Consider the following 113517-nt stretch of genomic DNA (forward strand, 5'->3'; position numbering starts at 1 on the left):
CATTGGCCGACTGTGGCACCTCCCGCGGACGCCTGCATGACCCGGGTGATCCCAGCATCGGCGGTGTCTGACTGGTACTGGTTGAACGCCCACCGGTCATACGTCTTGGAGTAGTACAGCTCGAACCCCGGCGAGTGATTGCCTGGTTGTGCGGCGATGATTGCCGCGCCGTCAGGAGCCTTGGAGAGCCTGGCCCAAGCCGAGACCGAGAACCCGGTCTCGGTGCTCACCGTGGGAATGTCGGTTTTGGCATAGTCATCAACCCCGTCGAAGGCCACGGCTGCCCCCTTGGCTCCCGGAGCTCTGAGCGTGGGGCCACCTGACAGAGAGGCGGTATACACCCCCGCGTTCCCCTTCGCTTCTGTGGCGCCGGCTCCCTCGTCCAAGGACCAAGCCGCGCGCTCGGGCTGGCCCGCCTTGACCCTGAAGCGGTAGCCGGTAGCTGCCGAACGGTTCCCTGCAGAGTCGAGCGAGGACACGTAGAGCGTGTTCACGCCAACCTTGGGTGGCAGCATCCGCAGTGTCTTGGCGGCACCGCTCGTCGTGGTGATGGTGTTGTTGGAACTGGGACTGACGTTGAGGCCGTACCAGTACTTGGTGACCTGCGTATCGTTGGCCTTGATCTCGAACGTCCCGTACTTGCCCATCCCGTCCAACCACGGGTCGTCCGGGTCCTCCGTCTTTGAGGCGGGATACTCGTTCGAGAAGATCGTCGGCGACCTCGGAGCCTTGGTGTCGTAGTAGAAGTAACAGCCTGTCGGATCGCCTGCATACGACCACGGCGAGTACTGTGCTCCGTCATATGTGCGGACGTGCCAGTTGACCTCCTTGTTCTCCGGGATCGACGACGGCAGGCTGACCGAGAAGTCGGAGCCGGAGCTCTTCGTCGTGGTCAAGAAAGGCTTCCCCGCCGGGGGCCACACTCCACCGTCCCATGTCGCCTGGAACTGTACTGACACCCTGTCGCCATCGGGGTCGGTGATGTTGTTGGCGTAGATCTCGCCCAGACTGCGGGTGCGCTCAGCGCTCCCTGGCTTCTTGCACTCGTCGCCATACTCCATGCTCAGCTGCGACATCTTGACTTGCGAGGGGGGCCGGTTGTACTTCACGCGCAGAAATGCCTTGTCCGAGAAGCGCTTCCAGCCGTAGGCGTCCGACTCGCTGGAGGCCCGCAACCCAAAAGTCATTGACGGGTCCTTGGCGTTGGCAGCAGCCTGCACCGCCGACTTCACTGAGAACTCTGCGTCCTTGGCCTCGCAGCGTTCGTCGAAACCGTGGGCGAATGACGTCGACGCCAGCTCCTTGACCCAGAACCCGGACGCGTTCTGGGAGTTCCAGGTGGTCGATGTCGAGATGTCTTCCGTCTGCCACAGCTCCACCCCCCGGCTTTCGCACGAGGCGGACCAAGTGTTACGCACCACGAACTCAGCTGACAAAATGCTCTTACCAGCGAACTTTGAGACGGGGATCTGATAGAAGACCCGCTTGGTGTCATGCGGCGCGCAGTACGACCAGCCGCAGTAGCCCACGCCTTCGGTTGATTTGCCGTTGAACTTCCACTGCGGGGACGAGGCCCAGTATTTCGAGGCCATGGTCCACGATGTCGCCCGCGGCGAGTACCACTGCGGGTCGATGAACACCGGGTACACGGTGTCCTTGCCCTTCAGTACCTCTGTGTCCGGGGTCAGGACCAGTTCGTCCCCGCCCGCCGGGATCTCTACGCCGACCGGTGCGAGCTGCCCCGACTCCCCCGCGCCAGGCTCCCCACGCGACTCGCCGTCACTGGCCGCCGCCACGGTCCGAGCGGCCAGGGTCTGGGCGGCCAGGGTCTGGGCGGCCGGGGCGCTCTCACCCTCGCTCGAGTCCCACATCACAGGCGTCGACGCTTCGAATACCGCGCCTTTCGCGCCCGCGTCCATCGCCTGCAGGCCACCCTCGGAAGTCTCCTTGACCTCCATCCCGTGAGCAGCCAGCTTCAGGCGCAGCTTTGCCAGTTCACTGCTCGCTGCTGCCTTCGCATTCTTGACGACGAGGAGCTGGGAGAAGCCGTCCGGCGACGCGGTCAGCCGCAGGTCTACTCCCGGAAGGACATGGGCATAGGTCGCCGTGTCCCCTTCAAGCGTCGGCTTGGGCAGCGCCTTCGGCCAGGTCATCTCCATTTCACGGCCGGCCTTCTCCAGGCGCACCATCGGCCCAGCACCACCACCGGAGAATGCCACTCCCACAGTGGCCGCCTTAGGAGCAACCATTCCACCGGCGACAACGGCCAGATCCGTGTCGACCGGCTTCCACGCGCCGCCCACACGCGCCCACACCGGGCGTAGATACTCCCGCGCTTCCAGATCTCCACCCGGAGTCGCGAAGACCTCGCTGGTCTCGCCGCGCAGCGATGCGACCTCCACGGCCTTACCAGATCGCCTGGCTTCTGCGAAGGCCTCCGCCTCCGAATGAGGCGCCGTCGACGCCTCGGCTTCATCGGCTGCTTCTGCGCGCGGGGCGGCCGAAGCCGCCGCGACTGCGCCGGTAGCGGGCAACAGGCTGACCAACAGCGCCGAGCCGAGCGCAAGACCCCCCGCCCTGCCCACGCAACGCACACTTCCCCACAACCCAAACACGGTCCCCCCACAGTTCACTCATTGATGTGCGGCGAACGTAACTACGTGCGCGCACATATCCACAACTCGTATAAGGGGCGAATGAAGGCCAAGATCCAGGAAACATAGTGGCGCTCGCCACATACAGAATGGTTGTGCGAGTTCAAGCGGCGACTAAGCGTCGCTTGAGTCTCGAAACGATCACGCGAAGGCATTGAGTGCATGGCAGACAACTAGGCGCCTACCGACCACTTCACGCCCCTGTCCTGCATGTTTCTGCCGACTACCAGGCCGGAAGTCCGAAAGCGAGCCACTCGGGGCGCGAGCACCCGCGCGTCGCGAAGCACCTACAAGCGACGGTCGCTGATCGGCCAAACCCGGCGCGGCCCATTCACTCTGCGCTACCGAACGGATAACTTCCGTGAGGTTGACCGGTCGTTGGCTCGTGAGGAGACCTCGGGTGAATCGAATGCGCACTGTCCTGGCCGCACTTGGTGCCGTCGCGGTGATCGCGACAGGCCCTGTCGCGTCCGCCGCGCCGCTCGCCGTGGCGGACGAGGCCCGCAAGCTGCGGCCCGCGCCGTGCACCGGCCAGTTCCAGGGGGACGCGCGGCTGGGGCCCGAGCGGCTGCCGAGGAAGTGGGAGAAGCCAGTGGGGCCGCTGGTCAAGGGGTATGGAACTGCTGCTGGTTGAGTGGCTAGGAGTGTGCGTAAGGGCGCATGAGTGTGTCCTCGGTCGTGGTGTAGGAACGCGCATAAGCGGCGGGGATCGGATTGTCAGTGGTGGCCGGTAGGTTCGGGGTGTTGATCACGAAGGGAGGCGAGCGGTGCAGCGGAACACGAAACGGCAACTGCGTGTAATCGACGCGTCGTTCGTTGCCCTCGGGCCGTCCGGTGTGGCGATACGTGATCGGCTCAAACACCTCACGTCCGAGGACGAGAAGGTGTTGCGTGTGGTCGGCGAACACCTCGGACGCCTCGCATCCCGTGATCTGGCGGCCCGGTGCCGTGACGGTCTGGAACACACCTCGGATACGTGGGCGGCCCGTAAGCAGGGCCTGACCGGCGAGTCGTCCTCGCGGTGGGCGGGCAGTATCACGAAGGCCACCCACGATCAGTGGGCGCTCTCCCGTCGCTGCCAGCTCGCACATATTCAGTCTCTTGAGGCCGGTGCGCGCACGCTGTTGCACCGTCTGTCCCAGCCGATCGGCGAGAAAGGTTCGAAGCGGGCCCCGGGCGGCTACCGGTCGAAGCGCGAGTGGTTCCAGAAGTCGCGTCGCCTGCACACGCTGGAACACCGTCTCGACGTCGCCCGCGCCGATCGGGAGGCAGGCGTCGTGCACGTCGTGCGCGGCGGCCGGAAGTTGCTCAACAACCGGCACAACCTCGAAGCCGCGCAGCTCACCGAGACCGAGTGGCGGGCACGGTGGGAGGCGGGGCGGTGGTTCCTCGCCGCTGACGGCGAGTCCGGGAAGCATTTCGGGAACGAGACGATCCGCGTCAGCCCCGACGGCGAGGTCAGCATCAAGCTTCCCGCGCCGCTCGCGGATCTGGCTAACGCCAGGCACGGCCGGTACGTCCTCGCCTCGAAGGTGCAGTTCAAGCACCGGGGTCAGGAGTGGGCCGACCGCATCGACGCCAACCGGGCTGTCGCCTACCGCGTCCACCTGGATGTGGAGCGCGGGCGCTGGTACCTCACCGCTTCGTGGCAGCGCCCCACGGTGAAGACCATCCCGCTTGATACCGCACGGGCCAAGGGCATGATCGGCGTCGACACGAACGCCGACCACTTCGCCGCCTACCGCCTCGACGTGCACGGCAACCCGGTCGGCGACCCCAAGAGCTTCTTCTACGACCTGTCCGGGTCGGCCCAGCACCGGGACGCGCAGATCCGGCACGCCATCACCCGTCTCCTGCACTGGGCGAAGCGCTGCGGCGTCGCCGCGATCGCGATTGAGGACCTGGACTTCACCGCCGAGAAGACCCGCGAGAAGCACGGCCGCAGGAAGCGGTTCCGTCAGCTCATCTCCGGTATCCCCACCGGCAAGCTCAAAGCCCGGCTCGTGTCGATGGCCGCCGAGATGGACCTGTCCATCGTGGCCGTCGACCCGGCCTACACCTCGATGTGGGGCGACCAGCACTGGCGCAAGCCGCTGGCCACCGGTCGCCGCAAGATGTCCCGTCACGATGCCGCTGGTATCGCGATCGGGCGACGCGCACTCGGGCACCCGATCCGGCGACGGACGGCACCGCCCCAGCATCACCAGAGTGATGGTGCTGGGCATCGGACCGTCCAGGCCGGACCGGAGACGCGAGGACGCGAGGAAACCCGCCCACCCGTCACGGAACGTGCACACGATGCACGTACCCAAGCGGGGACCACCGGAACGCGGGAGACCAGTCGGATATCCAAAACCGTTCGGGATGTCCGCAGTGACCAGGTATGGGTACAAGACTCACTCCTGGTCACTTAATTGGAACGGTGGGAGACCGGCGTGTACGAGCGGGGCGCGTACCACGTCGGTCTGCGGCATCTCAGTGAGGCCGATGCGTGCGCGCATCTGCTGCGGCTGCTGACGGGGTGACTGGGGGACTGGGTGACTTCAACCGGCCGCGCAGTGACCGGGGCGCGCGTAGACCGTGATCCGCGCCCCGGTGACCTCCTTGCTGCTGCACTCCTCGAAGTGCTCCCGCAGCGTCGTGCGCTTCATGACCTCCTGCTCCGTCGTGTCGACCGGATCCCCCTCGGGATCGCCGAGTACGACGATGCGGTCGGAGGCCAGCATGCGTGCACGTATGTGCGCCGCCGGGATCTCCTCGCCGTACAGCGAGTCGGAGGTGTCCACCGCCCGGGCCAGGGCAAGGTCGCGGTAGTCCCTGTACGCCGCCGGCTGGGCGAGGGTCCATACGCGCCGCCTTGACGGCGTGAAGAGCAGACCGTCGCCGGGCTCCGCCGCTTCCCGCACCGCCTGCGTCACGGCGGTGGCGTCGTCCACGCGGCTCTCCGGGCTCCGCAGATGCGCGCCCACGGCCAGTACGGGCACCAGGACCGCCGCCAGCGCCAGGCACCATGCCCACGCCCACCGCCCGCTGTGCGACCGGACGGCCCGGTCCAGGGCCGCGCCCGTCAGCAGCGCGAACCCTATGACGTAATAGAGGACGTAGCGGTCTACGTACATCGGCTTGAGCTGGGAGGCCAGCAGCAGGACGACCGTGGGCAGGATCAGCATCGGAACGGCGAGCGTCCGCAGCCCGATCGGCCCGTTCGTAGGCACCGGGGTGGTGCGCGCGCACCACAGCCCCACGACCGCCAGCGCCACAAAGCTCAGCAGCTGCACGGGGTCGGGCCACATTATCCAGCGGATCTGCTCCGACTGGCCCATGCTGAAGACGGCGAGCGGCGCGAGCCCGGCGACGACGCAGGCGGCGGCCACGGTCCAGGCCCGCTTGACCGGGCGCGGCACGTCGGAGAGCAGCATGGTCGCGCCGTGCGCCGTCAGCATCAGTACGGCGAACTCGTGGAGCAGACAGGCAGTCAGCGCGGCGGCCGTGTAGGCGACCCAGAGCCCTCTGGTGGGCCGGGTCGCTGCGCACACCAGGAGGTAGGTGGCCCAGGTGACGATCGCGCACACCAGCGCGTACGAGCGGCCCTCCTGCGCGTACTGCTGCACGGCGGGGATGAGCGGGAAGACCAGCCCGGCGAACACGCCCGCGCGCTCCCCCGCGAACCGGTGGCCGAGCAGCCCGATGCCGGCGGCGGCCGCGGCCGTTGCCAGTACGGACGGGAGCCGCAGCGTGGTCACGTCCCCGCCGAAGACGGCGAACAGGCCGTGCATGAAGAGGTAGTAGACGCCGTGCACGGCGTCGAAGTTCTGGAGCGTGTGCCACAGCTCGGGCAGGGTGCGGTGCGCCATGTCGTACGTCACGACTTCGTCCCGCCAGACACTGCCCTGCCTGCGGATGCCCCACAGCCCGAACAGGAGCGTCACCGTCAGGGGGACCAGTGCCGCTGTGGTCCGCGACTTCCACACAGGGCGTTCGGCGTCGACGGCCGGCGAAACCTTCAGCGCGGTACTTATGGCGGACTCCCTGTGAGGGGGCAGATATGTGCACACGTCACGGAGCGCCGCGCCGGGCGCTCCACACTAACGGGCAAGCGTACGAGAGCGAACGTTGCGCGCCCTGTGCCGAGTTCGGGCGCCTCGCGCAGGCGCCGACGAAACGATTCACTCAGGCAAAGGCGACAGCCCGCGCAAAGCCCGTATCTGTTACTCCTGGAACGGGTGCTGCCGCCGGTTCTCGCGTCCGGCGGCAGCACCTTGCTCATCGGGCTGTCGTCACCCCACGCGCGCCAGCTTCTCGCTGAAGCCCGGCTCGACGAGGTCCTTCTGCAGCGCGACCGGCGCCTTGACCTGGCCGGGCCCCGTGCCGACAGTCACCTCGCCGACCTCGGTGCCCGCCTTCGCCGCGTGCGGCACCGGCTTGCCGTTGTCGGAGATCGCCAGCTCCACCTTCAGGCCCGGCCAGCCGACCGCGTTGAGGTTCTTCGTCGCGACGACCGGCGTCTGCCCGCCGAGCCCGTCGTCGACGTAACCCACCACGTCGCCCTTCTTCACGACGGTGGCCGACGTGACGTCGCGCTGGGCGGCCTGGATCAGCTTGAGGCTGTTGGTGATCGCGAGCTGCAGCTTGGAGTCGAGCGTGGTTCCGGTCTGCTGACCCATCACCGCGCCCACGATCCGCCGCTTCTTGCCGTCGACGACGGTGTCGGCGGACCAGAGGAGATTGCCGCCGGCGGGGGTGGAAGAACCCGTCTTGACGCCGCTCACACCCGGCTCCAGCAGGATGTTGTTGTTGTTGTAGATCTTGCCGTCGAGGCCCGGGATCTCGATCTCGGGCGTGTTGACGATCTCCTGGAACACGTCGTTCTCCAGGACCGCCTTGGCCAGCTTGAGCTGGTCGGTCGCGGTGCTCACCGTGGTGGGGTCGAGGCCGCTCGGGTCGGTGTACGTCGTGTTCTTCATGCCGAGGTCCTTGGCGGCGTCGTTCATCTTCTTGACGAACTCGGCCTCGGAGTCGGCGTCCCAGCGGGCGAGGAGCCGCGCGGCGTTGTTGCCGGACGGGATCATGAGCAGCTGGAGCATCTGCCGCTCGGTGAACTCCTGTCCCTCCTTGATCGCGGCGGTCGACTCGTCGGCGGCCTTGGACTCCTTCTCGGCCTGCTCGTCGACCGTGATCTTCGGGCCGTTCTCGTCGCCCTTGAGCGGGTGCTCCTTGAGGATCACGTACGCCGTCATCGCCTTCGTCACACTGGCGATAGGCGCGGGCTTCTGCGCCCCGTGCGTACCGATGCTTCCGACGCCCTGGACCTCGACGGCCGACTGACCCTCCTCGGGCCACGGCATGTCGAGCGCGCCGCCCTCGAAGGTGTACGTCGCCTTCGCGGTCAGCGCGAGCGCGGGCGCGGGGAGCGGCCGCAGGAACTGTACGACCGCAAAGACGATCACCAGCAGCAGGACCAGCGGCGTCCAGATCTTGACCCGCCGCAGGGCGTTCCGCACGGGGGTTTCCGGCGGGGGCGGGGTGTTCGTCAGCTCGGCGAGCAGATCGAGCGGGGGCAGCGGCGGCAAGGGCTGCTGCCGGGTCCGCTCGGCCTCGGGAAGGGCGCCGGGTGCGGGTGCGGGTGCGGGTGCCTCAGGCTTGGCCGCCCACTGCGGCGACTGCGGCCTCTCCGGCTTCCGGGCCGGCGGCCGTACGTCGTCCGGCTTGATGAGCGGCACGAACTTGCTGGTCCGCTCGGCGGCGGACTCCGGCGCGGGCTTCGGAGCGGGCTTCGGAGCCTTGGGCGGACCGACGCTCTTGAGCGCGGTGGTCGGCTGGTCGATGGCCGCACGCGGCCGGACGGCCTTGAAGACGGCAGTGGCTTGATCCACGCCACCCCCGGCACCACCCGTGTTCTCCTGCCCGCCGGACGCCCCGCCACCGGAACCGTCGTCGGACGCGGACTCCGCCTCGGCGTCGCCCCCCACGGCGGTACGGCCCGAACCGTCCTCGGCCTCGGACACTTCTGCGTCCGCCTGCGCGTCGGCCGCAGGCCCGCCGATGGCGCCGCCACCGGAGCCACCCTCGGACGCCGGGACCGCATCCTCGCGGGACGCTTCCGCGTCCGCCTGCGCCCTGGCCGCAGGGCCGCCGGGCGCGTTGCCCGCACGAGGGGCATCGTCGTCAGCCCCAGACTCAGCGCGGCCGGCGGCAACCCGACCGCTCTCGGCACGAGCCGCGCCCGCCCCGGCCTCAGCACCGCTGCTGGAGCCACCTTCGGACTCCGATTCCGGATCCACGCCGGGCACACCGACGTCAGCCTGCGCCCCGGCCACGCCACCGGCGGTCGCGCCGCCCCCGCAAGGGGCGTCGTCGTCAGCCGCCTGCTTACCGCGATCAGGAGCAGACCGCCCGTCCTCGGACGCCGGGACCGCGTCAGCGTCGGATGCGTCGGGCTCGCTCGCGGCCCTGCCGTCCTTGGCGCCGGACACATCCACGTCGGATTGCGACACGGCCGCAGCGCTGTCGGCCGCGTCGTCGGCGGCAGCGGACCGGACGTCCTCGGCTCCGGACGCCTGTGCGTCGGACACGGCCGGGGTCGCCACCCATGCCGCCACCGCCGCGCGGAGGCGCGCATCGCCCTCGGGGGCGGTGGAGGGCTTCGTGGGCTCCTCCGCGGGGGTTTTCGTGGGCATCTTGAAGATTGCCGTCGGCTGGTCCACGTGACCCGCATCGAGGGCATCGCCGTCGTCCTGGTTCGGCCTCGCGGCCGATTCCCGGAAGACGGCGAGCCTCGGGTCGCGTTCGCCCGGAGTCGTCTCCCCCGACGACTTCCGCTGCTCCGACTTGTCGGGGGACTCGCCCGCCACCGATGCCTCCTTCATACGCGCCCGCGCTTACGCCCGCTGTCCATCGGCCCGAAGTCCGATGTCCGAACCATGTACCAGTGTCCTGTCTGAGACCCCGGCCTCCTCGCTAGACGAGAACGACATACCTGCCGGTTCCCGCACGAAGCACCCAGGCGCTCTCGACAGATGAATGTGAGAGGGGTCACCCTGTCATTCATCCACGCGGGGAGGCATGGATGGGCAGGAGCCGCAGAACGATTCCGGAGGAGCTTCTGCTGCTCGCTCTGGACCCGACCACGGGTACCACAGCGCAGCCGCAGTCGCTCGACCTCGGCCTGGCCGGGGCACAGCTAGTGGAGCTGGCTCTGGCAGGACGGATAGCCCCAGACGGGGATCGTATCGCCGTGGTGATGGCACGGCCGACAGGAGATCCGACATTGGACTCCGCACTGGAACTGCTGCGCAGGCGCGGCAGCCCGGTCCGGGCTGTCCACTGGATCGGCGGGCCCCGGCTGGGGCTCCGCCAGACGTACCTTTCGCATCTGGAACGATGCGGCATGGTCCATGCCGTGGCGGGTCAGATGTGCGGGGTGCTGCCGACAACTCGCTACCAGGCGACGGAAACGGCGATCAGCAGGGAAATCAGGTCCCGGCTGGACAGTGCGATCCGCACCGGCGTACCGCCGGACCCGCGGACCGCGGCGCTCGCCGCGCTCGCTCACGCAGTGGGGCTCGGCAAGCACCTCTACCCCGGCAACGAGGGGCGTTCATCGCGCTCCCGTCTCAGGGATCTGATCAGGCACGACCCCATGGGCGGTCTCGTGGCGCACGCCGTGATGGACGTCCAGAACGGTGTGGCCGCACAGCCACGCCGCGCACAGGCAGCGGGTGGCCGGCCTCAGCCGTCCGTACCGATGCAGCCGCAGCATCAGGCACAGTCACGCCGCGACGGCATGGCCCGCGTCGCAGCGCACTGAGCCGCACCATCCGGCAGCAAGAGCAAGAGCAGTACGACCAGCGCCGCACCGACGTCCCCAAGACCCGGTTCGGGAGCCGCACCAAGCGCGCGGGGTGGTGGACCGGCCGTCCAGGCCATCCTGGACCGTCCGGACCGCCACCCCGCGCGTTCGCGTCGGCACCGCGTGTGGCCATTCTCCAGCGCGGCCAGGCACATGGTGGCAGTCTGCTGAGCAGTAGAGCGTGCTGGCCGAACAGCCGTACATACGCACAACGCATCAGCCGGAGGTGCAGTTCCCGTGCCGTCCAACGTCAACCCCACCGTCAGGCGCCGCCGTTTGGGCCAGGAGCTCCGCCGGCTCCGCGAGCTCAAGGGCATGACGGCCGAGGAGGTGGCGGAGCGCCTGCTGGTCTCCCAGTCAAAAATCAGCCGCCTCGAAAACGGCCGCCGCTCCATCAGCCAGCGCGACGTACGCGACCTGTGCGGTGTGTACGAGGTCGAGGACCACCGCATCGTCGACTCGCTCATGCAGATGGCCAAGGACTCACGCCAGCAGGGCTGGTGGCACGCCTTCGGCGACATCCCGTACAGCGTCTACATCGGCCTGGAGACGGACGCCGCCTCACTGCGCGTCTACGACCCCCAGATCGTCCCGGGCCTGCTCCAGACCCCGCAGTACGCCGAGGCGCTCATCACCGGCGCACTGCCCGAGACCGGCCCCACCGACGTCGAGAAACGCGTGAAGGTGAGACTGCGCCGGCAGGAACGAATCCTCGCGGCCGAGAATCCCCTGCGCCTGTGGGCCGTCATCGACGAGGCCGCGCTGCGCCGCCTGGTCGGTGACAAGCAGCTGATGCGGGAACAGCTGGAGCATCTGGTGGAGCAGTCGCAGCTGCCCCACGTGACCGTCCAGATACTGCCCTTCGAAATGGGTGCGCACCCCGGCATCAGCGGCCATTACGCGGTGCTGGAGTTCCCGGACGCCTCGGACTCCAGCGTGGTCTACATCGAGGGGGTGACGAGCGACCTGTATCTGGAGAAGGCGAACGACGTCCAGAAGTACAGCGTGATGTACGAGCATCTGCGCGCCCAGGCGCTGAATGTCGAGGCCTCGCGGCAGTTCATCGCGGACATCGCCAAGGAGTACGCCCGCTGACAGGCGCCGGTACGGTACACCGTCGCCGCCGGGCAGCGGAAGGCGCTCCGGAATATGCCATCCGGTCGGGTGAACGACCGGTTCACACCGAGAAGTTGGCGAGTAGCGTCGCTCACGCCATCAAGAACGTTGGCGTCAGTCACATCTCACCAGCTACATCGGAGTGAACATGGCAATTCTTCAGGGCGCTACGGACACCTGGACGAAGTCCTCGTACTCCGGGGGCAACGGCGCATGTGTAGAGGTCAAGTCCCCCGTCATGCACGCCATCGCGGTACGGGACTCGAAGGCCCCCGAGGGCCCTTCCATCACCTTCGCCCCCGGTTCTTGGAGCGCGTTCGTGGGCGGAGTCGGCCAGGGGACTTTCAGCCTCGGCTGACCGCCCGTCCGTACACGGCACGACCGAAGTGAGCCCTCTCGACCGGTTCGCCGTCCTGGCCGAGAGGGCTCCTGGCGTACTCGTCCGTACGCACACGTACACATCCGTACTCGTCGGCGACCGGCGCCTCAGCGCAGTTCGTCCACGTACCGGTCGGTCCCCGGCACTGTCGGAATGAACGGCGCCACCAGTTCCACCCGCCCGAGCCCCGAAGCGGCCACCTCCCCCTCCAGGTCGCCGAACCGTTCCTGCCACCTCTCGCGCGGGTCGGCCTCCAGGAACCAGAGCAGGGTCAGCCGGGTGTCGACCCCCTCGACCTGCTTCACGTACGTCATCCGGTCGCCCGGCAGCGGCGTCGGCCGGAAGATCGTGACCATCGCGGCGCAGGAGCCCGCAAGGCGCTTCGGCAGGTACGCCGAGCGCAACCACTCCAGCAACTCGGCGCGCTGCTCCGGCCCTTCCGCGTCGATCACCTCCAACACCAGCCCCTGGTACGGGTGATCGAGGGCGTGGTAGTCGCGCGGGCCCGCCGCCCCGTCGCGGTAGACCGTCGCCTCGTGGTCCTGGAAGGCCGTGAAGACGTGCGTACGGTCCCGGTAGACGCGGCCGTCGCGGTTGAGCCGCTTGTTGATCCCGACGGTCCACTTCATGTGCTCGTCGTAGCGCCCCTCGGTGACCCAGTACGTGGAGAGGTAGCAGCCGGCGGTCACGGGCTGGGCGACGGCGGACTTCTCCGGGGTGCGCAGTTCTTGGAGTTCGCGGGTGGCGACCCAGCGGCGGCCCGCGAACATCCAGGGCATGGCCATCGCTCCAGCGATGTAGTGATCATCTTCATACCACCTGTGGTATGCACGCTCGTGCCCGCGATGTGGCTCGACCATGGTGATCAAGGCATGCCCGACCTTCACGCCGTACGGCCCGACCGACGCCAACTCGGCATACATCTCCAGGTGCCGCTCCGCGCGTCCGCTCTCCTCCATGCACCCTCCCGCGTCAGTCCCGACCGAATAGTCCTGACGGTACGTCAGGCGTTGGTCGATAGGAACGCCCATACGAGCAATCAACCCTGCAGGTGATGGGTACTCAATGCGACCAAACGACCACAGTTGGTCGCTAAATTCGGGGTGCATTCCATCGCCACTGGAGGAACCGTGAACACCTTTGGCGCCACCGATACGACTGGGCTCGACGCCTCATGGGACGGCGTTGTGATCCCTGAACGCGTCCGGAATCGCACATCGGTCGCGCTCGCCGTCGGAGACTCGTTGCGCAGGTACGTTCCACAGCGACCCGGCTGCTACCTACGGACCTCCTGCGACCGCCGCGGCAACGAGAAGGGGATCGATCTCCAGCTACAGGACGCCGAGCTGAAGCGCATCGACCTTGGCTGGGGCCTGTTTACCGAGGTCTACCGAGAGAACGACACCAGGGCGTTCAAGAAGAAGCGGCTCGCGAAGAGCGACGGCACGACTGACTGGATGGTGATCCGCCCTGCCTTCCGGCGCATGCTGAGCGACCTGCTGTCGGGCCGTATCGACGGCGTCATCTTTTACGACACGGACCGACTGGCGCGTCAGCCGAGGGATCTCGAGGACCTCATCGACATCGTCGAGCACGCCAAGCGGCCGGCTGTCGGCGTCACGGGCGAGCTCAACCTCATCAATGATGCCGATCGGCACATGGCCAGGATGCTGTGCATCATGGCCCTCAAGGCATCGGAGGACACCTCCCGCCGAGTGGCCAGGAACCACCTCGCGGATGCCTCGGCCGGCGAACTGACCGGCAGGACACCATACGCATGGAACCCTGACGGAACCCTGCGCCAGGACCGGGCGCGCATCGCAAGGCGCATCTACGATCAGTTCGCTGCCGGCAGGTCCATCACCGGCATCTCGCGAGATCTCAACGAGGACAACATCCCGTCCCCGCGTGGCACCAAGTGGGCGCAACCGACCGTGAAAGCGATCCTCACCAACCCTCGCTACTGCGGCTTCGTTTCCTACCAGGGGAAACATCGGAGCGAGATCTCGCGGCAGCGGGACGGCTGGGGTCGCGTGCTCCTCGGCGAAGACGGACTTCCCGTCCTGGGGCGGTGGGAGCCGGTCGTCTCCAAGAAGTTGTGGGCTGACACCCAGCTTGAGCTGGACCACCGGCGACTTCTCGGCGAGCAGCGAGGCATCGCGGGGAATCCGCAAGGGGCCAACTATCGCAAGTACGTGTTCACCGGCTATCTGAGGTGCGGGATCTGTAAAGCGGCCATGAGCACCAAGCGCGTTGCCTGCCGCGGGCATGTCATCTACTACTGCCCGGGCAAGGGCCGCAACGCCTGCGGCAAGGTGAGCCGACGTGCACAACCAGTGGACCTGCATCTGGAGAGTCTGATCGTCGAGTGGGCGAAGGCCCACTCGACACAGCTGCCGACGCGAGACGAAGCCGCAGACCAGACCGATCCAGCCCACACCCTCAGGACTCGGATCTCAGAGATCGGCGCTCGCAAGCGGGATCTCACGTCCTCGTGGGCCAAGGGCTCGGAGAGCGTGCAAGGCATGCGACCCGACGACTACTACCAAGCTCTCGCCTCGCTGAACGCCGAACTCGACCGGCTCGAAGGAGAACTGGCGACCCATACCCCACACGCACGTCACGGCCGAGCGCGCGATTACGAGGGCGAGTGGCGAACCGGAGGATTGGAGCAACGCCGTGCCCTGGTGGGTGAGATCTTCAGCGCCATCCAAGTGATGCCGTCCGGCAAAGGACGTGCTCCGTTCAACCCCGAACACATCAAGCCGCTGTACCTGCACTGATCGACGGACACAAAGGCTTCGCACTGCGCCAGGGCGTCGCCACCGCATGACGATCGCACGACTTCCCCTCGCCGCCCATACCACCTATCCTGACGGGTCGTCAGTTCAATGAACGGACTCGGGAGGCACCCGGATGCTGCTCCAGGGGAAGACCGTCATCGTGTCGGGGGTCGGCGCCGGGCTCGGCCACCGGATCGCCGCGACCGTCGTACGGGACGGGGGCAACGCGGTCCTCGGCGCGCGTACTGCGGCAAACCTCGCCAAGGCCGCCGCCGAGATCGACCCCTCGGGCGCGCACACCGCCCACCTGGCCACGGACATCTCCGAAGAGGCGCAGTGCGAGGCGCTGGCCGCGCTCGCGGTCGAGCGGTTCGGGCGGATCGACGGGGTCATCCATGTCGCCGCCTGGGACAGCTACTTCGGCGGCCTTGAGGACGCCGATTTCGAGACCTGGCACGGCGTCATCGACGTAAACCTGCTCGGCACGCTGCGGATGACCCGCGCCTGCCTGCCCGGCCTGAAGGAGCGGGGCGGCTCGGTCGTCATCATCGGTACGCAGTCGGCGGTGGCCGCGCCCTCGCAGGTCCAGCAGGCGGCGTACGCGGCGTCGAAGGGCGCGCTGACCTCGGCGATGTACTCGATGGCGCGCGAGCTCGGACCCCACCGGATACGGGTCAACACGGTGCTGCCGGGGTGGATGTGGGGGCCGCCGGTCCAGGCGTACGTCCGGTTCGCCGCGCACACCGAGGGCGTACCGGAGGCCGAGGTGCTGGACCGGCTGACCGGGCGGATGGCGCTGCCGGAGCTGGCCACGGACGGGGATGTCGCGGAGGCCGCGGCGTTCCTGGCCTCCGACCGGGCGCGGGCGATCACCGGCCAGTCGCTGCTCGTCAACGCCGGTGAACTCATGCGCTAGTAGCTCATCGTCTCGCGCAGAAGGCCGGTCTGGTGGCCGCCCGTCTGTCGACCGTGGCATTCCTGGCGCTGTCGATGGCGATCGCGATCCAGGTCAACTCGCCGGCGTTCAAGGACATCATCACGGTCGTCATCAAGTGGGTCGCGGGCCTGATGGGGCCCATCGCGATCCCGTTCATGCTCGGCCTGCTGCCCCGCTGCCGTAAGTCCGGGCCGACTGCGGCGCTGGTCTCCTGGGCGTGCGGGCTCTTCGCCTTCTGGGTGGTGAACTACGGGATGGACGGGGTGGCGACGCAGTACCAGACGCAGTACCAGGTGTCCGTGCCGTTGGCCGTGTCGCGGTGCTGTACGTCCTGGTCGGCTTCATCAAGCCGGAGGACACGCCCGAGCGGGATGCGGTGCTGGCGCGGATCAACTCGGACGACGACTCGGACGACGACTTGGACGACGACGAGCCTTCGGGCGGTGCGGCGGCTGTTCCTGTTCCCGCGGCGCCGGGTGATGCGACGGTTGCCGTCATGCCCTCGGATAGCGGGCCAGCCAGCCAGGCGCGTTGACGGCCGGACCGTGCAGGGCCGGGCCCTGGGTCATCTCCATCGCGAAGTCGTCGGCGAGTTCGAGGACCGTGCTGCGCCCTTCGAGCTCGGCCAGCCAGCCCGGCGGCAGCGCGGTCTCGCCGTGGAGGGCGCCGAGTAGGCCGCCGCACAGGGCGCCGGTCGCGTCCGAAGCCCCGCTGTGGTTCACGGCGAGGCACAGGGCGTGGCGGATGTCCTCGCCGACAAGCGCGCAGTAGACGGCGACCGCGAGCACCTCCTCGGCGGTACGGCCCCCGCCCAGGGATTCGACCCTGGCGGGGTTCGGGATGCCCTGGCGTACGGCGCCGAGGGCCTGCTTGAGGGCGTCCGTCACCGGCTGGTGGCCGGGGCGAGCGGCGAGCTGGGCCAGGGCCCGCTGCACGGAACCGTCGAGGGTCTCGCCGCGCGCCAGGCCGTGGACGACGACGGCGAATGCCCCGGCCGAGAGGTACGTGGTGGGGTGGCCGTGGGTCTGGGCGGCGCATTCGACGGCGAGCTGGAAGACGAGCTGGGGCTCCCAGCCGACGAGGAGGCCGAAGGGTGCGGAGCGGGTGAGGGCGCCGGAGTCTCGGGCGGTGGGATTCCTCGGCTTGTCGAGGGTGCCCATGGTTTCGTCGGCAAGGCCGGTGAGGCATTCGCGGGACGGGTCGCGGCGGGCGTAGAGCCACTCCTCGCGGGCGAGCCAGCCGTTGTCCTTGCGGCGCTCGTCGGGGCCCCAGTCGCTCTGGGTGGCGGCCCAGCGCAGATGCGCGCGGTGTACGTCGGTGGGCGGGTGCCAGGCGCCTGTGTCGCGGCGTACCTGGGCACGTATGAGGCCGTCGACGGTGAAGAGGGTGAGCTGGGTGCCGGCGGTTATGGCGCCGCGTCTGCCGTAGGCGGGGGCGAGGTCGGTGAGGGCGTCGGTGCCGTGGGCTGCGCGTATCTCGTCCAGGGTGAGGGCGGCGACGCCCGCGCCGAGGGCGTCGCCGACCGCGCCGCCGAGGAGGCAGCCGCGTACCCGGGAGCGGAAGTCCTGCTGTTCGGCACGGCCCCAAACGGATGTGACTGGTGCGCTCACCACTACTGCCCTTCCCGGTGCGGCCGGCGTTCGATCGGCGTCTGGCGCAGCACTGTAATCGAAGGGGAGGGGGTGTTCGGGTGGGGCGGGTGGGTGGAGGTTCGGGTGTGGCTTGTTCCCCTACCCGCCCCTTCCCGCTGTGACATCTGCGGTTCCGCCGCGGGCCTCGAACTCCTCCAAGGACTTCGTCCAGGGGGGACCCCGGACGGGCTGAAAATCAGCCCGTCCGGCGTTTGAGGACAGTCCGCGGCGGTCCCGCGGCTCGGATCAGTCCGTGATCGGGATCTGGCCGTTCGCGTCGGCCGGCTCCGGAGCCGTCTTCACGCCTCGCTGCGTGATGCTCTTCAGCAGCTCCGCGACGTCCACGCCCGTCGTGGACGTCAGCAGCTCCACGCCCTGGGCGACGTTGTCGGTGACCGTACGCGCCAGCTGGCTCGCACCGTCCGTCGAGATCACCGTCATCTTGTCGATCGCGCTCAGCGGCTCCGACGCCTTGGCCACGACCTGCGGCAGCACCTCGACCAGCATCTGGAGCACTGCCGCGTCGCCGTACTGCGCGAACGCGTCCGCCTTCTTGTGCATCGCCTCGGCCTCCGCCGCACCCTTCGCGGCAATGGCGGCGGCGTTCGCCTCGCCCTCGATGCGTACCGCCTCGGCCAGCGCCGCGCGGTGCAGCTTCTCGCCCTCACCGGTGAGGCGGGAGCGCTCGGCGTCCGCCTCGGCCTCCTTGACCTGCGCGATACGCCGCGCCTCCGCCTCCTGCTCCGCCTGGTACCGCGCCGCGTCGGCCGGCTTGCGCACCTTGGTGTCGAGCTCGCGGTCGGTCAGCGCGGCCTGGCGCTCGGCGACCTTCTCCTGCTCGGCGAGGACCTCCTGCTGGCGGGCGGCGTCGGCGAGCGGACCGGCCGCGTTGGCCTTGGCGGACGCCGCCTCCGTCTCGACGCGGATCTCGGCCTGCTTGAGGTAGAACGTCCGCTCGGCGATGGCGATTTCCTCGGCCGCCTTCAGCCGGGCCTGCTCGGAGGCCTGCTTGGCGATGGCCTCGGCGATGTCGGCCTCCTGGCGGGCACGGGCGGCCTCGGGCCGACCCAGGTCCTCCAGGTAGGAGCCTTCGGTGGTGATGTCCTGGATCTGGAAGGCGTCCAGGATCAGGCCCTGGCCCGACAGGCTCGCCTCGGCCTCCTCCGCGACCTGGCCCGCGAACGCGGCACGGTCACGGATGATGTCCTCGACCGACATGCGGCCGACGATGGCGCGCAGCGCGCCCGACAGGACTTCCTGGGTGAAGCCGACGATGCCGTCCTGCTGCTGGAGGAAGCGCTGGGCGGCGGCCCTGATCGCGTCCTCGCTGCCGCCGACCTTGACGATCGCGACGCCTTCGAGGTTGGCCTTCACACCGCGCAGCGTGACCGCGCCGCGTACGGCGATCGGGATGTGTCGGCTGGAGAGATCGAGGGTGAACTTCTGCTGTACGAACGGCACGACGAAGACGCCGCCGCCGACGACGACCTTCTGGCCGCTGTTGTCGGTGGAGATCTGTCCGGTGACCGGGTCCGTGGACCGCTTGCCGCGGCGGCCGGTGATGATGAATGCCTCGCTGGGGCCCGCGACTTTGTAGCGAGTGATCACTACGAGTGCGAGCAGTACGAGGAGTACGACGACTCCCACGACAGCGACAATGACTGGACTCATGAGGAAATCCCCGTAGCAGGTAGTTAATGAGGCAGGGGTGTGATGTAGAGATGTAGACAGGTGTGGTGAGGAAGGTCAGCGTTCGACGGGGCGCACCGCGACCGACGTGCTCGACAGCGATGCCTCCACCCAGATCTCGGCGCCCCGCGCAACCGGCACGGCGCTCTTCGCCGCCAGCTTCACCGGCTGCCCGGCGAGGCGCAGCAGCACCTCGCCGTAACCGTCGGCGGGAATGGCCGTGACGACCGCTCCGGAGGTGCCGACCAGGTCGGTGCCGCGCGGGGTGGCGTCGGTCCGGTCGCGCATCAGCGCGCGGCTGAACTTCCACGCGAGCCAGCCCGCGGCGACACCCGCCGCCAGCCCGACTCCCGTGGCGGCCGCGCCGCCGAGGCCGGTGGCACCCAGCATGATGGCGCCGCCGAAGCCGAACATCGAGAGGAATCCGGCGACAACGGGCAACGAGAGCAGCCCGTCGAAGAGGCCGTCGAGGACTCCGCCGAAGAGCCCTTCCAGGATTCCGTCGAAGATCAACGAAAGAGCCAGCAGCACGATCCCCGCAATGCCGAGACCGAGAAAAACAGTCATCCCGCTCGCCCTCCCCCGTGTACACCGATCCCTTGAACAAGGGGATGGTCTCATGCAGCTCTGACAGAAAGCATTGCCGGGTTCCGGCAATCTTTACGCGTTACTAATGCCGCTTCACTCCAGCACCGGCAGCAACTCCGGAAGATGTCCGTCCGATGCGAGGGCCGCCCGCTGCCGCTCCTCCGGTACGTCGCCGTACAGGGTCGTGCGCGGCTTCGAGGGCCGCCCGGCCGCGTCCGCGATCGCGATCAGATCCTGGACGGAGCGGTACGAACCGTAACTGGAGCCCGCCATCCGGGAGATGGTCTCCTCCATCAGTGTCCCGCCTAGGTCATTGGCGCCGGAGCGCAGCATTTCGGCGGCGCCCTCCGCACCCAGTTTGACCCAGCTGGTCTGAATGTTGGTGATGTACGGGTGGAGGAGAAGACGGGCCATGGCCGTGACAGCCCGGTTGTCGCGGTCCGTCGGTCCGGGCCTGGCGATCCCGGCCAGGTAGACAGGCGCGTTGGTGTGGATGAAGGGCAGCGTCACGAACTCCGTGAAGCCGCCCGTCTCTTGCTGGATGCCTGCCAGGGTGCGCAGGTGGCCGAGCCAGTGGCGCGGCTGGTCCACATGCCCGTACATCATGGTCGACGAGGACCTGATGCCCAGCTCGTGCGCCGTCTTCACGACCTCGATCCAGGTCGCGGTCGGCAGCTTGCCCTTGGTCAGGACCCAGCGCACCTCGTCGTCGAGGATTTCGGCGGCCGTCCCCGGAATCGACCCGAGCCCGGCCTCCTTCGCCGCCGTCAGCCACTCGCGGATCGACATTCCGGTGCGGGTCGCACCGTTGACGACCTCCATCGGGGAGAAGGCGTGCACATGCATGCCGGGGACGCGTTCCTTCACGGCCCGCGCGATGTCGAAGTACGCCGTGCCGGGCAGGTCGGGGTGGATGCCGCCCTGCATGCACACCTCGACCGCGCCGACCTCCCACGCCTGCTGGGCCCGGTCGGCGACCTGGTCCAGGGACAGCGTGTAGGCGTCGGCGTCGGTACGGCGCTGGGCGAAGGCGCAGAAACGGCAGCCGGTGTAGCAGACGTTGGTGAAGTTGATGTTGCGCGTGACGATGTACGTGACGTCGTCGCCGACGACGTCACGCCGCAGCTCGTCGGCGATACGGGTGAGGGCGTCCAGCGCCGGACCGTCCGCGTGCAGCAGGGCGAGCGCCTCGTCGTCGGTGAGCTTCGTCGGGTCGTCGGCCGCCTGCGTAAGGGCGGCCTTCATGTCGCCGTCGATACGTGACGGCACCATGCCGGGCGCCGCGGCCTCGCGCAGCGCGCCCCAGTCGCCGTAGACCTCGTCGAAGTCGTCACGCCGGTCGGCAGTGCGGCCCTCGGTGTCGATGGTGCGGTGCAGATCGGTACGGCCGGTGGAGGTGAAACCCTCGTCCGGCTCCTGCCACGGCAGGCCGCGCACGGGAGCTCCGGGGTTCGCGAGGCCCGTCTCCGGGTCGGCCAGCGCGCGCACGTGCGGCAGCAGACGCGGGTCGAGCCAGGGCTCGCCGCGCCGTACGAACTCCGGGTAGACGCAGAGCCGTTCCTCCAGCCGGAACCCGGCTGCCGCCGACTGCTCGGCCAGGGCCTCGATCTGCGGCCACGGCTTCTCGGGGTTCACATGGTCGATCGTGACCGGCGACACTCCGCCCCAGTCGTCGATGCCCGCGCCGATCAGCCGCGCGTACTCCCCGTCGACGAGGTTCGGCGGGGCCTGCAGATTGCCCGACGGGCCCATGATGTGCCGGGCTACGGCGACCGTGGCGACCAGGTCGTCCAGCTCCGCGTCCGGCATGCCGCGCATCGCCGTGTCCGGCTTGGCGCGGAAGTTCTGGATGATGAGTTCCTGGATGCCGTGGTAGGCGCGCGCCACCTTCCTCAGCGCGAACAGCGACTCGGCGCGCTCCTCGTACGTCTCCCCGATCCCGATGAGCAGCCCGCTGGTGAACGGCACGGACGAGCGCCCCGCGTCCTCCAGCACCCGCAGCCGCACGGCCGGTTCCTTGTCGGGCGAGCCGTAGTGCGGCCCGCCCGGTTCGCTCCACAGCCGGGTCGCGGTCGTCTCCAGCATCATGCCCATGGAGGGCGCCACGGGCTTGAGGCGCTGGAAGTCGGTCCAGGACATGACGCCGGGGTTCAGGTGCGGCAGCAGTCCGGTCTCCTCCAGGATGCGGATCGCCATCGCCCGTACGTACGCGACGGTGTCGTCGTACCCCTCGGCCTCCAGCCACTCCCGCGCCTCGGGCCACCGGTCCTCGGGCTTGTCGCCGAGGGTGATCAGCGCTTCCTTGCAGCCCAGTTCGGCACCGCGGCGCGCGATGTCCAGCACCTCGTCCGGCGACATGAACATCCCGTGCCCGGCGCGGCGCAGTTTGCCGGGCACGGTCGCGAAGGTGCAGTAGTGGCACTTGTCGCGGCACAGCCGGGTGAGCGGGACGAACACGCTCTTCGAGTACGTGATGACCCCGGGCCGCCCGGCGGCTTCCAGCCCCGCGTCACGCACCCGCGCGGCGGAAGCGGCGAGGTCCTGGAGGTCCTCGCCGCGGGCCTGGAGGAGCACGGCGGCCTCGGTCGTGTCGAGAGCCACCCCGTCCCGCGCACGCCTGAGCGCGCGCCGCATGGCGTTGGCGGTGGGTCCGTGCGGTGCGCTCGTCGTCATTCCACGAGCATACGAGCGGCCACCGACAGAGAACCGGTCAGGAGCGGTCAAAGGTGCCGGTCCGGCCAAGGTCCGTCCGGTCCGGCCAAGGTCCCGTCCGGTGCGGTCCGGTCAAGGTCCGGTCAGGGGGCGGACATCGAGCTGAAGACGACGACGCCGAGCAGCATGCCGAGGACCAGGCCGGCTCCGGCGACGATCAGGGCTGTGACCGCGAGCGGTTCGTCCTTGGACTTGGCGATTCCGCCGAAGACGAGACCGAGGATGCCGAAGAGCGGCGGACAGAAGAAGAGTGCGACCACGCCGAAAACGATCGCGACGATGCTCAATGGGCTTTTCTGCACGTGCGTAGCCTCTCCCCCGAGGTGCGGCCCTGCGGCCGGACGCTGTACATGCCAATGCCATGCCACTGGCAAAGGTAGCGGCGCCCGCCCTCCGGGCACAGGGGGCGGAGCGCCTCCTCCTCAGAGAAACGCCGCGTACTTGTCCAGGACCCGCAGCACTTCCGCCTCACCGGCGGGCGGCAGTTGCAGCACCACCTCCCGCACTCCCAGTTCCGCGTAGTGCGCCAGCTTGCCTGCGTTCGGGACGACGGCGTACGGGACGACCTGGAGGCCCTCGGGATCGCGGCCCGCCGCCTCCCACACCTCGCGCAGCACCGGCAGCGATTCCGTCAGGCCGCGCCCGCCGATCGGCAGCCACCCGTCCGAGTACTCCGCGATGTGCGCGAAGAGCTGGGGGCCCGCCGCCCCGCCGACCAGCGTGCGGGGGCCGACGACCGGGCCGCGCGGCTTCTGTACCGGCTTCGGGTACGCATGGCTCGCCCTGACCGACCCGAACTCACCGTCGTAAGCCGTCGGTTCCTCCGCCCACAGTGCCCGCATCAGCGCCATCCGCTCCCGGGCGAGCTCGCGCCTCGTACGCCATTGCACGCCGTGGTCGGCGGCCTCCTCGGCGTTCCAGCCGAAGCCGACGCCGAGGGTGAGGCGGCCGCCTGAGAGGTGGTCGAGGGTCGCGACCTGCTTGGCGAGGTCGATGGGGTCGTGCTGGGCGACCAGCGTGATGCCGGTGCCGAGGGCGAGCCGCTCGGTGACGGCGGCCGCCTGGCCGAGCGCGATGAAGGGGTCGAGCGTACGGCCGTACTCGCGCGGGAGTTCACCGCCCGCGGGGAAGGGCGACTCGCGAGAGACGGGGATGTGGGTGTGCTCGGGGAGGTACAGACCGGCGAATCCCCGCTGCTCCAGCTCGCGTGCGAGCCGTACGGGCGTGATCGTCTCGTCGGTGAGAAAGATCGTGGTGGCAATCCGCATGCGTTGTGACCTTCCGCGTCATCCGGTGGAGCGTCCGGTGTACATCTCGTGGTGCGCCTGGTGGCCGTCAAACGTATGTCGTACGGTGCCGGAAGCCGAGTGCCTCGGCCACCCCCGGGGAGGAAGAACCGTGCGTACCGCAACCACACTCCTGCTCGTCGGAGCGCTTCTCGGCGCACCGGCGGCCACCGCCGTCGCCGCGCCGGCCCGCACCGCGCCCGCCGTCGTCACGGAGCAGCAGGGTGCTGCCGCGCCCACCGCCTGGTCTGCGACGCGGAAGTCCGAGACGTCGGAGACGACCGCCGGCAAGAGCCGCAAGGGCAAGAAGAAGTCCAAGGGCGGCCTGTCGGCGGGGCTGATCATCGGACTGGTTCTCGTCATCGTCGTGCTGCTCGTCGTCGTCTTCCTGCTGATGGCCAAGTCACGTCGTGGGAAGACCTCGTAACTCGTAATGACCGGATTATCCGGATCGACCGGATCAACCGGATCGATCGGCAGACGCGGACTGTTCGTGACGGGGGCCGCCACCGCCCTTACCTTGGGCAGCGTGAGCTTCGCGAGCGCCGAGCCCCCGGGCCGCGGTGAGGAGACCCGGACCGTACGCGGCACACTGCCGCCGGGGTCGCCCGACTACGTCTACCTGCCGGTCGAAGTGCCTCGCGGGGTGCGCGAGATCGCCGTCTCGTACACGTACGAGAAACCGTCCGTGCCTGCCGGTACCCAGGGCAACGCCCTCGACATCGGCATCTTCGACGAGCGCGGTACGGACCTGGGCGGCCGGGGTTTCCGTGGCTGGTCGGGCGGGGCCCGCAAGGAGTTCTTCATCCGCGCCGACGCCGCGACGCCCGGCTACATCCCCGGGCCGGTGCGCTCAGGCACCTGGAGCATCGCCCTGGGCCCGTACACCACCGCCCCGCAGGGCCTCCCGTACACCGTGACCATCACCCTCCGCTTCGGCCCCTCCGGCAAGACCCCGGCCACCGTCTACCCGCCCCAGCGCGCCAAGGGGCGCGGCCGTGCCTGGTACCGGGGCGACTGCCATCTCCACTCGGTGTACTCCGACGGCAGGCGCACCCCCGCCGAGATCGCCGCCGCCGCCCGCGCCGCCGGGCTCGACTTCATCAACACCAGCGAGCACAACACCCACTCCTCCCACAGTGCCTGGCAGGGCTTGTGGGGCCCCCACCCCGACGGCGAACTGCTCATCCTCACCGGCGAGGAGGTCACCACCCGCAACGGCCACGTCGTCGCCGTCGCCACCGAGCCCGGCACCTTCGTCGACTGGCGCTACCGCGCCCGCGACAACCGCTTCGGGCACTACGCCCGCGAGATCCGCCGCGCGGGCGGCCTGGTCGTCCCCGCCCACCCGCACGCCACCTGCATCGGCTGCAACTGGAAGTTCGGCTTCGGCGAGGCGGACGCGGTGGAGGTGTGGAACGGCCCGTACACCCCGGAGGACGAGGCCGCCCTCGCCTCCTGGGACAACACCCTGACCAGCAGCCGTGGCTGGACCCCGGCCATGGGCAACAGCGACGCCCACCGCGAGCCCCAGCTCGTCGGCATGCCGCAGACGGTGGTCCTGGCCGACGGCCTGACCCGCGAAGCGATCCTGGCGGGCATCCGCGCCGGCCACTCGTACATCGCCGAGTCGTCCGCCGTCTCCCTCACCTTCGGCGCCTCGGGCGGCCGCGCCCGCCACGCCGGCATCGGCGACCGCCTGCCCGTCGACGCCGACACCCCGGTCACGGTCCGCCTGGAGGTCACCGGCGCCCCGGGCTGCACGGCCCACTTCGTCACCGATCAGGGCACCCTCCACACCGCCACGCTCCCGGCGTCCGGGGCGGGCACGGTGGAGTGGAGTACGACGCCCCAGTACGCGACGTACGTACGGGCGGAGGTCCGCCACGCGCCGACGGTGCCGGGGCTGCCGGGGGCACTGGCGGCGCTTACGAACCCGGTGTTCCTGGGCTCGGGCCACTGACCACAACTGGCGGGAACGAAACGCTGGTTCGGCTCCTCTGTGGGGTGAAGTGCCCGCGGACCGAGGAGCCTCAATTGAAGTCATGCACCACAACTGCCGCCACCGCCGTGGCGGCGATCCTGGCCACGGACGGACTGCTGCACCTTTACTGGGCGACAGACAGCAGCTGGCCCGCCGCAGACGCGAGGTCCCTCTCGTACGCCGTACTGGGCGCCGAAGTGCCGTTCACCCCGCCCGTGGTCCTCCCGTTGGCGGCGCTGCTGTTCACCGCCGCCGCTCTGGTCACCGCCCGGGCCCGGCTGGGCAGATCACACCGCTACGGACGCCTGCTCCAGCTCGGGACGGCCGCCGTCGCGTGCGGTACGGCGCTGCGGGGGCTCGTCGGTGTGGCGTGGGCGTGCGGGGTGGAGGCCGGGCTCGACCCCGGCGCGGGCGACACGTTCTACTGGCTCAACTTGGGCCTCTACACCCCGCTGTGCCTGGCAATGGCGGCAGTAACGACCGGTCTGGCAAGGGAGCGGAGTTGAGTGACGACGTACAGCATCTCGTACGCGCCGCCCAGCGAGGCGACACGCTCGCGATGAACGAACTCCTGGACGCCCTGGCCCCGTACGTCGGCCGCATCTGCACCCCGATCGCCCTGGCGGACGGCCCGGACGCGGCGCAGGAGACGCTGGTCGCCGTCTTCCGCGGCCTGCGCTCGCTCCGTGATCCGGCGGCGCTGTACGGCTGGGTACGGGCGATCGCCTGCCGCGAGGCGGTACGGGTGGCCCGCAGGTCGGCCCGTGCGGTACCGGCCGACCTGTCGACGCTCCCCGGCCGGGGCGATCCGCAGCTCGCGGCGGACATCGGCGACGTACTGGAACGCCTCTCGCCGGAACACCGGGCGGTACTCGTCCTCCGCGACATCGAGGGCTTCGACGAACAGTCCGCGGCCGAACTGCTGGGCCTGCGCGTGGGCACGGTCAAGTCACGCCTGCACCGGGCCAGGGACTCCTTCCGAAAGGCGTGGTCGTCATGACCGTCAACTGGCCGGCACCGCCCGACCTGGACCCGGTACGCCGCCTGTACGCGCTGGCAGCAGGCGTAAGCGGCGCCCGCGTAACCGAACGCGAGATCCACGCCAACTACGCCACGGTATGGCCGCTGCTGGCCGACCTGGACGGCGAACTCGCCCGACTGGTACCCGACATGCGCCGCCTGAAGGTCACGGCCATCGACGGCGACCGCGTCAAGGCGACAGCCCGAAGCCGCTTCGGCCCCGTCGCCCGCTTCGAGGGCGTACGCCGCCCCGGCTGGATCTGGCTCCAGAGCCGCTTCGTCCTGTTCGGCATGGCAGCCACCCCAACTCCCAACGGCCACACCCGTGTCGCCTTCACCGGCGGCGTACGCGTCCCGGGCCGAGCGGCGCTGATCCCGGTAGGCGTGGACCGAGCGGGCCGCCGAGTCCTGGGCCGCCTGGCAACGCGCGTGGAGTCGGCACACCCTCACTGAATTCGGTGTCGCAGAGTCTATTTCGGCGCCACTGAACAGCCCGCATCCGAATGATTCGGGTGTATGCCCCGCGCATATTATGCAGACCCCGGCGCACGTTGTTCATGTGCCGGAGTCTGCGGCGCAGAGAATCGTTTCTTGTTCGATTGAAACCCCTCTAGCCTGCATAAACCTCCACACCCCTTCGAACGTGATCTCATATGCTCATCATTCAAATCACTCGTTTGAGTGGCACCTGAAGAGCGGCATTTACGAATCTCGCGGCTGGTCGCCCAATGAGCCTCGTCCCTGTTTTCCGAGACGAGGAGCAAGCCGAAATGAAGATTCGCCGTATCGCATTCGTCGCGGCATTCGCCGCGCTGCCGCTGTTCGGTTTGGCAGCAGCACCCAACGCCGGCGCTCTCCCCGCCGCCGGGGTGGCATCCGTGCCGGCCGCCGCGACTCAGGACACCCCGTGGATCAGCGACGCCGCGGCCGCCGAGATCTGGGCAGAGGAGCCCGGCTACGCCGTGGGCGCCCGGCAGGCTGCGGATCCGTGTTTCCACGAGGACGCCCTGTGCCGCCTCGGCCCGACGACCCTGCCCAAGGAAGGCCCGGTGGCCGAGCTGATCCTCGGCTACCAGCGGCTGCACGGCCTCAGCCCGGAGCGGTTCCTGGAGACGTACTGGGACCCGAATGCCCAGCAGGACTGGGGTAATTGGCGCTACCCGGACAAGCTCGGGTTCTACGTCGCGGACGACGGAACCGTAATGCGGCACAAAGTCGAACTGAACAAGGGCACGGTCCTCGACCGCTTCGGCCCCGAAACCGGATCCTTCCTCTCTCCGAGCGGGACCCCGTTCACGGAGCGCTCCATGCCGCCGAGCGCTCTCAACACTCCCGTCGAATACACCCAGTACAAGGTTCTGAAGCCGTTCCCGGTCCATCAGGGACTCGTGGCGCCGTACTTCAACCAGGTGGGGCTCGGAACCCAGCAGCTTCTCGACAACAGGCTCGTCAGCGGTGCACCGAGCGACCGGAAGAAGTTCCTGCCCTGGCTGGTCAAGAACGAATACCTCCAGCGTCTCAAGACTTCTTGAGGCCCCTCGACGGCACGACCGCCAATCGCCAAACCCCACCACCCGAAAGTGAGGTTTCGTCATGAGCACCTATGACGTCGACGTCCTGATCGTCGGCAGCGGGCCAGTAGGTTGCACCTTCGCGCGAAAGCTGGTCGAGGAGGGCCGCAACGTCCTGATGATCGACGCCGGAGCCCAGCTCTCCGGTCGCTACGGGGAGCACCTGAAGAACAGCTTCCTGTACCAGAAGAACGTCGACCTGTTCGCCTCGGTGATCCGCGGACATCTGCACCCGCTCTCCGTCGCGACGAGTGACAAACCCGTCGTCACCCTGGACCCCTCTTCGTTCCAGTACGACATGGACGACTACAAGGGCTTCGTACTCAACAACCAGAATCCCGAGCAGAAGGAGAAGGACAACCTCGGAGCAGAGGCGGCCACCTACGCCGTCGGCGGGATGGCCACCCATTGGACGTGCGCGGTCCCGGAGTTCGTTCTCGACCTGGAGCGCACCCACAACGGGGAGCAATACCCCATCGACGAAGCCGAGATGGCCAAGCTCTACGACGCCGCGGGGACACTCCTGCACCGGACGACGACGGTCTTCTCCTCGTCCGCACGCCACCTCCTGGTGAAGAAGGTGCTGCACGACAAGGGGTTCTCCTCGGTGACGGAACTGCCCCTGGCCGTCAGCGCGCGCCCGGACGCCAAGAAGTCCGACTGCGTCTCCTGGAGTGCCGCCGACACCGTGCTCGGCACGCTCGCGGATCCGGCCCAGGAGCAGCCCCTGCCGGGGCAGGGAACCTTCACGCTGCTGGCCGAGCACCAGTGCACCAGGCTGGAGATCACCGGAGACGAGGACGCCGAGCAGACGGTGACCGGCGTGCATGTCCGGAACCTGCGCGATCTGCGCGAGAAGGTCGTCATCAAGGCCGCGGCGTATGTGGTCGCCTGTGGTCCCGTGCTCACCCCACAACTCCTGTTCGCCTCGGGCGTGAAGTCCAAGTCAATGGGCCGCTACCTCACCGAGCAGCCGATGGCCTTCTGCCAGACGGTGCTGAAGCAGGAGTACCTCGACACCGTTCTCGACAAGCTGCCGGAGAACTCCGAGGCGCGGGCGCGGGTCGAGGCGTACATGAAGGAGCAGGAGCAGAAGAAGAAGGAGAAGGTACCGGGCGCCGACCCGGTGCCGTTCCCCAAGGGGGAGCTGGAGCCGAACCTGTGGATCGGGGCGACGAAGGAGCATCCCTGGCACTGCCAGATCCACCGCGATGCGTTCAGCTACGGCGCCGTCCCGCCAAACATCGACTCAAGGCTGATCGTCGACCTCCGCTGGTTCGGGATGTCCCGGCCGCGCCTGGAGAACAGGGTGGAGTTCAGCACCTCGATCAAGGACACCTTCGGGATGCCCCAGCCGACCTTCCACTTCCAGCTCTCCAAGGAGGAGCGCGCGGACGCCGGCCGGATGATGGCGCACATGATGCAGGTGGCCTCGGCCCTCGGCGGCTTCATGCCCGGCTCCGAACCGCAGTTCCTCACCCCCGGCCTGCCCCTCCACATCGGTGGGACCACGCGGATGGGCAAGGACAGGAAGACCAGCGTCGTCGACCCGGATTCGCGGGTGTGGGGCGTGAAGAATCTCTTCCTCGGCGGCAACAGCCTTCACCCGTACGGCAATGCCGGGAACCCCACGCTCACCAGCATGGCCATGGCGCTCAAGGCGATCGACGCCGTCAAGAGCACCCTGCCGCCGAAAAGCTAGCCGTCCCGGGCACGTGAGGAGAGCTGCCATGGACAAGATCAACCTACCCGGGACCCACATCGGCATCACACCCACAGGCTGGACGAACGACGACTTCCCGCTCCTGGGAAACGACATTCCCTTCGAGCAGTGCGTCAGTGAGATCGCCCTCGCCGGCTACGAGGGCTGCAGCATCGGCCACAAGTTCCCGACGGACGTCAACAAGCTCAACGCCGCCCTCGCTCTGCGCGGCCTCAGCATTTCCGAGCCGTGGGTGAGCACCTTCTTCACGGTGCCCAACATGGCCCAGCAGACGATCGCCGCCTTCGAGGAGCGGATGGACTTCCTCGCTCAGATCGAGGGGCCGGTCAAGACGACCGACATCGGAGTGGCCGAGTTCGGCAATTCCATCCACTTGCTGCCCATCAGTCTCAGGGGCTCCAAACCCACCTTCACCGAAGGACAGTGGAAGGACCTGGCTGCCGGTCTCAACACCCTTGGCAGGCTCGCCACCGCCCGAGGATTCAAGCTCGTCTACCACCCCCACATGGGCACAGGCGTCCAGACCCAGGCGGAGCTGGAGCAACTGATGCGCGTGACGGAGAAGGAACACGTCCATCTGCTGCTCGACGTCGGCCACCTCACCTGGGCAGGCGGCGACCCGGTGGCGGTGATCAACGGGGCTCACGGCCCCCGGATCAAGCACGTACACCTGAAGAACATCCGGGGCTCCGTCCGCGACCGGCCCGCACTCGCCTCGGCCGGCTTCGAGGAGTTCGTCAGGGCCGGCATCTTCACCGTTCCCGGCGACAAGGCCGGAGTGGTCCGCTTCCCCGAGATCCTCAAGGCCCTGGAGGCACAGAAGTACAAGGGCTGGCTCGTGGTGGAAGCAGAGCAGGACCCGTACGGCCCACGACCGCCGCTGTACTACGCCAAGTTGGCCCGCGCCTACCTCAAGGAGTGTGGACTGTGACGACGCCCGCAGGCGCCGGCGCGGCGCCGAGCTTCACGTGCACGGTGGTCGACGACAAGCCCCGGGACGGGTACTGGATCCAGGCCGTCGACATCGACGGCGACGGACGTCCCGACCTGGTGGCCTGCGGCCTCACCCGCGGCGAGGTCGTCTGGTACGAGAACCCCACCTGGACCAAGCGCACCATCGCGACCATGACCAACGACAAGCCCGTCGCCCTGGACGCGGCGGACCTCACCGGTGACGGTCTCCCGGACCTGGTGATCTGCCACGACTACGGCAAGTGCATGTTCGACTGCGGCCCCAAGGACGGCAGGATCTCCTGGCTGCAGAACCCGGGCATCGGCAATCTGAACAAGCCGTGGACCCGCCGGCACATCGCCGACCTGGTGGCGACCCACCGTCTGCGGCTGGGCCACTTCACCACGGATGCGCGCCTCCAGCTCGCGGCGTTCCCCGTGGTCGGGCCCCAGGGAGGCGCTGAGGGCGTCACCTCCGCAGTGCGCGCCATGGTCTATGACCCGCCGGACAACCCGCTCACCTCCGAGTGGAAAGGACGCCCGATAGACACCACGCCCTTCACGATCGTGCACGGCGTCGTCGCCGCCCGCTTCCCGGGGACCCCCTGGCCGGAACGGGAGTCCTTCCTGCTGGCGTCCGCCGAGGGCATCAGCTGGCTCGGGCAAGGGCCCGGTGGCACCTGGCAGCACAAGACGATCGGCAGCGGCGTGCCCCCGCAGAAGTCGGTCGAGACCGGCCGCGAGTTCCGCGGCAGCGGCAACCTCGCCATCGGCCGGGTGGGCGGCAGGCCGTACTCCGTCATCGTGGCTCTCGAACCGTTCCACGGGAACACCGTCACGGCGTACGTCCGCCCGCCCGGGGCCCACCCGTTCGCCGCCGCGTGGATGCGCAAGGTGCTGAAGGTGCATCCGCAGCCCGACCCGAAGCACGATGCCGTCGGCCACCATGTGGTCGCGGCGGACTTCGACAACGACGGGGACGACGAGTTCCTGGTCGCGATGCGGGGGCCGGCCCCTGCCCAGGGCGTCTTCTACTACAAGTTGGACGCCTCGGGGAAGGTGGTCGTAGAGAAGCAGATCAGCACCGAGTCCACGGCGCGCATCGCGGTCGCCGACTTCAACGGCGACGGCCGGCTGGACTTCGCCACCACCGCGTACAACACAACGGGGTACTACGAGATCCCCAACCCCAAGGTCCGGCTCTACACCAACACCTTCGCCACCCCGGCCCCGGTTCTCCCACCCGCCGGCGGCGACGGCTGACAGCAGGCCGCAGACTGCCGTTCGGCTCCCCCGGTTTCCCTGCCGCGGGAGCCGTCCGGCGTGGCGGCGGTTCGTGATCCGGTCGCCCCTCGCGTACTACCGGGGTCACCAGGTGTGCGCGACGTCCACGATCAGCTGGTCGCCGGACTGGAGCACCCGGAACGGCAGCCTGGCGCGAACGCCGACGCCGACCTGGGTCTGGCCCTCGAAGCTCGCACCGAACTTGGTGTCCTTGAACGTCTTGTATCCGGTGATGTTCACGCCCGGCAGCGGCTTCCCCGCCTTCCCGGCGTAGGTCTGCTTCATCGTCGCCGGGTCGTAGCTCGGCGCGGACACGTAGACCTGGAGGATGGCGCCGCCGTTGACCGGTATCTGCTCGCCGGAGCCGTCCTGATGGAATGTGTCGACGTAACCGACGTGGTAGCCGAGCTTGCCCGTCGCACCACCGATGTCGAAGACCATGCGGTCGTAGCAGGGGTTCTGGCTGGTCCTGATGTTCGTGAGCGGCTTGGAGTCCGAGTCCGTGGCCGACTTGGTGCCGCTGCCCCAGATGGTAGAGCAGGTGGCGGCCGAGGCGGCCTTGCCCAGCTGGCCGGGCGCGGCGCCGGCCACCCCGGCCGTGCCCGCCAGACCGGCGCCCGCCAGCGCGAGCGCTGCGGCCGCTGTCGTCAACCGTCGCATGACTTACCTCCGATAAGAGCTGAGTACAGGTTGAGGTGCATGCGGTAGGACGGGCGGGTTGGTGACGGCGTTGCGTGTCGGTCGGCTTTTGGCCAATGTGCGGCGGAATTGTCGCATCGATCCGATTCGAGGTCATTGTGCGTCGTAGGCCCACGTACGCAGCAACACCTGCCGCCCCCTGGTGTCCCGCAAGACCGGTTCGTCGCCGGTGAGGCGGAAGCCTGCCGCCTTCGCGACCCCCTCGCTCGCCACGTTGGCTGCCTCTATGCGCAGGAGTACGCGCCTGGCGGCCAGTTGGCGCAGGGCGTAGTCCGTGGCGAGCCTGACCGCCCTGGTCGCCAGGCACTGGCGGCGGAACTGCGGTCCGATGCCGTAGGCCAGTTCGATGTCCCGGCCGTCGACGTCGCTGCGGAAGACGAGGATCTCGCCCTGCGGCTGCATCCCGTCGGTGGTGATGGCGAGCTGGATCCGGCGGCCTTCCGCCCGGGCGTCACTCGCCGCCGCGAGGTACAGGACGGCGGCCTCGGCGTCGAACGGCGAGGGTACGGGGGTCCAGCGGCTGATCTGCGGGTCGTCGTAGAGCTTGACCAGAGCCGGTACGTCCTCGCTTTCGTCCCACTCTCGTAGGTGAAGGCCCTGCCCTTCGAGCCGGAGCGAGCCGGGGGGCGGAAAGGGCGAAGGCGTAGGGGAGTCGGGTCGGCTGTTCATGCGCCGATCCTGCCCCACGCGCCTTTGTCCAAGCCGTGCCACGCATGACAGAAGGCCGGGGGAGCCGCATTCGGCTCCCCCGGCCTTCGACGCATCCGCGTCGGCCGTCGAGGTGGACTCAGTCCTCGACCACCAGCGCCGGGGTGTCCGTCGTCAGGACCTTGCCGCGGAAGAACTCCGGGCTGCGGAGCTGCATCGCGAACATCAGCACCGCGCCGAGCAGCAGCAGGCCGACGCCGATCACGAAGACCGAGCCGATGCCGAAGAGCGAGCTGCCGCTGCCGTACGCCGGGTCCCACATGTCGTACAGGGTCTGGCCGAAGACTGCGGTGAGCATCAGCGCGCCGATGCCGGGGAAGACGCCCTTGACGAACAGCTCGCGCACCGACTTGCGCATTTCCTTGCGGAAGTACCAGACGCAGGCGAAGGCGGTGATCGCGTAGTAGAAGCAGATCATCAGGCCCAGCGCATAGATCGTGTCGATCAGGACGTTCTCGCTGACCAGGGTCATCACCGAGTAGAAGAGACCGGTGGCGATGCCCGCGACGACGGTGGCACGGCCCGGGGTCTTGAAGCGCGGACTGACCTTGGCGAAGGAGGCCGGCATGGCCTTGTACGTGCTCATCGCCAGGGCGGTGCGCGCCACCGGGATGAAGGTGGTCTGCAGGCTCGCGGCGGCGGAGGCGAGGACGGCGACGAAGAGCAGGATGCCGAGGCCCGAGCCCATGATCGGCTCGGCGAGGACGGCGAAGACATTGTCCGCGGTGTCCGGGTTGCCGAGGCCGGTGCCCTTCTCGCCGACGCCGGCGTACATCTGCGCGGCGATGGCGACCATCAGGTACGAGACGACGATCACGACCATGGCGAGCATCGCGGCGCGGCCGGGCGTCTTGGCGCTGCCGGTGCTCTCCTCGTTGACCGACAGGCAGGCGTCCCAGCCCCAGTAGATGAAGATCGAGAGGGACAGGCCCGCGGTGAAGGCGGCGAAGGACTCGACCGCGAAGGGGTTCATCCACGACAGCGAGAAGTCGATGGAGCCCGCGACCTCGTCGGACTTGGTGAGCGCCATGTAGACGAACATCGCGAGTACGGCGAGCTGGAGGCCGACCAGGGCGTACTGGACCCACTTGGTGGCGGTGATGCCGCGGTAGCTGATCGCCGTGGCGACAGCGATGAAGACCAGCGTGGTGAGGATGTGGGCGACCTTGTTGTCGTCCAGCGCGGCAAGGCCGGGGTTGCCGCTCACCTCACCGAGGAGCAGGTAGAAGAAGGAGGTCGCGACGCCGGCGAGGTTGGAGAGCACCACGACGGTGGCGACCAGCAGGCCCCAGCCGCACATCCAGCCGACGCGGGGGCCGAAGGCCTTGACCGACCAGGTGAAGGAGGTGCCGCAGTCGGGTATGGCCTTGTTCAGCTCGCGGTACGCGAAGGCCACCAGCAGCATCGGGAGGAACCCGGCGAGGAAGATCGCGGGCATCTGCAACCCGACCTCGCTGACGGTGGGGCCGAGTGTGGCCGTAAGGCAGTAAACGGGTGCAACGGTGGAGATGCCGATGACGGCGTTGCCCATCAGCCCGACGGAATTGCCGCCGAGCCCCTTCTTGCGTACGCCGCCCTCCACCGAGGAGGCGCCGCTTACCGTGTCTCCGGCCTGGGGCCGTGTGTCCACCTGAGTCATAAACGGGACGTTAACGGCTGCGCTTTCCACATCCGGAGCTCATCGCTCCGCTCTAAAGATCCTTGCAATCTGTGGGGTGCCGACCCGGTTGGTTGAGGATTGAAGGTCACTTGCGAGCCGAGGGCGGCTATTGCCAGGTCCTCGCACACACTTTCCGATGTGCGGAAACCGCAACACTGTCCGTTTTGTCCGATTGAAAAGTTTCCCATACATCTTTCCGGAGGCCTCGTCCGGTCCTCATCCGGGTCCTGGTCCCGTCCTCATCCATTCCAGACGATCGCCTGGGTCTCGCTGTACGCATGCAGCGCGTACGACCCGACATCGCGCCCCACACCGCTCTTCTTGAAGCCCCCGAACGGCGCCTCCATATTGCGCCCGACGGTGTTCAACCCGACCCCGCCCGCCCGTAGTTGCCGCGCCACCCGGAACGCCTTCGCGACGTCCCCCGACCAGACGTAGTCGATGAGGCCGTAGTCGCTGTCGTTGGCGAGCGCGATGGATTCCTCGTCCTCGTCGAAGGGGACGACGACCACGACCGGGCCGAAGATCTCCTCGCGGACGATGCGCATGTCGTTCGTACAGTCCGCGAAGAGCGCCGGGGCGACGTAGAAGCCCCTGTCGTACGCAGGACGCTCGCCGCCCGCGACCAGCCGGGCGCCCTCCTTCTTCCCGAGCTCGATGTACGACTCGATGCGGTCGCGGTGGGCCGCGGAGATCACCGGGCCGACGACCGTGCCCGGGGCGGCGGGATCGCCGACCTTCATGAAGGCGAGGTAGCCGGTCAGCTTCTCGACGAGCTCGTCGTAGATGCCGCGCTGGGCGAGGACACGCGTCGGGGCGGTACAGATCTGTCCGCTGTAGAAGGCGTACGTCGTCCCGATGCCCCTGACCGCCGAGTCGAGGTCGGCGTCGCCGAAGACGACCGCCGCGCCCTTCCCGCCCAGCTCCATGAGCTGCCGCTTCATGCCTCGCCCGCAGACTTCCGCGATGCGCTGCCCGACAGACGTGCTCCCGGTGAAGCTGACCATGTCGACGTCCGGCGAGTCGACGGCTGCCTCGCCGACGGCGGGCGCGGACCCGGTCACGACGTTCACGACGCCGCGCGGTACGCCCGCCTCCTCCAGGGCCGCGGCCATCCGGTGGACCGAGAGCGGGTCCTGCGGGGCGGGCTTCACGACGACCGTGTTGCCCATGGCCAGCGCGGGCGCGACCTTGCCCGCCGCGTTGGCCCAGGGGTTGTTGTACGAGGTGATGCAGGTGACGACCCCGACCGGCTGGCGCACGGCGAGCGCCCCGAAGACCCCCGCCTTCCCCATCGGCCCGGCCTCGTTGATCTGCGGCGGCAGCCCGGTCTCGACCGGCTCCAGCGCGCCGCGCGCATACCGCCGGAAGCGGGCCGCGCCCACCGCGACCTGCATGGCGCGTGCGGTGCCGGTCGTGGCGCCGGTCTCGGCCTGGGCCAGGCGCGCGTTGGGTTCGGCGTCGCGCTGCAGGATGTCGGCGGCGCGGTCGAGGATCGCGGCCCGCTCCTCGGGCTTCGTACGGGACCAGGCCGGGAAGGCGTCCCTGGCGGCGGAAGCGGCGGCGTACACCTGTCGGCGGCTCGCCTCGGGGGCGAGGCCGACGATCTCCTCCGTGGCCGGGTTGATCACCTCGTAGTGGCCGCCGTCCGGCTCGGTCCACTCGCCGCCGATGAACAGCCGCTCCTCGTGCTGGGACCGGCTCACTTGGTGGCCACCGTCCGCGTGTCCCGGCCCGAGCGCAGCACCGTGCCGGGCACCGCCCCCGTGACGCGGTCGTCGCGTATCGTCTCGACGCCGTTGACGCGTACGGACACGACGCCGATGGCCTTCGCGTCCAGGCGCGGGCTGTCGCCGGGCAGGTCGTGCACCAGCGTGGCGGGCCCGGCGGCTATCCGCTCGGGGTCGAAGAGGACCAGGTCCGCGTGGAAGCCTTCCTCTATACGGCCCCGCTCGCGCAGCCCGAACAGCTGGGCCGGGTCGTCCGTCAGCATCTTCACGGCCTGCTCCAGCGGCACGAGCTTGCGCCCGCGCAGGCAGTCGCCGATGAAGCGGGTCGTGTACGGGGCCCCGCACATCCGGTCCAGGTGGGCCCCGGCGTCGGAGCCGCCCAGCATGACGTCCTCGTGCTGCCAGGTCTGCTGCCGCAGCGCCCAGCTCGCCGGGTCGTTGTCGGCCGGCATCGGCCACAGGACGGTACGGAGGTCGTCGGCGGCGCAGATCTCGACGAGGCAGTGGAAGGGGTCCTGGCCACGTTCGGCGGCGATGTCGCGCACGACGCGTCCGCTCAGGCCCGCGTTCGCCTCGGAATAGGTGTCGCCGATGACGTACCGCTCGAAGTTCGCGAGGCGGCGGAAGACCCCCGCCTCCTTACTGTCGGCGCGGCGCAGCATCTCGGCCCGTACGTCCGCGTCGCGGAGCTTCTCGATGCGCTCGGCCCCGGGCAGGCCGAGGATGTCGCCCCAGCCGGGGATGAGATTCAGCGCGCAGAAGGTGCCGAGGGACATGTTCATGGGGGTGAGGATCGGCATCGTCAGGGCGACGATGCGGCCGCCGGCCCGGCGGGCACGTTCGCTCGCCTCCAACTGGCGGGGTACGCGCTCGGGTACGGCGGCGTCGATGGTCAGGACGTTCCAGTTGAGGGGCCGGCCCGCGGTCGCCGTCATGTCGACGAACAGGTCGATCTCCTCGTCCGCGAACTGGTCGAGGCAGCCCGCGACGATCGCCTCCAGCTGGGTGCCTTCGTGTTCGCCGACGGCCCGGGAGAGGGCGATGAGTTCGGCGGGCGTGGCGTGCCGGGAGGCGACGGGCCTTCCGTCGCCGTCCGAGTGGGTGGACGACTGGGTGGTGGACAGGCCCCACGCGCCGGCGTCCATGGCGTCGTGGAGGAGCCGCAGCATGTCGTTCATCTGCTGCTCGGTGGGCTGCCCGCCGATCGCGTCCGGGCCCATGACATGGCGGCGGAGGGCGCAGTGGCCCACCATGAAGCCCGCGTTGACGGCGATGCGTCCGTCGAGGGCGTCGAGGTACTCCCCGAAGGTGTGCCAGTTCCAGGGAGCGCCCTCTTCGAGTGCGACCAGGGACATGCCCTCGACCTTGGACATCATGCGGCGCGTGTAGTCGGCGTCCTCGGGGCGGTCGGGGTGGAGCGGGGCGAGCGTGAAACCGCAGTTGCCTCCGGCGACGGTGGTGACGCCGTGGTTGAGGGAGGGGGTGGCGTACGGGTCCCAGAAGAGCTGGGCGTCGTAGTGGGTGTGGGGGTCGACGAACCCGGGCGCGAGGACCAGGCCGGTGGCGTCCTCGCTGGTCCTGGCGTCCTCGGCGACGGTGCGGGTGCGGGTGCCGGGTGCGGCGATGAGTGCGATACGCCCGTCACGTATCCCTACGTCGGCGGTGTACGCGGGGGCGCCGGTGCCGTCCACGACGGTGGCTCCGCGGATGAGGTGGTCGAGCATGGCGGTCCCTTCGGGGTGGGTGGGAGAGGCTTACGTGTACTGGGGTGGGGTGCGGGCGGAGCGCCGTGCGGGCGGGTGCCGCTGCGCGGGGCGTGTTCCCCACCCAGCCCCTTCCCGGCTGTGACATTTGCGGCTGCCGCCGCGTGGGGGCTGCGCCCCAGACCCCGCTCCTGCGGGCATCCTCAGCCCGTTGGGGGTCCCCCTGGACGAAGTCCTTGGGGGAGATTGGGGGTCCCGCAGACTTCGTCCGGGGGACCCAAGGGCGTCCGGGGTCTGGGGGCTTGCCCCCCCCCCACGCGGCGGCAGCCGCAAATGTCACAGCCGGGAAGGGGCGGGGAGGGGAACTGCGCCGCAGGCAACCCGCACAGCACCGCGCACCCGCCCCGCACCCGCACCGCACCGTCAAGCCGCTCCGCGGAACCTCGTCGTCCGGTGCACCGGATCCGTGTCGATCTTCGGGATGACGTGCTCACCAATGAGCTTGATCGTGGTCTTCGTGTCCTCCGGGCTCACCCCGATCGGCAACCCGAAGCTCAACTGATCCGCCCCCGCCTGCTCCCACCGCTTGCACTGCCGGAACACCTCGTCCGGATCACCGCAGATCATCAGCTCCTCCGCGATGAGCAGCTCGATGATCTCCGCCGAGTACTCCGGCAGCAGCTCCGGCCACTCCGGAATCCCCTCCGGCCGAGGAAACGTGTCGTGGTACCGGAAGAGCAGCGACTGCAAGTAATTCAGCCCCCCGCTCACCGCGATCTCGACCGCCTTCTCGTGCGTCTCCGCACAGATCGCCGTCGACGTCACCATCACGTTGTCGTTGACGAAGCCCCCGATCGGCTGCGCCTCCTTCACCGCGTTCTTGTACGACTCGACGACCCACTCCATGTCGGAGACCTTCTGGACGCTGAAGCCCAGCACCCCGAGGCCCTTCTTCCCCGCCATGGCGTACGACGACGGGGACCCGGCGGCGTACCACATCGCCGGGTGCGACTTCCCGTACGGCTTCGGCAGGATCTTCCTCGGCGGCAGGGACCAGTGCTTGCCCTGGAAGCCGACGTACTCGTCCTGGAGCCACATCTTGGGGAACTCGGAGATCGTCTCTTCCCAGATCTCCTTGGTGTGGTTCATGTCCGTGATCCCCGGCATGAAGCCGAGTATCTCGTGGCTGCCGGCCCCGCGCCCCGACCCGAACTCGAAGCGCCCCTCCGACAGGTGATCCAGCATCGCGACCTTCTCCGCGACCTTCACCGGGTGGTTCACCGGCGCCAGCGGATTGAAGATGCCCGAGCCCAGATGGATCCGCTCCGTTGCGTGCGCGAGATACCCGAGGAAGACGTCGTTCGCGGAGAGGTGGGAGTACTCCTCCAGGAAGTGGTGCTCGGAGGCCCAGGCGTACTTGAAGCCGGACTTGTCCGCCTGGATGACGTACTCGGTCTCCTCGATCAGAGCCTTGTGCTCCGCCTCGGGGTCGGCCTTGGCACGCGCGGCAGGCACGTACCCCTGTACAAACAGCCCGAATTCCAAGGTACTTCTCCTTCGGGGTATCCGATCTGACGCATCGTCAGTTCTCGATGTGAACGACTGTTCCACCGCCCGCACGGACCGTCAATACCTGATGCTCCGATACCTGATGCTCCGTCAGAACAGACTGACCCCCGCCAGCCAGCCCCCGTCTATGACGAACGGCTGCCCGGTGATGTACGACGAGTCGTCGCCGGTCAGGAACAGCGCCAGCGCCGCCACCTCCTCCGGCTGCCCGATCCGCCCCATCGGCACGAGCTTCCGGTAGAGCTCGTCCACGGCGGCCTTGGACTCCACCGGATCGGCGGTCGGATCCATCGCGGCCGGATTGGTCATCGGCGTGTCCACGGCCCCCGGGCACACCGCATTGACCCGTATCTTCTTCCCCGCCAGCTCCACGGCCGCGACCCGCGTCAGTCCGAGAATCGCGTGCTTGGTGGCGGCGTACGCGCCCACGAAGGCCATGCCTGTCAGGGCCGTGTACGACGCGGTGTTGACGATCGTGCCGCCGCCCGCCGCCTCGATCTCGGGCGCGACGTTCTTGATCCCCAGGAACGCGCCGACCTGGTTGACCTGCACCACCTGCTGGAACTCCTCCAGCGGCGTGCTCACCAGCTCGTTGAACCTCAGAATCCCGGCATTGTTGACCAGCCCGTCAATCTTTCCGAAGGTCGATTTGGCGTGGGCCACGGCCGCAGCCCAGTCCGCCTCCTGGCTCACATCGAGATGGACGTACGTCGCGACGCTCTCCCCCAGCTCCTTGGCGAGCGCCTCGCCCTGGTCGTCCAGCACATCGCCCAGCACCACCTTCGCGCCCTCGGCCACGAAGAGCCGCGCCTCCTGCTCGCCCTGCCCGCGTGCCGCACCCGTGATGACGACGACGCGCCCGTCCAGCTTCCCCATGCCAAGTCCCCTTCTCAGTTCTCAGTACAGATACGGAGCTACTTCAGAGGCGAACGCCGCCATCTGGTCGGTCAGTTCGGCACGGCTCCGGCTGCGGAACCGCACCTGGATCTGCTGCACACCCATCGCGCCGTAGGCACGCAGCGACTCGGCGATCGCCTCCGGCTTCCCGGTGACGGTGCGGCGCCCGACGTCCCAGGGCGCGTCGCCGACGTACAACGGCTCGGTGATGGCGCCGACGGTGATGGGCGCTTCGACCCCCGCCTCCGCGCGCAGCCGCTTGAGCCTGGCGATCTGGGCGGGCAACCGGTCGCGCGGATCGCCCTGCGGCAGCCAGCCGTCACCCCGCACCGCCGCCCTGCGCACGGCGGCGGGCGACGACCCGCCCACCCACACCGGCACCCGCGCCTGCGCCGGGCGCGGCCTCTGCCCGAGCCCGCTGAAGGCGTACCGCTCCCCCGCGAACTCGGGGTACTCGTCCGGCCCGAGCGCCGCCCTGAGCGCGTCGATCGTCTCGTCGAGTACGCCGCCACGCCCCGCGAAGTCCGCCCCGAGCGCCTCGAACTCCTCCCGCACATGCCCGGCCCCGACCCCGAGAACCAGCCGGCCACCGCTGAGGTGATCGAGCGTGGCGTACTGCTTGGCGGAGACGAGCGGATGCCGCAGGCCGACCACGGCGACATGGCTGAGCAGCAGGACGCGCTCGGTGACGCCGGCGAGGAAGGAGAGGGTGGCGACGGGGTCGTACCAGACGGTGCTCATCGCGTCGGCGAGACGGCGCGGGATCGCGACGTGGTCGCAGCTCGCGACATAGGCGAAGCCGGAGCGGTCGGCGGTGCGGGCAACCTCGGCAAGATCCTCGGGGCCGGCCTCGGCTTCCCACGACTCGGCGTAGATGGTGCTCTGCGACTGGACCGGGAGCTGCATCCCGTACATCACGATAAGACCCACCCCATCTGATGGACCGTCACTGACCAAGGTGGCCATCGTCGTTCCTGACGCACCATCAGACAAGAGGCCGGGGGCGGGTCGGCCCGCGTACCGCTCATCCCGGAGGCTGTCCGGCCCCCGGTCGGCCCCGGTTGCAGCCCTCTCCGCGCGCGGGAGCGTCGGCCTCGTGGCGCCCTCGGGCGATCGCTCGCTCAACGGCCCTGCGTCCGCTCCGACCGCCGAGAGACTTCACCGCAGATCGAGCAGCATCACGTCATGAAGAGCCGCGCCCTCCCACGGCCGCGCCTCGCCAACCTTGCGGTACCCCCACGCCCGGTACGCGGCCGACGCCGCCTTGCTGTCCGGGTGGACGTTGAGCAGCACGCGCTCGGCATCGATGCCGTCGAGCAGCGTGTCGTGCAGTCGGCGAGCGATGCCCTGTCCGCGCCACGACTCGCGCACGGCAAGTTCCATGAGCCCGAAAGTGCGGTGCCCGTCCTCGCGCCGCATGTCGTCCGGCACGGGATTGGTGAGTTGGTCCCACCATCCCGTGTTGGCGCTGAGTGGGTGGCCGTAGGCGATGCCGACTGGCTCACTGTCCTCAGTACGGGCCAGGGCGGCGCGGAAGGCGGCTTTGCGGGTCTGTGAGCGGAAGCGCCGGAACGTGGCCGCGACCTCGTCCTCGGTCTCGTTGTACGGCGGTTCTGCGAACGCTTCGGCGTAGACCAGCCTGAACGCGTCTTGGGCCTGCTCAGCGGCTTGCCCATCCATGCGCTCGACTGTGATGGTTCGCTGCTGCGTCATGTGGTGCCCCCCCTCGGACGGTTTCGCGGATGCGCTCGCCGCACTCACGGGCTGCCGTGCTGTCCACTCCGGCGGCGACGCGCTGAAAGTCCCGGATCTTGCCCAGTAGCCGTGGCGAGGAGATACCCCGCACGCGTCGAGAACGGCGGTCATCTCCGCGCACGACTCATCGACTTCCCCAGCATCAAGGAGTGCAACCGCTAGCTTCACCCGGTACGAGGCGCTGTTGCGAGCCAGGTCGCCACCGATGCCGCGTACGGCAGCGCGCAGGAACGGCACCGCGCGCTTGGGTTGCTCCGCCCGTACGTACATGCCGACAGTGGCGTAATCGACCTCGAAAGGTCCCACGAACCGTGCCCAGTTGGGTACCTCCGTACGAGTGAAGGCAGTCGCGAAGGACTCTTGCGTGTACCCGGCCGCCTGTCGTAACTGCGCCAGTCGATGAAGAAGCCCCGGCCGTCCGCTCCACCGGGGTCGGACGGCCGGGGCTGGTCGAGGTGTTTCCTTCGAGGCGGGCCGGCCGGAGTCGGGGCAGGTCTGCGTGCCTGTGCCGCCATGCTGGTGCGTCGTGGTGGGCGTGCCGGGCGGCGAGCCGACGCCTGCGTCGCACCGGCGCCGCAAGGGCGAGGAGCTGCCGGCCCGGTATGAGGCGCACAACAAGTCCCACAAGCAGGTCCGGGCCCGTGTCGAGCACGTCTTCGCACGCGCACGCATGAAGTGCTGGAAGATCCTGCGTCGCGACTGCTGCCTCAGGGGAGAGGGCGTGCACCACGCCATGCGCGGAATCGCCCGCCTGCACGACCTCAACTTCGTCGGACAGGGGACGCGGCCGGAAGGGCCACCGGCCACGCCCCCATCCACTCAAAGATGATTTACGGGACAGGCCTTAGAAGGCGCTGTTGTTGCAGCCCATGCTCGAACCGATGTGGGTCTTTTGTGCGCCCGGGTGGCCCTCGCCGTTGAGCGCGCTGCCCAGCAGGCCGTTGAGGATGCCGACCTGGCCGAGGATGTCGACGTTCAGGTCGTGCGACTTGCAGTTGGAGCTCTGCTTGATGTTGAAGTGGTCGCCATCGCCGCCGGCGTGGGCAGTGCCGGCACTCAGGAGTCCGGCGCTGGCGAGGGCGGCGACCAGGACGGCAGCCTTGCGAAGCTTGTACATGTCATCTCCCGTGGTGGGCGCGATCTGTGATCGATCGACTTCGTTCAGTTACGGGAGATTAGTATGAAATACACCCAAAAAGCCCGGCGACGCGCCGAGTCCGGGCGGGACAGTGCGGGCCGGCCGCCGATGGGGTGCGCGGCGCGGGGTGCGGATGCCAGGAAAGAGCGACCCGCCCCCGCGGGATTCGGGGGCGGGCCGCTGCTCTGTGTCCAGGGTGTCATCGGTTGGCGAGCTGCCACGGTGAGGGCGAGGCCTGTCACGCCGACCAGCGCGGCGATGGAGGGTAGAGGCCACCGTGACCGCTCCAAGGACGGCGGGGATGGCGCAACGTCGGAGTACTCCAAAACGCGTCGCTACAGGCTCAGGCGGCTACACCGCCAAGTGTGACGAAGTAGGCCGCACGTCAAGCACCTGCAAGCGTGTCGCAGCAACAGTGATCACCGGCACAATCGAACAATTGACCTGCAACTCCTCAAGCCTCTCTCGTAGCCTGATGGACGACCAAGTAAGCCTGTTTTCAGGGGGATTCATGCGCAAGAGTTTGATGGGGAAGCGCAAACTTGCGGTCGTGGGGACGCTGACGGCCATCGCCATCGGAGTGCCCGCAGTGAGCGCGGTCGCGGCGGAGATCAGCGGAAGCCGGCTTCCGTTCGCTGTCGCCACCTCGGGCAGCAAGGAGGACGGTGACCGCTGGAGGGGCAAGAGCAGCGGTCACGCCAAGGCGTGCGGCGACGTCCCGGTGAACGACACCAGGACGTTCAGCGCGTACATCTACCAGGACAGGAGCCTCCGTCCTGACCCTAAGATCGCCAGCACGTCCCGCGGCTACAGGCAGGCATACGGCTGCGGTGCGTACAAGGGCACCAGCACCAGTGGCAAGTACTACACCAAGGCCACCTGGGCCGGCATACCCGGCAGCCGCGCCTATGGTTACGTGAACGCCCAGAATTGATTCAGGAATCAGGAATCACGTGACCTCTCTTCACAGCACCGCCGCGACCGGCTCCCAGCCGGTCGCGGCGGTCGCGGGCGTCACTGTGCGGTACGGATCGACGACCGCCCTCGACGACGTCTCCCTTGAATTTCCCTCCGGGGTCACCGGCCTTCTCGGGCCCAACGGAGCAGGGAAAAGTACCCTGTTGTCCCTGCTGAGCACGGCGCGCAGACCAAAGTCCGGCGCGGTCGCCCTCCTGGGAGAGGATGCGTCGGGACGGGCGCGCGTGCAGCGTCTCAGGCTGCGGATCGGGGTGCTTCCGCAATCCTTCGGGTTCTATCCCCGCTTCACCGCCTTGGAGTTCACCGAGTACGCGGCCTGGCTGCGCAAGGTGCCCGCGGCCCAGCGGCGCGAACGGGCCCGCGAAGCGTTGCGCCTGGTGCAGATGGAGAAGCACGCCGACCGCAGGATGGGCGCCCTGTCCGGCGGCATGCTGCGTCGCGTCGGCATTGCCCAGGCCATGGTCAACGAACCCTCCCTGGTGCTTCTCGACGAGCCGACGGTCGGTCTCGATCCGGCTCAGCGGGTCGGATTCCGGGGCCTGATCCAGGAGTTGGGCGACCGGTGCGCAGTCGTGATGAGCACGCATCTGGCCGAGGACGTGGCGCACGTGTGCGACCGGGTCGCCGTCCTGCTCGAAGGGACGGTCCGCTTCACGGGGACGGTCGCCGAGCTGTGCGCTCTGCCGGGCGGGGACGCGTCCTCCGAAGGCTCCGGTTCATCCGACCTGACAGACATGGAAGTTGACGGGGGAGCCGTGGAAGCCGGATATCTGCATCTGGCCGGAACGGAAGCGGTGGCGACCTGATGCGCGTCCTGCTGACCGAGATGCGGCGGGGCGAGGCCAAGTGGGCTGCCGCTCTCATGGGCGTCGTCGGCGTCTACTACTTCACCGCCGAGAGTCCCGGCGACAGCGACTGGATCGGCTGGTGGAATCAGACCAGCCTTCAGGTCCAGCTCTTCTCGGTGATCGTCATGGGTTCCGTAATGAGCGCCGCGGGCGCCTGGGGAGCGGGCCGCGCCTTCCGCCACCGCACCCGGGGCTGGGCCGACACCTCCGCCAGGAACGGGTGGCCGCAGGCACTCCTGCTGTGGCTCGCGGCCTGGCTGTGGGCCCTGATCGCGTACGCCGTGTTCATCGCCATCGCGTTCTCGCGCACCTCGGCGGTCAGTGAGGTCAGTGAGCCCGCGTGGACACCGCTACTGCTCGGCGCGGGGATGATGAGCCTGGAGATCGCCGTCGGGGTCGCCATCGGCTCGGCGCTGCCGTCGCGTGTGGTTGCGCCCTTCGCAGGGATCTTCTGGTACGGCCTCTTCGTCTTCGTCGCGTTCGTCCCGGACACCCCCCTCGACAAGCTGTTCCCGGCGATAGACGAGTTCTGGAGCTCGGATTTCGAGCCGAACACGACCCGCATGCTGATCGCCTTCGCCTGGTGTCTGGCGTTCGGCCTGGTGCTGACCGCGCTGCCCGCGCTGTGGCGCCGTGCCGCACTCCCACCCCGGCCCCTGACCCTCGGGGCGCTCACGGTGGCGGCGCTGGTCGCGGGCGGCACGCTCGTGGCGTTCCGCACGCCGGTGCCCGACTCGTACTGGGCAGTGCGCAAGGAACAGCCCGCGCACCCGCTCTGCGCCAGCAGCGGCCACACCAAGGTGTGCCTCTGGCCCGAGGACCGGCATCTGCTGCCGCAGGCCCGTGCCGCCGTGAAGACCGTCGACTCCGGGCTCGGCTCCCTGGCCGGCCTCAACCGCGGCTTCTACGCGAGCGGCCTCAAGCGCCCGGCAGGTGACACCGCCGAGCTGTCCATGATGTCGCCCGCCGAGAGCCAGGCCGATCTGACCGACGCCATGTTCTCGGCGGCCCTGCCGCAGCCCACGTCGCCGGACTGCCAACCCCATCTACTCGAAGCGACCGGCGGCTACCCCGACACGTTCCTCTTCGAAGCCGTTGTCCGTGCCCGCATCGGCGCACCCAGCGAGCACTACGGCGAGAGGTTCGGCCGCGCCCTCGACCGGATCACCAGCGCCCCGCGCGCGAAGCAAGACGCCTGGATCGAACGGGCGGCCAACGACATCCGCGCCTGCAGGCCCGTCCCCGAGCTTCCTCGGTGAACCCGGTGCCCCCCGCGCCGAGCGCCCAGGCTGACCCCGTCGAGAATCGCCGGGTGAGCCGCCTGCGAGATCCCCGACTGAGCGCCGTCATCGCCTTCGTACGCTGCCGGGGCCTGCCCCGGGCCTCCGGGGTCGCGCTGCTCGTCGCACTGGCGGCGACCGCCTTCGCGGGGCAGCGTGTGGCGGTGCCCGAGTTCCGGTATCTGGTCGACTTCAGCGTGCCGGTGGCCGAAGTCGTACCGCTCGCCCACGCGGTGATCCTCGCCACCACACTGTTCTCGCCCATGGCTGACCTGGAGCAGACGTCGGCCCAGCCGATGAGCCGCCATCGGGGCGTGTACCTGGTGGTGTTGCTGGCCCTGGCCCTGGGCCTGAGCGCGCTGCCGCTGATCGCCGGTGCCACGGGGGAGGTGTTCGGTTCGGCCGCCCGCAACGTCGTTGGCTATCTCGGGCTCAGCATGATCAGCGCCCGCCTCTTCGGCAGCGGCCTCGCCTGGCTGCTGCCGCTCGGCGTGTTCGGGCCCACGCTGCTCCTGGGCGTGCGCAGCGACAACACCCCCGAGCCATGGGCCTGGTCGCTGCATACGTCGTCCAGCACCTCGGCCGCTGTCGTGGCCACGGCGCTCTGGGTGATCGGCGTGTACGCGGCCGCGACGGGGCGGCCTCGGCAGACGGAACGGGCCGAGCAGAACTAGCGCCCCGGCCATGATCCGCAACACGCTCGGCCGTGCGGGACTGACCGCGGTCATCCAGCCTGCGATGGATCTGCCGACTGTGGTCATCGCTAAGCGGTCTTGTCGAAGTCCAGTGCGGTACGGAGCCCCGTAAGGAGCGCCGGGAATTGCGCGACCAGCCACGGACGGCCCGCAACGGACGGCCCGCAGCCGAATCACCGCACTTCCCCGCGGAGCGCCTAGTTGCTGCGGTGGACCTCCGTCTCCGCCATGCGGCGGGGGCGGACCATGCCTGCGAACGATGCCCGGGGGCCCGGGCGTTGACGACGATCAGGGGTATCCCAACGCCCCACGATCGGAGCCCCGCATGTTGAACAGGACCCTGCGCGCCACCGCCCTCCTCGCCCTCGTGGCCGCCGTCGCCGCGCCCGTCGCCGTCGCGGCCCCCGCCCCGTCCTCGCCGCCCGCGCCGGAGACGGTCACCGTCTCCTCGCTCAAGGGCGACGCGCGCATGGACTACCCCGTCGCGAACCAGGAGGTACGGGTGTCCGTCGACGCCCGCTCCACGTACACCGTGGGCAGCATCCCGCAGCGCTCCCGGGGCACCTTCCGCATCTCGCACGCCCAGGACGGCAAGCTCTACTGGGGCGAGTTCAAGGTCGACTGCCTCACCACCGGCGGCCCCACCGCCACCGTCACCGGCCGCCTGGTCCGCACCAGCCCCGGCCACCCCTGGCTCACCATGCTGGACCCGCACACCCGCATGGGCGTGAGCTTCCTCGTCCCGGAGAAGGGCGAGGCCCGCATCGGGCTCTCCGGGGCCACCAAGAAGGGCGAGCCGCTGCTCACCAAGTGCATGGCACCCTCCGCCGACGCGAAGGTCGTCGACGGCGGGTACACCCTGCGCGACCGCAGCAACTATTAGACGGAAAGCGGCACGGGGTGGATTTCGTTGGCCGGGTGACCGGTTCGCTCGTGTATGCGCTGCACCGCGTCCGCGGAGGGCGCCTCGGAGAGGCAGTACACGACTCCCGCTTCGGGGTCGGCCCACGCCCGTTCGAAGTGCACTCCTTCCTCCGCCTCGATCGCCAGGTCTGCCCGGTGTGCCGCCGACAGCTGCTCGGCCGTGATGCCCTTCATGTCGTTGTGGACGTCCATGAACGTGGTCATCGCCCGCCACCTCCGGTTGTTTCGTCGGCTCATGGCTTCGGCACGAGTGACAGAGCCGCGGGCCCTGCCCCGGGTGCCGGAGCCCTCCTCCCACCATCGTGCGCCCGCCGATGGCCCTGGGCGACCCGGGCTGCCGCCGAATCGACCCGGCCCAGGCGACGGCCGCGACCTTTGGCACACACAGTGATCCGATGAGCACGGAGGATGAACGGCGGCATCGGTCGGGACCGGCTACCCCGCCCAGAGCCCCTCCCCCGTCAGCCCCAGCAGATCGATCGCATTGCCGCGCACGATCCGGTCCACCACGTCCGCGTCCAGGTGGCCCATCTGCTGCTCGCCGACCTCCCTGGACTTCGGCCAGGTGGAGTCGGAGTGCGGATAGTCCGTCTCGTACAGGACGTTCCCGACCCCGATCGCATCCAGATTCTTCAGCCCGAACGCGTCGTCGAAGAAGCAGCCGTACACGTGCCCGGCGAAGAGCTCGGACGGTGGCCGCAAGACCTTGTCCGCCACCCCGCCCCAGCCGCGGTTCTCCTCCCACACCACGTCCGCGCGCTCCAGGATGTACGGGATCCAGCCGATCTGCCCCTCCGCGTACATGATCTTCAGGTTCGGAAAGCGCTCGAACTTGCCGCTCATCAGCCAGTCGACCATCGAGAAGCAGCAGTTGGCGAAGGTGATCGTGGAGCCCACGGCCGGCGGAGCGTCCGCCGACGTCGACGGCATCTTGCTGCTCGACCCGATGTGCATGGCGATCACCGTGCCCGTCTCGTCGCACGCCCGCAGGAACGGGTCCCACTCGTCGGTGTGGATGGACGGGAGCCCGAGACGCGGGGGTATCTCCGAGAACGCGACCGCGCGCACGCCGCGCGCCGCGTTCCTGCGGACCTCCGCCGCCGCGAGCTCCGCGTCCCACAGCGGGACGAGCGTGAGCGGGATCAGGCGGCCGTGTGCCTCGGGGCCGCACCACTCCTCCACCATCCAGTCGTTGTACGCCCGGACGCCGAGCAGCCCGAGTTCGCGGTCCTTGGCCTCGGTGAAGGTCTGGCCGCAGAAGCGCGGGAAGGTCGGGAAACACAGCGCCGACTGGACATGGTTCACGTCCATGTCGGCCAGCCGTTCCGGCACGGAGAACGATCCCGGCCGCATCTGCTCGTACGTGATGACTTCGAGCCTGATCTCGTCCCTGTCGTAGCCGACGGCCGTGTCGAGCCGGGTGAGCGGCCGGTGCAGGTCCTCGTACACCCACCAGTCGCCGACCGGCCCCTCGTCGCCCTGCGCGCCCATCACCGGGGCGAACTTTCCACCCATGAAGGTCATTTCCTTCAAAGGGGCGCGAACGATGCGCGGGCCCGAGTCCTTGAACCGGGACGGGAGCCGGTCCCGCCAGACGTTGGGGGGCTCAACCGTGTGGTCGTCCACCGAGATGATCTTCGGGAAGGTCTCCATGCGATTCACGGTAGCGTTGATCTGACGATCCGTCAGCTAGTAGGTAGTGAGTTGGAACCGGGTAGGAACCTTCCGGTGCTGACGCATCCGGCATGGACAAGGCAAACTGACCCTGGCGACCGGGCGGTAACGGCAGGGGGAGTGCGATGGACGACGTACCTCGGGACACCGTGCGCTTCAGCGTGCTGGGCCCCGTGCGGGCCTGGCGCGGCGGCGAGTCGCTGAACACCGGATCGCCGCAGCAGCGCGCCCTCCTGGCCGCCCTCCTGCTCCGCGACGGCCGCACCGCGACCGCGTCCGAGCTGATCGACGCGATCTGGGGCGAGGAACCGCCGTCGCAGGCACTGGCCGCGATACGGACGTACGCCTCCAGGCTCCGCAAGGCACTGGACCCGGGGGTGCTCGTCAGCGAGTCCGGCGGGTACGCGATACGGGCGGGCGCGGACACGCTCGACCTCGCCGTCGCCCAGGAACGCGCCGCCGACGCCGAGAAGTCGCGCAGCAACGGCGACCGCTGCCAGGCCCGCACCCTGATCAACAAGGCGCTCGGCCTGTGGGACGGCGAACCGCTCGCCTCGGTCCCGGGCCCGTACGCCGAGACCCAGCGCGCCCGGCTCGACGAGTGGCGGCTCCAGCTCACCGAGACCCGCCTCGACCTGGACCTGGAGGTCGGCTGCCACGCTGAGGCGATCTCCGAACTGACGGCCCTGACGGCGGCGCACCCCCTGCGCGAACGCCTCCGCGAGCTGTTGATGCTCGCCCTGTACCGAAGCGGCCGACAGGCGGAAGCGCTCGCGGTGTACGCCGATACGCGCCGCCTGCTGGCGGACGAGCTGGGGGTGGACCCGCGCCCGGAGCTCTCGGCCCTCCAGCAGCGCATCCTGGAGGCCGACGCGGACCTGGCCCGCCCGGTGGAACCGGCGCCGTCGGCCGCCCCTACCGTCATGCGCCCGGCCCAACTCCCCGCCACCGTCCCGGACTTCACCGGCCGCGCATCCTTCGTACGCGAACTGAGCGACCGCCTCGCCGCGGCGGAATTCAGCGTCATGGCGGTCTCGGCCCTGGCCGGCATCGGCGGCGTAGGCAAAACCACGCTGGCCGTGCACGTCGCGCACGCGGCGCGGCCGCACTTCCCTGACGGCCAGCTGTACGTGGACCTCCAGGGCGCGGGCTCGCGCGCGGCGGAGCCGGAGACGGTCCTGGGCGCGTTCCTGCGAGCCCTGGGCACCGCGGACACGTCGATCCCCGACACCCTGGACGAACGCGCCGCGCTCTACCGCTCGACCCTCGACGGCCGCCGCATCCTCGTCCTCCTGGACAACGCCCGCGACGCCTCCCAGATCCGCCCCCTGCTTCCCGGCACGACGGGCTGCGCGGCGCTGGTGACGAGCCGGGCGCGGATGGTGGACCTGGCCGGGGCGCACCTTATCGACCTGGACGTCATGTCGCCGGACGAAGCCCTCCAGCTCTTCACGAAAATAGTGGGAGCCGAGCGCGTGGCCTCCGAACGCGAGGCGGCCCTCGACGTCGTGGGCGCGTGCGGCTTCCTCCCCCTGGCCATCCGCATCGCGGCGGCCCGCCTGGCGGCACGCCGCACCTGGACGGTCTCCGTACTGGCGGCAAAGCTCGCGGACGAGCGCCGCCGCCTCGACGAACTCCAGGCCGGCGACCTCGCGGTCAAGGCCACCTTCGAGCTGGGCTACGGCCAGCTGGAGCCGGCCCAGGCCCGCGCCTTCCGCCTGCTCGGCCTGGCGGACGGCCCGGACATCTCGCTGGCGGCGGCAGCGGCCGTACTGGACAAGCCCCTCCAGGACACGGAGGACTTGCTTGAGTCCCTGGTGGACACGTCCCTCCTGGAATCGGCGGCCCCCGGCCGCTACCGCTACCACGACCTCGTACGCCTCTACGCGCGTGCGTGCGCGGAACGGGACGAACAGCCGCCGCAGGAGCGGGAGATGGCGCTGTCGCGGCTGCTGGACTTCTATCTGGCGACGGCGGCGCGGGTGTACGCGCTGGAGCGGCCGGGGGACCGGCTGGTGGACCACCTGGAACCCGCGCGACACCCGGGGCTGCGCTTCACCGACCGTCACGAAGCTCAGGACTGGCTCTACGCGGAGGCGGATGCTCTGCTGGCCTGCGTGCGACAGTCTTCCCGGCCGGACAGCCTCCGCCGGGCAGTTGATCTGCTGTGGGCAGTCCATGACCTGGCGGAGTCCGGCGCCAACTCAAAGCAGTATGAAATGACAGCAATCAACATGCGCGACGCCGCGCGGGAGTGCGGCGACACCAGGGCGGAAGGCCGGGGCCTCATGTCCCTGGCCAACGTCCACCAAGTGGCCGGCCGCTTCGTCCAGGCAGATCGCGAGGCGGAGCAGGCGATGCAGTTCGCCGAAGAAGCCCACGACTTGCTGCCCATGTGCTGGGCCCGGAACGCACGCGGCATCATCGCGATCTACCAAAACCGTCATGCGGACGGCGAGGGACATCTGACCCGCGCCATCGAGGACTTCCGCGCCGACGACAACCGCCCGGGGGAGGCAAGCGCCCTGTGCAACCTGTCCCGCATCCATCTCGCGATGGGGCGAACGAAGAGCGCGGTCACCCTTGCTCAGCAAGGCATCACCATCTACGACGACATGGGGCATTCGTTGCGGGGGGCGAACGGCCGGTACGCCTTGGGGCTGGCCCTCACGCAGAGCGGACAACTCAACGCCGCCTCGGAGAGCCTGCTGGAGGCGCTCGACATCTTCCGTGACAGTCGTCAGCGTCTCTGGGAAGGCATGACGCTCTGCCGCCTCGCCGAGGTCGACCTCGCTGCCCGCAGGCACGCCCTCGCGGCAGCCAAGGCTGAGCAGGCGCTGACCGTACTGCGCGGCATCGGAGGCGAATGGCGCCGCGGCAACGTCCTCACCGTCCTCGGTCACGCCCTCAACGGCATCGGCCAACTCGGGCGGGCCCAGGTCTGCTGGCGCGAAGCCCTGAGCATCTACGAGGAACTGGGGTCCGCCGAAGCGACCGTCGTGCGCTCGCTGCTGACACCGGTAGCGGCCGCGTAACGCCCTACGCAGGGCGTTCATTGAACGTTTATCGGCGCCCGGCATGCTCATGCCTGTCGATCCGTCGCGTCGGGGGGCAGGCGGATCCACGGCAAAGGCCGAGCACTAAGGTGAACGGCCCTGAGACGCCCGTCCGGCAGTCCACGGGGGAACAGCCGGGCGGGCATCGCCGATCCGCTTACACCGAGCCACCCAGACAGGGGAACTGACGATCATGGGCGAAGCGAAGAAGAACGAGCCGATCCTCAAGCCGCAGGACCAACACGCCACGGGTACCGAGGACGGCACGGCCACAACGCAGGACCAGCACGCCACGGGTGGCGACATTACGACGATGGACCAGCACGCCACGGGTGGCGACATCAGGACGCTGGACCAGCACGCCACTACCGAGCCGGCGTAACGAGACCTTCCTGACGGGGAACGGCCGCGGTGGCGCGGAGGGGGAGCCACCGCGGCCGCCGCATGTCCGGGCGGGCCCGTCGCGACCAAGCCATCTTGTGGCCGGTTCGCGTCAAGGACTCGAACGCTTGCTCCCCTTTCAGTGGAGTCCCTTGCGCTGCAGAACAGCGCTATCCGCCGATATCGGATGGTCCACACGTGCGCGATGTCCCCGATCGACCGCCTGCGCCGCCCCCACCAGCTGCCGTACCGTGGCCATGGCGTCTCAGGAAGGACCAGCATGACCGCACAGCACATTGACCAGCCGGGGCCACTCATCCCCCGGCCGCAGCGGACGCCCGCCGCGCTCCGGGTCGCACTGGCTCAGGTTGCTCCCCATCGGCTGGCCGAGATGGAGCGTGAAAAGGACGAGGTCATCGCCCTGGCAGCGCAGACGGAATCGCTCGGGCCGATCACGCAGTTTCTGGAGACATGGGCAATTACCGTGGAGATCGCGCGCTTCCCGGTCAGCGCCGCCCGCCTGCGAACTGCTGAGTACACGGCTCAGGTGCTCGACAAGAACGATCCCGCCTGGCGGGAGGCCATGGCCGAGATCCGCGCCGTCTATGCATCCGCGCGGAAATCGCTCACACATGAGTGAGTGGCACTGGGAGTACGAGCCCAACGAGACTCACGTTGTCGGCGGTGAGACACCGCCTCCGCCGGCGTTCATCGCCGAGGTCGAGGAGCGCGCGGATGAGACGGGTCATACGCGCCCAGGGGCCCGCAGCTCCGTCTTGAGGATCTTGCCGCTCGCGTTGCGCGGAAGATCCGTTACGAACTCGACCTCCCTCGGGACCTTGTAGTTCGCCATTTCGCGGCGGGACCAGGCGATCAGGTCGTCCGACGTGAGCGTCGAACCCGGGCGCCGGACCGCGTACGCCTTGCCCACCTCGCCCAGCCTCGCGTCCGGGACGCCGATCACCGCCACATCGGCGATGTCCGGGTGCAGGCCCAGGAGCTGTTCTATTTCTGCCGGGTAGGCGTTGAAGCCGCCGACGATGAACATGTCCTTGATCCTGTCGGTGATGCGAAGGTTCCCGGACGCGTCGAGTACGCCTACGTCGCCCGTACGCAGCCAGCCGTCCGGTGTGATCGCGTTCGCCGTCTCCTCCGGGTCCTCGAAGTAGGCCGACATGACGTTGAAGCCGCGCACCAGGACCTCCCCGGGGGAGCCCGGATCCGCCAGTACGCGGACCTCCGTGCCGGGGATCGCCCGGCCCGATGTGGTCGCGATCGTCTCCGGTGGGTCGCCGCGGCGGCACATCGTCACGATGCCGGAGGCTTCGGAGAGGCCGTACGCCGTGAGGACCGTGGAGATGTGGAGCTCCGAGCGGAGGCGTTCCACGAGCTGGAGCGGGACCACCGCCGCGCCTGTGACGACCAACCGGAGCGCCGAGAGGTCGTGGGTGTCGCGGGACGGGTGGTCCAGGAGGGACTGGTGGAGGGTGGGTGGGCCCGGGAGGACCGAGATGCGTTCGGCGGCGATGTTCGCCAGGACCGTGTCCACGTTGAAGACAGGTTGCGGGACCATCGTCGCGCCGCGCATCAGGCAGGCGATGATCCCGGCCTTGTAGCCGAAGGTGTGGAAGAAGGGGTTCACGATCAGGTAGCGGTCGCCCTCGCGCAGGCCGGCCAGCTCGGACCAGATGTCGTAGCCGCGCAGCGTCTGCGCGTGGGTGATCACCGCGCCCTTGGGGCGGCCCGTCGTTCCCGACGTGAAGATGATGTCCGAGGGGGAGGAACCCGCCACCCCTGCCGCCCTCGCCCGTACCTCCGCCGGGGACACTTCCTCGCCGGACGCCAGGAAGTCCTTCCAGGTGCGGTATTCGTCGGGCGCCGCGTCTGCCAGCACCACCACCTGCTCCAGATGCGGCAGGTCGACGTCCGCACGACGGAGGGACGCCACGTACGACGTACCCAGGAACGTGCCGGTGACGAAGAGGAGTTTCGCCCGGCAGCGCGACAGGACGTACGCCGCCTCCGTCCCCTTGAAGCGGGTGTTCAGCGGCACCAGCACCGCACCCGCCGTCACCGCGCCCAGCGCCGAGACGATCCAGTCCAGGGTGTTCGGGGCCCAGATCGCGACGCGGTCACCGGGCTCGACTCCGGAGGCCATGCAGGCCGCTGCCGCCCGTTCGACGCGGTCGCCCAACTCGGCGTACGAGATGCGGGTGCGGCCCTCGACCACGGCCTCCCGCTCGCCGTACCGCTCGGCGGCACTCCGTACCAGCTCCGGGATGCTGTCCCATGCGACGTCCCCGTCACCACCCATAGCAAGGCCTCCCACACACCACTAGCTGACTAACCGTCAGATTAGCTGTAGCCTGACGCGCTGTCAGTAGTCATGGGACGCGACCATCGCGGAGGTGCCCGGCGTGACGACGCTCAAAGATGCGACGGCGATAGTCGGCACAGGACAGACATCTTTCGCCAGACAACTCCCCGAATCGGAAAAGACGTTGGCCTGCCGGGCCATCCTCGCCGCGCTCGACGACGCCGGAATCGACCCGTCCGAGGTCGACGGTCTCGCCTCGTACACGATGGAGGAGACGGACGAGGTCGAGGTCGCGAAGGCCATCGGAGCCGGCGACGTGACCTTCTTCAGCAAAGTCGGGTACGGCGGAGGCGGTTCCTGCGCCACCGTCGCCCACCTCGCCTCCGCCATCGCCACCGGACAGGCGAGCGTGGGTGTCGCCTGGCGTTCGCGCAAGCGGGGATCGGGGCCGCGGCCCTGGAAGAACACCGCCGTCCAGCTCCCCACCCCCGCCCAGTGGACCCGCCCCTTCGGGCTCCTGCGGCCCGCCGACGAGATCGGGATGCTCGCGCGCAGATACATGCACGAGTACGGCGCCACCCGCGACCACCTCTTCAATGTGGCGCTCGCCTGCCGGAATCGCGCCAACCAGAACCCCGCCGCGATCATGTACGAGCGCCCGCTCACCCGCGACATGTATATGACCTCGCGCTGGATCAGCGAGCCGCTCTGCCTCTTCGACAACTGCCTGGAGACGGACGGCGCGTTGGCCTGCGTCATCGTCTCCGCCGAGCGCGCCCGCGACTGCCGCCAGAAGCCCGTGTACGTCCACTCCGTCGCCCAGGGCCTGCCTGCCCAGCACCACGGCATGGTCAATTACTGGAACGACGACCCGCTGACCGGCCCCGCCTGGACCGCCGCCCGCCAGCTCTGGAAACAGGCCGACTTCGGCCCGGAGGACGTCGACGTCGCGCAGATCTACGACGCCTTCACCCCCCTCATCCCCCTCTCCTTGGAGGGCTACGGCTTCTGCGGGCGCGGCGAAGGCGCGGCCTTCACCGAGGGCGGCGCACTGGAGAGCGGCGGGCGGCTGCCGATCAATACCGGGGGTGGTGGGCTGAGCGAGGCGTACGTACACGGCTTCAACCTCATCACCGAGGGCGTCAAGCAGCTGCGCGGCACCAGCACCGCGCAGGTGCCGGACGCCGGCACCTGCCTGGTCACCGCCGGTGAGGGTGTTCCGACGTCCGCCCTGCTGCTGAGGAGCTGAAACATGACCGACAGCCTCTTGACGCCCGTGGCCGACGACGACGGGGCACCCTTCTGGGAGTACGCCGCCAGGGGCGAACTCCGCATCCAGGCCTGCGCCGCCCCCGCCTGCGGCGAGCTGCGCTTTCCGCCCCGGCCCTGCTGTCCGCACTGCCGGTCCTTCGACAGCGAGTGGCGTCGGATGAGCGGGAAGGGGCGGATCTGGTCGTACGTCCTGCCCCACCCGCCACTCCTGCCCGCTTACGCCGCCCAGGCCCCGTACAACGCAGTCGTCGTCGAGCTCGCCGACGCCCCGCACATCCGGCTGGTGGGGAACGTGGTGACCGGCGCGGAGGCGGCTCTCGACTCGGTCGACCCCGCCCGACTGCGCATCGGCGCGAAGGTGCACGCCGTCTTCACCGCGGGCCCGGGGGGCGTTACGGTGCCTCGCTGGCTGCTGGAGCGGTCGTGAGCATCCGTGTCGAGCGGGACAAGGAGAGCGGCGTCGCGGTCGTCACCCTCGACCGGGCGCACAAGCACAATGCCGTCGACCTGGACATGGCCGGTCAACTGTCCTCCGCCTGGCGCGACTTCCGGTTCGACGACAACGTGCGGGCGGTGGTCGTGACGGGTGCGGGCGAGAAGGCTTTCTGCACCGGCATCGACCGTGACGTGGACGTGCCTCAGCCGTCGTCGCCGTACTCGGTCGACGATCCGCTCATCGCCATCGGGCCGAAGGCGAACGACCTGTGGAAACCGGTGATCGCGGCGGTGCGGGGAATGGCGTGCGGCGGTGCGTTCTATCTGCTGGGGGAGGCCGAGTTCATCGTCGCCGCCGAGGACGCGGTCTTCTTCGACCCGCATACGACGTACGGGATGGTCAGCGCGTACGAGGCGATCTACATGGCGCAGCGGATGCCGTTCGGGGAAGTGGCCCGGATGGCGCTGATGGGCACGGCGGAACGGGTGTCGGCGCGGCGGGCGTACGAGACGGGCCTCGTGTCCGAAGTGGCGGAACCGGGCGATGAGCTGAAGGCCGCGGTGCGGTGCGCGGAGGTGATCGCGTCGTACCCGACGGAGGCGGTGCAGGGGACGGTACGTGCGGTGTGGGCGGCGAAGGAGGGTGCCCGCAGCCAGGCTCTGGCGCAGGCACCGCACCTCGTTGCACTCGGGAATCTGCCGCCGGAGCGGCAGGCGGCTCTCTTCACCGCCCGCCGACCGGAATTCCGCACGCGCTAGGGCGGCGTCAGGAGATGACGCGCTGCACCTTGGAGAGGGTGCACTTGCCGCCGGAGGTCGCGCCGTCCTGGGGTGTGTACGGCGTGGCGACGTCCAGCTTGTCCGTCCTGCCGGGGAGCACCATGGGGATGGTGGGGTTGCGCTCCCCGATGCTCGTACCGCTCGGGTCGGTGAAGGACACCGTGAACGTGTACGTGTAGTTCTCGGACGTGCTGCTGTTGGTGGCGCTGATGGCGGCGACGATGCCTCGGGAGGGGTCGTACTCGCAGGAGTCGATCCGTACGTCCCTGATGGCCTTGTTGTTGCTGCCCGTGCCCGAGACGGAGCCGGTGGTGGTGCCCGAGCTGGTGGAGCCGGTGGTGCCGCCGGTCGTGGTGGAGCTGCCCGACGTGGTGTCGTCGCCGTAGCTCGAACCACCCGTGCTGCTACTACTACTGCTGCCGCTGCTGCTGTTGTCGCAGCTACCGCCGCTGGAACCACGCGCTCCGGTCAACGCGAAGACTGCGATACCAAAGACGGCTACAGCGCGGACATGGCGAAGCTTCACGCTTCAACCCCCGTTGAAATCAGAGAAATCAGAGACATCAGAGAAATTCAGCGCGCGATTGACGCGCGCACGTCACCCTAGTGGGGTGCCGGACGCACCTGCAAAACGCGTGCCCGCGGGACATGACCGGAAATCGCGCGTCGCCTTAACTACAGCGAAGAAGCACCTGACATGGAGCGCCCGTGGGCGTAGCGTCGGCGTCTGCGGCGGGTGTCGCAAGCTCATTCGGAGGAGGACGACATTGTTCCGCAGTGTGCTCGGGTGGGTGCTTGGGCTTCTTGGGGCGGCGGCTGCCGTTCTGAGCCCCTTCCGTGCCTGGTACGACGGCCGTTCCGGTCGCGACTACCGCGTCCAGGACCTGTTCGGCGGCATCACGGACAGCGAGCCCGGGCTCGCTGGGTCGATTCTGTTGCCGTTTGCGATTGCGGCCGGGCTCGCGCTGGTCGGCCTGGCGGCGAGGTCCCGGGCGGCCGTTGCCCTGGCCGGGGTTGTCGTGATCGCCTTCACCGTCCTGTGGATGGTCCGCCTGGGGCAGGTGGTGGACAGCGTCAGCGTCAAGAGTGACGGGACGGGGCTGGACCTCGGCGTCGCGAACGCGCTCGGCGGCGGCGTACTGCTGCTGCTCGCCGCGGCCGTGATGCGCGGCCGCGGTCAACAACAGCAGTCGGACAGGTCTGACCGCTCGGACAGGGAGGCTTCCGCTCAGGCGTGAGCGCCCGACGGGCGGCCCGTCGCCGTGCCCTTCACCGCGTCCAGGGCGTACACACAGCGGTCCTTGCTGCACGCGTACACCACCCCGCCCTGCGCGACCGGCGACCCCGTGATCTCGCCGCCCGTCGCGAGTTTCCAGCGCAGTTGGCCGCCGCTCGCGTCCAGCGTGTAGAGGCAGTGGTCGGCCGAGCCGAAGTGGACGCGGCCGTCGGAGACCACGGGGGTGCCGATGACCTCGCCGCCCGCCGCGAAGCGCCACTTCGGGGTGCCGGTGACCGCGTCCAGGGTGTAGAGCGCGCTGCCGCTGCCGACGTGGATGTTGCCTGCCGCGACGAGGACCGGCTCGATGGACTTGCGGGACTCGGTGGCGATACGCCAGCGGTCCTTGCCGGTGGAGGCGTCGAGGGCGTACACCGTGCCGAGGTAGTCGGCGAGGTAGACACCGCCGCCCGTCACGGCGGGCCCCGGCGCGAACGCGGGCGGGCAGAGGAAGACCGCGGGCGCCTCGAAGTGCCAGCGCACATGGCCGCTGACCGTATCGATGGCGAGGACGCGGGTGCCCGCGGAGACGTAGACGTAGCCGTCCGGCGCGGGTGTGACGCGCACCGGCACTCCGCCGCAGGCTGCTGCGTCGCCGATCGGGTACGACCAACGCTCCGTGCCCGTACGGGAGTCGAGCGCGCGCAGCCGCGCGTTCTGCCATACGTACACCGTGTCGTCGTGTACGGCGGGACCGGCCTCCGGGGTCTCGAAGTCGGTCTGGGCGCCGGTGAGTTCCCACAGCTTCTGGCCGTTGGACGCCTCCCAGGCCTGGACGCCACCGCCCCGCGTGCCGGTCACGACGGTGCCGCGGTCGGCCTTGAGCGAGTACACCCAGGCGTCCGTCTGCAGCCGCCACCGCTCGGCGCCGTCGGCCGCGTCGAGGGCGTACAGCGTGGGGCCGTCGGATGCGTGGATACGTCCGCCCGCGACGGCCATCGCCCAGGCGACGTCACGCGTCTTGAACTGGCGCCGCCCGCTGGCCACATCGAGGGCGTGGACCTCGAAGGAGGTGACGTAGACGAGGTCGCCGGCGACGGCCGGGGTCCCCCACACGTCGTTGGACATACGGAACCGCCACGGCCGCCATCCCCCGGCAGGCCCCGCTCCGTCGGCCGAGGGCCCGGGCTGCGGCACCGACGGCGGCGCGGAGGAGGAAGTGGGGGAGGGTGGGGACGAGGGTGCGGGCGAGGCCACGATGCCGGTGACCGCTTCCGCACCGTTCACCCCGGCCGGCGGCCTGATCCAGCCAGTGGCGTTCTCCCCGTGCACGGGGGCCGTACCGGCGCGGGTTTCGGCCACGCGCGGACCCGGCCCGATGGGCACCTTTGACCCGGGCAGCCGTACGGCATGGTGCGGAGCCGGCGCGGCGTGCGCACCATGCCCGGCGTGAGCACCCTGCGGGGCGTGAGCTGCCTGGGCCGGGTGTGCGGCCTGGGCCGGCTGGAGGTGTGCCGCGGGCGGCGGGCCCGGCGGGCGCGGCGGTGTGGCGTGCGCGCGGGGCGGGGGCGTATTGCGCGCACTCGGCGTACTCGGCGGGACGGCCCGGCCGCCCCGCCGCTGCTCGATCATCGCGGTCGCCCGTTCGGGCAGCCACGCGGACGCCGTACCGCTGTCGTCCTGTCCCGAGGCGAAGAGGTGCGGCGAGAGCTGCGCCTGGAGGTCGGCCGGGCTGGGCCGCAGCACGGCCTCCATCTGCATGCACGACTCGATCAGCGGCCGCAGCTCGTCGGGCAGGCCCTCGACGTCGGGGCCCTCGCGCAGCAGCATGAAGACCGTCTCGACCGGGTTCGCACCGTGGAAGGGCGCATGCCCGGTCGCCGCGAAGACCAGGGTCGAGCCGAGCGAGAAGATGTCGGAGGCGCCCGTCACGCTGCGCGAGTCGCGCGCCTGCTCGGGCGACATGTAGGCGGGGGTGCCGACGGCCACGTTGGTCATGGTCAGCCGGGTGTTGGACACCCCGGAGGCGATACCGAAGTCGATGACGCGGGGCCCGTCCTCCACCACCAGGACGTTCGACGGCTTGAGGTCGCGGTGGACCAGGCCCGCCCCGTGGATGGACTGGAGCGCCTCGGCGATGCCGGCGGCCAGCCAGCGCACCGCCTGGGCCGGCATCGGCCCGCATTCGTTCACTATTTCTTCGAGCGAGGGAGCGGGCACGTACGCGGTGGCCAGCCACGGCACCGCGGCCCGCGGATCGGCGTCCACGACCGCAGCCGTGTAGAACCCGCTGACCGCCCTCGCCGCCTCCACCTCACGCGTGAAGCGGACGCGGAACAGCTGGTCCTCGGCGAGCTCGGTCCGTACCGTCTTGATCGCCACCCGCCGGCCCGACGCCGACCGCGCGAGATAGACCAGCCCCATGCCGCCGGCCCCGAGCCGTCCCAGCACCTCGAACGGGCCGATCCGTCGCGGGTCGTGCTGCGTCAGCTGCTCCACCACTTGCCTGCCACCTCCCCGTACGAGGCTCCGAACACAGCCCCATGCAGCGTCTCACCACCGGGCACCACCCAGGGGTGCGCACCCTGATTCTTCCTGTCCGAGGCGGTGGTGGCGAACCCGGGGGCGGACCGGGGTGTCTCACCCCGATTCGGACACGTCACGCAGGTGCGCAATGCGCCTTTTCTTCACTGATGTGAAGGTTATGCGGCGGTCTCTTCCGGCTCTGCGAGTACGGCGAAGGTTGCGCCCTGATTGTCGGTGAGCACCGCAATACGTCCGTAGGGGGTGTCGAAGGGCTCTGCCTGGATGCGGCCGCCCTGAGCGACGGCCGTCGCAGCGGCCTCGTCGCAGTCCTCGACGACGAAATAGATCATGAAGTGGTCCGGCATCTCGGCCGGGAAGACGTCCCCTATGAGACTGCGACCGCCGATGGCCGTGTCGGGTCCCGCGTCGGCGCCTGCCGGGGACCAGGTTCTGAAGTCCTGGCCTGCTTCTTCCAGATCGAAGCCCTGGAAGCCGAAAACCGTCTCGTAGAAGGGGTCGGTCAGTTCCTTACGGCGCGAGTAGACCTCGGTCCAGCAGAAGGATCCCGGCTCGTCGCGCTTCTCGAAACCGGCGTGCGTGCCCGCCTGCCAGAGCCCGAAGACGGCGCCGCCGGGGTCGGCGGCCATGGCCATCGTTCCGAGCGGGGGTACGGGCACGGGGTCCGTCACCATCTGACCGCCGGCGTCCTTGATCTTTCGGGCGAGGGCGGCGGCATCGTCCGTGGCGAAGTAGACGCCCCAGGCGGTGGGCATGCGGCCGTCGAGCTTCGGCGCGAGGGCGGCGACCTTTTTGCCGTCGCTGACGGCGTACACGAAGAGACTCTGCCTGGTGAAGCCCGGGTCCGCGTAGGTCCAGCCGAACAGCTCGCCGTAGAAGCGCATGCCCGCTTCGAGGTCGGCGAGCGCCACCTCGACCCAGCACGGGGTGCCTTCCGCGAATTCGAGTCCGGCCATGGGCCCGGTCCTTCCTTGCATGTGCGAGGCGATGTGGTGCCCGTCACACTCAAAGTAACGGGCTGCCGCCTGGCGCGCAGAGGAGGGAATCGAACATATGGTCACATATCGTTACATTGCACCTTGGGATGCTTGGGTTGTCCACCAAAGTTGTCCACAGGCTGTTGATAAGACTATTCGGGTCAGGGGTGGATGCAGGGCCGGCGCGGTGCTCGATACGGGACGACGCACGGACGACGTACACGTGACGTACGCTCGCGGCGCTGCTGGCCGGTTCCCCATTTGCAGTCGGCCGAATCGCGCTCCGATCACCCCTCGGTAAGCTGACGGCATGACAGGACAAGTACGCACCGTCGACGGCCGCGTGGCCGGACGACGCGGCCAAGCGACGCGGCAGAAGCTGCTCGACTGCCTCAGCGAGATGCTCAGCTCCTCGCCCTACCGGGACGTCAAAGTCATCGACGTGGCCCGGAAAGCGGGGACTTCACCAGCGACGTTCTACCAGTACTTCCCTGACGTCGAAGGTGCCGTCCTCGAAATTGCCGAGGAAATGGCAAAGGAGGGCGCCGGGTTGACGGAACTCGTCTCCGGCCGCTCCTGGGTCGGCAAGGCGGGCTGGGCGACGTCCGAGGAACTTGTCGAGGGCTTCCTCGACTTCTGGCGCAAAAACGATGCGATCCTCCGGGTGGTCGATCTGGGCGCCGCGGAGGGCGACAAGCGGTTCTACAAGATCCGCATGAAAATCCTGAACTCCGTCACCAACTCCCTTACGGAGTCGGTGAAGGATCTCCAGTCCAAGGGCAAGGTCGACAAGGACGTGAGCCCGGCGGCTATGGCCGGATCGCTGGTCGCGATGCTGGCGGCGGTGGCCTCGCACCAGAAGGGTTTCCAGACCTGGGGTGTGAAACAGACCGAACTCAGGCCCAATCTGGCCCTGTTGGTGCACTTGGGTATCACCGGAAAGAAGCCGACGAAGTAGATCCGCGTCGCTTCCCGCCCACCCCGTCCACCCCGCCCACAGCCTCCGATCTGCAGTCTCCAGCTCCAGTCCTGTCTACGCAGCGGCGGACCGTGATTCGGTCCGCCGCTGCGGCATTCCCCCACTTGCTTCAGCGGCGCTCCAGCCGGAAGAGCCGGATCTGCCGGTCCACCCTCGTCTGGTACGTCGCGTACGGCGGCCAGAACATCAGCACCGCCCGCCACACCGCCTCCCGCTCCTCGCCCTCCAGCAGCCGCGCCCTGACCCGGATGTCCTGCCCCCGCCAGCTGATGCCGACGTCCGGGTGCGCCAGGAGGTTGGCCGTCCACGCCGGGTGCCCCGGACGGCCGAAGTTGCTGCCGATCAGAATCCAGGTGCCGGCGCTTCCGCCGTCCCCCTCCGGCATGCACGCGAGTGGCGTAGTCCGGGGCAGGCCGCTCTTGGCGCCCTTCGCGGTGAGGATCACGCCGGGCAGCATCTGGGCGCTCAGCATCACCTTGCCCCTGGTCAGGCGGTGGACCGCGCGGTCCATGGCCGGGATGAAATGCGGGGCGATCTTCGCGAAGGTGCGGGTCGACGACACCTTCTGGATCAGCCGGGTACCTGGCGGCATCAGCCCGCCACCGCCTCTCGTTCCTCCTGCGGACCGAAGAGGCCCGCGAGCTCCGCCGCGCGGTCGCGCAGCCGGTGGACGGGGCCGAACAGCAGCTCGTCGGCCGCCGCCCGCTTGAAGTACAGATGCGCGTCGTGCTCCCAGGTGAAGCCGATCCCGCCGTGCAGCTGAATGGCCTCGCCCGCGGTGCTGCGCAGCGCTTCGAGGGCCTGCGCAAGTGCGAGACCGCCTGTGGTGGGGTCCGAGGCCGCGCAGTACGCCGCCGAGCGGGCCGCCTGCACCTGTACGTACAGGTCGGCCAGCCGGTGCTTGACCGCCTGGAAGGAGCCGATCGCGCGCCCGAACTGCTCGCGGGCCTTGACGTAGTCGACGGTACGTTCCAACGCCTGCGAGGCCGCCCCGACCGCCTCGGCGGCGAGCACGGTGGCGGCGGTACGCCCGACGGCGGCCAGCGCGCGGGGCACGTCGGCAGCGTCGCTGCCCCCCAGCAACTCCCCGCCGACGTCGCGCAGTTGGATACGCCCCTGCGGGCGGGTCTCGTCCAGGGAGGTCTGCCGTACGCGCACGAGCCCCGGCGAGTCGGCCCGTACGAGAAACAGCAGCGTGCGGCTGCGGGCGAAGCCGCCCGTGTGCGCGGCGACCAGGAGCAGACCGGCGCTGTGCCCGTCGAGCACCTGCCCCGCTTCCCCGTACAACCGCCACCCACCGTCCACCCGGCCTTCCCCGTCCACCCGGCCTTGCCCGTCCACCCGCCGCGCCTGCACGCCCCCGGCGCGGCCGCCCCCGGCCCACTCCCCGCCCGCGTTGTCGCCGGTCAGGGCAAGCGCGGTGGAGAGGCCGGCGCCCGGTACGGCAAGGGTGGCGGTCAGAGCGCCGGCGGCGATGGGCGGGAGGAGGCCGGCGCACTGGGCGTCGGTACCGAGGTCGGCGATGAGGGGCGCGGCGAGTACGGCCGTACCGAGGAGGGGGGAGGGGAGCAGGGTGCGGCCCGTCTCCTCGCAGGCGAGGGCGAGTTCGGCGGTGGTGCAGCCGACGCCGCCGTGGGCGGTGGGCAGCGCGAGGCCCGGGAGGCCGAGCTCTTGGGCGAGCTGCTGCCAGAGTGCGGGGTCGTGGCCGGTGGTGGTGGCTGCGGCCGCCTTGACTTCGTCGGGGCCGCAACGTTTGGCGAGCAGTTCGCGCAGGGTGCGGCGGATTTCGTCCTGTTCCGCGGTGAAGGCGGCGTCCATGGAGCTCCCCTCCATCTGTATCTGACGGGGCGTCATGTTAGGGGCAGCCGACTGGGATGCACAGGGGGGTGAGCTTCTTTCCGCAGCCACCACCCAGCCCACATCTGATGTACCGTCAGATCTATGCCCACACCCCGACCTCGCCCCCACCGCAAGGTAGCCATAGTCGGCATATCCCTCTCCGACACCGGCCGCGTCGACGAGGCCACCCCCCACGCCCTCCACGCCCAGGCCGCCCGCCGCGCCCTCGCCGACTCCGGCCTCGACCGCCGCCTCATCGACGGTTTCGCCTCCGCAGGCCTGGGCACCCTCGCCCCGGTCGAGGTCGCCGAGTACCTCGGGCTGCGCCCCACCTGGGTCGATTCCACCGCCGTCGGCGGCTCCACCTGGGAAGTCATGGCCGCGCACGCCGCCGACGCCATCGCCGCCGGGCACGCCAATGCCGTACTGCTGGTGTACGGATCGACCGCCCGCGCCGACATCAAGGCCCGGCGCCGCACCTCGAACCTCTCCTTCGGGGCGCGCGGCCCGCTCCAGTTCGAGGTGCCGTACGGGCACACGCTCGTATCCAAGTACGCGATGGCCGCCCGCCGCCACATGCACGAGTACGGCACCACCCTGGAGCAGCTCGCCCAAGTCGCCGTCCAGGCAAGGGCGAACGCCGCCACCAACCCGGACGCGATGTACCGCGACCCGATCACCGTCGACGAGGTCCTGTCCGGCCCGGTGATCGCCGACCCCTTCACCAAGCTGCACTGCTGCATCCGCAGCGACGGCGGCTGCGCGGTCCTGATGGTCGCGGAGGAGTACGTCCCGGATTCGGCCAAGGCTCCGGTGTGGGTGCTCGGCGCCGGGACAGCGGTCTCGCACACCACCATGTCCGAGTGGGAGGACTTCACGGTCTCCCCCGCGGCCGTCTCGGGGCGCCTCGCCTTCGAGCGGGCCGGAGTGCGCCCTGCCGACATCGACCTCGCCGAGATCTACGACGCCTTCACCTACATGACCCTGGTGACGCTGGAAGACTTGGGCTTCTGCGCGAAGGGGGAGGGCGGGGCGTACGTCGAGAAGGGCCGCCTGCTGCGGGAAGGCGAGCTGCCGGTGAACACCGACGGCGGGGGCCTGTCCGCCTGCCATCCCGGGATGCGCGGGCTGTTCCTGCTGGTCGAAGCGGTGCGGCAGCTGAGGGGCGAGGCGGGCGAAGGCCAGGTCCGCAAGGCGGGCGGGAGGCTGCCGGAGCTGGCGGTGGCGTCGGGGACGGGCGGCTGGTTCTGCTCGTCGGGGACGGTGGTGCTGGGCCGGAACAACTGACTCATGGTGTGGGATGGCCCGAACCGATCACCACATGCACCGTTGCTTTGATCATCAAGTGATCTCAGCAATCCCGGCGTTTCCGCCGGAATGGTCCGTAACGGTGTCACCAGAGCCCGAGTTGCACCCTGGTGGCTTGTTGACGGTCTCCCGTTTCCTTCCCGGCCCGGGGGCTGGGGATTGCGCCACCTGCCCGCCCCGTCCCGGCCTTGCGGCGCGGACGGGTGGTGCGGGTCTTGCGGTCGGCTCCACGGGGCTTCGACTCCGCTTTGACGGCAGGGTCCAGGTCTCCGGCCACTCCGGTACCTGTCGTGCGGGCCGCGAGGGCGACCAGGTTGTGTCCCGCGTTCGCGTCCCGGTCAAGGACCAGGCCGCAGTTGTCGCACTCGAAGACACGCACACTGAGGGGCAGTTTGGCTTTCACCACACCGCAGCGGGAGCAGGTCTTCGAGGAGGGGAGCCAGCGGTCGGCAACGACGAGGCGTGTGCCGTGCCGACGGGTTTTGTAGGTGAGCTGGCGTCGGATCTCGCCGAACGCGGCATCCGCGACGCGGCGGGACAGGCGGCGGTTGCGGCCCATTCCGGCGACGTTGAGGTCTTCGACGACGACCGTGCCGTACTCGGCTGCGAGGCGGGTCGTCATCTTGTGGAGGGTGTCCTCGCGCAGGTTCGCGACCCGGTGATGGATCTTGTTCCGCGCCTGGTTGGCCTTCTCCCAGCGGCGGGAGGGCTGCTGTCCGGTGCGCCGGTCGGGGCCGCGGCGGCGGGAGACGATCCGGCTGGCGCGGCGCAGCTGTTTCTGTGCGCGGTCGAGGTGGCGTGGGTTGGGTTCCTCGCTGAGGACACCGTCGCTGTCCGCGAGGACCGCGAGGGTCTTGATGCCGAGGTCGATACCGACCGCCGCGTCCGGACGGGCCACTTTCACCAGCTGGTGCTTCTGTTCGACCTGGAGTGCGACGAACCAGCGGCCCCGGTCCAGGCATGCCGTCGCGGACAGGATCCGCATGTTCCCATCATCGATGAGGGCTCGCAGATCGGCTCGGTTCTCGTGGAGACGGACGGTGCCGATCCTGGGCAGGGTGATGTGCCTGCCGTCAGGCTCGATACGGATCGTGCCGGTGGTGAACCGGCAGGTCAGGCGCGCTTTCCGTTTCGACTTGAAGCGGGGGACGCCCATCTTCGGGCCCTTGCGCTTGCCACTCTTCGACTTCGCGTAGTTGTCGAACGCCACCGACGCGCCCGCCAGGCCGGTGTTGTATGCCTCCTTGGAGTTCTCCTCCCACCAGCCGGCGAACCGCGGATCGGTGTGCTTGGCCTCGTTGAACGCCCTCCGCAGCGAGGGCAACGACCACGACCGCCACTCAGTCAGCTCCCCCTCGGGGATGTTGTACGACTGCTCGGCCTTCCGCTGCCACCACACGGCGGTGATGTACGCGACCGCCCAGTTGTACGCGGCCCGCGCGGCACCTGCGTGCGAGTGCAGGTGCCGGTTGGTCGTGGCGTTCGGGTCCAGCGCGAGCTTGTGCGCGAGGACGGTGAAGCCCGGCCGCGGCGTGAACTTCTTCATCCGGCCGCCTCCGGGCCGGTGGCGACGGCGACGGCGCGGGCGGCGCGATTCTTCGCGGAGCGGCGGCCGTACAGACGGGCGCACATCGAGGTCAGGACCTCGGTGATGTCCCGTACGAGGTCGTCGGCGGTCTCTGCCGGGTCGAGGACAACCAGGCGCCGTCCCGTGGCCGAGAGAGCGGCTTCCAGGTGCTCGACACCGAACCGGGCGAGGCGTTCTCGGTGCTCGACCACGATCGTCCCCACACCCGGGTCGGCGAGCAGGCGGTGCAGCTTGCGGCGGCGCCCGTTCAAGCCGGAGCCAACCTCCGTCACCACCTCAGCGACGGCGAGCCCCTGGGCCGTTGCGCCCTGCACGGTCCGGGCGACCTGCCGTTCCAGGTCCGCTTTCTGGTCACCGGACGAGACACGGCAGTACGCCACGACCCGCCCGGCGGCCTTCGGGGCCGACTCGTTCACGAGCCATGTACCGGACGGCGTCTGGACGACCGGGACCGGCATACGGCCCTCTTTCGCCCAGGTCCATGCAGTCTGGTAGTGCACGCCGTTGCGTGCTGCCCACTCGGAAAGCTTCACGATGTCAGGTTATTCACTGAGAATACTGATATCCACTGAAAGAAATGGGAACTGTTGTTCACCCACCACCACTTCCAGGACCTGCTCCGCTCCCAGCGCGTATGGGACACGAAGCTGCCCGCCTTCGACCCGGCCACCGCACCGCAAGCCCCCCTCCCCCTGTTCCACCAGTGGTTCGAGGAGGCCGTCGCGGCCGGCCAGACCGAGCCGCACACCATGAGCCTGGCGACCGTGGACGAAGACGGGCTGCCCGACGTACGGACGCTGATGCTGCACGACGCCGACGAGCACGGCTGGCACTTCGCCTCGCACGCCACCAGCGCGAAGGGCCGCCACCTCGCCGCGCACCCGTACGCGGCGCTCGGCTTCTACTGGCCGGCGCGGGGCCGGCAGGTTCGGGTCAGGGGCCGGGTGACGACCGGGACACCGGCCGAGAGCCGGGCCGACCTGCACGCACGGTCGACGGGCGCGCTCGCCTCCGCGCTGGTCGGCAGGCAGAGCGAAATCCTGCCGGAGTACGAAGAGTTGGTGCGGGCGTCGGAGGCTGCGTGGGAGCGGGCGCAGGCAGAGCCGGACGCCGACGTACCGACCTGGACGCTGTACGTCGTTGAACCGGACGAGGTCGAATTCTTTCAGGGCGACGAGCGCCGCCGCCACGTCCGCCTGCGCTACCGCCGGGAGGGCGAGGCGTGGGTGCGGGAGCTGCTCTGGCCTTAGTCCGTGGCGAGCCGCGCGTGCAGGTGCATGTCTTGGAAGGTGCTCGAGCCCCACGCCTCGGGCATGGCCCCGCGCAGGGTGCCTTCGTACACGTACGCGTGACGCAGCGCGATCCGGCAGGACGCCTCGTGGCCGACGGCATGGCCGAGCTCGATGCGGTGCAGCCCGATGTCGTCGAATGCCCAGCGGCTGACGAGCTCCAGGGCGTGCCCCGCGATTCCGCGGCCGCGGGCTTCGGGGAGGGTCCAGTAGCCGACGCGGGCGGTGCGCAGGGCGGGGACGATGGCGTTGAGACCGACATGGCCGAGGGCGGCGCCGGTGGTCTCGTCGGTGACGCAGTACGAGGCGGCGACCCCGCGCTGCCAGCCGTCCGCGCGGTCGCGCAGCAGCGCTGCCGCGGCGGCCTCGTCGAGGATGGGCGCATGGTGGGTGTTCCAGCGCTGGTACTCGGGGTCGCGGACTCCGCGGAGCAGTAAGCCGACGTCATCGGGCTGCCAGGTGCGCAGGCGAAGCCCGTGACCCCGCAGGTCGGCGGGGGCTATCTCTTTGATCATTCAGCCATTGAACAACTCGTCGGCCTCGCGCCGCATCTGTTCGTGATCGATGCGGGGAAGTCTGCGGGCGCGCGCAACGAGCTCATCGGACGTGAGGTCCTTCTTGCGCGTCAGCGGCCGCAACTCCGCGACGTCCATCCCATTGCGGGTGATGCGGTAGGTCTCGCCGGTCTCGACCGCGTCCATGACCGCGGCGAAGTGGTCCCGCAACTCTCGCTGAGTGATGGTCTGCACCGACCGAACCCAGCGCCGTGGGTCCCGCTGCGCTACGCGGTTCGCGCGGCCCGGCAGGCCGCGGGCCGGAAGACAGGGACGGCGCACCCGTCCGTCTCCACCGCATCGCCAACCTCCCGGAACGCGACCTCCAGCTCCATCCCGATCCGGAGTTCCCCCTCCGCGCAGTCCACGATCTCCGTCATCATGCGCGGCCCCTCCGCGAGATCGACGACCGCCGCCGTGTACGGCGTACGCGCGCCGAAAGGCGGGAGGTCGTTCCGGTGGACCACCGACCAGGTGTAGAGCGTGGCGCGGCCGCCGGCCTGCTCCCACTCCACGTCGTCGCTCCAGCAGCGCGGGCAGAACTCCCGCGGATAGTGATGCGCCTCGCCGCACGCACCGCAGCGGCGCACGAGGAGGCGGCCCTGTGCGGCGGCTTCCCAGTACGGACGGGTGAAGGCGTCGATGTCGGGCGTCGCCGCGCCACTCGTCCCGCTCATCAGAAGAGTCCGATCGCATGGTCGACGGACCACGTCTGCCAGGACATGGCAAAGAGCGCGACGAGCGAGATCAGCGCCATCATCGCGTTCTGCCCCTGCTCGGCCCAGTCGTGGATCATCAGGACCAGGTAGAGGAGGTTGAGGAGCAGGCCGCCGACGAGGGCCACGGGCGTGAGGAAACCGACGACCAGGCCGAGTCCGAGGGCCAGTTCGGCGTACACGACGATGTACGCCATCACCTTGGGGCGGGGTGCGACGACGCGGTCGAAGCCGGTCTTGACCGTGGCCCACCGGTGCTTGGCCGCGACGTCCTGCGCCCAGGCTATGCCGGTGCCGCGCTCGAACCAGCCCTTCTTGTCCTTGTGCCGCCAGCTCTCCAGCCACCACAGGCCGAGGCCGATGCGCAGCACGGCGAGCCACTCGGCGCCGCCGAGCCAGATGGTCTGCATTCCGGTCCACCCACCCTCCACCGAACCAATCTGACGGTACGTCAGTTGAACCGATGAGACAGCTTGTGCGCAAGAGGTGTGCGCGCGTGATCAATCTGTAACCCATTCCCCTCTTGACCGAGACCCACCAAGTGACGACACCGTTACGCTCAGCATTCATGGACATCACCACCAACGACCGCCCCGTGTACGTCATCGGCGCCGGGCCGGGCGGACTCGCCGCCGCCGCGGCGCTGCGCGAACAGGGCGTACGAGCCGTCGTACTGGAGAAGTCCGCCTCCGTGGCCGCCTCCTGGCGCGGGCACTACGACCGCCTCCGCCTGCACACCACCCGCCGCCTCTCCGCCCTCCCGGGGCTTCCGATACCGCGCGCGTTCGGGCGCTGGGTGGCGCGGGACGACGTCATCCGCTACCTGGAGAAGTACGCCGAGTTCCACGAACTGGAGATCGTCACCGGCGTCGAGGTCTCCCGCATCGAGCCCGCGCCCGGCGGCACCGGCTGGTTACTGCACGCCACCGGCGGGCGGGAGTTGACGGGGTCGGCGGTCGTGGTCGCCACCGGCTACAACCACACGCCGTACGTCCCCGACTGGCCGGGCCGGGACACGTACACCGGCGAACTCACCCACGCGAGCCAGTACCGCAACCCCCGCCCCTACGAAGGCAGGGACGTCCTCGTCGTCGGCACCGGCAACACGGGCGCGGAGATCGCCGTGGACCTGGTGGAGGGCGGCGCGGCACGGGTGCGGCTCGCGGTACGCACCGTCCCGCACATCGTGCGCCGCTCGACGGCCGGCTGGCCCGCGCAGGCGACCGGCATTCTCGTACGCCGCCTTCCGGTGCGCCTGGTGGACCGGGCGGGCGACCTGATGTGCCGCCTGTCGGTCCCCGACCTCTCGGACCGGGGCCTGCCGCGCCCCGCCACCGGCCTCTACTCCCGGGTCAAGGACGGCGCGATCCCGGTGCAGGACGTCGGCCTGATCGACGCGGTGAGGCGCGGCACGGTGGAACCGGTGGCGGCCGTCGAGTCGTTCGACCAGGACAAGGTGGTACTGGCGGACGGCACCCGCATCCAGCCCCAGGCGCTGATCGCGGCGACCGGCTACCGGCGCGGGCTGGACGGACTGGTGGGCCACCTCGGCGTGCTGGACGTCCGGGGCAGGCCAGTGCCCCACGGCGGCCGTGCCTCCACGAAGGCTGCCGGTCTTTACTTCGTTGGCTTCACCAACCCCATCAGTGGGATGCTCCGGGAAATGGCGATCGACGCCCGCAAAATCGCCAGGGCGCTGTCCGCGGGCTGACTGCCTGACCGCCCTTGGACCCGGCCGAGCCGCACGGATGCGGTCCGTATCCTGGCCGCCACCCCTCGGGGCTGTGGAGAGTAGCTGCGGCTGCCCCACCCCGGGATTGGCCTGGACTGGCCTAGGAGGCGCCTGCGGGCCGCCCGAAAGGGTCCGGCACCGTCAGGGCGTCTGGTGGCGTAGCGGCACATGGCCGGTCCTCATGGAGCACCTGCTGGCGCTCGGAGAGGGAACGCCAGTACACCACCGGTCGAAGACTCCGCCGTTGCTGGTGACTGGGCAGCTCTCCCGAGAGGTATGGACGGCCTTCGCGCCGGACAGTTGCTAACTTCCCGGGATTTTCTGCGAGATGGTGATCGACGCGAGGTAGATCACGAAGGCGGTGCGGGCGGCGGCACCGCACCCTACTCCAGCTGCAGTTCGTGATGATCCGTGAGGCAGAGTAGGGGCATGTCTACGTACGAGACGATGTCGTTCCACCTTGAGACCGAGCGGCTGATACTGCGGCCGTGGGCCGAGTCGGACGCCGCTGAGTTCCGCGCCCTCCTCTCCGAACGCGGCAACGGGACGCCCACGGTTGAGCACACCCGGACGTCCATCGCGAAGCTGCTCACCGCGACGGCGACAACGGGGATCGCCCTGTTGCCCATCCAGCGCCGTGACGAAGGCGACTTCATCGGCTATTGCGGGTTGATCATCGGCCGCTCCACCGTAGAGGAGCCTGAAATCGCGTATGAGTTGTTCCAGCGCGCGCATGGGCGTGGCTACGCCACCGAGGCGGCCAACGCGGTGCTCGATGCCGCTATTGCGACTGGGCGGAAACGGCTCTGGTCGACCGTCGGCGCGTGGAACACACCGTCGTTCCGTGTCCTTGAGAAGCTCGGGTTCGAGCGGGATCACGTTTCCACGGACGACAACGGTGAAGTGGTATGGCTCACACGCTCGTTGCCGTGACGCGGGGTCGCGCCCCGGGACTTCATGCTCACGTGATCGAGTGCGCTCAGGCAGAGTAGGCGGCTTGACGGCAGTGGTGGCTGGCTCAGGATCGGGCTTGGTGGCGGCGACGCCAGTGGGACCATCCGAGCCGGTGGGCCGTGTCGTGGATGCGTTGGGCAACGAGGGCGATGAACAGGCGGGCGATCTCGTTGCAGGTGCGGGATCAACGTGTCCGGTGCGGGGCGGCGGGTGTGTTCGTCGGCGCGGAAGACGGCCAGGAAGGCGTGGGCGAGCATGGCCAGGGTGACCCAGCGGGTCCAGGAGGTGTAGCGGCGGACCTGGTGTTCGTCGAGGCCAGCCAGGCCCTTGCCGGCCTGGAACGTCTCCTCGATGCGCCATCTTGATCCCGCGACCCGCGCCAGCGTCGTCAGCGGCACCGGCTGGGGCGAGTAGCAGCGGCAGTAGGCGAGTTCGCGGGTGGCGCGGCTGCGGCGGACCAGCAGGTAGCGGTGGCCAGCCCTGACGCTGCCTCCCGCCGAGCGGCTCGCATTCGTCCTGCACGACATGTTCGACGTGCCCTTCGACGACATCGCGCCACCGGGGCGGGTGCGGGCCTGCGGGCGTGTCCCGGTACCTCATCGGTGCGCGGGCGGTTGCCGGGCAGGCGCTCATGTTCTCGCGATCTTCCCGTACGCGCGGCCGGTGCTCGTCAATGGAACGCCCGGGCTCGTCGCGGCGCCGGAGGGCAAGCCGTTCCCGGTCATGGGCTTCACCGTCAGGGACGGGAGGATCACCGAAATCCACATCCTCGCCGACCCGGAGCGCCTGCGCGCTCGATCTGCCGGATGTCGACGACCTCGCGGATGTCGACGGCCTCGCGGATCTCCCCGACCTCGACGGCTGACGAGGCTGCGAGGCGGGTAGGACTCAGGAGCCGGGTGCGGATTCCGCGCCCGGCTCCAGGCTTTGCCCACCGGAGTGTTCCTGACGAGCCGTCAGTTAAGTAATCTGACTCCGCGTCAGTTACTTGTCCGACGAGCAGGAGCGGGCTGAAACGATGCTTGGATCTACCCACGGCACCCTGACCACCGATCTCCGCGCCCGCGTTGTGGCCTGCGGGGAGCAGCCGCACGCCGCCGTCCACGACACGGCGACCGCCCACGCCACCGCAGCCGGAGACCTGGATGTCAGCGGACGGGCGCTGCATGCCGCCGTCCCCGACCTCGACCGGTTCTTCCGTCCCGAGTCGGTCGCCGTCGTCGGCGCGTCCGACGCCGACGGCAGGCCCAACGCCGGGATCACCCGGCAGCTGATCGCCTGGGCCGAGCGGGTCGGCGCCCGGCTGCATCCCGTCCACCCCACCCGTACGACCGTCTTCGGCCTGCCGTGCGTACCTTCCGTCGGGGAGCTGCCGGAACAGGTCGACCTGGCCGTCCTGCTCGTCGGCGATCCGGTCCCCGTGATCGAGGAACTCGCCGAGGCGAAGGTCAAGTTCGCGGTCGCCTTCGCGTCCGGCTTCGCGGAGACCGGCGAGGAGGGCGCGGCCGCGCAGGCCCGGCTGGCAGGGGCGGTGGAGCGGTCGGGCGTACGGCTGCTCGGGCCGAACACCAACCTCAACGCCTTCCAGGACTTCCGCGACGACCTCGACGGGCCGGCCATCGCCCTCATCACCCAGTCCGGCCACCAGGGCCGCCCCGTCTACGCCCTCCAGGAGCTGGGCATACGCCTCTCCCACTGGGCGCCCACCGGCAACGAGGCCGACCTGGAGAGCGCCGACTTCATCTCGTACTTCGCCCAGCAGCCGGAAGTCGGGGCGATCGCCTGTTACGTCGAGGGGCTCAAGGACGGCCGCTCCTTCCTGCTGGCCGCCGACCGGGCGGCGCAGGCCGGGGTGCCGGTCGTCGCGGTCAAGGTGGGGCGTACGGAGGCGGGCGCCCGGATGGCCGCGTCGCACACCGGCAAGCTGACCGGGGCGGACCAGGTGGTGGACGCGGCGATGCGGCAGTTCGGGGTGATACGGGTCGACGGGCTCGACGAACTCCAGGACACGGCGGCCCTGTTGGCGCGGGCACGTAAGCCCGTGGCCGACGGGGTCGTGGTCTACTCGATCTCGGGCGGCACCGGCGCGCACTTCTCGGACCTGGCCACGGCGGCGGGGCTGAACCTTCCGAGGCTGAGCGCGGCGAAGCAGGCCGAGCTGCACGAGTGGATACCCGACTACCTGGAGGTGGGGAACCCCGTCGACAACGGGGGGCACCCGGTGGGCGACTGGCGCGGACGGAAGATCATCGACGCGATTCTGGCCGATCCCGCGGTCGGGGTGCTGATCTGCCCGATCACCGGCCCCTTCCCGCCGATGAGCGACCGGCTGGCGCAAGACCTGGTGGACGCGGCGGAGGCGACCGAGAAGCTGGTGTGCGTGGTGTGGGGGTCGCCGGTCGGCACGGAGGCGGCGTACCGCGAGACGCTGCTGGGGTCGTCCCGGGTCGCCACGTTCCGTACGTTCGGCAACTGCATCTCGGCGGTGCGGGCCTACCTGGACCACCACCGCTTCGCGGCCTCCTACCGCTCCCCCTTCGACGAGGCCCCGCGCACCCCTTCCCCCTCCTTCCGCAAGGCACAGGCGCTGATGCGCCCCGGCCGGCAGCTCAGCGAGCACGCGGCGAAGCAGCTGCTCCGGGCGTACGGGATACGGGTGCCGAGGGAACAACTGGTCACCAGCGCCGCGGCGGCCGTCCGGGCGGCCGGTCTCGTCGGCTACCCGGTGGTGATGAAGGCGTCCGGGGCGCAGCTCGCGCACAAGAGCGAGCTGGGTCTGGTGAAGATCGGCCTGACCTCCGCGAGCCAGATCCGCGACGCGTACCGCGAGCTGACGGACATCGCCAGATACGAGGGCGTCGACCTGGACGGTGTGCTGGTCTGCCAGATGGTGGAGCGGGGCGTCGAGATGGTGGTCGGCGTGACGCAGGACGCCCTGTTCGGGCCGACGGTGACGGTGGGGCTGGGCGGCGTACTGGTGGAGGTGCTGCGCGACGCTTCGGTACGGGTGCCACCCTTCGGCGAGGCCGAGGCGCGCTCGATGCTGAGCGAGCTGCGGGGCCATGCGCTGCTGGAGGGCGTGAGGGGGGCGCCGGCTGCGGATGTGGACGCGCTGGTGGAGGTGGTGCTGCGGGTGCAGCGGATGGCGCTGGAGCTCGGAGATGTGCTGGCGGAGCTGGACATCAACCCGCTGATGGTGCTGCGGCGGGGGCAGGGGGCGGTGGCGCTGGATGCGTTGGCGGTTTGCCGGTGAGGTGGGGGGGCGCTCGCTTGGCCGCAGGCAACCCGCACCGCACCCGCACACCACCGAGACCCGCACACACCAACCACCCGAACAGGAGCACGCACCCCATGACCGACTCCCCGCGCCGCGACGACGACGTACTCCATTCCACCGACAACGCCGTCTCATGGATCACCCTCAACCGCCCCGACGCCATGAACGCCGTCACCTGGGCCCAACGCGAGCGCATCATCGCGCTCCTCGCGGACGCCTCCGCCGACCCCGACGTCCGCGCCGTCGTCATCACCGCCACCGGCAAAGGGTTCTGTGCCGGGGCCGATCTCCGGGGCGCCCCGGCCGGGCGCGGGGAGCGTGTCGCCGGGGACGTTGCCCGGACCATCCGGCTCGGCGCGCAGCGCCTCGTCGCGGCCGTCCTCGACTGCGAGAAGCCCGTGATCGCAGCCGTCAACGGCACCGCAGCCGGCATCGGCGCGCACCTCGCGTTCGCCTGCGACCTCGTACTGGCCGCCGAATCCGCCAAGTTCATCGAAGTCTTCGTACGCCGCGGCCTGGTCCCGGACGGCGGCGGCGCGTACCTGCTGCCGCGCCTCATCGGCCCCCAGCGCGCCAAAGAGCTGATGTTCTTCGGGGACTCCCTCCCGGCGGCGGACGCGCAGCGGCTGGGGCTCGTCAACCGGGTCGTCCCCGACGGCGAGCTGGCGAAGGTCGCGCGAGAGTGGAGCGAGCGGCTGGCGCAAGGGCCCACCCGCGCCCTCGCCCTCACCAAGCAGCTCGTCAACGCCTCCCTCGACTCCGACCGCACCACCGCCTTCGCCGCCGAGGCGACCGCCCAGGAGATCAACATGACGACCACGGATGCGAACGAGGGCGTGGCGAGCTTCGTCGAGCGGCGTACCCCCAAGTACCGCGGGCTCTAGAGAACCAGAGGTGCACACCACCACCCTTCCTATCTGACGAGTCGTCAGCTTCAATGGGTGGCGTGATGGGACACGCAGGGATGGCAGCAACCGCCGTCCGATACCTCAGGTCGGTCGGCGCCTCCACGGCCGCCGAGAACGTCGAGACGCTGCCCCGCCCGCACTTGCGGGCCGTGGGTGACGATGAGCGTCTGCCCGTCGACCCCGGCGAATTCCGGGCCGTGCTCGGCCACTTCGCGAGCGGGGTCACGGTCGTCACCGCGCCCGGCGCGGACGACCGGGACGCCCCCGTGGGCTTCGCCTGCCAGTCCTTCGCGTCACTCTCCCTCGACCCACCCCTGGTCACCTTCATGGTCGCCCGTACGTCGACGACCTGGCCGCGCATCGCCCGCGCCGGAGTCTTCTGCGTCAACATCCTTGGCGCGGAGCAAGGTCCGCTGTGCCTGGGTTTCGCGGTCAGCGGGGCGGACAAGTTCACGGGGGTCTCGTACGACGCGGCTCCCGTGACCGGGTCTCCTCGGCTCGCCTCCGTGCCGGCTTGGATCGACTGCCGCATCCAGGCCGTGCACACGGGCGGCGACCACCTCATCGTGGTGGGGAAGGTGGAGGCGCTGGGCGGGGTGGAGGGCGAGGACGCGGCTCCGTTGCTCTTCCACCGGGGGAAATTCGGGCGCTTCACCCACTGACGGCGGCGGCAGCAGCAGCCGCAGGCTCCGGATCCCGCTTCCGGCGGATCACCAGCGCCATCAGCGCCGCCCCCGCGCACAGCGCGCCCGATGCGTACCAGACGACGTCGTACGACCCGAAGACGTCCCGCGCGAAACCGCCCGCGAAGGCGATGACTGCCGCGCCCACCTGGTGGGACGCCAGGACCCAGCCGAAGACGATCGCCGAGTCCTCCCCGTAGTGCTCGCGGCACAGGGCGATGGTCGGCGGCACGGTGGCGACCCAGTCCAGGCCGTAGAAGACGATGAAGAAGATCATCGGCGGGTGTGCGGACGGCGCCAGCAGCATGGGGAGGAAGAGCGGGGAGACGCCGCGCAGGGCGTAGTAGACCGCGAGCAGGCGGCGCGACTCGAAGCGGTCCGTGAACCAGCCGGACGCGATCGTGCCGACGACGTCGAAGACGCCGATGACGGCCAGCAGCCCGGCGGCCGCCGTGATCGGCATTCCGTGGTCGTGCGCCGCCGGTACGAAGTGGGTCTTGACCAGGCCGTGCTCGAATCCAGCGACCTGTCGATCGACCGGATCGCGCGCGACGCCGGTTTCGGTACGGCGACGTCGCTGCGCCAGCACCTACCGGCGCATTTTCCGTGCCACGGCCGGAAGTTGACTCAGCGACCGGGGCCGCCGGCCGCCGTCGCCACTCCGCCAGCACGCTGACCAGCGTCAGCAGCAGGGTGAGCCCGACCCCCGCCAGGATCGCTACGGTCGGCGATGCCACCGCGAGAAGTGCCCCCGAGAGCGTCGCGCTCGTCGCGTAACCGACGGCGGCCGCCGCGTACATCAGGGAGAACCCGGTGGCGAAGAGCCGCTCGGGCAGGGCGTCTCTGAGGCTGAGGGTACGGGTGACCTGCACGCCGGACATGAAGAGCCCGGCGGCCAGCAGAGCCACGCCGATCCCGATGAGCGCGGGCACTACGGCCACCAGCGCCACGCAACCGGTCACCCCGAGCAGCAGCACCAGCGACTGTGTCCGGACCCGGCCGGGCCAGCCGCGCAGCCCGTACAAGAAGGCTCCGGCGGCCGCCGCCACCGAGTATCCGGCGAGCAGCGGACCGGCCCAGCCCACCGGGTGGTGCCGGTGCTCCAGCAGTGCGGGCAGGACGAGGTCGGCGAGGGCGAGCAGCCCCATGGCGGCCGACGCGGTGATGTACACGGGCCAGGCGAGGGCGAGCGCCCGGAACGTGGACGCCTTGCCGCCGCCCTTGCCAGCGCCCTTGCCGTCGCCGTCGCCCTCGTCGTCCGCCTGCGTCTGCCATCCGGCGGGCAGGCCCCACAGCCCTCCCGCACCCGCCGCCATGAGGACGGCCGCGAGCAGCATCGGCGCGGCGGGGTTCACGCCGAGCGCGAGCCCGGCGGCGAGGGCGGGGGTGGCCGCCCAGATGCCGTACGTCAGCATCGTCTCGTAACTCATCGCCTGCGCGGCGGCCTTCTTCGGCACGAGCGACAGCAACAGCGCCCTCGTGCCGCCGGGCGCGGCCCCCGGCGCGGCTCCGGCGAGCGCCGCGAACGCCGCGAGCAGTACCGGATGCCCGTGCTGGAACAACCCCAGCGCGCCGAAGGCGGCGGCCCCCACGAAGAATCCGGCCGCCAGCTGCGGCCGTGCTCGTTCGGCCTTGAGGCGCGGCCCGAGTGCCAGCGCGCCGACGACCTCGCCGACGACGTACACAGCGGCGAGGGCCGCACCGAGGGCGTAGCCGCCGGGGCGCTCGCGTACGAGGAAGACGATCGCGAACGGTGCCATGGACACCGGCGACCTGGCCCCGATCGCGACAAGAGACCAGGTCAGCACGGGGCGGGTGGCCAGCTCGCGATAGGACATGCGCACGACCGTAACGCGGGGAAAGTGGCTGCCCAACCGATTAGCTGCGTGACGCGCGGCGGCTGCGGCAGGCGGCTGCGGGGACTGCTTTCAGAAGGTCAGCACCCCGCGCGCCACCCGCCCGTGCTGCGCGTCGTCCGCCGCCTTCGCGAAGTCCTCGACGGGGTACGTCTCGGTCACCAGCTCGTCCAGCAGCAGCCGCCCCTCCCGGTAGAGCTCGGCGTACAGCGCGATGTCGCGCTGGGGGCGCGAAGACCCGTACCGGCAGCCGAGGATGGACTTGTCGAGGTACATCGACGACACCAGGAACGACGCCTCGGCCGTGGCCGCCGGTACGCCGAGCAGCACTGCCTGCCCGTGCCGGTCGAGCAGGTCGATCGCCTGCCGGATGAGCGCGGTCTTGCCGACGCACTCGAAGGCGTGGTCGGCGCCGTGCGGCAGGACCTCCTTCACGGCGTCGGCCTCGGCCGATTCGAGGAAGTGGGTGGCGCCGAACTGCCGGGCCACGGCCTCTTTCGCCGGGTTGGAGTCGACGGCGACGACCGTCAGCGCCCCGGCGATGCGGGCTCCCTGGATCACATTCAGCCCGATTCCGCCCGTCCCGATGACGACGACGGTGTCCCCGCGGTCGACCTTGGCCCGGTTCAGCGCCGCGCCCACGCCCGTGACCACGCCGCAGCCGATGAGTGCGGCCGAGGTCAGCGGAATGTCGGGGGGAATCCTGACGGCCTGGACGGCCTTGACGATCGTGCGCTCGGCGAAGGACGAGTTGGACGCGAACTGGAACAGCGGCTCGCCCTTCCGCGAGAACGGCTGTCCCGGCATTCCGATCGCTTTGCGGCACATGGTGGGCCGGCCGCGGCCGCACTCGGCGCACGTACCGCAGTTGGCGATGGTCGACAGCGCCACGTGGTCCCCGGGGGCCACATGTGTCACGCCCGCGCCGACGGCCTCGACCACGCCGGCGCCTTCGTGCCCGAGCACGACGGGGACGGGGAACGGAATGGTCCCGTCCACGACCGAGAGGTCGCTGTGGCACAGCCCTGCGGCCCCGATGGCCACCAGCACCTCCCCCGGCCCGGGGTCCCGTATCTCCAGATCGTCGAAGACCTGAACCTGCCGCCCGTCGAACACGACGCCCCTCATCTGGTTCATCTGGGCTCCCTCGGTAGGCCGAGCACGCGCTCGGCGATGATGTTCCGCTGGATTTCGTCGGAGCCGCCGTAGATGGTGTCGGCCCGGGTGAAGAGGAAGAGCCGCTGGAAGGAGTCGAGTTCGTACGGGCGCTCCGCCTCCCAGTCGTACGGCCCGACGGCCGCCGCAGCGCCGCGCACCTGCACGGCGAGCTCGCCGAGGCGCTGGTGCCAGCCGCCCCAGAGGAGCTTGGCGACGCTGGGGGCACCGGAGTCGGCGCCCGAATTCCCCAGCGTGCGGAGGGCGTTGGCCCGCATGGCGTGCAGCTCGGCCCACAGCCGGACGAGTCGTGCGCGCAGGACGGGGTCGTCGGCGCCGCCGCTCGCCACGGCAAGCCGCACCACGGCCTTCAGCTCCTCCGCGAAGCCGATCTGCTGCACGAGCGTGGACACGCCGCGCTCCAGCGCGAGGAGCCCCATGGCTACGCGCCAGCCGTCGCCCTCGCCACCCACCAGTTCCCTGGCCTCGGCCCCGTCGAAGAACACCTCGTTGAACTCACTGGTCCCCGACATCTGCCGGATCGGCCGCACGTCGATACGCCCCGGCTGGTCCATCGCCACCAGCAGGAACGACAACCCGTGGTGGCGTTGCGACCCGGGTTCGGTCCTGGCCAGCACGAAGCACCAGTCGGCGTCCTGGGCGAGGGAGGTCCAGATCTTCTGCCCGGTGACGCGGTAGGCGCTTCGGTCCTTCACGGCAGCGGTCCGCACCCCCGCCAGGTCCGAGCCGGCGCCCGGCTCGCTGTACCCCTGGCACCACAGCTCCTCGCCCCGGGCGATCCCGGGCAGGAACCGTGCCCGCTGCTCCTCGGTGCCGTAGGCGATCAGGGTCGGGGCGAGGAGGTTTTCGCCGATGTGCCCGAGGCGGGCGGGGGCGCGGAGGCGGGCGTACTCCTCGGCCCAGACGACCTGCTGGGTGAGGGTGGCCCGCCGGCTGCCGTACGCCCCGCCGTCCTCCCACCCGATCCCGATCCAGCCACCGGCCCCGAGCTCCTGCTCCCAGGCGCGGGGCGTGGGGGTGGGGGTGGGAGTGCGGTCGAGGTGCGCGGTGAGCCATGCGCGGGCGTCGGCCCGGAACGCGTCGTCCTCGGGGGCGAAGGTGAAGTCCACGGTGCGGTGCCTCCAGTTCTTGGCGTTGCGCTGCGAACGTGCGGGTTGCCTGCGGCGCAGTTCCCCTACCCGCCCCTTCCCGAACTGGGGCAAGCCCCAGGCCCCGGACGCCCTTCGGGCGTGGTCCTCAAGCGCCGGACGGGCTGAAATACCCAGCCTCTCCGGCGTTTGAGGAGCGGGGTCTGGGGCGGAGCCCCCACGCGGCGGCAGCCGCAAAATGTCACAGCGGGAAGGGGCGGGGTGGGGAACAAGCCCCGCGCAGCGGAGTCGGCACCTCACGCGTTCGGCCGCGCCCGCTTGGCCGCCGCCTCCGCCATCCCCTCCAGCTGCGCCAGCATCGGCATCGGGTCCGAGCCCACCGTCCCCGGCAGGAAGTCCGCGATGCGTTCCGGGGTCCACGGGCCGCCCTCCGCGTATCCCGCGCGCAGTTCCCTTGGCTGTGCCCAGACCGCGATCTTCGGGCCGGCGATCGTATAGACCTGGCCGGTGATCTTCTCTTCCCTGGCCCGCTCGGAGAGCAAGTACACGACCAGCGCCGCCACATCCTCCGGCTCGCCGATCTCCTTCAGCTCCATCGGCACGTTGGCCGACATCCGCGTACGGGCGACCGGAGCCACCGCGTTCGCAGTGACGCCGTACTTGTAGAGGCCCAGCGCAGCGCTCCGCACCAGCGAGATGATTCCGCCCTTCGCCGCGCTGTAGTTGGCCTGGGCGACGCTGCCCTGATGGTTGCCGCTCGTAAAGCCGATCAGCGTTCCGCCGCCCTGCTTCCGCATCACCGCCGACGCCGCCCGGAACACCGTGAACGTGCCCTTGAGGTGTGTGGCGATGACCGGGTCCCACTCCTCCTCCGCCATGTTGAACAACATCCGTTCGCGCAGGATCCCGGCTACGCACACCACCCCGTCGATCCGCCCGTACCGCGACAGCGCCACGTCGACGATCCGCTGCCCGCCCGCCATCGTCGAGATGTCGTCGGCGACCGCGACCGCCTCGCCGCCCGCCGCCTCGATCTCCTTCACCACCGACTCCGCGACCTCGCTCGTCGGCTCCGAGCCCTCCATCGAGACGCCGTAGTCGTTGACCACGACCCTCGCGCCCTCGGCCGCGCAGGCCAGAGCCACCGCCCGCCCGATGCCACGCCCGGCGCCTGTCACGGCGACGGCCTTGCCTGCCAAGAAGTTCCCCACGTCCGGCCCCTTCCCGCGGTTTCTGACGGACCGTTAGATTTTATGGGCAGGCGGACACCCGAGCACAAGACCCGAGGAGGCCCCATGTCACTGCCGGCCGAGTTCCACGACATCGCCAAGCGCGTGAACAACTGGGGCCGTTGGGGCGCAGACGACGAGATCGGCACCCTCAACCTCATCACCGACGAGGTCGTACGCGCCGCAGCCGCCACCGTCCGCACCGGCCGCCGGATACCCCTCGCGCTCCCCCTCCAGGAGGACGGCGTGCAGGTCGGACTGATCCCCGGCCGCGTCAACCCGCTCCACACCATGGTCCAGATCAACCAGGAGCTCTTCGGCCCCGGCACGGTCGCCACCAGCGACGACGCCGTGACCATGGGGCTCCAGACGGCCACCCACTGGGACGCCCTCACCCACGCGTCGCACTCCGGGAAGATCTACAACGGCCGCCCCGCCGACTCCATCACCCCCCACACCCGGGCCCGTTTCAGCGGCATCGACAAGGCCGGGCATGTCGTCTCGCGCGGCGTCCTGCTCGACGTGGCGCGCGCGAAGGGAGTGGACCGGCTGCCCGGGGACCACGCCGTGACGCCCGAAGACCTGGAAGCCGCCGAGGAGTTGGCGGGTACGACCGTCCGGGGCGGCGACATCGTTCTCGTACGGACCGGGCAGATCCAGGTCTACCTGAGCGGCGACAAGCACGCCTACGGCTTCCCGTCGCCCGGACTTTCCGTCCGCACGCCCGAGTGGTTCCACGCCCGTGACGTCGCCGCGGTCGCGAACGACACGCTCACCTTCGAGATCTTCCCGCCGGAGATCGAGAACCTGTGGCTGCCCGTGCACGCCCTCGATCTGGTCGAGATGGGCATGCTCCAGGGGCAGAACTGGAACCTGGAGGAGTTGTCCACAGCCTGTGCGGAAGAGGGGCGGTACGCCTTCCTGCTCTCCGCGATGCCGGAGCCGTTCGTCGGCGGCACGGGGACCCCGGTCGCGCCCGTGGCGATCCTCTGAAGCGGTACCGCATGAACAAGCATGAACACCGGGTGGCGACACGCTCTGCGCGCCCCGAGCACGGCACGGCCGCCGCCACCCGGTTCCGGCGTACACCCTGACGCCGAACAGCGATCCGTACTCGCCAAGGCAGGGTCCTCGGCGTCCCCTCGCAGCGAATCGCTCCACCCAAGGGTCATCAGACCGCCACGAACCGTCAACACCCAGTCGGCAATTTACGCGTTACGCACTATTTGTGACAGCGCACGACGGCTCACGCCCAGGCGCCTCATACGCCCCCTGCGCAACCACGGGCGCCCCTCGGTCGACCTCGCACCAGATGCGCTTTCCAGCACCTTCCGACTGCCAGCCCCACCGGTCGGCCAGCCCGTCGACGAGTTCGAGGCCGCGCCCGTTGGTGTCTTCACCCTCCGCGTGGCGCGGCATCGGCGGGCGGGCGCTGGCGTCGGCGACCTCGACCCGCACCGTGCCGTCGTCGGCCGTACCGAAGAGCATGCGCAGGACGGCCGGACAGCCCGTATGCACCACGGCATTGGTGACCAGCTCCGAGATGAGCAGGATCAGGGTCTCGGCAAGTGGCTCATCGACCCTTATCCCCGAGCCGGCGAGCCGCGAGCGCGCCCACCTCCGGGCCCGCCCCACCTCGGCAGGATCGGCCCCTACCTCCAACTGCACCTGAAGCACCTGCACCGCTCACACCATCCGAACCGGCGGACACATCGCCTCGCGTCTCCACAGGGTCACGGAACGTGATTCCCTTGTGGGACAGCATGGTTGACGTACAGTCACCGCAACAAGCGCTTCAGGCATATTCCAGCGCGAAGGAGTACGCGTGGTGCATACTGTGCGACGCACGTTGCGGGTAGTCGAACAAGGGCGCCCACGGCGCCTTCGCACTACGCGAACGGCGCACATTCCGCACCCGGCAGTCACCGCACTGGCGACACCGGGACAGCTGCGCATCACAACCACTCGCATCCCACGGAGAGTACCGGAGGGCACCCCCGACTCCGGGCCGTGACGAGTCACGCAAAGGACACAACCCGATATCGACGCACGGTAGTCGTTCGTCAGTCGCAGCATCGCGTGACCGTCCGATCACTCGCAGTTAAGAAGCCCAGTGCACAGCAAGGCACCACGAAGCACAGAGCTCACAGCGCCCCCGCCAGTACCTCCGCCGCCGCCCCCGCCGTCTGCCACCGCTCGGCGCGCACCCAGGCCCGCTTCAGGTGGAGGTGGACGTCCGCCTCCCAGGTGAAACCCATGCCGCCGTGGACCTGGAGGCAGTCACGCGCGTTACGGACCGCCGCGTCGTCGGCGAGCAGCTTGGCCCCGGCGATCTCCACCGGGTCGGCGGTCACGGCGGCCGCGTACACGGCGCTTCGGGCTAGCTCCGCCCGTACCAGCATCTGCGCGCACAGCTGCTTGACCGCTTGGAAGGCGCCGATGGGGCGGCCGAACTGCTCGCGCTCGCGCGCGTACTGGACCGCCGCGTCGGTGGTACGGACGGCGCTGCCGAGCTGTTCGGCGGCGGTCAGCAGGACCGCCTCGGGGTGCGGAGCCGTCCGGGCAACGCCCGGTACGCGGTGCAGCGGCGTCAGCGGGTCCACGGACCGTACGGGCACGGCTCCCGCCGCATCCCCCAGCACCCGGTCGGCCGCGTCAAGCCACTCCACCAGCCCGCCGTCCACCATCGTCACGACGGTTTCCCCGGTGGCGGCCCCGGCCACCGTGCCGGCCGCGAGGTGCGTGGCCACCAGGGGGCCGGGCAGCAGCGCGCGGCCCGCCTCCTCGAAGACCAGGACCGCCTCGGGCAGGCCGAGGCCCACCCCGCCGTCCTCCTCCGGCAGCCGCAGCGCGAAGAACCCTGCGGCTCCCAGCTCCCGCCACAGGGCCCGGTCGAGGCCAGGGCCCCGATCCGGCCCGTCGACGGCGGCGCGAAGCCGCTCCCGCCCGAAGCGGCCCTCCAGGAGATCCCGCAAACCTGCCTGCAATGCCCGCTGGTCGTCCGTCGGCCGGAAGTCCATCAACGCCCCTTCGGCAGGCCGAGGATGCGCTCGGCGACGATGTTCTGCTGGATCTGGGACGTACCGGCGGCGATGGTGTACGAGAGGGACGACAGACGGTCCAGAGTCCAGTCGTGGGACAAGTCCAGGGACTCGGGTCCCAGTACGGCGGCCGCCGCATCGTACAGCTCCTGGCGGGCGTGCGAGTAGCGCAGCTTGAAGACCGAGCCGCCGGTCCCCGGGACGCCTCCGGTCCTCTGCGCCTCGCTGACGTTCCACTGGGTGAGCCGCCACAGGGCCGTGAATTCGGCGTTCAGCCGCCCCAGTCTGCGGCGCAGTTCCTGGTCGTCCCAGCGGCCGTTCGCCCGCGCAGCCGCGGCGAGTTCGCCGAGGGTGCGGCGGCAGGCGACGACCTCGCCGACGAAGGCGGTGCCGCGTTCGAAGGAGAGGGTGACCATGGTGACGCGCCAGCCGTCGTTCTCGTCGCCGACCCGGTTCGCGACCGGGACGCGTACCTCGTCGAGGAACATTTCCGCGAATTCGGTCGATCCCGCGAGGGTGCGCAGCGGCCGCACCGTGACCCCGGGCGCGTCCATCGGCATGGCGAGCCACGAGATCCCTCGGTGCTTGGGCGCCGCCGGATCCGTACGGACGAGAAGCTCGCACCAGTCGGCGACCTCCGCATGCGAGGTCCAGATCTTGGATCCGCTGACCACATAGTGGTCGCCGTCACGGACCGCCCTCGTACGGAGCGAGGCGAGGTCCGATCCGGCGTCCGGCTCGCTGAAGCCCTGGCACCACACCTCGTCGCCACGCAGCACGGGCGGCAGCCATCTGGCGCGCTGCGCGGCCGTCCCCTCGGCGGCGATCGTCGGGCCCGCGTGCAGCAGCCCGACGAAGTTCGCGCCGACGTACGGGGCCCCGGCGCGTTCCGTCTCCTCCAGGAAGATCAGGTGCTGGGTGGGGGTGGCGCCCTGGCCACCGGCGTCGACCGGCCAGTGCAGCCCCGCGTACCCGGCGTCGTACAGCATCCGCTGCCACGTCGTGTCGTACGCGCGCCGCCCCGGCCAGTCCATCGGGTCGGGCTTCGCGGGCAGTTTGGGGAGCGCGAGGCCGAGCCACGCCTTCAGGCGGGCTCTGAAGTCCTCTTCCTCCTCGGTCCAGGTGAGGTCCATCAGCGGTCGCGGTCCAGGTCGAGCCCGAGCATGCGGATCGCGTTGCCGCGCATCAGCTTGTAGACCGTCTCGTCGTCGAGGCCCTTGACGTGGTCGAGGGCAACGTCCTTGGTGTGCGGGAAGGTCGAATCGACGTGCGGATAGTCGGTCTCGAAGGTGGCGTTGTCGCGGCCGACGACGTCCAGCGACGCGATGCCGTGCTTGTCGCGGAAGAAGCAGCAGAACATCTGCCGGTAGTAGTACGTCGACGGGGGCTCGGGGATCAGGTCCCTGACCCCGCCCCAGGCCCGGTGCTCCTCCCACACGTCGTCGGCGCGCTCCAGGGCGTACGGAATCCAGCCCATCTGGCCTTCGCTGTAGGCCAGTTTCAGGCGCGGGAACTTCACCAGTACGCCACTGAACAGGAAGTCCATCATCGAGGCCATGGCGTTGTTGAAGCTGAGCGACGCCTGGACGGCGGGCGGGGCGTCGGGAGACGCGGCGGGCATCTGGGACGACGAGCCGATGTGCATGTTCACGACCGTCCCGGTCTCCTCGCAGATCGCGAAGAAGGGGTCCCAGTGGCCGGAGTGGATGGACGGAAGGCCGAGGTAGGTGGGGATCTCGGAGAAGGTCACGGCCCTGACCCCGCGCGCCGCGTTCCGCTTGATCTCGGCGACGGCGAGCTCGATGTCCCACAGCGGGATGATGCACAGCGGGATCAGCCGGCCGCCGCTGTCGCCGCACCACTCCTCGACCATCCAGTCGTTGTACGCGCGGACACACGCGACTGCCACTTCTTTGTCCTGCGCTTCGGCGAACGTCTGGCCGCAGAAGCGCGGGAATGTGGGGAAGCAGAGGGACGCCTCGACGTGGTTGAGGTCCATGTCGGCCAGCCTGGCCTTGGGGTCCCAGCAGCCGCGCCGCATCTCGGCCCGGGTGATGCCTTCGAGGGTCATGTCGTCGCGGTCGAAGCCGACGGCGGCGATGTTGCGCTTGTACGGGAACTTGAGATCCTCGTAGATCCACCAGTCGGCCGGCGGCCCGTCCGGGTCCATCGTGATCTGGTATTTGCCCGCTACGTACGCGAGCTCGCCGATGCCGGCGGTCAGCGGCTGCGGGCCGCGGTCGCGGTACTTCGCCGGAAGCCAGGTCTCGAAGAGGTGCGCCGGTTCGATCACATGGTCGTCGACGCTGACGATCCGAGGCAGTTCCATGGGCGTGTCCCTCCGGCTGCGCGATGCGCGTTTCTGATGACCCGTCAGAAACCAGGCTAGCCCCGCACCCCTGGACCGACAAGGCGCACGGCCCTACGCTCTCGGCACGATCTGACTGTCCGTCAGTTACGAGGGACCAGGGGACTGCCGTGACCGACACCGCACACGCACTGGACGCCTCCCGTACCTTCTGGGAGCTCGTCGACCGCCGCGCCGCTCTCACCCCGGACCGGCCGGTCCTCCTCCAGGACGACCGCACCCTCACGTTCGGCGAGCTCAGGGACCGCGCCGAGCGTGTCGCGGCGGGACTGTACGGGCAGGGCGTGCGCCCCGGTGCCGTCGTCGCCTGGCAGCTGCCCACCAGAATCGAGACGGTGCTCCTGTCGGTCGCCCTGGCCAGGCTCGGGGCCGTACAGTCGCCGGTCATCCCGTTCTATCGGGAGCGCGAAGTCGGCTTCGCGCTGCGCGAGTCGAAGGCGGAGTTCTTCGCCGTACCGGGCGAGTGGCGCGGATTCGACCACACCGGGATGGCTCACCGGCTCGGTGCGCGGGGCATTTTCGAGGCGTACGACAGCCTGCCGGACGGCGACCCGTCCGTGCTGCCCCCACCGCCGTCCGACGGCACTGCAGTCCGGTGGGTCTACTGGACATCGGGGACGACCTCGGACCCCAAGGGCGTGCTCCACACCGACCGTTCGCTGATCGCGGGCGGCTCGTGCCTGGCCCACGCGCTGCGGCCGGTCGCCGACGACATCGGCTCGATCGCGTTCCCGTACGCCCACATCGGCGGCCCGGACTATCTCGTCATGCTGCTGCTCTACGGCTTCCCGGCCGTCCTCTTCGAACAGTTCGCGCTGCCCGGCGCGCTGGAGAGCTACCGCAGGCACGGCGTCACGGTGGCGGGCGGATCCACAGCCTTCTACTCGATGTTCCTGACCGAGCAGCGCAAGGACCCGTCGCGCAAAATCATTCCCACCCTGCGCCTGCTCGCGGGCGGCGGGGCGCCCAAGCCGCCGGAGATCTACCACGCTGCCGTACGCGAACTGGGCTGCCGGCTGACGCACGGCTACGGCATGACCGAGGTCCCGATGATCACGATGGGCGCACCCGACGACACCCCTGAAAACCTCGCCACCACGGAGGGCCGGCCGCCCGAGGGCATGGAGATACGCATCACCGACGAGGCCGGGAAGCGGCTGCCGGCCGGCACCGACGGGGAAGTGCGGCTGCGCGGCGAGGCCGTCTGCCGGGGCTACCTGGAGCCTTCGCAGACCGAGGCCGCGTTCGACCGGGACGGCTTCCTGATCACGGGCGACGTCGGGCACCTCACCGCGAGCGGCCATCTGGTGCTGACCGGGCGGCTGAAGGACATCATCATCCGCAAGGGCGAGAACATCTCGGCCAAGGAGATCGAGGACCTGCTGCACCAGCACCCGGACATCGCCGACGCGGCGGTCATCGGGCTGCCGGACCCGGCGCGCGGGGAGCGGGTGTGTGCGGTCGTCGAACAGCCGGAGGGGGCGGGGCCCTTGACCCTGGAGGGGGTCACCGCGCACCTGAGGGCGGGAGGACTTTCGGTGCACAAGCTGCCGGAGCAACTGGAGGTCGTGGACGCACTGCCGCGCAACGAGACGCTGCGGAAGGTGCTGAAGTACCGGCTGCGGGAGCGGTATTCGGGCGGGTAGGGCGCGGGACTGCCTGCGGCGCTGACCGCCGCAGGCGCCCCGCCCCCACAGGCGCCACCTACGCGCCGGGGAGGTCCGGCTCGGCCGTCGTGTAATACAGGGCGAACGCCGTGAGGATCTCGTCCTCGCCGATCAGCCCGTCCCCATCCGCATCGAGCGCGAAAGCAACCTGACCAGCCACGTCCGCACCCACTCCCAACACCCGCAACACCCGCTCCGCAGCCCGAGGAGTGACTCCCGTCCCGCCGTCCTCCGCCGAGATCGCAATGACGGCGTGCAGGAACGGCCGTGCGATCTCGGCGAACCGCTGCGGATTGTCGCGAAGCCGCTTCACCGCCCCGGTGACGAACTCCTCGCGGTTGACCCGCTGGTCGCCGTCCACGTCGGCGATGCCCGCCATGCCCTGCCAGAAGGCCTCCGCCCCGCTGTAGAGCGCCTGTCCCTTGTCGGAACGGGCCGTCGTGCCGAACTCGGCCAGCAGTGCCGCGGCCGCGGCACTGAAGTCCTCGCGGTCGATGTAGCCGTTGCCGTCCTGATCGAAAGTTGCGAAGCGCGCGGCTGTCTTGCGCTCATACTCTGCGCTGTCCATGTGCGGAGGGTACGACGTCGAGGGCCGGACCGGGGCATTCTCAGGCGGAGAGGGACTGCGTCCCGTCGTCGGCGGCGGTGGGCACATCGGGATAGACATCGAAGAGGCGGCGTACGCCGAGGGCGGCCAGTACGCGGTTGACGTGGGAGCCTTCGACGGCGCCGCGGGCGGGCAGGATCAGCCGGAGATCTCCGCCGCACGAACGCATCAGGCGGCGGGCGGCTATCAGGACGCCGACGCCACTGGAATCGCAGAAGAGAACGTTCGACAGGTCGAGCACGACGCGGTGGCGGCCGTCCGCGACGGCGTTGTGGACGTGCTGGCGGACCGCGGGCGAGGTCACCAGATCCAGTTCTCCGGATACGTGCAGCACGGCCCAGGCGTTGTGCTCGGCCTCCATCACCTTCAGCGTCACGCGTGGGACCTTTCGTTCTGCTGATGCGGAAGTTGTCCTTCCATCTCGCGGCTGCCCCGCCGTCCTCCCACGAAACACAACCGTCCCAGACGAACTGGGGAGCAATATCATCCCGGACCGGACCAACGCGCACTTACCGTAAAGGAGCGTGCGTTGTCAGCGGCTCGCACTACATTCGAAGGAAGTGACGACGGACATACGGTGAGTACGGCACGCGCACAGAGACAGGCACGCGCACAGGGTTGGGGGCCGCATGGCGAAGGACACACCACCCCGCTGGGACCGCAGGATGCAGCAGCGGCTCGCACGCGGGGAGGCGGCGGCGCTCGGGGAGTTGTACGACAAGTTCGCTTCGCTGGTGCACAGCCTCGCCCATCGGGTGCTCGACAACGACGCGGCCGCCGACCAGATCACGCGCGAAGTGTTCGGTTACGTATGGGAGAACCCGGACGCGTACGACCCCAAGCAGGGCTCGATGAGGTCCTGGGTGGCCGGGCTCACGCACCGGCAGGCGGTGCACCGGCTGCGGCAGACCGAGGCCGCGGCGCTGATGGACGGTGGCGAAGGCAGCGCGGAGGAGCTGGAGCTGAAGGTCCGCAGGGCGTCGGCCGCGGCCCGCGCGGACTACATCGTGACGTCGATGCCCGCGCCGCTGCGGGCCGCGCTGGAGCTCGCGTACTTCCAGCGCAGGGACTACCGGCAGACGGCGGCCGACCTGGGCGTCACGGAGGACGAGGCGCGCAGAAGGCTGCGGCTGGGTCTGCAGCTGCTGTCCACGGCGAACCCCGGGCGTCCGGAGGCGGCGGTCGAGGGTGCGGCATTTCCGTCCGGGATGTACGGATTTGGGCATACCGGGCAGCAGGGGCTGCCACGATGAGCGGGCTCCACGAGCCCGGCCGCCCCGACGACGGGGCCGAAGGGGCCGACGCAGCCCGTGGAGCCGACGGCTCCGGCGGCTCTCGCGGCTCCGAGGGGCGCGACCGGCCGGGGAACCGGGCCCCGCGTATACCGTGGCCGAGAGCGGCGCCGGACGACCGCGAAGTGCTGGGCCCCGCGCCCCCGGCGCCCGCACCGCCATCTCCTCCGCGCACCCACAAAGTGCTGAAGTCGCTGCTGGGCGCGTGGGCGCTCTCCGCGTGCGCACCCGAGGAGACGGCGGCCGTCGAGGAGCACCTCACCGCCTGCGCACCGTGCGCCGACGAGGCGCTGCGGCTGCGGGACGCCGTCGGCCTGCTCCACACCGAGCGCAGCCTGGACCTCGACCCGCTGCTGCGCAACCGCGTGCTCGACAGCTGCCTCGGCCGCAGACCCGCGCGCATCCCCGTCCCCGCCTGGGCCACGCCGTACGACGCGGAGACGGCACGCCTCGACGCGCTGCTGCGGGACATCGGCGACTCGGAATGGCACGCTCCGGTGCGCCTCAAGTGGTTCGCGGGTGTGGGGGCGACGACCCGCAAGACGACGGTCGCCGGTGTCATCGGGCACCTCATGACCGTCGACGGCCTCGTCGCGACGGCCCTCGGCCTCGACGACCCTTGCCCAAGTTCTCGGCTTCGCTCGAACAGGGGGGACCCCATTGGCGCGGACGCCCCCGCCACCCCGGCGGAGCGCACCGAGGCGTACTGGCGCGGCTCCCACTTCCCGCCGACCCGCACGGTCCGTGAGCCGTGGCGCGAGCAGAGCCACGCACTGGTCCGCACGGTCTCGTTCGCGGGCCGCGGAGTGGCCGAACTGTCGGTTTCGTACGGCGACTTCGCGCTGCCCCTGCGCGACGCGCTGCTCGACCGGGCCTTCGAGTGCTGGGTGCACGCGGGAGACATCGCGGACGCGGTGGACTATCCGTACGAACCGCCGGCCGCCGGGCACCTGAACCGCATGATCGATCTGGCGGCCCGGATGATCCCCGCAACGCTCGCGGCCCGCCGCAGGGCCGGGCTCGCGGCGCCCGCGCGCCGCCTGGTGACCGCAGGCTCGCCCGGCCGGTCCCTGCACCTGGAGATCGAGGGCGCGGGCGGCGGCGACTGGTACATCGCACTGGACTCGCCCGCGGCGGTCGGCTCGCGCGACCACGAGGTGGCGCATGTGGCGCTGGACGGGGTCGAGTTCTGCCGGCTGGCGTCCGGGCACGTGCCGCCGGAGGACGCGGCGGCAGGCCAGACGGGCGATCGCGAAGCGATCAGGGACGTGCTGTTCGCGGCGGCGTCACTGAGCCGACTCTAGGGCGGGTGGGGAAGGCTCCGCCGGAGGGCTTCGCCGGAGGCACTCGCGTGCTAGGGCGTGTCCGGCGGATCACGCCTGGGCCGCGGGGCTTGGCACGCACATCTGCGCTGATATAGCGCCGCACCCTGAAGCCGGCCTGATCCGCCGGACACGCCCTACGCGAACACCACCGTCCGCCGCCCGTTCAGCAGCACGCGGTGCTCGCTGTGCCACTTCACCGCCCGCGCAAGCGCCTGGCACTCCACGTCCCGCCCGATCGCCACCAGCTGCTCCGGCGTCACGTCGTGGCCCACCCGCTCGACCTCCTGCTCGATGATCGGGCCCTCGTCGAGGTCCGCCGTCACATAGTGCGCGGTCGCGCCGATGAGCTTCACACCGCGCGCATGCGCCTGGTGGTACGGCTTCGCACCCTTGAAGCTCGGCAGGAAGGAGTGGTGGATGTTGATGATCCGGCCGCTCAGCTGCTTGCACAGGTCGTCCGACAGGACCTGCATGTAGCGGGCGAGCACGACCAGCTCCACGTTCTCGGAGCGCACCAGCTCCAGCAGCTGCGCCTCCGCCTCCGGCTTGTTGTCCCGCGTGACCGGAATGTGGTGGAAGGGGACGTCGTACGAGCCGACCAGCTCCGCGAAGTCCGTGTGGTTCGAGACGACCGCCGCGATCTCGACCGGCAGGGCGCCGCTGCGCGACCGGAAGAGCAGGTCGTTCAGGCAGTGCCCGAACTTCGAGACCATCAGCACGATCCGCATCCGCTCCTGCGGGCGGTGGATCTGCCAGTCCATCCGGAACGAGTCACCGATCGCCGCAAAGCTCGCCCGCAGCTTCTCGACCGTCACCGGTGCGTCCGCCGAGAAGTGGACCCGCATGAAGAAGAGTCCGGTGTCGCGGTCGCCGAACTGCTGGCTGTCCATGATGTTGCAGCCGGTCATGAAGAGGTAACTCGACACCGCATGGACGATGCCCTGCTTGTCCGGGCAGGACAGGGTGAGGACGTACTGGTCTGCTGGGGGGACGGGCTGCGCGACGCTCATGCCCCCGAGGATTTCATATCCGGCACGGGTCAGGGGGAGCTGGTCAGGATGCGGATGACGTCCAGCGTGCGCGGCACCGTGTCCGGGTCGTCCCCGTCGTTCACCGCCAGCCGCACGTGCGCCTCGCGGGCCGCCCGTACCGCCTCCGGCCAGGCATGGTGCTCCAGGTACGCCGATACGGGCGCGTCCGCCCCCACCTGGTGCATGATCCGCAGCACCCGCAGGACGGCTACGTCGACGAGCGACGCCTCCTGGGAGTCCCGGAAGATCGTGCCGACGTACTTCTCGGCCGACCAGTTGTCCAGCCAGGTGTCCTCGACCAGACGGTACACAGCGTCTGTCACGTCCCCGTAGCCCTCAAGACCGGCCAGCCAGCACTCCTGCTGGAAGACGGGGTCGGAGAGCATGTGCAGCGCCGATCGCACGTTCGTGCGCCAGCGCCACCACGGCATGTCATTGAGCGGCATGCCGCCCATGGTGGGGGAGCGACGGCCGCGACGGGAAGAGTTAACCGAACCTTGCACGGTTGCAGATCGTACGTTCCTGGATCGAGCGGACGCACAGCCCCCCGCAATTCACCTCGATGTCACTCATCGTTGGGACATGCTCACTCCGCCGTTACCCGTGGGGCGGAAGCGTGCTTGCACATGACCGGACGGCGAAGCCCTTCCTCCCACCGCCCACGCCTTTCCAGGGCCGCGACGTTATTCGCCGCCTGTACAGCAACGGCGGTCGGGGCGTCGTTGCTGGCCGGGTGCGGACTACTCCCTGGAGGCTCGGGGGGCTCCAGGGAGCCCGTGACCGTGATGACCTGGGCGCCCGAGGGCACCCAGGCCACGAACATGCCGGGCATGCCCGCCATGGCCAAGGCCTACGCCCGCTGGGTCAACGCGAACGGCGGCCTCGCGGGCCATGAGCTCCGGGTCGTCACCTGCAACGAGCACAACACGACGGTCGGCGCCGCCAACTGCGCCAGGCAGGCCGTCCGGCAGAACGCGATCGCGGTGGTCGGCTCGTACAGCCAGCACGGCCGGGCCTTCATGGCCCCCCTGGAGATCGCCGGCATCCCGTACATCGGTGGATACGGCGTCTCCGACGAGGAGTTCACGAGCCCTCTCTCGTACCCCGTCAACGGCGGTCAGGCGGCCCTTCTCGCCGGCAACGGCAGGCAGCTCGCCCGCGACTGCGACCGTGTCTCGCTCGTACGCCCCGACACCGTCGCCGGCGACGACATGCCCGCACTCCTCGGCGCCGGCCTCACGGCGGGCTCCCGCAAGCCCGCCGCCGACATCCGGGCGCCGGAGGATGCGGGCGACTACACGGCGCAGGCGCGCGAGGCGCTCAAGAGCGCGGGCGCCTTCGATGCGTACGGGGCCGGGAAGGGCTGCGTCACGTCGGTGCTCGGCGACCGTACGGAGACGTTCTTCGACTCGTTCCGGCGGCTGGAGAGCGAGGTCGTCAACGACGTCGGCGTCGCGTCGGTCCTCGGCAGCGTGGGGCAGCCGCTCCTCGACCGTACGGGCGGCAAGAACGGACCCTTCGAGGGCGCGTACGTCACAGGCTGGTACCCGGTGGCGAGCGACTCGCGCTGGGACCCGATGCGCAAGGTCATCCGCGAGCACGCCTTCGCGGACAACCGGATCGACCCGGCGGACCCCGGGGTGCAGACGACGTGGATCGCGTACACCGTCCTGAACGAGACGCTCAAGTCGGTCGCCGAGGGCGGCGGGGACGGCAAGGGCGGCATTACGTCGTCCGACGTCTTCCGCGCACTGAACGACGACGCGGGCGTGGAGACGGGCGGCCTCACGCCGACGCTCAGCTGGCGCCTGGAGGACATGCTGGCGGCCCGTGATTTCCCGCGCATCGTCAACAGGGACGTGACGTTCCAGGTGGTGCGGAAGGGACGGCTGGTGTCCGTGAAGAAGGGCTTCGTCGACGTCGGCGAAACGCTCGTACGGGCGCCGTCGGCGGGCTGAGTCCCTCAGCCCGCCGTGGGGGCCCCTGGGCCCCCACGGCAGCGTCGCAGGCAAGCCCGACCCGTCAGAGCTGCGTCGGGACGCGCTCCGTCAGCCCGTGCTGCTTGGCGATCGCGTTCCACAACCCGACCGCCTCCTTCTTCGCCGCCGACGCCTTGCCGCTTTCACGGTTGCCCGCCTGCTGCTGCGGCGTCGACCGCGCGTGGCCCTTCTTGCAGCCCCTCTTGCCCGCCACCTGGTCGGCCCAGGCCGCGTAGTGGTTGTCGGCCGCGGCCGACGCCTTCCACGCGGTCGTGAGCGAGGCCGACAGCTGCTCGTGCTTCGGCAGCTTGTCGACGGTCAGGCCTTCGAGCCTGGTCACCAGGCCGTTGCGCTGCTTGGCGGCGGCACGCAGGTCGCCGGCCGCCTCCGACAGGTTCTTGCAGGCCCCGATGGCCTGGACCGCCTTGATCACGGAGTCGCGGCTGTTGTTGCTGTCGGCGAGCAGCGCATCGAGCGACTCGGCCTGCGGCTTTGCGGGGTCGTCGGCGGCCTGCGGCGAGTCGTCGCCGGCGGGCGAACTCACCGCTGCGACGGGGGACTTGTCATCGTCCTTGTCGTCGCCCCCGCTGAGCAGCGCCCCGGCGCCGAGGCCCAGCAGGGAGCAGCCGATGACGACGGCGGCGATCAGCGGCACGCGCGACGACGTGCGGCGCGGCGCGGCGGTGTCGGCGTGCGCATCCGGTACGCCGTAGCCGTCGGGGGCGTTACGGCGCGCGGCGCGTCCCTGGGGCTGCTGGGGCGGCGGCTGCGGGCTGAACCGCGGCATCTGCTGGGTGGAGTCCGGCGTCTGGGGGTCGGCGTCGGCCCGGAAGAGGCTGTCGAACTCGGCGGGCGGCGTGCGGTCCTCGGGAGCGCCGGGCCGGATGCCGTACGGGGCGCCGGCGGGCGGCTGCGGGGCGTTCGGCACGGGCGGCAGGTACTGGGTGGCGTCCGCGTCGGCGGGAGCCGGGCCGGACGCCGGGGCTGACTGGGACCGGCCGAGGAACTGCGTTGACTCGGCGGGGTTTTCGGGGGGCAGGGCGCCCGGCCCGGTCGGCGGTACGTAGGGGATGTACTGAGTGGCGTCCGCCTCGCCCCCCGGCGCTCCCGCACCGGCCTCCTGCGGCAACGGCTGCGCACCGGGCAACGGCTCCCGGTGCTGCTGGTGCGGCACCGGCAGGGGCGCCCCGGGCTGCGGCGCGGAGGCCTGCGGCAGAGGCTGGCCACCGTACTGCTGCGGCGACTGCGCTCCGTGCTGCGGCTGCGCCCCCGGCTGGGCACCGTACTGCTGCGGCTGCGCGCCGGGCTGCGGCTGGCCGCCGTACTGCTGCGCTGCCTCCGCACCGTATTGCTGAGGCTGCGGCTGCGCGCCGGGCTGAGGCTGAGCCCCCTGCTGCGGCAACGGCGCCCCCGGCTGCCCGCCGTACTGCTGCTGCTGTGCCCCGGGCTGCGGCTGCGCGCCGTACTGCTGCTGCGGCTGTCCCCCGGGCTGCGCACCGTACTGCTGCGGCTGGCCCCCGTACTGCTGCGGCGGCTGCGGCTGGGCACCGTACTGCGGCTGCGCCCCGGGCTGCGGCTGGCTGCCGTACTGCTGCTGCGGCGGCTGCACCGGCGGGGCACCGTACTGCTGCTGCTGCGCCTGCTGCTGTGACGCCGCCTGGGGGCCCCACGGATCGCCCCACGGCTGGCCGCCCGCCGGGGCCACCTGCTCCTCGGACGTCCCGGGTATCCAGGGTCCACTGCCATCTGCGGGCAGCACGACACCTTCGTGCGCGGGCCGTCGCGCAGCGGGAAGCTGCGAGTCGTCACCCTGTCCGCTCTGCGTCACCGGGACTCCTACGTGTGGATCTACATGTGGACCTACGGAACCGTCGGTTCACGCTACCGGGTGACAACACCCCTCTGCCACGCACCCACAGTCCCCACACACGCACCTGGCGCCCCAGTGACAAGAACCACGCCCAAGACGCTGTTGAAGCCCCGCACATCCAGATCCCGCGCCGCCGGCCCCTACGCCGCCTGGATCTCCATCCGTGCCCCGAATTCCCGGACCACCGGCTCGTCCCGGTACGGGTCGAGCCGCTGCTGGAAGTCGTCCAGATATTCCGCGCCCCGGTTCGACCGCAGCCTGCCCAGCAGTTCCACCGCGCGCGTCCCCGTGTAGCAGGCCTGCTCGACCTCGCGCTGCTGCACCTGGGCCGTGGCCAGCAGGACCAGGCCGATCGCCCGGCGCCGCGCCCGCGATTCCGGGTGGCCGTCGAGGGCGTCCTGGGCGCGACGTGCCGCCGCCTCGCCCTGGCCGAGGTCGCGGTGGCAGTGCGCGAGCTCGTCGGCGAGGTAGGCGTGGTCGAAGTGCGCGATCCACGCCGGGTCGTCGCCCGTGTCGGCCTCCGAACGCTCCAGCGCCCCCAGCGCCCGCCCCGCCACCGCGTTGCACGCCCGCGCGTCGCCCATCAGCGCGTGCCCGCGCGCCTCCGCCGCCCAGAACATGGCCTCCGCACGGGGCGTCACCTGTCCCCGCGCCCCCTCCTGCGCGGCCCGCGCCAGCTGCGCGATCTCGCGCGGATTGCCGAGCTGGGCCGCCAGGTGGCTCATGGACGCGGCCAGTACGTACCCGCCGTAGCCGCGGTCGCCCGCCGCCTGCGCGAGCCGCAGGGCCTGGATGTAGTAGCGCTGGGCGAGCCCCGGCTGGCCCGTGTCGACGGCCATGTAGCCCGCGAGCTCCGTCAGCCGCGCGACCGCCGCGAAGAGGTCCCGGCCGACCGATTCGCGGTACGAGCCGGACAGCAGCCCGGACACGACACTGTTGAGGTAGTGGACGACGATCGGCCGTACGTGCCCGCTGCCGAAGCGGTGGTCGAGGTCAACCAGGGCGTCCGTCGTCGCCCGTACCGCCTCCACGTCGGACGCGCCGACCCGCCCGCCGCCCGCAGTCCTGGCCACCTGGGAGTCCGCACCCGTGATGAGCCAGTCGCGGCTCGGCTCGACGAGCGCCGACGCGGCGACCGTGGACCCCGAAAGGAAATCGCGGCGCCCCACGTCGCTGCGCCACAGCTCACAGACCTGCTCGATCGCGCCGAGGACGGTCGGCGAGAACTGGAGCCCGATCCCGGAAGCCAGGTTCTTGCCGTTGGCCATGCCGATCTCGTCGATCGTGACCGTACGCCCGAGTTTGCGCCCGATCGCTTCCGCGATGATGCCGGGAGCGCGTCCGCGCGGCTGCTGTCCGCGCAGCCAGCGGGCCACCGACGTCTTGTCGTACCGCAGGTCGAGCCCGTGTTCGGCGCCACACATATTGACGCGACGGGCCAGCCCCGCGTTGGAGCACCCGGCTTCCTGAATGAGCGCCTGCAACCGTTCGTTCGGCTGACGGGCGATGAGAGGCCTGGCTGCCATTGACTACCCCCTGGTGCCGCAGTGATCAAACGCGTCGACTGGCATCGACTGATCATTGATCACTGCCCGGCAGATATGCAGAGAATGCGGAACATGCCGGAAGACAGGGCATTGACGGTCTTATGACCGGCATTCCCGGGCTTCCACACATGTGGCTACCCGCCCGCCGCCGCCCGGCCCCCCGCGCGCCCCCACCCATGCACCGGTGCGCCCCGTGTGCAGGATCGATGTTCCTCTCCGAGGGCACCACACGCCCGTAACCCAACGTGATGCCTGGAGTTGAGCTGTGCGTGGAAGAGACCATCGCAGTCACGGACGCCGCCCAGATTCCCAAGCAGCGCGGCGATCAACTGACGGACAGCGCTGTGCGGTACGCGGAGGAACGGCACTGGGACGTGTTCCCCGGCACCTGGCTGGAGGCTGCCGAGGGCGTCGAGAACTGCTCGTGCGGCGTCCCCTCCTGTGCCTCGCCCGGCGCGCACCCCGCCCGCCCGGACTGGGCGACGCAGGCGACAGGCAGCGCCACCGCTGCGCGCCGACTGTGGTCGAAACAGCCGAGGGCGTCGATTCTGCTGCCGACGGGCCGCACGTTCGACGCCCTTGAAGTGCCCGAGTCGGCAGGGTTCCTGGCGCTGGCCCGCATGGAGCGCATGGATCTGACACTCGGCCCGGTGACCTGCACGCCCGACCGCCGGATGCTGTTCTTCGTACTGCCCGGCGCCGGTGTCAAGGTGCCTGATCTGGTACGCAAGCTGGGCTGGACACCGACCGCGATCGACCTGATCACACGCGGCGAGGGCGACTATGTCGCGGCGCCGCCGACCCGGCTCGGCGGGATGGGCGCGGTGCAGTGGGCACGCCGCCCCACACCCGCGAACAGGTGGCTTCCCGACGCCGAAGAACTGATCTGTCCGCTGGCCTACGCCTGTGGGCGCGAGGCAGCCACGGCGCGCACACGCCGACCGTAGGGTGTCCCCCGTAGGGACGGGGACACCGGGAGGCTGTGCGACATGCCGGACCAGGCAGTGGGAGCAGAAGAGGCGGGCGGAGCGCGGAATGCGCCGCCCGCCGCCGTACGTGTTGAGGGCCTGTGGAAGCGCTTCGGTGAGCAGGTTGCCGTCGCGGGAATCGATCTGGAGCTGCCCGCGGGCAAGTTCATCGGTCTGGTCGGGCCGAACGGCGCGGGCAAGACGACCACGCTGTCGATGGTGACGGGGCTGCTCCGCCCCGATGCGGGGACCGCGCTGGTCGGCGGTCACGACGTATGGCAGGACCCGGTCGCGGTCAAGGCGCGGATCGGCGTACTGCCCGAGGGGCTGCGGCTCTTCGAGCGGTTGTCGGGGCGTGAACTCCTCGCGTACTCCGGGCGTCTGAGGGGGCTGCCCGGGGACGAGGTCGACAAGCGGGCGACCCAGCTCCTCGACGTACTGGACCTGGCCGGGGCGCAGCACAAACTCGTCGTGGACTACTCGACCGGCATGCGCAAGAAGATCGGCCTCGCGGCCGCCCTGCTGCACAATCCCGAAGTCCTCTTCCTGGACGAGCCGTTCGAGGGCGTCGACCCGGTGTCCGCGCAGACGATCAGGGGCGTCCTGGAGCGGTACACGGCGTCGGGCGCGACCGTCGTCTTCTCCAGCCATGTGATGGAGCTCGTCGAGTCGCTGTGCGACTGGGTCGCGGTGATGGCGGCGGGCCGTATCCGCGCGCAGGGGACGCTCGCGGAGGTACGGGGCGACGCGCCCTCCCTCCAGAGCGCTTTCCTCGAACTGGTCGGCGCGAACGGGCGCGGCTCCGGAGAGAGCTTGGACTGGCTGGGCGGCGGCGCCCGGTGACGGCGTCTCAGCCCGGGCACGGGATCACCTCTGTCTTCGTACGGCTCAAGCTGTCGCTGCTGCGCAACGGGCTGCGGCAGTCGTCCGGCCGCAAGGCCGCGTACATCGCGTCCGGTGTGATCGCGCTGCTCTTCGCGGCGCTCCAGCTGATCGGTCTGATCGCGCTGCGCGGCAGCGAGCACGCGACGACGGTCGTAGTGCTGCTGACGGCCGTGCTGGGGCTGGGCTGGGCCGTGATGCCGCTGTTCTTCCCGAGCGGCGACGAGACGCTCGATCCGACCCGGCTGGTGATGCTGCCGTTGCGGCCACGGCCGCTGATCCGGGCGCTGCTGACGGCTTCGCTCGTCGGGATCGGGCCGCTGTTCACGTTCTGTCTGGCGCTGGGTTCGGTGATCTCCGTGGCGCACGGGGCGGCGGCCACTGGCGTCGGTGTGCTCGCCGTGGGGCTGACACTGCTGGTGTGCGTGGCGCTGGCTCGGGCGGTCGCCGCGGCCAACGTCCGATTGCTGACCAGTCGCAAGGGGCGTGATCTGGCGGTACTGAGCGGCCTGTTGATCGCGGTCGGCATCCAGGTGGTGAACTTCGGCGCCCAGCGGCTGAGCACCGGGCGCGGGCTCGCGAAGCTCGACCCGGTGGCGGACGTCCTGAGCTGGGTGCCGCCGGCGTCGGCGATCGGCGCGGTGGACGCGGTGAGTGAGGGGGCGTACGTCCGCGGCGCGGCCCAGCTGCTGCTTGCCGTGACGGCGCTGGGCGCGCTGCTGTGGGTCTGGGAGCGCAGTCTGGTCAAGCTGATGACGTCCCCGGACGGCTCGACGCTGGCGGCCGCCTCGGCGCCGTCCCGCAAGGAGTCGTCCGGCAAGGAGTCGGCGGCGGGGCTCGGCGCGCGGTTCCTGCCGGAGGGGCGTACGGGCACGGTGATCCAGCGCAGTCTGCAATACGTGTGGCGGGACCCCAAGACCAAGTCTGCGTGGGTGACTTCGCTGGCCGTCGGCGCGATCGTGCCGGTTTTCAACGCGCTGCAGGGCACGGGCACGATCTACTTCGCGTGCTTTGCGGCGGGCCTGCTCGGCATCCTGATGTACAACCAGTTCGGCCAGGACACCTCCGCGTTCTGGATGGTCGCGATGACGATCTCCACGACGCGGGACGCGTACGACGAACTGCGGGCGCGGGCGCTGGCGCTGCTGGTGATCACCCTTCCGTACTCGACGCTGGTCACCGTGATCACGGCTGGGCTCGTGGGCGACTGGCGGGCGCTCCCCGAGGCGCTCGGGCTGTCGTTCGCCCTGCTGGGGGCGATGCTGGCCACGGGCGCCGTGGCTTCGGCCCGTTTCCCGTACTCGATCCCGCAGGACAGCGGCCTCAAGAACGTCGCCCCGGGGCAGGGGGGCCTCGCCTGGATCTCCATCATGGGCGGCATGATCGCGGCGGCCCTGATGTGCGCGCCGCTGATCACTCTGACGGTCTGGCTCCATGTGGCGGGCGAGCGGGGTTGGTTGTGGCTGGTGCTGCCGCTGGGGGCGGCGTACGGCGTGCTGCTGACATGGGCGGGCCTGCGCTGGGCGGCGCCGCAGACGGCGGCGCGGCTGCCGGAGATCCTTACGGCGGTCAGCAAGGGGTGAGGTGCGGCGTGCGGTGCGGGCGCGGGTGCGTGCAGTGCGCGTGGCGCGTGCAGTGCGGGCGCTGGTGCGGTGCGGGCGCCGGTGCGGTGCGGGTGCCATTGCCGTGCGGGCGCCATTGCTGTGCGGTGCGGTGCTGTGCGGTGCGCTGCGGGTGCCATTGCGGTACGGGCTGCCTGCGGCGCAGTTCCCCTCCCCGCCCCTTCCCGAAACTGGGGGCAAGCCCCCAGACCCCCGGACGCCCTTCGGGCATGTCCTCAGACGCCGGACGGGCTGAATTTTCAGCCCGTCCGGCGTTTGAGGACTTCGGGAAGGGGCGGGGTGGGGAAAGAAAAACCTCGCCCTGCGCGCGCCGCAGAGCCAGCAGGAGCACCCGGGGGTAGCGCCGGGGTCATGGGGCGACCCGCTCCTCCGCGTTCTCCTCCAGGAACGGCTCGATCGCCGCCCGCCACCCCTCCGGCTGGTCGTAATGCACAAGGTGCCCCGCATCCACCACTTCCGCGTACTGCCCGCGCGGCAGCACCCGGACCATCTCCTGCGCCTCCGCGCGCCCCAGTTCGCCGTCCAGGCCCCGGACCACCAGGGTGGGGCACTGGACCAGCGCCAGTTCCTCCCAGTGCGCGTCGTACACCCACGTCTCACGGGACGTGAGCATCTGGCGGCGGGAGAAGACCGGGCGCCAGCCGTCGGCCCGTTCGGCCATGACCTCGGCGAAGAAATCACCCCGGGCGGGGCTCGGACGCTCCACCCACGGGTCGTCCTCGCCGAACCACTTGCGGACGTCGGCCAGTGTGGCGAACGGGACGGGCCAGGACCGGAACCAGTCGTCCCACTCGCGCTGCGATGCCGCACCGAGCGCGGTGGCCCGCATGTCGCAGATGACGACCGCGCGCACGAGATCGGGGCGCTTGGCGGCGAGCTGCCACGCGGTGAGCGCGCCCATGGAGTGACCGACGAGGGTGACGGGCGCGAGGCCCAGCTGCTCCACCGCGGCTTCGGCGTCGGTGACGTACGCATCGCGGGTGTACGGGCCTTCGGCCGGCTTGTCGCTGCGACCGTGACCTCGCTGGTCGAGGGCGACGGCGCGATGGCGCTCGGAGAGCCAGCGGGCGGTGCCCGCCCAGTGCGAGGCGCGGCCCATCAGTCCATGGAGCAGTAAGACTCCTGGGACGAGGTCCGTCTCGCCGCTTCCCTTGGGAGGGTCTGCGAACTCCCAGGCCGCGAGGCGTACGCCCCCGGCTCCGGTCACGTCGATGCGCCGCACCATATTCCTGGCACCCCCTTCATCCCCCGGGTGGTCCATCCATGAGTGGTTGAGCCCCGCCAGACTATCGAACCCGTATTCGAAAACACGGTTCCCGCGCGCAACACCCCTCGTTCGAGTGACCACCATCAAGGATTGACGCCCGCTGCCGAGGGGAGATCTTCAGCGGGAGGCGGGCCGCTCGGGGAAGACGGTCCGAGGGGATTGACCCTGAGAGCTCGGGGCTCCGGGTCAGCACAGGGGAGGACAGGCTCCGGCGCCTCAGGGCGCCGGAGCCATCCCCGGGCGAATGCACCGAATGATCGACGCGGACAGCGAAGGCAGCGGGGGCACCGCGCGCAGCGTGAGCAGCACAAATCGCACGAACACGAGCCGCACCTAACCGGTGCCTGCGCGACGGGCGCATCCCCTGCCCCCTCCCCGACCGAGCCGACCGAGCCGGCAGAGCCGGTCGGCGGTCCTCACGTCATGTGCCTCGGTCACAGCCTGGCACGCGATCCGCCCGGTCGCTGGGATTCCGACGTATCGCCGGAATCAACGCCGTCCGGCCCCAACTGCCTTGGGGCCGAAGGGCGTTGATGCCACAGTGATCGCGCTTCGCTGCGTGCGTCCCCCCGTTCGCGCTTTGTCGCTCGTGTCCCGTGAGCGCGCCGCGGCGCCCGGTGTCAGCGCTTGGCGACGAATACGTGCGACGCCACCTCGGCGTTGAGCTCCGCGGCCTCGCCGCTGCTGCCGACGAGGACACCACCGGGCGACTCCGTCACGCTCACCACCGAGCCGGGCTGCACGCCCGCCCTGCGCAGCGTGTACATCAGCTGGGCGTCCGTCTGGATCGGCTCCCCGATCCGGCGTACGACCACGGTCTTGCCCTCCGGCCCCGGCGCCAGGTCGTTCAGGCTGACCATGCTGTCGTCCAGGAAGGGGTCGGCCTCCGCCTTCTCCCCCAGCTCCTCCAGGCCCGGGATCGGATTCCCGTACGGAGACTCCGTCGGGTGACGCAGCAGTTCGAGGACGCGCCTCTCCACCGCCTCGCTCATCACATGCTCCCAGCGGCAGGCCTCCGCATGGACCTGCTCCCACTCCAGGCCGATCACGTCGACGAGCAGGCACTCGGCGAGCCGGTGCTTGCGCATCACGCGCGTCGCCAGCATCCGGCCCTCGCCGGTGAGCTCCAGGTGACGGTCGCCCGCGACCGTCACCAGGCCGTCGCGCTCCATGCGCGCCACGGTCTGACTCACCGTCGGTCCACTCTGGTCGAGCCGCTCGGCGATACGGGCGCGCATGGGGACCACGCCTTCTTCCTCAAGCTCGAGGATGGTGCGGAGATACATCTCCGTTGTGTCGATCAGTCCGGACATACGTGCCCCTCGATTACTCGTGCGCTGGCCCTGACCCAATTCTGACGCATAGCGCTGACAACCGTGCCGCGCCAGTGTGAAGCCGTATTGACAGCGCACTGGTCCAGACCGCAACGTGAGCGCACCGACGTACCGCTGGAAGGGGCTCCTCCGCGATGAGCGAGAGCAAACTGGCAGGTCAGTTCTTCGACGCTGCGATCGGTCTGCTGCAGCGCGTGCGCAACGAGGAGGCCGACGGCATCGCGGCCGCCGGCGCCGCGATCGCCGACACCGTGGAGGCGGGCGGCCGGCTCTTCGCCTTCGGCGCGGGCCACTCCTCGCTCGCCGCCCAGGACGTCGTCTACCGGGCCGGCGGCCTGGCCCTGATGAACCTGCTCGCCGTGCCCGGCGTCGTCGGTGTTGACGTCATGCCGGCCACGCTGGGCTCCGCCCTTGAGCGTGTCGACGGGCTCGCGGGTGCCGTGCTGGACAGCAGCCCCGCCAGGCCCGGCGACGTACTCGTGATCATCTCGCTGTCCGGGCGCAACGCGCTGCCGGTGGAGATGGCGATGAACGCGCGGGCGCTCGGCCTGAAGGTCATCGGCGTGACGTCGGTGGCGTACGCGAGGGAGACGAAGGCCCGGCACAAGTCGGGCACGTACCTCAAGGACCACTGCGACATCGTGCTCGACAGCAAGATCGCGGTGGGCGACGCGGAGCTCACGGCAGAGGGAATCGAGGCACCGTTCGCCCCGGCGTCCACGGTGGTCACGAGCGCGCTCATGCAGGCGGTCATGGCTACGGCGGCGGGGGAGCTGGCGGAACGGGGCATCGAGCCGCCGTTGCTCCGGTCGGGGAATGTCGACGGGGGCCACGAGTGGAACGGGCGCGTGATGACGGAGTACGGGGACCGGATCTTCTTCCGTCACTAGGACTTGATCCGCAATTCACCAGAGGATGAGCTGCGGGTTGCAGCCGGGGCGGGGGCCGGGCGCTCCAGCGTGGTCACCTTGCGGTGTCTCATCTGGGGTTGCTCGGTCCCGCCGTCCGGCGGTTCGGGGAGCAGAGTGCCGCTGGACGCCGTTCCACACCTCGTCGGCCATGTGCATGGCCAGGGCCTTTGAAGCGTGGTGCTTGAGGTGTCCGGCGTTTTCGAGGTGTTTGTACGCGGACCGTTCCAGGGCTTCGCGGGACAGGCCGAGGCGCTGCCGTACGGCCTTCGCCCCGTCGCGGTCGCGCTCGCACTTCGCCGCCCAGTACGCGTCAACCTTGGCGCGGGCGTCGCGCTGGACGGCCCGCTTGATGTTCCACATGGCGCCGAACAGCTTGTTCAGCCGGTCGAGGTCGCCGGTGTCGGTGACGGCCGGCGGAAGCACCATGACCGACACCATCCCGTCATCGGGCTTGGCCCACTTCGGGGCCTTAGTTCTTCCCACGGAACTTCCGCGCCTGGGCAGCCTGCATCGCCGTCACCTCCCGTCATGCGTTTGAGGAAACGCCCGTAGGGCGTCTGGGGGGACAAGCAGCCGCTCAAGGCGACACGCACTGGGCCAGGTCGATCGCCGACGCCACTCTCACCGCCATGCTCTCCGCGTACGCCGCGTCCGCCCGCTCGAACGCCGCCCGCGTCGGCCCCCGCAGGAACGTCGCCACGCCCAGCGTCCGGCCCCGGCTGCGCAGCACCGTGCACAGGGCGTGCACCGTGTCCTGGGGCCACTGGCGTTGCGTCGCCCAGTCCTCCTGCGCCAGCCCCCCTCCCCCGGCGCTCGCCCGTACCGAGCCGTTGCGGTCCAGGCTCTGGAGCGCGGGGTGGCCCTGGGCGTAGCGGACGGGCAGGCCCGCGGTGTCGGTCACCGGCAGGCACGGGCCCGGTGCGCCGCCCGACGGCGTGGCCGCCACCCGTACCAGGCGGGCCTGGTGCTCCCCCACGGTCAGGTCGATCAGCGCATGGTCGGCGAAGCCCGCGAGCGCGAAGTCCAGGTACGACCTCGCCGCCTCCATCGGGTCCTCGCACTCCGCCGCCGCCCGCCCGGCCCGGTGCAGCTGATTGCCGCGGAAGCGCAGCTGCGCCGCCTCCTGCTGGGCCAGTTTCGCCTCGGTGATGTCCTGGAACAGCCAGCCGACGCCCAACGGCACAGGCTCCTCCGCCAGCGGCGAAGCCAGCCGCAGGAATCCGCTGCGCCAGCACCGCCGCCGCTCGCCCTTCCCGCCGCCCTCGGCCGTACGCAGCGTCACCCACAGCTCGGCGGGAGCGGGCGGTGCCCCTTCCGCCAGTACGTGATGGAGGGCGCCCTCCAGCTCCTCCACGCCCTGGACGATGAGCTCCCCCAAGGGGCGGCCCAGCAGCGACGTACGCCCCGCGCCCAGCGCACGCGCCGCGTGGGCGTTGACGACGGTCGGGCGCAGGTCGACGTCCACGAGGACGACACCCCACGACGCGTCCTCGAAGAGCGCCTCGCTCAGCGCGATCGCCCGCTCCAGGTCGATCTGCGCATGCACCTCGCTGAACGCGCAGTACACCCCGGCCGGCCGGCCCTCCGCGCCCCTGACCCCCGCCGACTGGGTCCGTACGAGAACACGCCCGCCGTCCTTCCTCAGCAACGCGAACTCGTGCACCTGGCGCCCCGGCGCATGCATCGCCGACATCAGCCGCCCCTGCACCTCGTCCGCGTCAGCGGCCCGCGCCGCCCAGCCGGCGAACCCGGCCCGCCCGACGGCTTCGTCGGCCGTCCAGCCGAGGATCCGCTCGGCCTCGCGGTTCCAGTGGGTGATCACCCCGTCCGCGTCGAAGGCGCAGAGCGCGGCGTCCATGCCGTCGAGAAGCGCGGCAAGGAGATCGTCCGAACCGGGCCCTGGCTCGTCGGGACCGAACGCATCGGTGGTCTCGCCAATCCGGGAAGCACTCACCTGGCACCCCCTGCAGGTGTTCGCCTGTGCTGCACTGCACTGAACTTGAAGTGAGGATCATTCAACTGGAACGTGACGCAGCACACACACCGTTCAGTGAAATTCGAGTTTGCCGAAATTCGGTTGAGCGGCGCGGGAACGGCTCCTAGTGTGTGGCTCACGCCGAAAGGAGGTGATCGGGAAGTGATTTCTTTCCGGACTCGTGAGGTGGCTGCGGGCTGACTGCCTGCTGTCGCACTCAGTGCGGTGCCGGCGCTGCCGGCCCAATCCCAAGCAGTCACCGACCCGCGGGCTCGCCGGTAAGTCCGGCCGGCCCCTCCGCAAGGAGGGACCAGAGCCCGCGGGTTTCTGCGTTCCCAACGGTTCGGCCCGCGCCCTACGGGCAGAGCCGCTCCACCCGCCACGCGCTGCCCTCCGCCACGTACCGCAGACGGTCGTGCAGGCGGTTTTCGTGGCCCTGCCAGAATTCCACCGTTTCTGGTGCTACGCGGTATCCGCCCCAGTCCGGCGGCACCGGGACCCGTTCGGTTTCCGGATATCGGGCGGCGAGTTCCTCGTAGCGGGCCAGCAGTTCCTCGCGGGATGCGATCACCGAGGACTGTGCGCTCGCCCACGCGCCCAGTTGTGAGCCGTGCGGGCGGGTGCGGAAATAGGCTGCCGTTTCGTCGCGGCCGATACGGGCGGCCTTGCCGGTGACGATCACCTGGCGGGCGATCTGGTGCCACGGGAAGAGCAGCGAGACGTACGGATTGGCTTCGATTTCGCGGCCCTTGCGGGAGGCGTAGTTCGTGAAGAAAACGAAGCCCCGGCCGTCGTACTGCTTCAGCAGGACCGTGCGCGACGAGGGGCGGCCTTCGGGGGTCGCCGTGGCGACGATCATCGCGTTCGGCTCGTGGAGACCGCCGCGGGCGACTTCCTTGAACCAGTGGTCGAACTGGCCCATGGGCTCGGCCGCGAGCTTCGCCTCGCTGAGGGCTTCGCTGCGGTAGTGCTCACGCATGGCGGCGGGATCGAAATCTCGGTTCGGCACAGGTGCCATCCTGCCGCAGTGCCTCAGTCTGCCCGGCACCCGGTGCCATCAATCCTCCGCGCGGGAAATGGAGCAGTGTGCCGGTAATCACGCTTCCCCGCATAGGCGGAACCGGCCAAAATCTCCCCGTAGGCCACTGTGGCCTCCATACAGCAGGGGATATCGTGCCTGCTCCCGCAGAGGTTGGGTGACCACCGGCCGCGCGGGGCATCACCGGGGTGACCGCCGGCACCTGACAATCTGACGCCGGCGCCTGACACCCAGAGCCGTTCGAGACCTGACATTTGGTCATAAGCCGCTTGTCGCACACATCATGAGGAGCCGCCTGATGTCCGACTTCGTACCCGGACTCGAAGGAGTCGTCGCGTTCGAAACGGAGATCGCAGAACCGGACAAGGAGGGCGGTGCTCTCCGTTACCGGGGGGTCGACATCGAAGACCTCGTCGGGCACGTGTCCTTCGGGAACGTGTGGGGCCTGCTGGTCGACGGTGCGTTCAATCCCGGCCTGCCGCCCGCCGAGCCGTTCCCGATCCCGGTCCACTCCGGTGACATCCGCGTCGACGTGCAGTCCGCGCTGGCGATGCTCGCCCCCGTCTGGGGCCTGAAACCGCTGCTCGACATCGACGAGCAGACGGCGCGGGACGACCTGGCCCGTGCTGCCGTGATGGCGCTGTCGTACGTCGCCCAGTCGGCGCGCGGGCAGGGCCTTCCGATGGTCCCGCAGCGCGAGATCGACAAGGCGGACACCGTCGTCGAGCGCTTCATGAAGCGCTGGCGCGGGGAGCCCGACCCCAAGCACGTCAAGGCCGTCGACGCCTACTGGACATCGGCCGCCGAGCACGGCATGAATGCCTCCACCTTCACTGCCCGGGTCATCGCGTCCACCGGCGCCGATGTCGCGGCCGCCCTGTCGGGTGCGGTCGGTGCCATGTCGGGGCCGCTGCACGGTGGTGCTCCGTCCCGTGTGCTCGGGATGATCGAGGAGATCGAGCGCACGGGTGACGCGACGGCGTACGTGAAGCAGGCCCTGGACAAGGGCGAGCGCCTGATGGGCTTCGGTCACCGCGTGTACCGGGCCGAGGACCCGCGTGCGCGCGTTCTGCGGCGTACGGCGAAGGAGCTCGCGGCGCCGCGCTTCGAGGTCGCCGAGGCGCTGGAGAAGGCGGCTCTGGAGGAGCTGCACTCGCGGCGTCCCGACCGGGTGCTGGCGACGAACGTGGAGTTCTGGGCGGCGATCGTCCTGGACTTCGCGGAGGTCCCGGCGCACATGTTCACGTCGATGTTCACGTGCGCGCGCACGGCCGGGTGGAGTGCCCACATCCTTGAGCAGAAGCGGACCGGACGGCTGGTGCGGCCCTCCGCACGCTACGTCGGTCCCGCGTCGCGCAGCCCGCGCGAGGTCACGGGCTTCGACGACATCGCGCGCTGATCCCGTACGCGCTTATCCCGCACGCGCTTGTCCCGTAAACGAAAGCCCGTACGCGAAAGACCGTACACGAAACGGCGCCGCACCCCCGCTTGGAGGGTGCGGCGCCGTTCAGCTGCGGCTCCGACCGTTCACCGGGTCGTGAGCGCGTCGTCCAGGAGCGTCGCCCACTGCGCCACCACCCTCTTGCGGCGTGCCGCGTCGTCGGTGAGGAGGGTGGCGAGGCCCAGGCCGCGTGCCATGTCGAGGAAGCCCTGGACCGTTTCCCGTACGCCGGGAACGGACTCGTCCGCGCCGAGCAGTTCCACCGCGATCCGGTGCGACTCGCGTCCGACCCGCGCCTCCAGTTCCGTGACGCGGTGGCGGAGCTGCTCCTCGTTGGAGGCGGCGACCCACAGGTGGAGGGCGGCGCGGAAGAGCGGGCCGGTGTAGAGGTCGACGAGGGCGGTGACGACGGCGGTCCGGTTCTGTACGGGAAGGTTGCGCAGGGCGTGCGAGCGTTCCTCGGCGACGTACTCGACGGCCGCCGTGAACAGGTCTTCCCGGGTCGGGAAGTGGTGCTGGGCTGCGCCGCGCGAGACGCCTGCGCGTTCCGCCACGACGGACACCGTGGACCCTGCCCAGCCGCGTTCGGCCAGGCAGGACACGGCGGCTTCGAGCAGGCGCTGCCGGGTGGCCCGGCTGCGGTCCTGCTTGGGCTCCTTCGGAGAAGTCACCACACCCATGCGGGGTCCCGTCGTTCGAGGAATGCCGTCATGCCTTCGCGCGCCTCCGCCGAGGCGAAGAGTGACGCGGACCGCTCGACCAGGTCCTGTGCGTCGCGGTCG

At 69.9% G+C, this 113517-nt stretch carries 101 protein-coding genes and 5 pseudogenes (2 of these 106 running past the window's edge); 49 read left to right on the forward strand and 57 right to left on the reverse strand.

Annotated features, from left to right (window positions below; all coding sequences use genetic code 11):
* A protein-coding gene (locus PXH83_RS11915) for a LamG-like jellyroll fold domain-containing protein (protein ID WP_274559635.1) crosses the window boundary here: on the reverse strand, positions 1-2585 show its 5' portion. The gene continues 1669 nt to the left of window position 1, outside the view; only the first 2585 of its 4254 coding nucleotides appear in the window; it begins with the start codon at positions 2583-2585; its stop codon lies off the left edge, out of view.
* 478 nt (positions 2586-3063) lie between these two features.
* Here PXH83_RS11915 and PXH83_RS11920 point away from each other — a divergent pair, with 478 nt between their 5' ends.
* Both PXH83_RS11920 and PXH83_RS11925 read left to right on the forward strand, forming a co-directional pair.
* On the forward strand, positions 3064-3288 hold the full coding sequence (locus PXH83_RS11920; protein WP_274559637.1) for a hypothetical protein: 225 nt from the start codon (positions 3064-3066) through the stop codon (positions 3286-3288).
* A 133-nt stretch (positions 3289-3421) separates the two neighbouring features.
* Positions 3422-5068 (forward strand): transposase, encoded by a 1647-nt coding sequence (locus PXH83_RS11925; RefSeq protein WP_274559639.1) that lies wholly within the window; start codon positions 3422-3424, stop codon positions 5066-5068.
* A 129-nt stretch (positions 5069-5197) separates the two neighbouring features.
* Here PXH83_RS11925 and PXH83_RS11930 read toward each other — a convergent pair whose 3' ends face one another.
* A complete protein-coding gene (locus tag PXH83_RS11930; protein WP_274559641.1) occupies positions 5198-6625 on the reverse strand; it encodes a glycosyltransferase family 39 protein in 1428 nt (475 codons plus the stop codon).
* Between the two features lie 306 nt (positions 6626-6931).
* Entirely contained in the window at positions 6932-9505 is a 2574-nt protein-coding gene (locus tag PXH83_RS11935; protein ID WP_274559643.1) for a D-alanyl-D-alanine carboxypeptidase family protein, read from the reverse strand.
* A gap of 215 nt (positions 9506-9720) precedes the next feature.
* Between PXH83_RS11935 and PXH83_RS11940 the strand changes: the two genes are divergently transcribed.
* From PXH83_RS11940 to PXH83_RS11950, 3 genes are all read left to right on the forward strand, one after another.
* Positions 9721-10461 carry a GOLPH3/VPS74 family protein gene (locus tag PXH83_RS11940; RefSeq protein WP_274559645.1) on the forward strand — a complete coding sequence of 247 codons (741 nt, stop codon included), beginning with the start codon at positions 9721-9723 and terminating at the stop codon, positions 10459-10461.
* A gap of 279 nt (positions 10462-10740) precedes the next feature.
* A complete protein-coding gene (locus PXH83_RS11945) occupies positions 10741-11598 on the forward strand; it encodes a helix-turn-helix domain-containing protein (RefSeq protein ID WP_214919516.1) in 858 nt (285 codons plus the stop codon).
* Between the two features lie 169 nt (positions 11599-11767).
* Positions 11768-11977 (forward strand): DUF397 domain-containing protein, encoded by a 210-nt coding sequence (locus PXH83_RS11950; protein WP_274559648.1) that lies wholly within the window; start codon positions 11768-11770, stop codon positions 11975-11977.
* A gap of 128 nt (positions 11978-12105) precedes the next feature.
* Here the strand turns inward: PXH83_RS11950 and PXH83_RS11955 are convergent, their stop codons facing one another.
* The gene (locus tag PXH83_RS11955; protein ID WP_274559650.1) at positions 12106-12957 is read right to left on the reverse strand and encodes a hypothetical protein; all 852 of its coding nucleotides are present in this window, start codon (positions 12955-12957) and stop codon (positions 12106-12108) included.
* Positions 12958-13128: 171 nt separating this feature from the next.
* Between PXH83_RS11955 and PXH83_RS11960 the strand changes: the two genes are divergently transcribed.
* The 3 genes and pseudogenes from PXH83_RS11960 to PXH83_RS11970 form a co-directional block, all read left to right on the forward strand.
* Positions 13129-14781 carry a recombinase family protein gene (locus PXH83_RS11960; RefSeq protein WP_274559652.1) on the forward strand — a complete coding sequence of 551 codons (1653 nt, stop codon included), beginning with the start codon at positions 13129-13131 and terminating at the stop codon, positions 14779-14781.
* Between the two features lie 133 nt (positions 14782-14914).
* Positions 14915-15697, forward strand: a complete 783-nt coding sequence (locus PXH83_RS11965; protein WP_274559654.1) for an SDR family oxidoreductase — start codon at positions 14915-14917, stop codon at positions 15695-15697.
* A gap of 17 nt (positions 15698-15714) precedes the next feature.
* Positions 15715-16253, forward strand: a pseudogene (locus PXH83_RS11970) (Na+:solute symporter); the annotation flags it as partial.
* Here the strand turns inward: PXH83_RS11970 and PXH83_RS11975 are convergent.
* The 6 genes from PXH83_RS11975 to PXH83_RS12000 all read right to left on the reverse strand — a co-directional run bounded on the left by PXH83_RS11975 (position 16213) and on the right by PXH83_RS12000 (position 23606).
* On the reverse strand, positions 16213-17328 hold the full coding sequence (locus tag PXH83_RS11975) for an ADP-ribosylglycohydrolase family protein (RefSeq protein WP_274559656.1): 1116 nt from the start codon (positions 17326-17328) through the stop codon (positions 16213-16215). The pseudogene PXH83_RS11970 and the gene PXH83_RS11975 overlap by 41 nt on opposite strands.
* Before the next feature lie 267 nt (positions 17329-17595).
* Entirely contained in the window at positions 17596-19020 is a 1425-nt protein-coding gene (locus PXH83_RS11980) for a flotillin family protein (protein ID WP_274559658.1), read from the reverse strand.
* A 75-nt stretch (positions 19021-19095) separates the two neighbouring features.
* On the reverse strand, positions 19096-19605 hold the full coding sequence (locus PXH83_RS11985; protein WP_274559660.1) for a hypothetical protein: 510 nt from the start codon (positions 19603-19605) through the stop codon (positions 19096-19098).
* Positions 19606-19719: 114 nt separating this feature from the next.
* The gene (locus tag PXH83_RS11990; RefSeq protein WP_274559662.1) at positions 19720-22299 is read right to left on the reverse strand and encodes a bifunctional FO biosynthesis protein CofGH; all 2580 of its coding nucleotides are present in this window, start codon (positions 22297-22299) and stop codon (positions 19720-19722) included.
* Positions 22300-22421: 122 nt separating this feature from the next.
* Positions 22422-22640, reverse strand: coding sequence for a hypothetical protein (locus tag PXH83_RS11995; protein ID WP_214919507.1), 219 nt, complete (start codon positions 22638-22640; stop codon positions 22422-22424).
* Between the two features lie 120 nt (positions 22641-22760).
* Positions 22761-23606 (reverse strand): LLM class F420-dependent oxidoreductase, encoded by an 846-nt coding sequence (locus PXH83_RS12000; RefSeq protein WP_274559667.1) that lies wholly within the window; start codon positions 23604-23606, stop codon positions 22761-22763.
* Positions 23607-23736: 130 nt separating this feature from the next.
* On the opposite strand from PXH83_RS12000, the gene PXH83_RS12005 reads away from it, so the two are divergent.
* The 9 genes from PXH83_RS12005 (at position 23737) to PXH83_RS12045 (ending at position 32136) form a co-directional block, all read left to right on the forward strand.
* Positions 23737-24051 (forward strand): hypothetical protein, encoded by a 315-nt coding sequence (locus PXH83_RS12005; protein ID WP_274559668.1) that lies wholly within the window; start codon positions 23737-23739, stop codon positions 24049-24051.
* A 6-nt stretch (positions 24052-24057) separates the two neighbouring features.
* Positions 24058-25587, forward strand: a complete 1530-nt coding sequence (locus PXH83_RS12010) for a CehA/McbA family metallohydrolase (RefSeq protein ID WP_274559671.1) — start codon at positions 24058-24060, stop codon at positions 25585-25587.
* Between the two features lie 74 nt (positions 25588-25661).
* On the forward strand, positions 25662-26114 hold the full coding sequence (locus PXH83_RS12015; RefSeq protein WP_274559673.1) for a DUF3995 domain-containing protein: 453 nt from the start codon (positions 25662-25664) through the stop codon (positions 26112-26114).
* Positions 26115-26167: 53 nt separating this feature from the next.
* Positions 26168-26608 carry an RNA polymerase sigma factor gene (locus PXH83_RS12020; protein ID WP_274562790.1) on the forward strand — a complete coding sequence of 147 codons (441 nt, stop codon included), beginning with the start codon at positions 26168-26170 and terminating at the stop codon, positions 26606-26608.
* A complete protein-coding gene (locus tag PXH83_RS12025; protein WP_274559675.1) occupies positions 26605-27081 on the forward strand; it encodes an SRPBCC family protein in 477 nt (158 codons plus the stop codon). The genes PXH83_RS12020 and PXH83_RS12025 overlap by 4 nt, the downstream gene beginning before the upstream one ends.
* Before the next feature lie 317 nt (positions 27082-27398).
* Entirely contained in the window at positions 27399-28160 is a 762-nt protein-coding gene (locus tag PXH83_RS12030; RefSeq protein ID WP_274559677.1) for a TNT domain-containing protein, read from the forward strand.
* A 61-nt stretch (positions 28161-28221) separates the two neighbouring features.
* The gene (locus PXH83_RS12035; RefSeq protein WP_274559679.1) at positions 28222-29901 is read left to right on the forward strand and encodes a pyranose oxidase; all 1680 of its coding nucleotides are present in this window, start codon (positions 28222-28224) and stop codon (positions 29899-29901) included.
* A gap of 28 nt (positions 29902-29929) precedes the next feature.
* Complete coding sequence (gene iolE, locus PXH83_RS12040) at positions 29930-30853, forward strand: myo-inosose-2 dehydratase (protein ID WP_274559681.1); 924 nt, start codon at positions 29930-29932, stop codon at positions 30851-30853.
* A complete protein-coding gene (locus PXH83_RS12045) occupies positions 30850-32136 on the forward strand; it encodes an FG-GAP repeat domain-containing protein (RefSeq protein ID WP_274559683.1) in 1287 nt (428 codons plus the stop codon). Before iolE ends, PXH83_RS12045 begins: the two co-directional genes overlap by 4 nt.
* Positions 32137-32241: 105 nt before the next feature.
* Here the strand turns inward: PXH83_RS12045 and PXH83_RS12050 are convergent, their stop codons facing one another.
* The 9 genes from PXH83_RS12050 to PXH83_RS12090 all read right to left on the reverse strand — a co-directional run bounded on the left by PXH83_RS12050 (position 32242) and on the right by PXH83_RS12090 (position 42836).
* Positions 32242-32817 (reverse strand): AMIN-like domain-containing (lipo)protein, encoded by a 576-nt coding sequence (locus PXH83_RS12050; protein ID WP_274559685.1) that lies wholly within the window; start codon positions 32815-32817, stop codon positions 32242-32244.
* Between the two features lie 132 nt (positions 32818-32949).
* The gene (locus tag PXH83_RS12055) at positions 32950-33525 is read right to left on the reverse strand and encodes a GNAT family N-acetyltransferase (protein ID WP_274559687.1); all 576 of its coding nucleotides are present in this window, start codon (positions 33523-33525) and stop codon (positions 32950-32952) included.
* Between the two features lie 118 nt (positions 33526-33643).
* Entirely contained in the window at positions 33644-35203 is a 1560-nt protein-coding gene (locus PXH83_RS12060) for an APC family permease (protein WP_274559689.1), read from the reverse strand.
* A 260-nt stretch (positions 35204-35463) separates the two neighbouring features.
* Positions 35464-36930 carry an aldehyde dehydrogenase family protein gene (locus tag PXH83_RS12065; protein ID WP_274559691.1) on the reverse strand — a complete coding sequence of 489 codons (1467 nt, stop codon included), beginning with the start codon at positions 36928-36930 and terminating at the stop codon, positions 35464-35466.
* Positions 36927-38678 (reverse strand): N-acyl-D-amino-acid deacylase family protein, encoded by a 1752-nt coding sequence (locus PXH83_RS12070; RefSeq protein WP_274559692.1) that lies wholly within the window; start codon positions 38676-38678, stop codon positions 36927-36929. The genes PXH83_RS12065 and PXH83_RS12070 overlap by 4 nt, the downstream gene beginning before the upstream one ends.
* 402 nt (positions 38679-39080) lie before the next feature.
* Complete coding sequence (locus PXH83_RS12075; RefSeq protein WP_274559694.1) at positions 39081-40202, reverse strand: LLM class flavin-dependent oxidoreductase; 1122 nt, start codon at positions 40200-40202, stop codon at positions 39081-39083.
* A gap of 114 nt (positions 40203-40316) precedes the next feature.
* Positions 40317-41102 carry an SDR family NAD(P)-dependent oxidoreductase gene (locus tag PXH83_RS12080; protein ID WP_274559697.1) on the reverse strand — a complete coding sequence of 262 codons (786 nt, stop codon included), beginning with the start codon at positions 41100-41102 and terminating at the stop codon, positions 40317-40319.
* A 21-nt stretch (positions 41103-41123) separates the two neighbouring features.
* Positions 41124-42029 carry an LLM class F420-dependent oxidoreductase gene (locus PXH83_RS12085; protein ID WP_274559699.1) on the reverse strand — a complete coding sequence of 302 codons (906 nt, stop codon included), beginning with the start codon at positions 42027-42029 and terminating at the stop codon, positions 41124-41126.
* 252 nt (positions 42030-42281) lie between these two features.
* Positions 42282-42836, reverse strand: a complete 555-nt coding sequence (locus tag PXH83_RS12090) for a GNAT family N-acetyltransferase (RefSeq protein WP_274559701.1) — start codon at positions 42834-42836, stop codon at positions 42282-42284.
* Positions 42837-43443: 607 nt separating this feature from the next.
* Here PXH83_RS12090 and PXH83_RS12095 point away from each other — a divergent pair.
* A pseudogene (locus PXH83_RS12095) lies at positions 43444-43707 on the forward strand (hypothetical protein); the annotation flags it as partial.
* A 15-nt stretch (positions 43708-43722) separates the two neighbouring features.
* Here the strand turns inward: PXH83_RS12095 and PXH83_RS12100 are convergent.
* Entirely contained in the window at positions 43723-43995 is a 273-nt protein-coding gene (locus PXH83_RS12100) for a hypothetical protein (protein WP_274559703.1), read from the reverse strand.
* A 532-nt stretch (positions 43996-44527) separates the two neighbouring features.
* Between PXH83_RS12100 and PXH83_RS12105 the strand changes: the two genes are divergently transcribed.
* The 5 genes from PXH83_RS12105 to PXH83_RS12125 all read left to right on the forward strand — a co-directional run bounded on the left by PXH83_RS12105 (position 44528) and on the right by PXH83_RS12125 (position 48700).
* Positions 44528-44950 carry a hypothetical protein gene (locus PXH83_RS12105; RefSeq protein ID WP_274559705.1) on the forward strand — a complete coding sequence of 141 codons (423 nt, stop codon included), beginning with the start codon at positions 44528-44530 and terminating at the stop codon, positions 44948-44950.
* 19 nt (positions 44951-44969) lie between these two features.
* Entirely contained in the window at positions 44970-45800 is an 831-nt protein-coding gene (locus PXH83_RS12110; protein WP_274559707.1) for an ATP-binding cassette domain-containing protein, read from the forward strand.
* Entirely contained in the window at positions 45800-47101 is a 1302-nt protein-coding gene (locus PXH83_RS12115) for a DUF7224 domain-containing protein (protein WP_274559710.1), read from the forward strand. Before PXH83_RS12110 ends, PXH83_RS12115 begins: the two co-directional genes overlap by 1 nt.
* A gap of 53 nt (positions 47102-47154) precedes the next feature.
* Positions 47155-47796 carry a hypothetical protein gene (locus PXH83_RS12120; RefSeq protein WP_274559712.1) on the forward strand — a complete coding sequence of 214 codons (642 nt, stop codon included), beginning with the start codon at positions 47155-47157 and terminating at the stop codon, positions 47794-47796.
* 346 nt (positions 47797-48142) lie between these two features.
* Positions 48143-48700 carry a hypothetical protein gene (locus PXH83_RS12125; RefSeq protein ID WP_274559714.1) on the forward strand — a complete coding sequence of 186 codons (558 nt, stop codon included), beginning with the start codon at positions 48143-48145 and terminating at the stop codon, positions 48698-48700.
* Here PXH83_RS12125 and PXH83_RS12130 read toward each other — a convergent pair.
* Complete coding sequence (locus PXH83_RS12130) at positions 48697-48945, reverse strand: SCO4226 family nickel-binding protein (protein WP_274559716.1); 249 nt, start codon at positions 48943-48945, stop codon at positions 48697-48699. The two genes, PXH83_RS12125 and PXH83_RS12130, sit on opposite strands and share 4 nt — an antisense overlap.
* Positions 48946-49176: 231 nt before the next feature.
* On the reverse strand, positions 49177-50394 hold the full coding sequence (locus PXH83_RS12135; protein ID WP_274559718.1) for an amidohydrolase family protein: 1218 nt from the start codon (positions 50392-50394) through the stop codon (positions 49177-49179).
* Positions 50395-50540: 146 nt separating this feature from the next.
* Here PXH83_RS12135 and afsR point away from each other — a divergent pair, with 146 nt between their 5' ends.
* The 3 genes from afsR to PXH83_RS12150 all read left to right on the forward strand — a co-directional run bounded on the left by afsR (position 50541) and on the right by PXH83_RS12150 (position 54492).
* Positions 50541-53450, forward strand: coding sequence for an SARP-family global regulator AfsR (gene afsR / locus PXH83_RS12140; RefSeq protein WP_274559720.1), 2910 nt, complete (start codon positions 50541-50543; stop codon positions 53448-53450).
* Positions 53451-53664: 214 nt separating this feature from the next.
* Positions 53665-53853, forward strand: a complete 189-nt coding sequence (locus PXH83_RS12145; protein WP_274559721.1) for a hypothetical protein — start codon at positions 53665-53667, stop codon at positions 53851-53853.
* A gap of 279 nt (positions 53854-54132) precedes the next feature.
* Positions 54133-54492, forward strand: a complete 360-nt coding sequence (locus PXH83_RS12150; protein WP_274559723.1) for a hypothetical protein — start codon at positions 54133-54135, stop codon at positions 54490-54492.
* A gap of 105 nt (positions 54493-54597) precedes the next feature.
* Here PXH83_RS12150 and PXH83_RS12155 read toward each other — a convergent pair whose 3' ends face one another.
* Positions 54598-56166, reverse strand: a complete 1569-nt coding sequence (locus PXH83_RS12155; protein WP_274559725.1) for a FadD3 family acyl-CoA ligase — start codon at positions 56164-56166, stop codon at positions 54598-54600.
* Positions 56167-56269: 103 nt separating this feature from the next.
* Here PXH83_RS12155 and PXH83_RS12160 point away from each other — a divergent pair, with 103 nt between their 5' ends.
* From PXH83_RS12160 to PXH83_RS12170, 3 genes are read left to right on the forward strand one after another with little or no spacing between them, the layout of a single operon-like run.
* The gene (locus tag PXH83_RS12160; protein ID WP_274559727.1) at positions 56270-57418 is read left to right on the forward strand and encodes a lipid-transfer protein; all 1149 of its coding nucleotides are present in this window, start codon (positions 56270-56272) and stop codon (positions 57416-57418) included.
* Between the two features lie 3 nt (positions 57419-57421).
* Entirely contained in the window at positions 57422-57868 is a 447-nt protein-coding gene (locus PXH83_RS12165) for a Zn-ribbon domain-containing OB-fold protein (protein WP_274559729.1), read from the forward strand.
* Positions 57865-58635 carry an enoyl-CoA hydratase/isomerase family protein gene (locus tag PXH83_RS12170; RefSeq protein ID WP_274559731.1) on the forward strand — a complete coding sequence of 257 codons (771 nt, stop codon included), beginning with the start codon at positions 57865-57867 and terminating at the stop codon, positions 58633-58635. Before PXH83_RS12165 ends, PXH83_RS12170 begins: the two co-directional genes overlap by 4 nt.
* Positions 58636-58642: 7 nt before the next feature.
* On the opposite strand, the gene PXH83_RS12175 is transcribed toward PXH83_RS12170, so the two are convergent.
* Positions 58643-59182, reverse strand: a complete 540-nt coding sequence (locus PXH83_RS12175) for a hypothetical protein (RefSeq protein ID WP_274559734.1) — start codon at positions 59180-59182, stop codon at positions 58643-58645.
* 265 nt (positions 59183-59447) lie between these two features.
* Here PXH83_RS12175 and PXH83_RS12180 point away from each other — a divergent pair, with 265 nt between their 5' ends.
* The gene (locus PXH83_RS12180) at positions 59448-59894 is read left to right on the forward strand and encodes a hypothetical protein (RefSeq protein WP_338054709.1); all 447 of its coding nucleotides are present in this window, start codon (positions 59448-59450) and stop codon (positions 59892-59894) included.
* Here the strand turns inward: PXH83_RS12180 and afsK are convergent.
* Both afsK and kbpA read right to left on the reverse strand, forming a co-directional pair.
* Positions 59885-62374 (reverse strand): protein serine/threonine kinase AfsK, encoded by a 2490-nt coding sequence (gene afsK / locus PXH83_RS12185; RefSeq protein ID WP_274559736.1) that lies wholly within the window; start codon positions 62372-62374, stop codon positions 59885-59887. The two genes, PXH83_RS12180 and afsK, sit on opposite strands and share 10 nt — an antisense overlap.
* Before the next feature lie 200 nt (positions 62375-62574).
* Positions 62575-63372 carry an AfsK-binding protein KbpA gene (gene kbpA, locus PXH83_RS12190; protein WP_274559738.1) on the reverse strand — a complete coding sequence of 266 codons (798 nt, stop codon included), beginning with the start codon at positions 63370-63372 and terminating at the stop codon, positions 62575-62577.
* A 331-nt stretch (positions 63373-63703) separates the two neighbouring features.
* On the opposite strand from kbpA, the gene PXH83_RS12195 reads away from it, so the two are divergent.
* Positions 63704-64351 carry a TetR family transcriptional regulator gene (locus PXH83_RS12195; protein ID WP_274559740.1) on the forward strand — a complete coding sequence of 216 codons (648 nt, stop codon included), beginning with the start codon at positions 63704-63706 and terminating at the stop codon, positions 64349-64351.
* A 130-nt stretch (positions 64352-64481) separates the two neighbouring features.
* On the opposite strand, the gene PXH83_RS12200 is transcribed toward PXH83_RS12195, so the two are convergent.
* A complete protein-coding gene (locus PXH83_RS12200) occupies positions 64482-64964 on the reverse strand; it encodes a nitroreductase family deazaflavin-dependent oxidoreductase (protein ID WP_274559743.1) in 483 nt (160 codons plus the stop codon).
* Positions 64964-66190, reverse strand: a complete 1227-nt coding sequence (locus PXH83_RS12205; protein WP_274559745.1) for an acyl-CoA dehydrogenase family protein — start codon at positions 66188-66190, stop codon at positions 64964-64966. Before PXH83_RS12205 ends, PXH83_RS12200 begins: the two co-directional genes overlap by 1 nt.
* A gap of 123 nt (positions 66191-66313) precedes the next feature.
* On the opposite strand from PXH83_RS12205, the gene PXH83_RS12210 reads away from it, so the two are divergent.
* Positions 66314-67498, forward strand: coding sequence for a thiolase C-terminal domain-containing protein (locus tag PXH83_RS12210; protein WP_274559747.1), 1185 nt, complete (start codon positions 66314-66316; stop codon positions 67496-67498).
* 106 nt (positions 67499-67604) lie between these two features.
* Here the strand turns inward: PXH83_RS12210 and tnpB are convergent, their stop codons facing one another.
* Positions 67605-69065, reverse strand: a complete 1461-nt coding sequence (gene tnpB / locus PXH83_RS12215) for an IS607 family element RNA-guided endonuclease TnpB (RefSeq protein WP_274559749.1) — start codon at positions 69063-69065, stop codon at positions 67605-67607.
* Positions 69062-69640, reverse strand: coding sequence for an IS607 family transposase (locus tag PXH83_RS12220; RefSeq protein WP_274559751.1), 579 nt, complete (start codon positions 69638-69640; stop codon positions 69062-69064). Before PXH83_RS12220 ends, tnpB begins: the two co-directional genes overlap by 4 nt.
* A gap of 54 nt (positions 69641-69694) precedes the next feature.
* Between PXH83_RS12220 and PXH83_RS12225 the strand changes: the two genes are divergently transcribed.
* Entirely contained in the window at positions 69695-70357 is a 663-nt protein-coding gene (locus PXH83_RS12225) for a pyridoxine/pyridoxamine 5'-phosphate oxidase (protein ID WP_274559753.1), read from the forward strand.
* Here the strand turns inward: PXH83_RS12225 and PXH83_RS12230 are convergent.
* The 4 genes from PXH83_RS12230 to PXH83_RS12245 are packed head-to-tail and all read right to left on the reverse strand — an operon-like array spanning position 70354 to position 72076.
* Positions 70354-70911, reverse strand: coding sequence for a GNAT family N-acetyltransferase (locus PXH83_RS12230; protein ID WP_274559755.1), 558 nt, complete (start codon positions 70909-70911; stop codon positions 70354-70356). The genes PXH83_RS12225 and PXH83_RS12230 overlap by 4 nt on opposite strands.
* Positions 70912-71145 carry a type II toxin-antitoxin system Phd/YefM family antitoxin gene (locus tag PXH83_RS12235; protein ID WP_274559757.1) on the reverse strand — a complete coding sequence of 78 codons (234 nt, stop codon included), beginning with the start codon at positions 71143-71145 and terminating at the stop codon, positions 70912-70914.
* 32 nt (positions 71146-71177) lie between these two features.
* Positions 71178-71627, reverse strand: coding sequence for a Zn-ribbon domain-containing OB-fold protein (locus PXH83_RS12240; RefSeq protein WP_274559758.1), 450 nt, complete (start codon positions 71625-71627; stop codon positions 71178-71180).
* Positions 71627-72076 carry a DoxX family protein gene (locus PXH83_RS12245; RefSeq protein ID WP_274559760.1) on the reverse strand — a complete coding sequence of 150 codons (450 nt, stop codon included), beginning with the start codon at positions 72074-72076 and terminating at the stop codon, positions 71627-71629. The genes PXH83_RS12240 and PXH83_RS12245 overlap by 1 nt, the downstream gene beginning before the upstream one ends.
* A 158-nt stretch (positions 72077-72234) precedes the next feature.
* Here PXH83_RS12245 and PXH83_RS12250 point away from each other — a divergent pair, with 158 nt between their 5' ends.
* Entirely contained in the window at positions 72235-73377 is a 1143-nt protein-coding gene (locus tag PXH83_RS12250) for a flavin-containing monooxygenase (RefSeq protein ID WP_274559762.1), read from the forward strand.
* A 450-nt stretch (positions 73378-73827) separates the two neighbouring features.
* Positions 73828-74331 carry a GNAT family N-acetyltransferase gene (locus tag PXH83_RS12255; RefSeq protein ID WP_274559764.1) on the forward strand — a complete coding sequence of 168 codons (504 nt, stop codon included), beginning with the start codon at positions 73828-73830 and terminating at the stop codon, positions 74329-74331.
* 85 nt (positions 74332-74416) lie between these two features.
* On the opposite strand, the pseudogene PXH83_RS12260 reads toward PXH83_RS12255, so the two are convergent.
* Positions 74417-74834: pseudogene (locus tag PXH83_RS12260) on the reverse strand (IS701 family transposase); the annotation flags it as partial.
* Between the two features lie 536 nt (positions 74835-75370).
* Between PXH83_RS12260 and PXH83_RS12265 the strand changes: the two are divergent.
* The 3 genes from PXH83_RS12265 to PXH83_RS12275 all read left to right on the forward strand — a co-directional run bounded on the left by PXH83_RS12265 (position 75371) and on the right by PXH83_RS12275 (position 79199).
* A complete protein-coding gene (locus PXH83_RS12265; RefSeq protein ID WP_274559766.1) occupies positions 75371-77605 on the forward strand; it encodes an acetate--CoA ligase family protein in 2235 nt (744 codons plus the stop codon).
* Positions 77606-77703: 98 nt separating this feature from the next.
* On the forward strand, positions 77704-78513 hold the full coding sequence (locus PXH83_RS12270) for an enoyl-CoA hydratase/isomerase family protein (protein WP_274559768.1): 810 nt from the start codon (positions 77704-77706) through the stop codon (positions 78511-78513).
* Between the two features lie 80 nt (positions 78514-78593).
* On the forward strand, positions 78594-79199 hold the full coding sequence (locus PXH83_RS12275; RefSeq protein WP_274559770.1) for a flavin reductase family protein: 606 nt from the start codon (positions 78594-78596) through the stop codon (positions 79197-79199).
* Here PXH83_RS12275 and PXH83_RS12280 read toward each other — a convergent pair.
* The 5 genes and pseudogenes from PXH83_RS12280 to PXH83_RS12300 all read right to left on the reverse strand — a co-directional run.
* Positions 79189-79731 (reverse strand): annotated as a pseudogene (locus tag PXH83_RS12280) (MFS transporter); the annotation flags it as partial. The gene PXH83_RS12275 and the pseudogene PXH83_RS12280 overlap by 11 nt on opposite strands.
* A gap of 418 nt (positions 79732-80149) precedes the next feature.
* Positions 80150-81058, reverse strand: a pseudogene (locus PXH83_RS32340) (MFS transporter); the annotation flags it as partial.
* Positions 81059-81148: 90 nt separating this feature from the next.
* The gene (locus tag PXH83_RS12290; RefSeq protein WP_274562791.1) at positions 81149-82204 is read right to left on the reverse strand and encodes a Zn-dependent alcohol dehydrogenase; all 1056 of its coding nucleotides are present in this window, start codon (positions 82202-82204) and stop codon (positions 81149-81151) included.
* 5 nt (positions 82205-82209) lie between these two features.
* On the reverse strand, positions 82210-83361 hold the full coding sequence (locus tag PXH83_RS12295) for an acyl-CoA dehydrogenase family protein (RefSeq protein ID WP_274559775.1): 1152 nt from the start codon (positions 83359-83361) through the stop codon (positions 82210-82212).
* Positions 83362-83636: 275 nt separating this feature from the next.
* On the reverse strand, positions 83637-84551 hold the full coding sequence (locus PXH83_RS12300; protein WP_274559777.1) for an SDR family NAD(P)-dependent oxidoreductase: 915 nt from the start codon (positions 84549-84551) through the stop codon (positions 83637-83639).
* A gap of 84 nt (positions 84552-84635) precedes the next feature.
* On the opposite strand from PXH83_RS12300, the gene PXH83_RS12305 reads away from it, so the two are divergent.
* Positions 84636-85562: a cyclase family protein gene (locus PXH83_RS12305; RefSeq protein ID WP_274559779.1), complete on the forward strand. Its 927-nt coding sequence runs from the start codon at positions 84636-84638 to the stop codon at positions 85560-85562.
* A 222-nt stretch (positions 85563-85784) separates the two neighbouring features.
* Here PXH83_RS12305 and PXH83_RS12310 read toward each other — a convergent pair whose 3' ends face one another.
* From PXH83_RS12310 to PXH83_RS12325, 4 genes are all read right to left on the reverse strand, one after another.
* Positions 85785-86252, reverse strand: a complete 468-nt coding sequence (locus PXH83_RS12310; protein WP_274559781.1) for an ATP-binding protein — start codon at positions 86250-86252, stop codon at positions 85785-85787.
* 461 nt (positions 86253-86713) lie between these two features.
* The gene (locus tag PXH83_RS12315; protein WP_274559783.1) at positions 86714-87589 is read right to left on the reverse strand and encodes an acyl-CoA dehydrogenase family protein; all 876 of its coding nucleotides are present in this window, start codon (positions 87587-87589) and stop codon (positions 86714-86716) included.
* The gene (locus tag PXH83_RS12320; protein WP_274559785.1) at positions 87589-88743 is read right to left on the reverse strand and encodes an acyl-CoA dehydrogenase; all 1155 of its coding nucleotides are present in this window, start codon (positions 88741-88743) and stop codon (positions 87589-87591) included. The genes PXH83_RS12315 and PXH83_RS12320 overlap by 1 nt, the downstream gene beginning before the upstream one ends.
* Entirely contained in the window at positions 88743-89939 is a 1197-nt protein-coding gene (locus tag PXH83_RS12325) for an amidohydrolase family protein (protein ID WP_274559787.1), read from the reverse strand. The genes PXH83_RS12320 and PXH83_RS12325 overlap by 1 nt, the downstream gene beginning before the upstream one ends.
* A gap of 149 nt (positions 89940-90088) precedes the next feature.
* Between PXH83_RS12325 and PXH83_RS12330 the strand changes: the two genes are divergently transcribed.
* On the forward strand, positions 90089-91624 hold the full coding sequence (locus PXH83_RS12330) for a class I adenylate-forming enzyme family protein (RefSeq protein ID WP_274559789.1): 1536 nt from the start codon (positions 90089-90091) through the stop codon (positions 91622-91624).
* Between the two features lie 58 nt (positions 91625-91682).
* Here PXH83_RS12330 and PXH83_RS12335 read toward each other — a convergent pair whose 3' ends face one another.
* Both PXH83_RS12335 and PXH83_RS12340 read right to left on the reverse strand, forming a co-directional pair.
* Positions 91683-92213, reverse strand: coding sequence for an EF-hand domain-containing protein (locus tag PXH83_RS12335; protein WP_274559791.1), 531 nt, complete (start codon positions 92211-92213; stop codon positions 91683-91685).
* A gap of 40 nt (positions 92214-92253) precedes the next feature.
* Complete coding sequence (locus PXH83_RS12340) at positions 92254-92628, reverse strand: STAS domain-containing protein (RefSeq protein WP_274559793.1); 375 nt, start codon at positions 92626-92628, stop codon at positions 92254-92256.
* A gap of 253 nt (positions 92629-92881) precedes the next feature.
* On the opposite strand from PXH83_RS12340, the gene PXH83_RS12345 reads away from it, so the two are divergent.
* Both PXH83_RS12345 and PXH83_RS12350 read left to right on the forward strand, forming a co-directional pair.
* Positions 92882-93505: a sigma-70 family RNA polymerase sigma factor gene (locus tag PXH83_RS12345; protein WP_274559795.1), complete on the forward strand. Its 624-nt coding sequence runs from the start codon at positions 92882-92884 to the stop codon at positions 93503-93505.
* On the forward strand, positions 93502-94848 hold the full coding sequence (locus PXH83_RS12350) for a zf-HC2 domain-containing protein (RefSeq protein WP_274559797.1): 1347 nt from the start codon (positions 93502-93504) through the stop codon (positions 94846-94848). Before PXH83_RS12345 ends, PXH83_RS12350 begins: the two co-directional genes overlap by 4 nt.
* 155 nt (positions 94849-95003) lie before the next feature.
* Here PXH83_RS12350 and purU read toward each other — a convergent pair whose 3' ends face one another.
* Positions 95004-95879 (reverse strand): formyltetrahydrofolate deformylase, encoded by an 876-nt coding sequence (gene purU / locus PXH83_RS12355; protein WP_274559799.1) that lies wholly within the window; start codon positions 95877-95879, stop codon positions 95004-95006.
* A 29-nt stretch (positions 95880-95908) separates the two neighbouring features.
* Complete coding sequence (locus tag PXH83_RS12360; protein ID WP_214919681.1) at positions 95909-96355, reverse strand: SCO4402 family protein; 447 nt, start codon at positions 96353-96355, stop codon at positions 95909-95911.
* 171 nt (positions 96356-96526) lie between these two features.
* On the opposite strand from PXH83_RS12360, the gene PXH83_RS12365 reads away from it, so the two are divergent.
* The gene (locus PXH83_RS12365; RefSeq protein WP_274559801.1) at positions 96527-97858 is read left to right on the forward strand and encodes an ABC transporter substrate-binding protein; all 1332 of its coding nucleotides are present in this window, start codon (positions 96527-96529) and stop codon (positions 97856-97858) included.
* 64 nt (positions 97859-97922) lie between these two features.
* Here the strand turns inward: PXH83_RS12365 and PXH83_RS32345 are convergent, their stop codons facing one another.
* Positions 97923-99053 (reverse strand): hypothetical protein, encoded by a 1131-nt coding sequence (locus PXH83_RS32345; protein WP_338054710.1) that lies wholly within the window; start codon positions 99051-99053, stop codon positions 97923-97925.
* Between PXH83_RS32345 and PXH83_RS32350 the strand changes: the two genes are divergently transcribed.
* The gene (locus PXH83_RS32350) at positions 99045-99530 is read left to right on the forward strand and encodes a hypothetical protein (RefSeq protein WP_338054711.1); all 486 of its coding nucleotides are present in this window, start codon (positions 99045-99047) and stop codon (positions 99528-99530) included. The genes PXH83_RS32345 and PXH83_RS32350 overlap by 9 nt on opposite strands.
* 359 nt (positions 99531-99889) lie before the next feature.
* Here PXH83_RS32350 and PXH83_RS12375 read toward each other — a convergent pair whose 3' ends face one another.
* A complete protein-coding gene (locus tag PXH83_RS12375; protein ID WP_274559806.1) occupies positions 99890-101275 on the reverse strand; it encodes an NsdA family TPR-like regulatory protein in 1386 nt (461 codons plus the stop codon).
* 269 nt (positions 101276-101544) lie between these two features.
* Here PXH83_RS12375 and PXH83_RS12380 point away from each other — a divergent pair, with 269 nt between their 5' ends.
* The 3 genes from PXH83_RS12380 to PXH83_RS12390 are packed head-to-tail and all read left to right on the forward strand — an operon-like array spanning position 101545 to position 104729.
* Positions 101545-102243, forward strand: a complete 699-nt coding sequence (locus PXH83_RS12380; protein WP_274559808.1) for a bifunctional DNA primase/polymerase — start codon at positions 101545-101547, stop codon at positions 102241-102243.
* Positions 102244-102285: 42 nt separating this feature from the next.
* Positions 102286-103107 (forward strand): ABC transporter ATP-binding protein, encoded by an 822-nt coding sequence (locus tag PXH83_RS12385; protein WP_274559810.1) that lies wholly within the window; start codon positions 102286-102288, stop codon positions 103105-103107.
* Positions 103104-104729, forward strand: a complete 1626-nt coding sequence (locus PXH83_RS12390; RefSeq protein ID WP_274559813.1) for a transporter — start codon at positions 103104-103106, stop codon at positions 104727-104729. Before PXH83_RS12385 ends, PXH83_RS12390 begins: the two co-directional genes overlap by 4 nt.
* A gap of 388 nt (positions 104730-105117) precedes the next feature.
* On the opposite strand, the gene PXH83_RS12395 is transcribed toward PXH83_RS12390, so the two are convergent.
* Both PXH83_RS12395 and PXH83_RS12400 read right to left on the reverse strand, forming a co-directional pair.
* Complete coding sequence (locus PXH83_RS12395) at positions 105118-105993, reverse strand: alpha/beta fold hydrolase (protein ID WP_274559815.1); 876 nt, start codon at positions 105991-105993, stop codon at positions 105118-105120.
* A gap of 662 nt (positions 105994-106655) precedes the next feature.
* A complete protein-coding gene (locus PXH83_RS12400) occupies positions 106656-107348 on the reverse strand; it encodes an iron-dependent transcriptional repressor DtxR (protein ID WP_274559817.1) in 693 nt (230 codons plus the stop codon).
* Between the two features lie 155 nt (positions 107349-107503).
* On the opposite strand from PXH83_RS12400, the gene PXH83_RS12405 reads away from it, so the two are divergent.
* Complete coding sequence (locus PXH83_RS12405) at positions 107504-108259, forward strand: SIS domain-containing protein (protein WP_274559820.1); 756 nt, start codon at positions 107504-107506, stop codon at positions 108257-108259.
* A gap of 15 nt (positions 108260-108274) precedes the next feature.
* Here the strand turns inward: PXH83_RS12405 and PXH83_RS12410 are convergent, their stop codons facing one another.
* From PXH83_RS12410 to pdxH, 3 genes are all read right to left on the reverse strand, one after another.
* On the reverse strand, positions 108275-108706 hold the full coding sequence (locus PXH83_RS12410; RefSeq protein ID WP_274559822.1) for a hypothetical protein: 432 nt from the start codon (positions 108704-108706) through the stop codon (positions 108275-108277).
* A gap of 151 nt (positions 108707-108857) precedes the next feature.
* A complete protein-coding gene (locus PXH83_RS12415) occupies positions 108858-110234 on the reverse strand; it encodes a PAS domain-containing protein (RefSeq protein ID WP_274559824.1) in 1377 nt (458 codons plus the stop codon).
* A gap of 376 nt (positions 110235-110610) precedes the next feature.
* A complete protein-coding gene (gene pdxH / locus PXH83_RS12420) occupies positions 110611-111234 on the reverse strand; it encodes a pyridoxamine 5'-phosphate oxidase (protein ID WP_420803219.1) in 624 nt (207 codons plus the stop codon).
* A gap of 358 nt (positions 111235-111592) precedes the next feature.
* Here pdxH and PXH83_RS12425 point away from each other — a divergent pair, with 358 nt between their 5' ends.
* Positions 111593-112693 (forward strand): citrate synthase 2, encoded by a 1101-nt coding sequence (locus PXH83_RS12425; protein WP_214919440.1) that lies wholly within the window; start codon positions 111593-111595, stop codon positions 112691-112693.
* A gap of 128 nt (positions 112694-112821) precedes the next feature.
* Here PXH83_RS12425 and PXH83_RS12430 read toward each other — a convergent pair whose 3' ends face one another.
* Entirely contained in the window at positions 112822-113415 is a 594-nt protein-coding gene (locus PXH83_RS12430; protein ID WP_214919439.1) for a TetR/AcrR family transcriptional regulator, read from the reverse strand.
* Positions 113403-113517 carry the end of an enoyl-CoA hydratase family protein gene (locus PXH83_RS12435; protein WP_274559832.1) on the reverse strand. It continues 629 nt past the right edge of the window, so only the last 115 of its 744 coding nucleotides appear in the window; its start codon lies beyond the right edge, outside the window — the gene reads right to left on this strand; the stop codon is at positions 113403-113405. Before PXH83_RS12435 ends, PXH83_RS12430 begins: the two co-directional genes overlap by 13 nt.

The sequence above is a fragment of the Streptomyces spiramyceticus genome, assembly GCF_028807635.1.
Lineage (GTDB): Bacteria > Actinomycetota > Actinomycetes > Streptomycetales > Streptomycetaceae > Streptomyces > Streptomyces spiramyceticus.

Excerpts from the sequence above, each read along its gene's own strand:
- PXH83_RS12155 (WP_274559725.1), bottom strand. The coding sequence starts at position 56,166 with ATGGGTGGTGACGGGGACGTCGCATGGGACAGCATCCCGGAGCTGGTA.
- PXH83_RS12090 (WP_274559701.1), bottom strand. The coding sequence starts at position 42,836 with ATGACGCAGCAGCGAACCATCACAGTCGAGCGCATGGATGGGCAAGCC.
- PXH83_RS12305 (WP_274559779.1), top strand. The coding sequence starts at position 84,636 with ATGTCACTGCCGGCCGAGTTCCACGACATCGCCAAGCGCGTGAACAAC.
- PXH83_RS12145 (WP_274559721.1), top strand. The coding sequence starts at position 53,665 with ATGGGCGAAGCGAAGAAGAACGAGCCGATCCTCAAGCCGCAGGACCAA.
- PXH83_RS12320 (WP_274559785.1), bottom strand. The coding sequence starts at position 88,743 with ATGGACCTCACCTGGACCGAGGAGGAAGAGGACTTCAGAGCCCGCCTG.
- PXH83_RS12210 (WP_274559747.1), top strand. The coding sequence starts at position 66,314 with ATGCCCACACCCCGACCTCGCCCCCACCGCAAGGTAGCCATAGTCGGC.
- PXH83_RS12105 (WP_274559705.1), top strand. The coding sequence starts at position 44,528 with ATGCGCAAGAGTTTGATGGGGAAGCGCAAACTTGCGGTCGTGGGGACG.
- pdxH (WP_420803219.1), bottom strand. The coding sequence starts at position 111,234 with ATGCGTGAGCACTACCGCAGCGAAGCCCTCAGCGAGGCGAAGCTCGCG.
- PXH83_RS12315 (WP_274559783.1), bottom strand. The coding sequence starts at position 87,589 with ATGGACTTCCGGCCGACGGACGACCAGCGGGCATTGCAGGCAGGTTTG.
- PXH83_RS12385 (WP_274559810.1), top strand. The coding sequence starts at position 102,286 with ATGCCGGACCAGGCAGTGGGAGCAGAAGAGGCGGGCGGAGCGCGGAAT.
- PXH83_RS11950 (WP_274559648.1), top strand. The coding sequence starts at position 11,768 with ATGGCAATTCTTCAGGGCGCTACGGACACCTGGACGAAGTCCTCGTAC.
- PXH83_RS12275 (WP_274559770.1), top strand. The coding sequence starts at position 78,594 with ATGGCAGCAACCGCCGTCCGATACCTCAGGTCGGTCGGCGCCTCCACG.
- PXH83_RS11955 (WP_274559650.1), bottom strand. The coding sequence starts at position 12,957 with ATGGAGGAGAGCGGACGCGCGGAGCGGCACCTGGAGATGTATGCCGAG.
- tnpB (WP_274559749.1), bottom strand. The coding sequence starts at position 69,065 with ATGAAGAAGTTCACGCCGCGGCCGGGCTTCACCGTCCTCGCGCACAAG.
- PXH83_RS12375 (WP_274559806.1), bottom strand. The coding sequence starts at position 101,275 with ATGGCAGCCAGGCCTCTCATCGCCCGTCAGCCGAACGAACGGTTGCAG.
- PXH83_RS12205 (WP_274559745.1), bottom strand. The coding sequence starts at position 66,190 with ATGGACGCCGCCTTCACCGCGGAACAGGACGAAATCCGCCGCACCCTG.
- PXH83_RS12020 (WP_274562790.1), top strand. The coding sequence starts at position 26,168 with ATGAACGAACTCCTGGACGCCCTGGCCCCGTACGTCGGCCGCATCTGC.
- iolE (WP_274559681.1), top strand. The coding sequence starts at position 29,930 with ATGGACAAGATCAACCTACCCGGGACCCACATCGGCATCACACCCACA.
- PXH83_RS12035 (WP_274559679.1), top strand. The coding sequence starts at position 28,222 with ATGAGCACCTATGACGTCGACGTCCTGATCGTCGGCAGCGGGCCAGTA.
- PXH83_RS12325 (WP_274559787.1), bottom strand. The coding sequence starts at position 89,939 with ATGGAACTGCCTCGGATCGTCAGCGTCGACGACCATGTGATCGAACCG.
- PXH83_RS11985 (WP_274559660.1), bottom strand. The coding sequence starts at position 19,605 with ATGACTGTTTTTCTCGGTCTCGGCATTGCGGGGATCGTGCTGCTGGCT.
- afsR (WP_274559720.1), top strand. The coding sequence starts at position 50,541 with ATGGACGACGTACCTCGGGACACCGTGCGCTTCAGCGTGCTGGGCCCC.
- PXH83_RS12290 (WP_274562791.1), bottom strand. The coding sequence starts at position 82,204 with ATGAGGGGCGTCGTGTTCGACGGGCGGCAGGTTCAGGTCTTCGACGAT.
- PXH83_RS11965 (WP_274559654.1), top strand. The coding sequence starts at position 14,915 with ATGCTGCTCCAGGGGAAGACCGTCATCGTGTCGGGGGTCGGCGCCGGG.
- PXH83_RS12130 (WP_274559716.1), bottom strand. The coding sequence starts at position 48,945 with ATGACCACGTTCATGGACGTCCACAACGACATGAAGGGCATCACGGCC.
- PXH83_RS12360 (WP_214919681.1), bottom strand. The coding sequence starts at position 96,355 with ATGGGCGGCATGCCGCTCAATGACATGCCGTGGTGGCGCTGGCGCACG.
- PXH83_RS12395 (WP_274559815.1), bottom strand. The coding sequence starts at position 105,993 with ATGGTGCGGCGCATCGACGTGACCGGAGCCGGGGGCGTACGCCTCGCG.
- PXH83_RS12060 (WP_274559689.1), bottom strand. The coding sequence starts at position 35,203 with ATGACTCAGGTGGACACACGGCCCCAGGCCGGAGACACGGTAAGCGGC.
- PXH83_RS12245 (WP_274559760.1), bottom strand. The coding sequence starts at position 72,076 with ATGCAGACCATCTGGCTCGGCGGCGCCGAGTGGCTCGCCGTGCTGCGC.
- PXH83_RS12335 (WP_274559791.1), bottom strand. The coding sequence starts at position 92,213 with ATGGACAGCGCAGAGTATGAGCGCAAGACAGCCGCGCGCTTCGCAACT.
- PXH83_RS12135 (WP_274559718.1), bottom strand. The coding sequence starts at position 50,394 with ATGGAGACCTTCCCGAAGATCATCTCGGTGGACGACCACACGGTTGAG.
- PXH83_RS12345 (WP_274559795.1), top strand. The coding sequence starts at position 92,882 with ATGGCGAAGGACACACCACCCCGCTGGGACCGCAGGATGCAGCAGCGG.
- PXH83_RS12025 (WP_274559675.1), top strand. The coding sequence starts at position 26,605 with ATGACCGTCAACTGGCCGGCACCGCCCGACCTGGACCCGGTACGCCGC.
- PXH83_RS12405 (WP_274559820.1), top strand. The coding sequence starts at position 107,504 with ATGAGCGAGAGCAAACTGGCAGGTCAGTTCTTCGACGCTGCGATCGGT.
- PXH83_RS12050 (WP_274559685.1), bottom strand. The coding sequence starts at position 32,817 with ATGCGACGGTTGACGACAGCGGCCGCAGCGCTCGCGCTGGCGGGCGCC.
- PXH83_RS12250 (WP_274559762.1), top strand. The coding sequence starts at position 72,235 with ATGGACATCACCACCAACGACCGCCCCGTGTACGTCATCGGCGCCGGG.
- purU (WP_274559799.1), bottom strand. The coding sequence starts at position 95,879 with ATGAGCGTCGCGCAGCCCGTCCCCCCAGCAGACCAGTACGTCCTCACC.
- PXH83_RS12070 (WP_274559692.1), bottom strand. The coding sequence starts at position 38,678 with ATGCTCGACCACCTCATCCGCGGAGCCACCGTCGTGGACGGCACCGGC.
- kbpA (WP_274559738.1), bottom strand. The coding sequence starts at position 63,372 with ATGGCCGGACTCGAATTCGCGGAAGGCACCCCGTGCTGGGTCGAGGTG.
- PXH83_RS11920 (WP_274559637.1), top strand. The coding sequence starts at position 3,064 with ATGCGCACTGTCCTGGCCGCACTTGGTGCCGTCGCGGTGATCGCGACA.
- PXH83_RS12080 (WP_274559697.1), bottom strand. The coding sequence starts at position 41,102 with ATGGGGAAGCTGGACGGGCGCGTCGTCGTCATCACGGGTGCGGCACGC.
- PXH83_RS12125 (WP_274559714.1), top strand. The coding sequence starts at position 48,143 with ATGTTGAACAGGACCCTGCGCGCCACCGCCCTCCTCGCCCTCGTGGCC.
- PXH83_RS12380 (WP_274559808.1), top strand. The coding sequence starts at position 101,545 with ATGCCTGGAGTTGAGCTGTGCGTGGAAGAGACCATCGCAGTCACGGAC.
- PXH83_RS12030 (WP_274559677.1), top strand. The coding sequence starts at position 27,399 with ATGAAGATTCGCCGTATCGCATTCGTCGCGGCATTCGCCGCGCTGCCG.
- PXH83_RS12010 (WP_274559671.1), top strand. The coding sequence starts at position 24,058 with ATGACCGGATTATCCGGATCGACCGGATCAACCGGATCGATCGGCAGA.
- PXH83_RS12230 (WP_274559755.1), bottom strand. The coding sequence starts at position 70,911 with ATGATCAAAGAGATAGCCCCCGCCGACCTGCGGGGTCACGGGCTTCGC.
- PXH83_RS12400 (WP_274559817.1), bottom strand. The coding sequence starts at position 107,348 with ATGTCCGGACTGATCGACACAACGGAGATGTATCTCCGCACCATCCTC.
- PXH83_RS12255 (WP_274559764.1), top strand. The coding sequence starts at position 73,828 with ATGTCTACGTACGAGACGATGTCGTTCCACCTTGAGACCGAGCGGCTG.
- PXH83_RS12000 (WP_274559667.1), bottom strand. The coding sequence starts at position 23,606 with ATGCGGATTGCCACCACGATCTTTCTCACCGACGAGACGATCACGCCC.
- PXH83_RS12425 (WP_214919440.1), top strand. The coding sequence starts at position 111,593 with ATGTCCGACTTCGTACCCGGACTCGAAGGAGTCGTCGCGTTCGAAACG.
- PXH83_RS12410 (WP_274559822.1), bottom strand. The coding sequence starts at position 108,706 with ATGGTGCTTCCGCCGGCCGTCACCGACACCGGCGACCTCGACCGGCTG.
- PXH83_RS12165 (WP_274559729.1), top strand. The coding sequence starts at position 57,422 with ATGACCGACAGCCTCTTGACGCCCGTGGCCGACGACGACGGGGCACCC.
- PXH83_RS11980 (WP_274559658.1), bottom strand. The coding sequence starts at position 19,020 with ATGAGTCCAGTCATTGTCGCTGTCGTGGGAGTCGTCGTACTCCTCGTA.
- PXH83_RS12195 (WP_274559740.1), top strand. The coding sequence starts at position 63,704 with ATGACAGGACAAGTACGCACCGTCGACGGCCGCGTGGCCGGACGACGC.
- PXH83_RS12265 (WP_274559766.1), top strand. The coding sequence starts at position 75,371 with ATGCTTGGATCTACCCACGGCACCCTGACCACCGATCTCCGCGCCCGC.
- PXH83_RS12240 (WP_274559758.1), bottom strand. The coding sequence starts at position 71,627 with ATGAGCGGGACGAGTGGCGCGGCGACGCCCGACATCGACGCCTTCACC.
- PXH83_RS12150 (WP_274559723.1), top strand. The coding sequence starts at position 54,133 with ATGACCGCACAGCACATTGACCAGCCGGGGCCACTCATCCCCCGGCCG.
- PXH83_RS12200 (WP_274559743.1), bottom strand. The coding sequence starts at position 64,964 with ATGCCGCCAGGTACCCGGCTGATCCAGAAGGTGTCGTCGACCCGCACC.
- PXH83_RS12270 (WP_274559768.1), top strand. The coding sequence starts at position 77,704 with ATGACCGACTCCCCGCGCCGCGACGACGACGTACTCCATTCCACCGAC.
- PXH83_RS12115 (WP_274559710.1), top strand. The coding sequence starts at position 45,800 with ATGCGCGTCCTGCTGACCGAGATGCGGCGGGGCGAGGCCAAGTGGGCT.
- PXH83_RS11990 (WP_274559662.1), bottom strand. The coding sequence starts at position 22,299 with ATGACGACGAGCGCACCGCACGGACCCACCGCCAACGCCATGCGGCGC.
- PXH83_RS12365 (WP_274559801.1), top strand. The coding sequence starts at position 96,527 with ATGACCGGACGGCGAAGCCCTTCCTCCCACCGCCCACGCCTTTCCAGG.
- PXH83_RS12430 (WP_214919439.1), bottom strand. The coding sequence starts at position 113,415 with ATGGGTGTGGTGACTTCTCCGAAGGAGCCCAAGCAGGACCGCAGCCGG.
- PXH83_RS12055 (WP_274559687.1), bottom strand. The coding sequence starts at position 33,525 with ATGAACAGCCGACCCGACTCCCCTACGCCTTCGCCCTTTCCGCCCCCC.
- PXH83_RS11940 (WP_274559645.1), top strand. The coding sequence starts at position 9,721 with ATGGGCAGGAGCCGCAGAACGATTCCGGAGGAGCTTCTGCTGCTCGCT.
- PXH83_RS12350 (WP_274559797.1), top strand. The coding sequence starts at position 93,502 with ATGAGCGGGCTCCACGAGCCCGGCCGCCCCGACGACGGGGCCGAAGGG.
- PXH83_RS12085 (WP_274559699.1), bottom strand. The coding sequence starts at position 42,029 with ATGCAGCTCCCGGTCCAGTCGCAGAGCACCATCTACGCCGAGTCGTGG.
- PXH83_RS12100 (WP_274559703.1), bottom strand. The coding sequence starts at position 43,995 with ATGTACAAGCTTCGCAAGGCTGCCGTCCTGGTCGCCGCCCTCGCCAGC.